The organism is Pseudomonas yamanorum, from assembly GCF_013386765.1.
Taxonomy (GTDB): domain Bacteria; phylum Pseudomonadota; class Gammaproteobacteria; order Pseudomonadales; family Pseudomonadaceae; genus Aquipseudomonas; species Aquipseudomonas yamanorum_A.
On sequence record NZ_JACARE010000038.1, the window covers coordinates 137,500 to 232,270 of the forward strand.

Genomic DNA, 94,771 nt, shown 5'->3' on the forward strand with positions numbered 1-94,771 from the left:
CACTGCGTCTGAAAACGCCCACCTTGCTGACGGATCTCCACGCCCTGGGCCTGGACGACTCGGCCATTGCCGCCCTTCCCCACTGCACGTTGTTACCGCCGCTCGACACACCCGCCGCTTGCCTGGGTGCGCTGTACGTGCTGGAAGGCGCCACCTTGGGTGGCCAGATCCTGCGCCGGGAAATGGCGCAGCGCCTGGGGCTGGATGCCGGCAACGGTGGCGCGTTCCTCAATGTGTACGGCGCCGAAACCGGCCGGCGCTGGAAAGACTTTCTCGATTACCTGAGCCATGTGCCCCTCGACGCGCACGCCAAGCTGCGCGCCGTGAACGCGGCCCGCTCGACATTCAGCTGCTTTGAGCAATGGCTCGACAGCCAGGAGGTACTGCTATGAAACCCGATGACTTTGAAGAGCTGCTTGCCAACTGTGCAGACGAACCCATCCGCTTCCCGGGCGCCATCCAGCCCCACGGCGCGCTGCTGACCTTGTCCGAGCCGGAGCTGCATATCATGCAGGTCAGCGCCAACGTGGCCGGGCTGTTCAATCACTCGCCGGAATCCCTGCTGGGCCAGCCATTGCACACATTGATCGGCACCGAGCATGCCGACGCCGTCCAGGCCATGGTCACGCAGAACAGCTTCTTCGACGCCCCGCCCTTGCACATGACCCTCAACGGTGCGGAGTTCGAAGGGTTGCTTCACCGCCATCAGGACGTGCTGGTGCTGGAGTTCGAGCCGCGGCTCAAGGATTTCCAGCCCCAGGCCCTCAATGGCCGCACCAGCAACCTGGGCAAGATGCTGCAACGCCTGCAAGCGGCGAAAACCCTGCAAGCCTTGTATGAAATCAGCGTCAACGAAATCCAGGCCATGACCGGCTACGACCGCGTGCTGATTTATCGCTTCGAGGAAGAAGGCCACGGCCAGGTAATTGCCGAAGCGTCCGCGCCGTCGATGGAACTGTTCAACGGCCTGTTCTTCCCCGCCTCCGACATCCCCGAACAGGCTCGTGAGCTGTACCGCACCAACTGGCTGCGGATCATCCCCAACGCCGACTACGAGCCGGTGCCGCTGGTGCCTCGGTTGCGCCCGGACACCGGCCAGCCCCTGGACCTGAGCTTCGCCACCCTGCGCAGCGTGTCGCCGATTCACTGCCAGTACATGCAGAACATGGGCGTGCTGTCGTCCATGAGCATTTCCCTGATGGCAGGCGACAAACTCTGGGGCCTGATCAGTTGCGGCAACCGCCAGCCGCTGCTGGTGCCCAATGACTTGCGCACCGCCTGCCAGACCATCGGCCAGGTGCTGTCGTTGCAGATCAGCGCCATGGAGGCCCTGGAGCTGAGCCGCCAGCGCGAAGAAAAGGTCGAGGCACTGGCCTTGCTCAACCAAGCCATGCAGGCATCCCCCGCAAACGTCTTCGATGGCCTGGCGCAACGCCCGCAACTGCTGATGGACCTGACCCAGGCAGGCGGTGTGGCGATCATCGAAGACAAGCAACTGCATCGCTATGGCAACTGCCCGGAACCCGGGCAGATTCGCGCCCTGCACAAATGGCTGCAAGAGACCGGGCAGCCGGTGTTTGCCAGCCATCACCTGGCCTCGGTGTACCCGCCCGCGGCGGAGTACACGCACGTAGCCAGTGGCGTGTTGGCCATGAGTTTGCCCAAGCCGGTGGACAACGGTGTGCTGTGGTTTCGCCCCGAGGTCAAGGAACACATCAACTGGAGCGGCGATCCCAATAAGCCACTCAACCTGGAAACTTCCGACGCTGGCCTGCGCCTGCGCCCACGCACCTCGTTTGAAATCTGGAAAGTGGAAATGGACGGCATATCCACCAAGTGGAGCCACGGCGACCGCTTTGCCGCCAACGATCTGCGCCGCTCGGCCCTGGAAAATGACCTGGCGCGCCAGGTGCTGCGCGAACAACAAGCCGTGCGCGCGCGGGATGAACTGGTGGCGGTGGTTTCCCACGACCTGCGCAACCCCATGACTGTCATCTCGATGCTCTGCGGCATGATGCAAAAAGCCTTCAGCTCCGACGGCCCACACACTTCGCGGCGGATTTCCTCGGCCATCGACACCATGCAACAAGCCGCCGGGCGCATGAATGTGCTGCTGGAGGATTTGCTCGACACCTCGAAAATCGAAGCCGGGCGCTACACCGTCAAGCCAGTGTCTCTGGATGTGAGCCAGATGTTCGAAGAAGCGTATTCACTGCTGGCGCCCCTGGCGATGGAAAAGGCCATCGACTTGTCCTTCAATGCCGAACCCGGGCTGCAAATCAATGCGGACCCCGAGCGCCTGTTCCAGGTGCTGTCGAACCTGATCGGCAACGCCATCAAGTTCACGCCGCGCCAGGGCAATATCGGCATCAGTGCCATGAGCAATGGTGAAGAGATTGTGTTTTCGGTGCGTGACTCCGGTGAAGGGATTGCGCCGGAACAATTGCCCCATGTGTTTGACCGCTACTGGACCCAGACCGAAAACAATCCCACCGGCAGCGGCCTGGGGCTGTACATCACTCAAGGTATCGTCCAGGCCCACGGCGGGCGGATAGAGGCTGAGAGTGAATTGGGCAGGGGCAGTGAGTTTCGGTTTACGGTGCCCAAGCCGGCTTGAACCGTTCCTCGTGTGCGCTGTGGAAGCAAATGGAAACCCGATGGCCCGGAACGCTGGAGCGGGCCAGGACCACTGATCAGGACGTACTCAAAGGGAGTTGATGCGCAGAGCAAACTTCCTATTGAACACGAGGTACCTCCATGATCATTGGCAACGCTTTCCATAACCAAACCCTGATTCAGCCCTTTCAACCTGCTCAGCCGGTTCAACCCGTTCAGCCCGTCCAACCCTCCTCCCCGACAAAGGATGAGCCGTCAGCCCGCAAAGAAGGCGGTGCACTAAGCGGTTTGGGAGACCGCTTGCTCTGACCGTCCAAGCCTTGCTAAACCGGCAATACCACCACGGCGGCCAGCCCGCCGCACGGGCGATTTTCCAAGGTCAGTGTCCCACCGTGTTCCAGCACAATCGCCCGTGCCGTGGAGAGCCCCAAACCGACACCGCCGGTGCTTTTATTGCGTGAGCCTTCCAGGCGGAAAAACGGCAGGAACACCTGTTCCTGCTGCTCCACCGGGATGCCAGGGCCACGGTCCAACACCCGCACCATCACCCTTCCCGGACTCTGTTGCAGTTCAATTTCCGGCGCCAGCCCGTAGTGGATCGCGTTGTCCATGAGATTGGTCATCACCCGTTTAAGCCCCAGCGGCCGGCCGAAATAGACCAGCCGTGGCGGACCGTTGAAGGTGATGTCGATGGACTGGTCGCGGTAGTCGTCAATCAAGGTTTGCAGCAACTCGGCAAGGTCCAGCTGGGTGGCCTGCTCCAGGCGCGCGTCATCGCGGAAGAACTCCAGGGCGGTGTTGATCATCGCCTGCATCTCGTCGACATCCCGGAACAGACGATGCTGTTGGTCGGCGTCCTCAATGAATTCGCCACGCAACCGCAGGCGGGTCAGCGGTGCCCGCAGGTCATGGGAGATCGCGGCGAGCATCTGGGTGCGGTCCTGGATGAAGTGCTGCAACTGCGCCTGCATGCCGTTGAACGCGAGGATCGCCTGACGGATTTCGTGGGGGCCGACCGGATCGATGGGGGGAGAACGAAAGTCGGCGCCAAAGCGTCGCACGCCTTGGGCGAAGTCCTGCAGTGGCCGGGCGAGCCGGCGAGTGGCAACCCAGGTGACCAAGGCAGTCGAGAGCAACACCAGCACCAGTACCACCAGGCTGCGCACACCTTCCGGCAGGCCCCAACTGCGGGAACTGGCACTGAGGGTCAGCCAGGAATGGTCCGTCAATTCCACCAGCAATGCGTAGTGCCCGCCGGGGCCTTGCCAGTCCGACGGGTCATAGGCCTCGATGCGCCGCTGCGGCCATTTGAGTGACAGGCCGAACACTTCCTGGGCAGGATGCACCGACGGCTCTTTCATGACGGGCAGGTCGACCTGCTCACGATTGGCCGCCCACTGCACACTGAAACTCTCATCCCCGGCCGAGCGCGCAAGCCCTGGACGCTGAAGCGGATCCGCCGCCTCGATCATCCGCACGATCACCGCCACCTTGTCCAACAGGCCGGTCTCACTCAAGGGCGGCCGCGCCCAGACGCCCGCCAGTTGCACAAACAGCGCGTTGAAGGCCAAGGCCGTGAACATCGCGACCAGGATGGTCAGGGCAATCCAGCGGGCGACGGTGTCCCGGGGACGACGGCCACTCATGAACGGCTCACGCTGGCAGTGAACTGATAACCACCGTTGCGCACCGTGCGAATCATCGCCGGGCGCTTGGTATCGAACTCAAGCTTGCGCCGCAGACGGCTGACCTGAACGTCGATGCTGCGGTCGAAGGCATCGTGGCTGTGGCCCCGCGCCAGGTTCAACAGCTGCTCGCGGGTCAGCACGCGCTGGGGGTGCTCGACAAACACCAGCAACAAGTCGAACTCACCGGATGACAGCGGGATCATCACCTGGTCCGGCGAACGCAGCTCCCGACGGGTCACGTCCAACTGCCACCCGGCAAAGCGGATCAAGGGGCGCGAAGCCTCTCCCGGCAGTGGCCGGCTCTCACCGGCCCGGCGCAATACGGCGCGTACCCGCGCCAGCAGTTCACGGGCGTCGAACGGCTTGCTCAGGTAGTCATCGGCGCCCATTTCCAGGCCGACCACCCGGTCGCTGAGTTCACCCATGGCCGTCAGCATGATCACCGGCGTGGCGTACTGCTGGCGCAGGCGCTGACACAGGAGCAAGCCGTTATCCCCGGGCAACATCAGGTCAAGAATGATCAGGTCGGCGGGCTGTCGCTCCATGGCCGCCCACAGGTCGGCGCCATGGGCGGCGGTTTCGACCGTGTAGCCATGTTGCACAAAAAATTTCTTCAGCAGCACGAGGACTTCAAGGTCATCGTCCACGATTAAAAGAGTACTCACCGGCGGGTATCACTAGGGCTTGTCGACACGCCATCTAAAACCATTCGGCGCGGCCCGTCATATATTTCAATCGTGCAACAAAGCGTCATCCCCGCAATAAAGCAGACATCTTTGCGCAAGCGGCGAATGCCAGCATCCGTCTCCCTTTTCCGGAGACTGCTTATGCGCTCGCTGACGTATCCCCAGCACCTGGCTCGCCAGGCCGTGCTGCTGTTGACCGTGTCTTACCTGACAGGCTGCGCGACACCGGCCGCCGAAGGGCCCGTCACCCGTTGTGCACAGGTGACTTATCCGGTGTACGACCCGGCCGAGCCGGTCAACCGCGGGGTATTCGCTTTCAACCGCGCCGTGGATGAATACGCCCTCACACCGGTAGCGCGTGGCTATAAACACCTGCCGGATTTTTTCCAGCAGGGTGTACATAACTTCGCGAGCAACTTCAGCGAACCGAAGGTGTTTATCAACGACCTGTTGCAGGGTAACCCTCGGCGCTCGGTCAATACCCTGGGGCGTTTTGCGGTGAATACCACCGTGGGGCTGGTGGGCCTGATCGATGTCTCGGACCCGCTGGGCATCCCCCGGCATACCGCGGATTTCGGGCAGACCTTCGGGGTGTGGGGGATCGGCAACGGACCGATTGTGGAATTGCCCCTGCTGGGCACGGGCAACAGCCGCGATGCCGTGGGCAAAGTGCTGAACTTTGTGGTCGCGCCACTGGGGGACAGCGACACGGTACAAACCCTCGGCACCGTGAGCCTGGTGGGAGGCACCATCGATACCCGCGCCTCCCTGCTGCCGCTGACCGACACCTTGCAGCGACTGCCGGATTACTACAGCGCATTACGTAACGTGGTGGCCGAACATCGCGCCGCGTACGTAGAGGAAGGTAAGGAAGGCGCCACCACGCCCGGGCCGGACCGTTGCGCGACGGGGGCCGCTGATGACTTCTGAGGGCGGCTCACTGCTGCTGCGCCATCACGTCCGAAAGCGCGGGGTCGGTACGTTGCTCTGTCGGGAAACACGCCTGCATCTTTCCAGCGACCAGGGTCGGCTGGTGCTCAGTCGCTATGTCGAACATTACAGCCCCCACGGTGTGCGCTGGGTCGAGCGCCAGCACAGTGTGGCCCTGGCCGATGTAATGCGCTGGCTGATTACCCAGGGGGAAACCTGCGACGCAGCCTGGGAACCCCATCAGGCGGCGGGCCGAACAACGTCATAATTTGACGCGAGACGTTTATAGCCGTGAAAACCGGCCCTGGATATCGTCCCGATCGCCGTGATGCCCCAGGCTTATCAAGGGGCACACTGATATCTTTCGTGCGATAAAAGGAAAATATTCAATGATTAACGCTCTGAGCAGCTCTATCGGGCAATGGCGCAGTTTCCCTTCCGAGCAGGACGAACCGGCACAGGCCCGTAAAAAACGTAGCCTCGAACATACCCTTGCCGAACAGCACGCTACCGACCCCAACGGTGTGCAATCCGGCAACCGCTCAAGGAACAACTCGGGCGGCCTGGACAACCTGGGCGGTGGCCGACTGCCTTAACCTTGAAAACAAGTGCAACGCCTGGCGTTGCACTTCGCCCTTAACAAAACGCTGACATCCACTGCGTTACCCTTTCCCCCCCCTTGTCCAGAAAGCCGCTGCCCCGATGCCTGAATCTGCTCCCCTGCCCGCTGTCATCGCTGGCCCGCTGCTGCGACGCCTGGAACCTCAGCGTCTGGTGCTGTGGCTGGTGGCAAGCCGGGAGCTGGCGTTGACCCTTCGGCTCATGCCTTCTACGCAGGAGGCACTCGACATCGACCTGGACGCCACGCGTTGCCAGGTTATCCCCGTGGGCCGCAACGCGTTTATTCATCTGATTGACGTCGCACTCGACAGCGCCTTGCCCCAGGACATCACCATCGGCTATGACCTGCTGATCGACAACGCCGGCATTGCCCAGTGGGCACCTCACCTGGTGTATGGCAGCGGGCAAACCCCGAACTTCGTCCTGCACAGCCGGATCCACCAGTTGGTACACGGCTCCTGCCGCAAACCCCACCACAGCGCCGACGAAGGTTTGCTGTGCGTCGATCGGCTGCTGGCGGAGTCGAGCACCATCGCCGAGCGCCCGGCCCTGTTGATGATGAGTGGCGACCAGGTCTACGCCGATGACGTAGCGGGCCCCATGCTGCGGGCCATTCACGCGCTCATTTCCCGTCTTGGCCTGTTCGATGAACAGCTGGAGGGTGCCGTCGTCGACAACAGCGCCGCGCTCTATGAGCATGCCGCCAGCTACTACCATCGCGCCGACCTGCTGCCCGCACTGGAAAGCAACGAGACCTTGCGCGAGCGGTTTTTCGGTGGTGTGAAGAAGCCGATTTTTACCAGCAGCAGTGCCGACAACCACCTGGTGACCTTCGCGGAAGTCATGGCAATGTACCTGCTGGCCTGGTCGCCCACGCCGTGGACGCTGATCAGCCCGCAACCGCCGCGATTGAGCACCGAAGAACAGGCACGCTACGCACGCGAGCAAGTGCAGATCGACAAGTTTCGTAACGGCCTGGACGGCGTGGCGAGGGTATTCGCCCACCTTTCCTGCCTGATGATCTTCGATGATCACGACATCACCGACGACTGGAACCTCAGCGCCCAATGGGAAGAGACCGCCTACGGCCACCCGTTCTCCAAGCGCATCATCGGCAACGCATTGCTGGCCTACATGCTGTGCCAGGGCTGGGGCAACAACCCGGATGCGTTTGGTGCCCTGCTGGACAAAACCCTAGCGCTCACCACACAGGCCCGCGACAACCCTCTGGATGCCTGCGCCCAGGATGCATTGGTGAACGAGCTGCTGCAGTTCCAGCAATGGCATTACGTGCTGCCCACCACCCCCGCGCTGGTGGTGATCGACACCCGCACCCGGCGCTGGCGCAGTGAGTTCAACCTCAAGCAACCGTCCGGCCTGCTGGACTGGGAAGCCTTGAGCGAACTGCAACAGGAACTGCTGGACCACCCCAGCGCGATCATCGTTTCCCCCGCGCCTATCTTTGGCGTCAAGCTGATCGAGACCGTGCAGAAAGCCTTCAGTTGGTGTGGCTACCCGCTGCTGGTGGACGCGGAAAACTGGATGGCCCATCGCGGTGCGGCGCAGGTGATCCTCAACATCTTTCGCCACTCCCGTACCCCGGGCAACTACGTGATCCTGTCGGGGGACGTGCACTACTCGTTCGTCTACGAAGTGCTGATCCGCCACCGCAACGCGGGCCCGAAAATCTGGCAGATCACCAGCAGCGGTATCAAGAACGAATTCCCCCCGCGCCTGCTGGAATGGTTCGACCGCCTCAATCGCTGGCTCTACTCGCCCCGCTCACCGCTGAACTGGCTCACCCGTCGCCGGCCCATGCAGGTGGTGCCACATATTCCGGAACACGCAGAAGCGGGTGAGCGGTTGTGGAACTCCGCGGGGATTGGGCAGGTGTTTTTTAACCGGCAAGGGCAGCCTGAGGCGATTTATCAGCACAATGCCGATGGGGCGCCAAAGACGAGGATGGTGGCGCCGAAGTAAGCTTTCCGACCCATGCCAATCAACCTTCCCATGTGATTTCCAGAAGCTGCTCAACACGCAGTTTCAGGCTGAACCACACAAAGCCAGCGGCCATCTGCCATACCTCATTTAGACCAAAGCCCCCCTTCTAAGCGCCAAAGCGCCGTTGTACAGTACCGTCAGCCATGGAGTACAGGCGAAAACTTTGACTGGCCCTGAAAGCCAGTCCACACAGGAAGTGCGCAATGGACGATACATCCTCCAGCGGGCCGTCAAGAAACGAATTCTGTGACCTTAACGCCGACATGCTGCATGCCGTCATGGAGCTGGTCAGCGACGGGATCTGGGACTGGAACGCCAACACCGGGTTCGTCTATCGCAACCCCGGCTGGTACGAAATGCTCGGTTACGCCCATCATTCCCTCGAAAACAGCGTATTCACCTGGGAAAGCGTGATTCACCCCGAGGACTATCCGAATGTGATGGTGCTGTTTGATAACTACATCAACCGCCGCTCCACTCACTATCAAGCCGAGTATCGCTGCCGCAAGAAAGATGGCTCCTACCTGTGGATCGAAGACCGTGGCTACGTGATCGCACGTAACGACGACGGTTCAGTGGCACGCATGATCGGTGCCCACCGCAGCATCCAGGCGCGCAAACAGTCCATCGAACAGCTGGAACGACGCAATCAATCCCTAGAAGCCCTGGTGGCCGAGCGCACGCGCGAGCTGTCGCGGGTCAATCAACAATTGCAGTTGCAACTGGAAGAAAACCGCTCCCTGGCCGAACGCGATACTTTGACCTGCGTGGCCAATCGTTACCGCCTGGAGCGTGCCCTGCTGGAAGAGTGCGATCGGGCCCAACGGTTTCGCCTGCCGCTGTCGCTGATTGCCATGGATATTGACGACTTCAAGCCCATCAACGACCAGCTCGGCCACGCCGTAGGCGATGAAACCCTGGTGCGGGTGGTGGAATGCCTGGAAGCCTGCCTGAGCCCCGGCGACTTGCTGGCTCGCTGGGGCGGCGATGAGTTCATGGTGATCGCCCCCAAAAGCACGTTGGAAACCGCCCGGGCACTGGCCGAACGGATGCGCACCGCGCTCAAGGAACTGCCCGCCGTGGGCAGCTTCAAGGTGACGTTGAGCCTGGGTGTGGTAGAGCGGCGCAACGATGAGTCACCCACAAGCCTGATGGCCAGGGCCGATCAGGCGTTGTATCGCTCCAAGGCGGCAGGTAAAGACACCGTGTCGTCGTGAGCCTCAGCGCACCGGCGGCGCGTACTGGATCCCGCCGTTGCTCCACAGGGCATTCAGCCCGCGCTTGATCTTCAGCACACTGCCCTGGCCGATGTTGCGCTCGAACACTTCGCTGTAGTTGCCCACTTGCTTGACGATCTGCACCACCCAGTCCTTGCGCAGCTTCAGGTCCTTGCCGTAGTCACCGTCAGCCCCGAGCAGGCGGGCGACGTCCGGGTTTTTGCTGGACTTGGCCTGCTCTTCGACGTTCTGCGAGGTGATGCCCATTTCTTCGGCGTTGAGCATGGCGAACAGGGTCCATTTGACGATGCTGAACCACTCGTCATCGCCCTTGCGTACCAGCGGGCCCAGAGGCTCCTTGGAAATCACTTCCGGCAACACCACGAACTCATCCGGATGCGCCATCTTGATTCGCTGGGCATAAAGGCCCGACTGGTCGGTGGTGAGCACGTCGCAGCGGCCGGCTTCGAGGCCCTTGGCGCTTTCGTCGGCGGTGTCGAAGGTGATCGGCGTGTACTTCAGGCCGTTGGAGCGGAAGTAGTCAGAGACGTTCAGCTCGGTGGTGGTACCGGCCTGGATGCAGATGGTCGCACCGTCCAGGTCCTTGGCGCTTTTGACGCCGAGTTTGGTGTTCACCAGAAAACCGATGCCGTCGTAGTAGGTCACGCCGGTGAACACCATGCCCATGCTGGCGTCGCGGGAACTGGTCCAGGTGGTGTTGCGGGAAATCAGGTCGATCTCGCCGGACTGCAGGGCGGTGAAACGCTCCTTGGCGGTCAACTGGCTGAACTTCACTTTCGACGCATCACCGAACAGTGCCGCCGCGACGGCGTGGCACACGTCCACATCGATGCCGGTCATCTTGCCATTGGCGTCCGGCACGCCAAAACCCGGCAAGCCGTCGCTGACTCCACACTGGATAAAACCCTTCTTCTGGATCGCGTCCAGGGTCGCCCCTGCGTGTGCGCTCCCGGCCAGCCCCAATACAGCGGCGGCAGTGAATGCCGCCAACGTGGATTTCATGTTCTTCATGCAAGGCGCTCCCTGTCGGTCTTTATTATTCGGCGCCAAAAACCCGCGCCGGTTTATAGTGTTGCCGGTCAGTATCAACGGCTTTACACCTTGGCCACAAACGACGTTTAGGCAAAGGCTCCTTCCGATTTGGAATGAACTCATCATGATTTCAAAACGCTTGACCCCTTCGATGACGGCCCTGCAGTGCTTCGAAGCCGCCGCCCGCCACCTGAGTTTCACCCGCGCCGCCGAAGAGCTGCACCTGACCCAGAGTGCGGTGAGCAAGCAGGTGGCGCAGTTGGAGGAGATGCTCTGCCACCCGTTGTTCCAGCGGGTGCGCCAGCGTCTGTACCTGTCGCCAGCGGGCTCGCTGTACCTGGAAGAAGTGCGCAAGATCCTCAACCAGGTGGATATTTCCAGCCGCTACATCCTGACCTACGGTGGCGAAACCGAAGTGCTGCGCATCGCCACCCAGCCGACCTTCGGTGACCGCTGGCTGGTGCCCAAGCTCAAGGATTTTGCCGCGCGCCATCCCAACATCCACCTGGACGTGCGCAACGAACTGGAACCGTTCGACGTGTTGCAGGCCAAGGCGGATATCGCGTTTTTCTTCGGCCAGGGATCGTGGCCGGGAGCGAGCTGCATCGAGTTGTTTCGTGAAGCCGTGGTGCCGGTGTGCGCCCCGGGGTTTGTCGCCGCCGGCAGCGACGCCTCGTCCCGCCACACCTTGCTGCAATGCACCTCCCGCCCCGAAGCCTGGCACGAGTGGTTTCTGGAACAGGGCCTGCACTCGCAAAACAGCTACCACGGCCCGCGCTTCGACACGTTCTACATGTGCATTCGCGCAGCCCAATCGGGGTATGGCGTGGCGTTGGTGCCCAAATACCTGGTGGCTGAGGAACTGGCGAACGGCAGCCTGATGATTCCCTGGGACTACACGATGCCCAGCGCCGGCGCGCACTTTATCGCCCATGCCGAACATGCCGGAGATATCCCGAAAGTGAAGGCGTTCTTGAGCTGGATGGTGGAGTACACAACAACACATCCCGACTTTTAATAATGACCCGGCGACTTTATTTCGTTTGCGGGACAAGGCGGCTCACGGCTTAGATAAAAGGACGCACCCTATTCTCGAGTCCTGGATTTATGAGCCGCGAAACCATCAGCCAGTCGATTTCCACCGTCCATCCCATCAGCCTCAGCCATGGCAAGAACGCAGAAGTCTGGGACACCACCGGCAAACGCTACATCGACTTCATCGGCGGCATCGGCGTGCTCAACCTGGGCCATTGCAACCCCCGAGTAGTCGAGGCGATTCGCGACCAGGCGACGAAACTCACCCACTACGCCTTCAACGCGGTGCCTCATGCGCCCTACATCGAACTGATGAACCGTCTCACCGCGTTCATTCCGGTGGATTACCCGGTCAGCGGCATGCTCACCAACAGCGGGGCGGAAGCCGCGGAAAACGCCTTGAAAATCGTCCGGGGTGCCACTGGCCGCACAGCGGTCATTGCCTTTGACGGCGGTTTTCACGGCCGCACGCTGGCCACCTTGAACCTCAATGGCAAGGTCGCGCCCTACAAGCAAAAAGTCGGCGTACTGCCGGGTCCGGTGTTCCACCTGCCGTTCCCCAGCCGCGACAACGGCGTTACCTGCGGCGAAGCGCTGAAGGCGATGGACCGCCTGTTCAGCGTGGAAATCGACGTCAACGACGTGGCTTGTTTCATCATCGAGCCGGTGCAGGGCGAAGGTGGTTTCCTGACCCTGGACGTGGAGTTCGCCCAGGCCCTGCGCCGCTTCTGCGACGAGAAGAACATCCTGCTGATTGCCGATGAAATCCAGTCCGGCTTCGGTCGTACCGGCCAGCGGTTTGCCTTCTCGCGCCTGGGCATCGAGCCGGACCTGATCCTGCTGGGCAAAAGCATCGCTGGCGGCGTACCGCTGGGCGCGGTGGTCGGGCGCAAATCGCTGCTCGACAACCTGCCCAAAGGCGGCTTGGGCGGCACGTACTCCGGCAACCCGATTGCCTGCGCGGCAGCGTTGGCCACTCTGGATGAAATGACGGACGAGCACCTGCACAGTTGGGGCGCTCAGCAGGAAGAAGCCATCGTCAGCCGTTATGAATCGTGGCGTTCGAAAAAGCTCTCGCCGTATCTCGGCCGCTTGACCGGCGTGGGTGCCATGCGCGGCATCGAACTGGCCAACGCTGACGGCAGCCCGGCGCCACAACAACTCACCCAACTGCTGGCCCTGGCCCGCGACGCGGGTTTGCTGCTGATGCCCAGTGGCAAATCGCGGCACATCATCCGCCTGCTGGCACCATTGACCATTGAGGCGGCGGTGCTGGAGGAAGGGCTGGATATTCTTGAGGGGTGTTTGGTGAAGCTGGGCCAGGTTAGCCACTAGCAGCATAAGTGCAATTATTCTGGCCATATACCGACCAAAGAGCCAAAATAATTGCACACCAATCACTCATACGAAGTGCTATTATTCCTGCATCTTTTATTTTAAAACGCCGGAATAATTGCACTAATGGCTAAAAAAACCGCTCCCCTGCTCCCCATGACCCAGCAATTACTGGCGGACTTGGGCGAGCGCCTGCGATTGGCGCGCTTGCGGCGCAAGCTCACTGCCAAGCAAGTGGCAGAGCGTGCCGGTATGTCATTGATGACTCTGCGCGCGCTGGAACGAGGTTCTACGGGCGTGACCATCGGTGCCTACCTGTCTGTACTGCAAGTGCTCGGACTCGAGCAGGACATAGCCTCAATCGCCGACACCGATACAGTAGGACGCCAGCTGCAAGACTCCGCGCTCACAAACAAAAAGCGCGAAGCCACCAAGCCTCGCATGAAGAAAGCGGCTCAAATTGCATCTGCCAGCACCGCCCCGCCGGTCTCGTTTCAAACGCAACCGGCCTCGAAACTTTCAGCCCTGATCATTAATCCCCTCAGCCCGTCCCGTGATGAGTTATCCAAGCCATGAGCAGGATTTTCGTTTATGCCGACTGGGATGGGCTCAATCACTCCCGGCGCCTTGGCGTACTGCATGCGCGCCAAGGCGGTGCCAGTGAGTTGTTTGAGTTTGAATACGACCCTGAGGCGCTGGCTGATCCGCAGTTGGGCCTGACTCAACTTGACCCGCGCATAGCCTTGTTCGAAGGCCCGCAGTTCCCCCCGCAAGGTCGCGACACCTTCGGCGTATTCGCCGACTCTAGCCCCGACCGATGGGGACGCATGCTGATGAAGCGTCGGCTGGAACGCGATAAACGAGCCGCAAGAGTTGCGCCCCACACCCGGCTTCTGGAGTCAGACTTCCTGTTGGGTGTACACGATACCTTCCGCGTCGGCGCACTGCGTTTCAAGCGGGATGAAAACGGGCCCTTTCTGGACAATCAGGACAGTCTGGCGGCGCCACCGCTGATCAAACTGCGGGAGTTGGAGGCCGCCAGCCGCGCCCTGGAAAACGATACCGACAATACCGCTGCCGAAGGCAGCGACTGGCTGCGGATGTTGATTGCTCCCGGCGGCTCACTGGGTGGCGCACGCCCTAAAGCCAGCGTGGTGGACACCGACGGGCATCTCTGGATTGCCAAGTTTCCGAGCCTGCGCGATGAGCACGATGTAGGCGCCTGGGAATACATCACAGGGTCCCTCGCCGAGGGCTGCGGACTGCGCGTCGCCCCCATGGATGCAGAACGCTACGCCAGCGAACATCACTGCTTCAGGGTAAAACGCTTTGATCGGAGCGCTCTGGGGCGACGGGTACATTTTGCCTCTGCCATGACCTTGACTGGCCATACCGACGGTGACGATGCCTCAACGGGTGTCAGCTATCTGGAGCTGGCACGGGTGTTGATGACCCAAGGCGCCGAGACGCGAGCGGACTTACGCGAGCTGTGGTGTCGAATCCTGTTTAACGTATTGGTCTCCAACACCGATGATCACTTGCGCAACCACGGTTTCCTGCTGGAGCCTGGCCGCGGGTGGCGACTCTCTCCTGCCTACGATATGAATCCAGACCGTTATGGCCATGGCCTGAAACTCAACATCAGCGAACATGACAACGCTCTGGATCTGGATTTGGTGCGATCGGTCGCCGGATTCTTCAGGGTGCCGCTCCGGGAGGCCGATACGCTTATCGAACGTTTCAAGGGTGTCGTCAATCAGTGGTCAACGCTGGCCAATGCAGTGGGCATCTCAAGACGTGAGCAGGAGGAAATGAGCCCCGCCTTCAAGTTGTCCACAGGCACGCAATGACCCCGCGACGCCACTATTACCAAATCCGAAAGAATCCATCTTCCGTTTAGCCCTTTCTCTCCCCGCGCCGGGGCATTATCCTTGTCAGCAACAAACTGAAACGTTTCATCACTCCATCAAACCACCGACCGCCCGTGTTCAACGCCTTTGTGCGAACGCGCCAGGCCGCTGTTTGCGTTTCAAAACCATAAAATATTAAGACCCCATTTTGCCTATGCCTGCTTTCCCAAACCTGCGCTTGTGCGCTGCGCTGCTGCCTTTCGGTCTGGCCACCTGTGCCCAGGCCGCCCCTGCCTTTGACGCTGAATCACCGTGGATGCTGGGTGATTTCGGCGGCACCCGGACAGCGCTGTCTCAACAAGGCTACGACTTCAAGTTCGACTACACCGGCGAGATGGGCAGCAACCTGCACGGCGGCTCGGACCACGACCGCACGGCGCGCTACAGCGACCAATTCGGCCTGGGCACGCACCTGGATCTGCAGAAGATCCTCGGCTGGCACGACGCAGAGTTCCAACTGACGGTGACCGAGCGCAGCGGCAATAACATCACCAATGACCGGATCAACGATCCGCGCGTGGGTGGGTTCACTTCGTCCCAGGAAGTCTGGGGCCGTGGCCAGACCTGGCGCCTGACGCAGATGTGGTACCAACAGAAATTCTTTGACCAGAAGCTCGACATCAAGGCCGGGCGTTTCGGCGAAGGCGAAGATTTCAACAGCTTCCCCTGCGACTTCCAAAACCTGGCGTTCTGCGGTTCGCAGGTCGGCAACTGGGTGGGCAGCATCTGGTACAACTGGCCAGTGAGCCAGTGGGCGTTGCGAGTCAAATACCACCTCACACCCGAGCTTTACGCTCAGATCGGGGCTTATGAACAGAACCCGTCCAACCTGGATCGCGGCAATGGCTTCAAGCTCAGTGGCAGCGGCACCCAGGGCACCCTGCTCCCGGTCGAACTGGTGTGGACGCCCACGCTCAACGGCCTGCCTGGCGAATACCGCGCCGGTTACTACTACAGCAGCGCCAAGGCCAGCGATGTCTACAAAGACCGCAACGACCAGCCTGCAGCGCTCAGCGGCGAGGCCTATCGCAGCGCCTCGAGCAAACATGGCGTGTGGCTAGGCGTGCAACAGCAAGTCACCAGCCTGGCCAGCGACCACTCCCGCGGCTTGAGCCTGTTCGCCAACGGCACGATGCACGACAAGAAAACCAACGCTGTGGATAACTACGTGCAGGCCGGCATGGTCTACAAGGGCCTGTTCGACGCCCGCGCCAAAGACGATATCGGCTTTGCCGTGGCCCGGGTGCACGTCAACCCGGCCTACCGCAAGAACGCCGAGGCGAGCAACCAGGCCCGCGCCGTGTACGACTTCGATGACCCGTCCTACACGCCGATTCAACACACCGAATACAGCGCCGAACTCTATTACGGCATCCACGTCACCAACTGGCTGACGGTGCGCCCGAACCTGCAATACATCCGTCATCCCGGGGCCGTGGCCCAGGTGGATGACGCGCTGATCGGCGGGATCAAGCTGCAAAGTTCGTTCTGACGCCACAACTAATTTCTGTAGGAAACGAATTACCCCTGAACCATGCCTGCGCCGGAACGTCATCTACAGTGAACTGTGCGCAATCAATTCAAAACGTAACGGAGAACCACACTATGAGCACTGATGGTGCTTCAAGTCCAAGTCGCCTGCTGCCCAGGCTACTGGGGATCTTGCTGCTGATAATGGGCCTGGCCTTGTTGGCCGGGGGGATCAAGCTGAGCATGCTCGGCGGGTCGCTGTATTACCTGCTGGCCGGTCTCGGCATCACCGTCACAGGCCTGTTGCTGCTGGCGACACGCCGCGCGGCGCTGGGCTTGTACGCACTGGTGCTGTTTGCCAGCACCGTCTGGGCGCTGTGGGAAGTCGGCCTGGACTGGTGGCAGTTGGTGCCGCGCCTGGCCCTGCTGTTCGCCCTCGGCATTGTCATGCTGCTCCCGTGGTTCCGCCGTCCGTTGCTGCGTGGCCAAGCCGCGCCGCTGGGCACTGGCGCCCTGAGCGTCGCTGTGGTGCTGGCCGGTGCTGCTGCGCTGGCCAGCCAGTTCACCGACCCGGGTGCACTGGTCAAGAAAGGCCAACTGGACCGCGATGCGGTGCCGGGCATGGCGAGCGCCGCGCCGGCCCAGGCCGATGGTGACTGGAACTCCTACGGCCGCTCGGCCTTCGGTGATCGCTACTCGCCATTGGCGCAGATCACCCCGGAAAACGCCCACAAGCTGGTGCCAGCCTGGACGTACCGTACCGGCGACATCCCTGGCCCAGGCGATCCCGGTGAAACCACCGCGGAAAACACCCCGCTGAAGGTCAACGGCATGCTCTACGTGTGCACGCCCCACAGCCAGGTAATTGCCCTGGACCCGGACACCGGCAAGGAAATCTGGCGTTTCGACCCGAAGATCAGCAGCGAAGGGGCTGCCAACTTCAAGGGTTGGGCGCACATGACCTGCCGTGGCGTGTCGTATCACGATGACGCCGTGTATGCCTCCGAGCAGAGCCCGACTGGCAGCGCCAGCCCGGCCGCCGCGCCGAATGCCTGCCCGAAACGCATCTTCGTACCGACCGCCGACACCCGTCTGATCGCCCTGAACGCCGACACCGGCAAGATGTGCGAAGACTTCGGTGACAAAGGCCAGATCGACCTGCGTGCCAACATCGGCACCTTCGCCCCAGGTGGCTACTACTCCACCTCGCCACCGGCCGTCACCAAGAACCTGGTGGTGATCGGCGGTCACGTGACCGACAACGTCTCCACCGACGAGCCTAGCGGCGTGATCCGCGCGTTCGACGTGCACACCGGCAAACTGGTGTGGAACTGGGACAGCGGCAACCCGGACGACACCACCCCGTTGGCCGAGGGCAAGACCTACACCCGCAACTCGCCAAACATGTGGTCGATGTTCGCGGTGGACGAAAAACTCGGCATGCTCTACCTGCCGATGGGTAACCAGATGCCCGACCAGTACGGCGGCGACCGGACTCCGGACTCCGAGAAGTACAGCGCCGGCCTCACCGCCCTGGACATCGACAGTGGCCACGTGAAGTGGACCTTCCAGTTCACTCACCATGACCTGTGGGACATGGACGTGGGCGGCCAGCCTTCGCTGATCGACATCAAGACCGCTGACGGCGTGAAGCAAGCGGTGATGGCGTCGACCAAGCAGGGCAGCATCTACACTCTGGACCGCACCAACGGTCAGCCTGTAGTGCCGATCAACGAAATCCCTGTACCGCAAGGCGCAGTGGCCGGCGATCACACCGCACCGACCCAACCGAAATCCGATCTGAACTTCATGCCACCGCCCCTCAAGGAGCGTGACATGTGGGGCGTGACGCCGTTCGACCAGATGCTGTGCCGGATCGATTTCAAATCCATGCGCTACGACGGTCCGTTCACCCCGCCATCGCTGCAAGGCTCGATCGTTTACCCGGGTAACTTCGGCGTGTTCGACTGGGGTGGCATCTCCGTCGACCCGGTGCGCCAGATTGCCTTCGTGAACCCGAGCTACATGGCGTTCAAATCGAAACTGATCCCGGCCGCCGACATCGCCAAACAAGGCCCACGGGTCAGCGAAACCGAAGGCGTGCAGCCGAACAAAGGTGCGCCGTACGGCGTGATCCTCGAAGCCATGCTGTCGCCACTGGGCCTGCCGTGCCAGGCGCCGGCGTGGGGTTATGTGGCCGCGGTCGACCTGACCAACCACCAGACCATCTGGATGCACAAAAACGGCACCGTGCGTGACAGCTCGCCGGTTCCGATTCCACTGACCATGGGCGTGCCAAGCCTGGGCGGCACGTTCACCACCGCCGGTGGCGTGTCCTTCCTCAGCGGTACGCTCGACCAGTACCTGCGTGCCTATGACGTGAAAAACGGCAAGCAGTTGTGGGAAGGCCGCCTGCCAGCAGGCGCGCAGACCACACCGATGACCTACACCGGCAAGGACGGCAAGCAGTACGTGCTGGTCATGGCCGGCGGTCATGGTTCCCTGGGCACCAAGCAGGGTGACTATGTGATGGCGTTCAAACTGCCGGATTAAGTCATACCGGCGGCAAGAAAAAGGCGGCTACCTCATGGGTAGCCGCCTTTTTTTGTGCCGCCTACACCGGCAGGCGTTCGCGGCGCATCCACATTTCGAAGGCCATGGCATTCAACGGCCGGCTGATCAGGTAGCCCTGGGCCGTGTCGCACTTCCAGAGCTTGAGCAGCTTGAGGCTCGGCTCGAACTCCACCCCTTCGGCCACCACCTTGAGCCCCAGGTTGTGGCTCATCTCAATGGTGGAGCGCACGATCACCCCGTCGCCGGAGGTGCTGTCGAGGTTGCGCACAAACGACTGGTCGATCTTCAGTTCCTGCACCGGCAGGCGTTGCAGTTGCGCCAGGGATGAATAGCCGGTACCGAAGTCGTCCACCGACAGGCTGATGCCACAGCCGCGCAGTTGCTCCAGCACGCTGAGGGCCTGGGCCGGGTTGTGCATGATCGCGCTTTCGGTGATTTCGAAAATCAGTTGCCGAGCCGATACGCGGTAATGCGCCAGCAACTCGGTCACCCGCAGGGCCAGGCCGTCATCCGCCAGGTCGTCCACCGAGATGTTCACCGACAACTGCACCTGCAGTCCGCGCACTTCCCATTCGGCCAATTGCCGGATGGCTTCTTCGATCACCCAATGGGTCAGGCTGCCCATGCTGCCGGTGCGCTCGGCCAGGGGAATGAACTCGGCGGGCGATACCAGCCCGAGGGTCGGATGCTGCCAACGCAGCAGCGCTTCGGCCTGGCGTACATGGCCGTGGGTCAGGTCGAGCTTGGGTTGATAACACAGGTACAGCTCGCCCTCTGCCGCCGCCCGGCGCAGGTCGCGGATCAGGCTGATCTGGCGTTGGTGGGCAAGGTCGCGGTCCTGTTGGTAGATCTGCAAATAGCCCGGCAGCGCCGCCGCATCGTGACGGGCAATCGCGGCGCGGCTGATCAGCTCTTCAACCTGCTGGCCGTCTGCCGGGTAAGCGGCGATGCCGATGCTCACTTCGTGGCGCAGTTCATCGCCGCCAATGCGCTGGGGTTCGGTCAGCAGCCCATACAAGCGGTCAGCCAGGGCCACCACGCGGTCGATCTCGGTGTTTTCCAGCAGCAGCAGGAATTCACTGCCGGTGATACGTGCGGCGGTGTCGCTGGCTGACAGGCTCGACAGCAGGCAGCGGCTGGCTTCGCGGAGCATTTCTTCCACGCCTTCCGGGCCATAACCCTCGTTGATCACCCGGTAGTTTTCAATGCCCAGGTACAGCAACACCACGGGGCGGCCAGCACTGATGGCGCTGCCCAGACGCTCCATGGCCAGCGCGCGGTTGGGCAAGCCGGTGAGCGGGTCATGCAGCGCGTTGTGGGCCAGTTGCCGCTCGCGCACGGCGATCCCGGTTTGCATGGCGTTGAAGGCCTGTGCCAGCAGGCCGAATTCATCGTGGCTGCGAACCCGCACCGGCGTGCGGTAGTCACCGGCACCGATACGTTCGGCCGCCTGCACCAGCGCGTTGAGCGGGCGCGATACCCTCCGTGCCAAAAACAATGCGCCCGCCAGGGACACCAGCAGCACCACCAGGGCGATCGCGAGAAACTGCCGGTCCAGCGGCGCGAAGGATTCAAGGGCGTGGTCCAGCGGGCTTTGCAGCAGCACCCGCACTTCACCGCCGTCTGCGGTGTTGCCCAGGGGTAGCACCTGGCTGAGATAACGCTGGCCGTGAAACAGGTTCAGTTGCGCCACGGGGTTGATATACGGGGCCTGTAAGTCACTGGCAATCGAGGCCTGGAAGGCCTCGGGCTGGGTGCTGAACAATTCGCCGGGCTGACCGCGCTGCACGCTGATGAACGACACCTCAAGGTTGCTCATGGAGCGCAATTCACTGGCAAACACTTCATCCATGGGAAAGCCCATGGCGACGCGGGCAATCGGTGCGGGGTCGACAACCTCCTGCTGCACCAGCAGAAACGGCCGGCCATCGAGGGCCACGATCAACATTTGCAGGCCACTGCGCCGGGCCTGGCGCAGGGCATCGTTGTAGGGAAAGGCCTGGCCGGGGGTCAGCGCCTGTAACGTGCTGACCATCACCTGGCCGTCGAGGCCCAGCACAAACACTTCACTGGACGTCAGGCCGGTGCCGTGCCTGCGCAAGGCGGCGAGAATCACGGCGGGCTCGCCCTCGGCGACGGCCTGGCGAAACGGCAAGTCCGCCGTCAGCCAGTTCAGGCCGTATTGCAGGCGCCGGCCACGCAGGTCGAGCAAACGCTCGAACACCTGGCTGCCGGTTTCCAGTTGCACCTGGGCCTGGTTTTCCACGGCGCGATTGGTGGCGGTCTTCACCGCGAAATACACCGCGGCCACCACCACCAGCAACAGCAGCGCCAGCACCCCGGCGATCCGGGTTTGAAACGTATGGCGCCACCTCATTTTGGTGCCCTCTGGCAGCGCCCGCCTCCTCCAGCCGAAACGTTCCTTCGTCATACGCGTCCCTCGCGACAGCTGACCTGGCGTCAAATAAATGTCTTTTCAACAAGGACATTCGAATTATCCAGATTAGCCGTGCAAGAGAAGAAGTGCACCCAATAAATACGGGAACCTTCCCGTCATTAATTTGGCGACGAGCCTCAACTCCGTGCCCGCATGAAGTCCCCCCAACGCCGCACGAGGTAGTTGTGCTCGTCCATCACCGAGTTCCACACCGCGATATGCCCCATGCGCTGCTCGTAGGACCCACCGTCACGCACCTCGCCCACATCGATCAGCGGCAAGCCATCGCTGCCCAGCAGCTCTTCCCGGGCGGGCAGGCCGGCGTACCAGTAATCCCATTCGGCGTTGCTCAGGTGATCGCGGCTGCGGGCCGGGTTGCCGATGTAATAGCCCTGGCGCGCCATCACCGCGCCCGGCCAGCCGGACAGCCACCAGTTGAGGTAGGCATAGGCCGCGTCCAGCACCGGGCCCTTGGCATGGCGCGACAACGACAACCCGCCAAACCAGGCGCGATAGCCTTCACGGGGCACCGCCAGGCGGTATTTGACCCCGGCCCGATGCAGGCGCATCAGGGTCGGTGACCACAAACTCTGGATGTCGATGCTCGGGCTGAGCATCAGTTGCGCCGCTTCTTCGTCATCGGACCAGAACGCCGCGAAATGCCCTTCCTTCTGTTTGCGCACCAGGATATCGGCCAGCACATCGATCTCTTCGATGCTCATGTTGCCGATGTCCTTGAAGCTCGCCAGCCCCGCGCCCTGCACCGCCAGCGCCGCGTCGAGGGCACCGATGGCGGCGTCGCTTTGCAGCGCGGTACGCGCGCCCCAGGCCGGGTCCAGCAGCCAGCCCCAGCTCTCGTTGGCGCGGTTGAACCCTTCAGGCAAGCGCTCCGGGCGGTAGGCAAAACTGTCGGCGTTGTGGGTCAGGGGCAGCATGCTGATGCGTTCGGTGACGGTGCTGCCCAGGCTGCCGTCGTGCTGCACGAACAGACGCTCGCTGGGCACACTGCCGCTGCCCAGGCGGTCGTTGGCAGACAGGCGGCCGCGCTTGGGCAGGTCGTTGATCTCGTGCCACAACGCAATGCGCCGGGTGTCGATCGGCTGGATCGCCCGCGCCGGCCACACGAAGTCGACGTTGTGAAACCACTGGTCGTAGAGGTCGTAGCTGTCGGGCTGCATCACCGCGATGCGCTGGGCCTGCTCGACATCATGCACCTGGTACACCAGGCGAATGCCCAGCTCCTGTTCGGCGCGCACACGCAAGGATTCAAGCAAGGTAACCGAGGTGCCCAGGACACGAAGCGTGATCATGCCGCGAACCTTCTGGAGAACACTTCAAAGGAGCGGCGCAGCAACGCCGGGTCGAGCCCGCGCAGGATAAACACCAGGCGCGATTGCCGGTCGGTGCCCGGCCAGGCAGGCAGGTGAACCGGGGCATGCAGGCAGTGCTGCACGCCATGAATGACGATGGGAGCCAAACTTGCGTTCACGTTGAGCAATCCTTTGACGCGAAGAATACGTTCGCCGTGGCATCTTAACAGCATCGATAACCAGACCCCGAAGCCCACCCAATCCAGCGGCTGGTCGAAGGTCAGGCAGCAGACCTGCGCCGCGCCGTGGTTGGCGGCGGTGGTTTGATGGAGTTTCCAGCGGCTGACTTCCGCCGCAGGTTGCGCACTGCGCAAACCTTCGCCGAGCAGCAGTTGTTCACCGCTGTCGATATCGCAGGTGTTGAGGATCGGCGTGCCGGCGTTCAGTGCCTGCAAGTGCGCGCGCAGCGAGTCGCAGTCTTCGACGAGATCGGTCTTGCTCAACAGCAGGCGATCGGCGGCGGCCACTTGCGCCAGCCATTCGGGGTGCAGGCGTTCTTGCAAGACGGCGTGGCTGGCGTCCACCAGCGTCACCACCAGGCCGATATGAAAGCGCCCGCGCAGTTGCACGTCGTTGTTCAAGGTGGCGAGGATCGGCGCAGGGTCGGCCAGGCCGGTGGTTTCCAGGATCACCCGCTTGAAGGCCGGGATCTCTCCGCGCTCGCGGCGCTGCAACAGGCCGAGCAAGGCGTCTTTCAACTCGCCGCGAATCGAACAGCAGACGCAACCGCTGGGCAGCAGCACCGTGTCCGGCGCGACTTCCTCCACCAACAGATGGTCGATGCCAACGTCGCCGAATTCATTGATCAGCAACGCCGTGTCGCCGAGGCTTTCGCCTTGCAGCAGGCGCTTGAGCAAGGTGGTCTTGCCGCTGCCGAGGAAGCCGGTGATGACGTTTAGAGCGATGCTCATACTTCTACCTCAATGATGCCCCTGCAGGAGCCCGGCTTGCCGGCGATGGCGCCCTTCATATCGCCATCGCCGGCAAGCCGGGCTCCTACAGCTCCAGATGATCCAGCAGACGCGGGTCCAACGGGTCCAGCGGTCGACCGAGCATGTTCTCTGCCGCCCGCCACAATTGATCCAGGCCGCTGGCCAATTCCTGTTTGCCGGTGGCGCCCAGCAGCAGATAGGACGCGCCCTGGAAGTCTTCGACCTTGAGCCGGAACACCGCCAGCACCTGATTGATCGCGGCGATCCGGCGCAGGCGTTCGCGGCGGCGCGGCAACTCATCGCCCAAGGGATCGCTCCAGTGCAGGTCTTCGCCCAGCAGGCCGCAGAGTCCGCACATGCTTATTGCCCGCTCATGGCATGACATCGCCGGAATTCGGGCCCAGCGTCTGGCCCACGAACAGATTGCCGCCGGGCTCACTGGCCAGCAGCACGGCGGTGGGCGCCACTTCGTCCGCCAGGCCGAAACGGCCCAGGGGCAACTCGGCGGCCTTGGCGCGTTTCCAGGTGTCGCTGATGCCGCCTACCAACGGTGTCTCAATCGGCCCGGGTGCGATGGCGTTGACCAACACATTGTCCTTGGCTACCTCCAGCGCCAGGGACTTTGTGAAACCAATGACGCCGGCCTTGGCCGCCGCATAGTGCGTCAGCTCGGCGCCGCCCTTGATCCCCAGCTGCGAGGCGACGTTGATGATCCGGCCCCAGCGCTGGGCGATCATGTGGGGCAACGCTCGCTGGCTGGCGACGAAGACGCTGGTGAGATCGACGCGCAGCATGTCGTTCCACATGTCGATGGTCAGGTCGACGCAACGGGCCTGGGTCAGCATGCCGGCGTTGTTGACCAGAATGTCGATGCCGCCGTAGTGGGCAACGCAGGCATCGACGCTGGCCTGGGCGCCGTCGACGGTGCCGACGTCGGCCACGCATTCGAGGACTTCGGCGCCGAGGTTGCGGCAGGTGATCGCGGTTTCGACGAGGGTTGCGGCGTCGCGATCGGCCAATAGCAACCGCGCGCCTTCGACGGCGTAGGCGCGGGCGATGGCGGCGCCGATGCCGCTGCCGGCTCCGGTGATCACGGCGCGGCGGTTAGCGAGTTGGGGCATTGTTATTCCTCCACGGGTCGAGTGTTACCTGTGGGAGCTGGCTTGCCTGCGATGGCGTCACCTCGGCGTATCTGAAGGACCGAGTTGTCTGTATCGCAGGCAAGCCAGCTCCCACACTTGAATTGCATCAGGCTTAAAACCGCATCAATCCGGCCAGCGCACGGTCAGCCCACCATCAATCACGATGCTCTGCCCGGTCAGGTAGCTCGATTCCTCGCTGGTCAAAAACCGCACCAGGGACGCCACTTCATCCGCCCGCCCGACCCGGCCCAGCGGGATCGCCCGCGCGGCTTTCGCCAGCCCTTCCGGCCCCAGGGAGTTCTTCGCGTCCAGCGACTGCGGCGTCTCGATCAACCCCGGGATCACGGCATTACAGCGAATCCCCAGCGGCGCCAACTCCACCGCCAGCGACCGGCACAACCCCGGCACACCGGCCTTGGCCGCCGCGTAATGTGCGTGCTCCTGCCAGCCATACACGCCACCGGCAATCGACGAAATCGCCACCAACGCCCCGCCTTCATGCATGTGCCGAGTCGCCGCCCGGAAGGTGCGCATCACCCCGGTCAGGTCGACGTTGAGCATCTCGTTCCACAGTTCGTCGGTCATCTCCAGCAACGGTGCACGCCTTAACAACCCAGCGTTGGCCACCGCGTAATCGAGGCGACCAAAATGCTGGATCGCCTGGGCCGCCAGGTTGTCCACCGACGCGGTGTCACCCACGTCCAGCGGCAACATCAGGCATTCACCACCGGCCTCTTCCACCAGCGCGACGGTGTGATGCGGGTCGTGAGGATCGGCCGGGTAATACCCGCCCACCACCGCCACGCCGCTGCGGGCATACGCCACCGCGAGGGCCTGGCCGATGCCGCTGGCGGCACCGGTAATCAAGGCAACTTTACGACTCATCACATCAACTCCTTACTGGACAGTTTCCGGACGCACATGGCGTGCGGCAAACATCAATGCGCCGGACAGGAAGCACGGCAGCGCGCCGAACCACAGGGCAGCGGTCTGCCAGTCGCTGCCGGCAGACAGCACCTGGGTCGCGCCAAACCCGGCAACCACCGCACCAATCGGCCCCATGGCATGGATGATCGCGCCACCGGTGGCACGGATGCTGGTGGGAAAACTTTCGCTGATGAAAAACAGCGCCGCCGAGTACGGCCCGATCAGGAAGAACAGGCCCAGGCTGTACAGCCCGACCACCATCGCCATGTTGCTCGGGCCAAACAGCATCCCGGCAAACGACAGCCCGCCGAGCATCCAGCCCAGGCCGATCACGTTACGGCGGCCGATCTTGTCGCCCATCCAGCCGTGGCTGAGGTAACCGCAGTAACCCACCAGGTTCGACAGCACGAGGATGATCAGCGAGTTCTCGAACGAGATGTGGTGCACGCTGACGATCACCGATGTGCCAAGCACGCTGAACACCTGGATGGCCGCCCAGTTGAGCAACAGCGCTGCGCCGATCACCAATGTTGCACGACGGGCCGGGCCACGGAATGCAGCCTTGAGGCCGGCCTTGCTGTGTTCGTCATAGTCCACGCCGTAGGTCACGGCGACGTTTTGCGCTTCTTTCACCGCGCCGCTTTTACGCAGCTCGCTGATGCGCTGGTGAATCTGGAACTGTGGGCTCTCCTTGAGCTTGCGCGCCATCACGGCAATGACAATCGCCGGGATCGCCGCAAACACGAAGCAGCCCTGCCAGCCGATCACCGGCAACAACAGCGCGGTCAAACCGGCGGCGATCAACGCGCCCACCGGCCAGCCGCCCTGCACCAGGCTGTAGATAAAGCCACGGCGCTTGGCCAGCTTCGGGTCATCGGACGCGGCGTACAGCTCGCTCAGATAGGTTGCGTTGACGGTTTCCTCGGCATAACCCAGGCCGCCCAGCGAACGGATCAGGATCAACGACGACTTGCCCCACGCGCCGCCAATGGCGGTCAGCGCCGAGCAGATCGCTGAACCGGCCACGGTGAAAATAATCCCCTTGCGCCGACCCAGCTTGTCCACGATCGGACCGATGGCCAGCGCTACCACGGCGGTGCCGACCGCCACCCATGTCGCAATCTCCGCTTGCTCCACTTCACCCCAGTTAAAGTGCCGCCCGATTTCCGGCAGCAAGGTGCCGAACAGGATGAAGTCATACACCGCAAACACCCAGGCGAAAAACGCGATCCAGGTGGCGAAACGCACTTCCTTGGGCGTCAGTTGCCGGGGTTTCCAGCCAGTCAGATCAAGCTTGTTGTAGATAGACATGAATCGCGCCTCGGGAGGTTGGCCAGGGGTTGGTTACAGGTATCAGGTACGCGGTTGGCGGCGGATAAAGTCATCGGCGATTTCGTCGAACGTGACGAAGCGCACGCCGGCATGGCTCTGGATATGTTCGATCAGCCGCTCAAGCATCAGCAGCACTTGCGGGCGGCCGGACACGTCGGGGTGGATGGTCATGGTGAACACTGCGTGTTCGTGCTCGCGGTAGACCCAGTCGAACTGGTCGCGCCACATTTCTTCCAGGTGACGCGGGTTGACGAAGCCGTGGCTGTTGGGGGCTTTCTTGATGAACATCATCGGCGGCAGGTCGTCGAGGTACCAGTTGGCCGGGATCTCCACCAGGTCGGTTTCTTCGCCGCGCACCAGGGGTTTCATCCAGGTGTCGGGGTGCTGGCTGTAGTCGATCTTGGTCCAGGTGTCGCCCTTGCGCACGTAGTACGGGTGGAAGTCGTTGTGCATCAGGCTGTGGTCGTACTTGATGCCTTTTTTCAGCAGCAGTTCGTTGGTGACCTTGCTGAATTCCCACCATGGCGCGACGTAGCCGGTGGGGCGTTTGCCGGTGACCTGGGTGATCAGTTCGATGGACTTGTCGAGGACGATTTCTTCCTGCTCGGCGGTCATCGCGATGGGGTTTTCGTGGCTGTAGCCGTGCACGCCGATTTCGTGGCCGGCGTCGGCCACGGCCTTCATCTGCTCGGGAAAGGTTTCCATCGAGTGCCCGGGAATAAACCAGGTGGTGCGCAGGCCGTAGCGTTCGAACAGTTTCAACAGGCGCGGCGCACCGATTTCACCGGCGAACAGGCCACGGGAAATGTCGTCCGGGGAGTCTTCGCCGCCATAGGAACCGAGCCAGCCGGCGACCGCGTCAACGTCGACGCCAAATGCACAGAGAATGTCTTTAGCCATGATGTGTCTCCTTAAAAAGTGAGGGCTGTTTCAACCGACAGGGCAGCCCGAAGCAGGCGCGCGTCTTCACCGCTGGGGGCGCTGAGCAGCAGGCCGGTAGGCAGGCCCAGGGCATCGCGGCCGCTGGGCAGGCTGACGCCAGGCATGTCCAGCAGGCTGCCGGGCATGGTCAGGCGCAGGGTGGCGAGGTTGGTGCTGACGAACAGTTGGTCGTCGGCTTCCAGTGGCGCCAGGGCCGGGGCCACGTGGGCCACGGTGGGGGTGATGAGGATCGCGCCGTCGAGCTCGTCCACAAGCTGCTGTTGCAGGCGGCGGCGGGCGTCGTACAGCGCCAGCAGTTGGCTGGCCGGCAGTGTGCGGGCGGCTTCAAGGCGACGGCGTACCCGGGGGTCGAGCTGCTCGGCGTCGGGGCTGTCGAGCAGGGATTCGTGGAGTGCGAACGCTTCGAAAGAGCCGAGCCAGCCCTGGTGCTGGATCAGGTCGAGGGTGGCCTGGAAGGTCTTTGAGGGGCGCACGTCAATCAGTGCGCCTGCGGCTTTTAATTGGTCGACACAACGCTGCAGGTTGTCGCGCACCGCGGGCTCGACCCGGGCGTCTTGCAGCACACTCTGTTCAACCCAAAAACGCTGGCCATGGAGGCTGCGGGCCTGGCGTGGCTGGCGCTGGTCGCGACCATTGAGCAGGTCATCGATGGCCAGTGCATCGCGCACGCTACGGGTCAGCGGGCCGAGGCTGTCGAGGGTATGGGCCAGCGGGAATACGCCGTCGCGGCTGTAGCGCCGGCAACTGCTGCGATAACCGACCACGCCATTCAACGCGGCGGGAATGCGGATGGAGCCGGCCGTGTCGGTGCCCATGGCGATGGGCACGATACCGGCAGCCACGGCGACCGCCGAGCCCGAGGATGAGCCGCCGGGAATCCGTGGCTGATCGATACTGCTCGGGTTGTGCGGCGTGCCGAAATGCGGGTTCAGGCCGAGGCCCGAATACGCCAGCTCGCTGAGGTTGGTCTTGCCCACGCTGACCATGCCGGCGCGGCACAACAGGCCAACACTCGGCGCATCCAGCAACGCCGCCGGCGCGTTGCCGCGATAGGCGGCACCCGCCGTGGTGATGCTGCCGGCCACGTCGAACAAATCTTTCCAGGCCAGGGGCACGCCATCGAACACACTCAAAGGCTGACCGGCACGCCAACGGGCAGCGGACGCTTCGGCCTCACGCCGGGCGCGCTCGGCGGTCAGGCAGATGAATACGCAGGGAACCATGCTCGCTTGAACAAGGGCCTGCTCAAGGGCCTGCACCGGGTCGCTGCGACCGCTGGCGAAATCCTCGGCCAGTGAAGTGGCGTCTGACATGGGAATGACCTTTTAAAAACGTACATATTAATAAAATGTACATTTTACAAAGGCAGCTTTCGTGCCAGTCTTGTGGGAAGAGTGTTTGGCGGATCCGGCACTTTGGATCAGACCCACGGGATAGATAGGTTTTTAACATCAAAAGAAATAGCCGTTGATGCTTGGCGTTCGTCCACAATGAAATAATGTATCTTTTATTAATAAGTACATTTTGGTGCAGAAAAGTAACATTCACTCCCTGAAGGCCCCAAAAAAGTGCCACCGACGTGGCGCAGAGTGACAGGCGCAACTATGAGAGAATCCCCGGCCACCGACCCGTTTGCTCCAGAGAACCCGATGAAAGCAGTGTCAGCCTCGGCTTCCCGTTACGCGATGATTCACCAGGTTTTGCGCGATGCCATTACCCACGGCACCGCCCGCCATGGCCTGGTGTTGCTGGAAGCGCCGCTGGCCGAGCTGTTCGGCACCAGTCGGGTACCGGTGCGCAAGGCCCTGAACCTGTTGCATGACGAAGGGCTGATTTGCCGCTTCGATGGCCGGGGTTACCTGATCAATCCCGATGGCCTGGACATGGAGCCGCTACGCCTGCCCCTGAGCCACGCGCACCTGGGCCTCAACGGTGAGGATGAACTGGTAGACACCCGGCCGCTGGGGGAGCGCATCGTCGAGGAGATCGGCGCAGCACTGTCTACCTGCATCGCCTTCGGCCATTACCGCCTCGATGAACAGGCCGCCGCCGAGCACTACAACGTCAGCCGCGCGGTGGTGCGTGAAGCGCTGATGCGCCTGCGAGACCGTGGCCTGGTGGAAAAGGAACCCTATTCCCAATGGCTGGCCGGGCCACTGACCGCCCGGGAAGTCACCGAAGACTACGAACTGCGCGCCTGCCTCGAGCCCGAAGCCCTGCGCCAGAGCGCGCCGAACCTCGATCGCGACCTGCTGCAAGCCATGCTGCAACGGGTGCTCGATGCACAGGACAGCGCCCATTGCAGCCTGGAAGAGATCGAGCAGATCGAGGAAGACCTGCACCAGCACTGCCTCGCGGGCCTGCAAAACCGCAAGATCGCCGCGCTGATCCGCCAGGGGCAGAGCCCGATGATCATCAGCCGGATTTTCTACCGGCTGCTGGGTATCGGCGCCGACCCGGCGATGCTGGCCGAGCACCGGCTGATCCTGGAGTTGCTGCTGCACGGCGCCTTCGACGCCGCCGCGCTGAACCTGCGCGAGCACCTGCAACGGGCCCGGCAGCGGATGTTGCAACGGTTGAAGGTGCTGTCGGTGCTGCCTGAGCAGCCTTTACCGGCCTACCTGCACAAACTCAGCTGAATTCATGCAATTTGTTGCTAACTACCCTCGCCCATTGAAACCACTGCCGACCCGCCCCATCTAACCTGCATACTTCCTTATGCAGGTGCCCCATGAGCGACCAGCAAGAATTCCCGGACATCGACCTCGACGACTACGCCGATCCGGAAAACGCTGAACACACTTCCGCCAACACAGGCTTGGCGCTGCCGGGGCAAAACCTGCCCGACAAGGTCTACATCATCCCGATCCACAATCGGCCGTTCTTCCCGGCGCAGGTGTTGCCGGTAATCGTCAATGAAGAGCCGTGGGCCGAAACCCTGGAACTGGTGAGCAAATCCGAGCACCACTCCCTTGCCCTGTTCTTCATGGAAACCCCGCCTGAAGACCCGCGCCATTTCGACACCTCCAGCCTGCCGCTGTACGGCACCCTGGTGAAGGTGCACCACGCCAGCCGTGAAAACGGCAAACTGCAATTCGTCGCCCAGGGCCTGACCCGCGTGCGGATCAAGACCTGGCTCAAGCACCACCGCCCACCGTACCTGGTGGAAGTCGAATACCCGCACCAGCCGACCCAGCCGACCGACGAGGTCAAGGCCTACGGCATGGCGCTGATCAATGCGATCAAGGAACTGCTGCCGCTCAACCCGCTGTACAGCGAAGAGCTGAAGAACTACCTCAACCGCTTCAGCCCCAACGACCCGTCGCCGCTGACCGACTTCGCCGCCGCCCTCACCTCGGCCACCGGCACCGAGCTGCAGCAAGTGCTCGACTGTGTACCCATGCTCAAGCGCATGGAAAAAGTCCTGCCGATGCTGCGCAAGGAAGTCGAAGTCGCGCGCCTGCAAAAAGAAATCTCCGCCGAAGTGAACCGCAAGATCGGCGAGCACCAGCGCGAGTTCTTCCTCAAGGAACAGCTCAAGGTCATCCAGCAAGAGCTGGGGCTGACCAAGGACGATCGCAGCGCCGACGTCGAACAGTTCGAACAACGCCTGGTGGACAAGGTACTGCCGACCCAGGCGCAGAAACGCATCACCGAAGAAATGAACAAGCTGTCGATCCTGGAAACCGGTTCGCCGGAGTACGCGGTCACCCGCAACTACCTGGACTGGGCCACCTCGGTGCCATGGGGCGTGTATGGCGAGGACAAACTCGACCTCAAGCACGCCCGCAAAGTGCTCGACAAACACCACGCCGGCCTGGACGACATCAAGAGCCGCATCCTCGAATTCCTCGCAGTGGGCGCCTATAAAGGCGAAGTCGCCGGCTCCATCGTGTTGCTGGTAGGCCCGCCGGGCGTGGGCAAGACCAGCGTGGGCAAGTCGATCGCCGAATCCCTCGGCCGGCCGTTCTACCGCTTCAGTGTCGGCGGCATGCGCGACGAGGCCGAGATCAAGGGCCATCGCCGCACCTACATCGGCGCCATGCCGGGCAAGCTGGTACAAGCGCTTAAAGATGTGGAAGTGATGAACCCGGTGATCATGCTCGACGAGATCGACAAGATGGGCCAGAGCTACCAGGGCGACCCGGCCTCGGCCCTGCTCGAAACCCTGGACCCGGAACAGAACGTCGAATTCCTCGACCACTACCTGGACCTGCGCCTGGACCTGTCCAAAGTGCTGTTCGTGTGCACCGCCAACACCCTGGATTCAATCCCCGGCCCGCTGCTGGACCGGATGGAAGTGATTCGCCTGTCGGGCTATATCACCGAAGAAAAAGTCGCGATTGCCAAGCGCCACCTGTGGCCCAAGCAGTTGGAAAAAGCCGGTGTGTCGAAAAACAGCCTGTCTATCAGCGACGGTGCCCTGCGCGCCCTGATCGATGGCTACGCCCGGGAAGCCGGTGTGCGCCAGCTGGAAAAACAGCTGGGCAAACTGGTGCGCAAGGCGGTGGTCAAGCTGCTGGATGAGCCGGACTCGGTGATCAAGATCGGCAACAAGGACCTGGAAGCTTCACTGGGCATGCCGGTGTTCCGTAACGAGCAGGTACTGTCGGGCACCGGTGTGATCACCGGCCTTGCCTGGACCAGCATGGGCGGCGCGACCTTGCCGATCGAGGCGACGCGCATTCACACGCTCAACCGTGGCTTCAAGCTCACCGGGCAATTGGGTGATGTGATGAAGGAATCGGCCGAGATTGCCTACAGCTACATCAGCTCGAATCTGAAATCGTTTGGCGGTGACCCGAAATTCTTCGACGAAGCCTTCGTGCACCTGCACGTGCCGGAAGGCGCCACACCCAAAGACGGCCCGAGCGCCGGGGTGACCATGGCCAGTGCATTGCTGTCGCTGGCGCGCAACCAGCCGCCGAAAAAAGGCGTGGCCATGACCGGTGAACTGACGTTGACCGGGCATGTGCTGCCGATTGGCGGGGTGCGCGAGAAAGTGATTGCGGCGCGGCGCCAGAAGATTCACGAGCTGATTTTGCCGGAGCCTAATCGCGGGAGTTTTGAGGAATTGCCGGAGTACCTGAAGGAAGGCATGACGGTGCACTTTGCCAAACGCTTTGCGGATGTGGCGAAGGTGTTGTTCTGATAATTATGTAGTGCCTGAGCTGGCGCCATAGCGGGCAAGCCCGGCTCCCACAGGGATCGGTGTTGTTAATGACAACGCGGTCAAATGTGGGAGCGGGCTTGCCCGCGATAGCGCCAGCCCTATCAACACAACTTCCTCGCTTGTCACACCTTGTCTCATCTTCGGTTATGCTCGCCCTTCGTCGCCAAACAACGGAGCCCCCATGACCGCTGCCCGCCTGCTTCTCCCCCTGAGCCTTTGCCTGCTCGCCGCCTGTGCCAGTGCGCCGAAGCAAAACGTCACCGTGGAAAAACAGAGCGCTTGCCCGCTGCAACTCAAGACCGGGCAAAACCTGATCCTGACCCTGCCCAGCAACCCCACCACCGGTTACCGCTGGGCCATCCAGGACTCGGCCGGCGGCGTGCTGCGCAGCCTGAGCCCCGAGGTCTACAGCAACACCGAAGACACCGGCGTGATCGGCAGTGGCGGTCAATCCACCTGGCGCTTCCAGGCCTTCAATGCGGGCCAGGGCCGTTTGCGCCTCACCTCACAACAGCCCTGGGAGCCGGAAGCTGAACCGGCCGAAACCTTCGACTGCGCCATTACGGTGAACTGATATGCCATGGATGATCCTTGCGTTGATGGGGGCGGTAACCTTTATCTACGGCCTGAGCACCCACGCCACCCTGCTCTGCCTGTTGGTAAAGCCGTTGCCGGTGCTGGCGCTGTTGGGCTGGCTGCATGATGCGCCGCCCACCGACTATCGACGCTGGATCAGCCTGGGGCTGATTTTTTCCCTGGTGGGCGATGTGCTGCTGGCCTGGCCCGGCGATTTGTTCATCTTCGGCCTGGGTGCGTTTTTATTCGCGCACCTGGCATACCTGAAAGCCTACTTGAGCGACTGCCGTCGCCCGGCGATCTTGCCGCTGGTATTGGCGCTGGTAGTGGGCGCGATCTTGCTGAGCATTCTGATTTCCCACGGCCTGGGCCCGTTGCTGGTGCCGGTGGTGGTTTACGCACTGGTGATCAGCGCGATGCTCTGGCGCGCGCTGGCGCGATTGGGCAGCGATGTGCCCAAGCGCTCGGCGTACCTGGCGGCGGCAGGTGCGGCGTCGTTCGTGTTTTCCGACACGCTGATCGGCATCAATCGGTTTGTGGTGGCGTTTGAGGCCGCGCCGTATTTACTGATCGTCAGCTATTGGCTGGGGCAGTGGGGCATTACCGCGTCGGCGTTCCATCAGACAACCCGCGCATCCGAGGAGCAAGTTGGCTAAAATGCCGGGCTTTCCCCCTTCGTCGCCGGAACAGCCGTGAGCAAAGAACCCGATCGCCTATTCGCCCAGCCCCTGCCCCAGGTGCCGGACTTCGCCTTCAACGAAGACGTGGTGCGGGTTTTCCCGGACATGATCAAGCGCTCGGTGCCCGGTTACCCGACCATCGTCGAAAACCTCGGCGTGCTCGCGGCGCAGTTTGCCCAACCCAATAGCGTGCTCTACGACCTCGGCTCGTCCCTCGGCGCCGTGACCCAGGCCCTGCGCCGTCACGTGCGCACCGACGGCTGCCGGGTAATCGCTGTGGATAACTCGGCGGCGATGGTCGAGCGTTGCCGCGAATACCTCAACGGCCAGGACTCGATGTTCCAGGAGTTGCTGCCGGTGGAAGTGATCGAGGGCGATATCCTCGCGCTGCAATTCCAGCCGGCTTCGGTGGTGGCGCTGAACTTCACCCTGCAATTTATCGCACCCGAACAGCGCCTGGCCTTACTCTCGCGCATTCGCCAGGCGCTGCTGCCGGGCGGCGCGTTGATCCTTTCGGAAAAGCTGCGCTTCAATGATTCGCAAGAACACGCACTGCTCACCGATTTGCACATCGCCTTCAAGCGCGCCAACGGCTACAGCGAACTGGAAATCGCCCAGAAACGCAGCGCCATCGAAAATGTCATGAAGCCCGACAGCCTCGAAGAACACCGCGAACGCCTGCTGGCGGCCGGGTTCTCGAAAGTCGTGCCGTGGTTCCAGTGTCTTAACTTTGCCTCGTTGATTGCCTTGCCATGATTGATCTGTCTCCCCTCGCCCGCCATCTGGTCGGCACTCCCCTGGCCGTTTGGGCCCAGGGCCTGCAAGCGCAACTCGATGCGAAGATGGAAAAGGGTCACGGCGACCTGGAGCGCTGGCAAAGCGCGCTGGATGCGCTGCCGAAGATCATGCCCAGTGAAATCGACCTGCTGAACGGCCTGGTGCTCGACACCGATTGCGACGACGACACCCGCGCGCAAATGCGCACCGCGCTGATGGGCCTGTGCCCGTGGCGCAAGGGCCCGTTCGACCTGTTCGGCGTGCACGTAGACACCGAATGGCGTTCGGACTGGAAATGGTCGCGGGTCGCGCCGCACCTGGACCTCAAGGGCAAGCGCATCCTCGATGTGGGCTGCGGCAACGGCTATTACATGTGGCGCATGCTCGGCGCCGGGGCCGACAGCGTGATTGGCGTCGACCCGAACTGGCTGTTCTTCTGCCAGTTCCAGGCGGTGCAGCGCTACCTGCCCGCGCCTAAGGCCTGGCACCTGCCATTCCCGTTTGAAGATTTGCCGCCGAATATGGAAGGCTTCGACACGGTGTTTTCCATGGGCGTGTTCTACCACCGCCGTTCGCCGATCGAGCATTTGCTGGCGCTGAAGGATTGCCTGGTCAAGGGCGGTGAACTGGTGCTGGAGACGTTGGTGGTTGAAGGCGATCAGCAGCAGGTGCTGGTGCCGGAAGATCGCTACGCGCAGATGCGTAACGTATGGTTCCTGCCGTCGGTGCCGGCGCTGATGCTGTGGCTGCGCCGTGCAGGCTTCAGCGATGTGCGCTGTGTGGATGTGAGCGTGACCACCATTGAGGAACAGCGCGGAACGGAGTGGATGAAGTACCAGTCCCTGAGCGATTTCCTGGACCCTGAGGATCACAGCAAGACTGTCGAAGGATTGCCGGCGCCGATGCGGGCCGTCATCGTCGCCAGGAAGTAACCCACAAATCTCCCTGGAAAAATGGAGATCAAATGTGGGAGCTGGCTTGCCTGCGATCCCATCACCTCGGTTCGGCTGATACACCGAGGTGCCTGCATCGCAGGCAAGCCAGCTCCCACATTGATCGGGTTACCACATTGAATCTTCAGGGTTGATTAGAGTGTTGGCTTGGCGCGGCGAGCCTTGAAGAACTCACTCAACACCGTCCCGCACTCCTCGGCCAACACCCCGCCTTCATACAGCACCCGATGATTGAGAAAAACCTGGGTAAAAAACTGCCCCTGGCTTTGCACGATCCCGGCCTTTGGCTCCAGCGCGCCGTACACCACCCGGGCAATCCGAGAATGCACGATCAGCCCGGCGCACATGCTGCACGGTTCCAGCGTTACATACAGCGTACTGCCCGGCAGCCGGTAATTGCTCACCGCCTGGGCGGCCGCGCGAATCGCGACCATCTCTGCATGCGCACTCGGATCGTTGCCGCTGATGGGGCAGTTGAAACCCCGCCCGATAATCTCGCCATCCTGCACCAGCACCGCGCCCACCGGCACTTCACCCAGCGCCGCGCCTTGGGCCGCCAGGGCCAGCGCTTCACGCATGAAGTCCTGGTCGCGGCTGCGGTCGATAATCGCCGTGGGGCGAAACTGGCGCATCACGCCACCTCGATGGCGGCCATCAGGCCGGTTTCCATGTGGTCGATCACATGGCAGTGGAACATCCAGACACCCGGGTTATCCGCCACCAGCGCCACGCGGGCACGTTCGTTCTTGCCCAGCAGGTAGGTGTCGGTGAAGTACGGAATCACCTTGTGGCGGTTCGAGGCGATGACCTTGAAACTCATGCCGTGCAGGTGGATCGGGTGTTGGTACTGGGTCATGTTCTTCAATTCGAAAATGTAGCTCTTGCCCTTTGCAAGCTTGGCAATCGGGCGGTCGGCGCAGGTCTTGTCGGTGATGTCCCAGGCCTGGCCGTTGATTTGCCACAGGCTCGGCGGCTTATTGTCCACGTTCACCGAGACCGATCCAACCCATTCGAAATTGAAGTTGAGTTTCTCGGCATTGGCCAGGTCCGGCTCGGCAATCGGGTTGGCGGGCAGCGCAGGTGGCCATTCGGTCGCCGTGTCGGTGCTGGCCACCGAGCGGAAGGTGCCCAGGCGCACCGGGCCGTTGCGGATCGACAATTCTTCACCGGCAGGCGGCGCCTTGATCGCCAGGCAAATGCGCATGCCCGGGCCCAGCCAGTATTCCTTGCCCAACGGGCGCGGCTCGATGGGGTTGCCGTCCAGGGCATAGATCTGCGCTTCAACGTCGGGGATGTTGATGCGGTAGGTCAGGGTGTTATCGAGGTTGAGCAGGCGCACCCGGGTGATCTGCCCGGCCGGCAAATCGATCACCGCCTGGGATACGCCGTTGATGGTCGACAGGCGTCCGGCAGTGCCGCCCCGGGCTGCTTCGCGGGGAATGCTGAAGGCGACAAAGGCGCCCTCTTCGTCCACGTGCCAGCTTTTCAGGCTCAGGGTGCGTTCGTGTTTGAAACCGGTGGGTTCGCGTTCTTCGATGATCAGCGGGCCCACCAGGCCACGGCCCAGCTCTTCGCTGCTGTTCACGTGGGGGTGATACCAGTAGCTGCCGGCATCGGGCACGCGGAATTTGTAGTCGAAGTATTCGCCCGGCAGTACCGGCAGTTGCGAGACGTATGGCACGCCGTCCATCTCCAGCGGCAGGCGAATGCCGTGCCAATGGATCGTGGTGGCCACCGGCAGGTGGTTGATAAACCGCACCCGCAGCCATTCACCCTGACGCACCCGCAATTCGGTGCCCGGCGCCGAGGGGCCGAAGGCCCAGGCTTGGGTCTTGTGCCCCGGCACCAATTCCACGTCCAGCGGTGCGGCGATCAACTGGTAATCGTGCCCCGCCTCGGCCTCGGCGACTTTACCCAGCCAATAGCGGTAGGCGCCACCGGCACCGACGCCCACCACCGCGAGACCGGCAAGACCACCCAGGATTTGTCGACGGGAAAACGATTGGGACACAACAACCTCACGTATCTGCAGCGGGTCCGAGCCCCGCAAAGGGCAGATACCATACACCGGCATCACCTAAACAGTAAGGGTTCGCATTGCCACATGTGGGAGCGGCCTTAGTGTGGGAGCTGGCTTGCCTGCGATGGCATCACCTCGGTGCAACTGAAATACCGAGGTGATGCCATCGCAGGCAAGCCCGGCTCCCACACAAGTCACACATTGGATCGTTGTTATTTCAGGCCTTGGCGGCGGCCAGAATCAAGGCCTTCATCTCGGCGACCGCACCTTTGAACCCGACGAACAGCGCATGAGCCACCAGCGCGTGGCCGATGTTCAGCTCGTTGATGCCCTTGATCGCGGCCACCGCTTCGACGTTGTGATAGTGCAGGCCGTGGCCGGCGTTGACGATCAGGCCTTCGGCCAGGCCGCAGTTGACGCCGTCGATGATGCGCTGCAATTCGTCGGCGACTTCGGTCGGCGTGGTCGCGTCGGCGTAACGGCCGGTGTGCAGTTCGATGGCCGGGGCACCGACACGGCGCGAGGCCTCGATCTGGCGCTCGTCGGCGTCGATGAACAGCGAGACTTCACTGCCGATCTTCGACAGACGCTCCACGGCCGCCTTGATCCGCGCTTCCTGGCCGGCCACATCGAGGCCGCCTTCGGTGGTCAGTTCCTGGCGGGTTTCCGGCACCAGGCAGATATGCGCCGGGCGGATGCGCTCGGCGAACGCCATCATCTCTTCGGTGACGCCCATTTCGAAGTTCATGCGGGTTTGCAGCACGTCCTTGAGCAGCAACACGTCGCGCTCCTGGATGTGGCGGCGGTCTTCGCGCAGGTGCACGGTGATGCCGTCGGCGCCCGCTTCTTCGGCGTCCAGCGCGGCCTTGACCGGGTCCGGGTAACGGGTGCCCCGGGCCTGGCGCAGGGTGGCTACGTGGTCGATGTTCACGCCGAGAAGAATGCGATTGCTGGTGGTCACGAAAAGCGCTCCTGAAGAGGGAAGGAATCGCTGCACAGCATACACGGGGATGTCAGGGCTTTCGAAACAACTCGCGGCTGACCAATGGCCGACCGCCCAAATGCACGGCCAGGGCCTGGCGCATCAGGCGCTTGGCAGCAGACAACGCGCCGGGGGCGGTCCAGTCGGCTTCGCTCATGGCCAGCAACTCTGTGCCCTGGAACAGGCCGGGTTGCAGCAGGTAGACGCGCTCCAGGCCCGCGTCGACTTGCAGGCGGTACATGCCGTCGGCGGCGATGGGGTCGCCGTGCAGGTCGTTGCTCAGTTCGAAGCCGTAGCCGAGGTCGTCCAGCAGGCGCCATTCGAACGCGCGCAGCAGCGGCTCCAAAGGGCGGCCTTCGGCGAGGGCGAGCAAGGTGGCGGCGTAGTGATCGAAGACGCCGGGGTGCGGGTCTTCGGCGGGGAGCAGGCGAATCAGCAATTCGTTGAGGTAGAGGCCGCTGAACAGCGCCTCACCGTTGAGCCAGTTGGAGGCGCCGGCAGCTTCCATGCGGCCGACGTTCTTCAACTCGCCGCGTCCGCGAAACTCCACTTCCAGGGCCACAAAGGGGCGGGCCAGGGTGCCGGCCTTGCCGCGTGCGCTGCGCAATACTGCGCGCAGGCGGCCTTGGGGCGTGAGGAAGTCCACCAGGGCGCTGGTCTCGCGGTAGGCGCGGCTGTGCAAGACGTAGGCGGGTTGGCCGGTGGGTGGGGTTTGAGACATGGGAGTAAGAGTCTCTAAAGAGAAGCCAATGTGACAAAGCGCATTTGTGGCGAGGGAGCTTGCTGTGGCGAGGGAGCTTGCTCCCGCTGGGCTGCGAAGCAGCCCTAAAACCGGGCACCGCGTTTTAGCTGAGGGGCCCGGGCGAATGGATTGGGGGCGCTTCGCGCCCCAGCGGGAGCAAGCTCCCTCGCCACAGCAAGCTCCCTCGCCACAACAAGCCCCTCATCCACAAATCCGGCCGGGGCTTACAGGTCGCCGTAACCCAACGAACGCAACGCACGCTCATCATCGGACCAACCACCCTTAACCTTCACCCACAGGTTAAGCATGATCTTGGAATCAAACAGCAATTCCATGTCCTTGCGCGCTTCGGTGCCGATGCGCTTGATGCGCTCGCCCTTGTCGCCAATGATGATTTTCTTCTGGCCGTCACGTTCAACGAGGATCAGCGCGTGGATGTGCAAGGTCTTGCCCTGCTGCTTGAACTCTTCGATTTCGACGGTGATCTGGTACGGCAGCTCGGCACCCATCTGGCGCATGATTTTCTCGCGTACCAGTTCGGCGGCGAGGAAACGGCTGCTGCGGTCGGTGATCTGGTCTTCCGGGAAGAAGTGCTCGTTCTCCGGCAGGTAGCCGGCGATCACACGCTCCAGGGCTTCGAGGTTGTGCCCGTGCTGGGCCGAGATCGGCATGATCTGGGCGTTCGGCAGTTGTTCCTGCAGCCAGCTCAGGTGCGGCATCAGCTCGGCCTTGTCTTCGATGCGGTCGGTCTTGTTCAACGCGACGATCAACGGGCCGGTGACGTACTGCACGCGCTCCAGAACCATCTGGTCTTCGTCGGTCCACTTGGTGCGGTCGACCACGAAGATCACCACGTCGACGTCTTTCAACGCCGCCGAAGCGGTTTTGTTCATGTAGCGGTTAAGGGCCTTTTCGCCGCCTTTGTGCATGCCCGGGGTGTCGACGTACACAGCCTGGACGGCGCCTTCGGTCTTGATGCCCAGCATGTTGTGGCGGGTGGTCTGAGGCTTGCGCGAGGTGATCGCCAGCTTCTGTCCCAGGATGTGGTTCAGCAACGTGGACTTGCCCACGTTGGGACGGCCGACGATGGCAACATAGCCACAGCGAGTTGCGGTTGAATCAGTCATGGCCATTCTCCACGCCCAGGGCAATCAGTGCTGCAGCGGCCGCTACCTGTTCGGCAATACGACGGCTCACACCCTGACCTCGGCTTTTTTCATTCAGTAAGGTGATTTCACATTCGACGAAGAACACTCGGCAATGCGGCTCACCCTGGATATCCACCACTTCGTAACGCGGCAGGTCGCAACCACGGGACTGCAGGAATTCCTGCAGGCGGGTCTTGGGATCTTTGTTGGTGTCTACCAGCGTCAGGCTTTCGATTTCGGTGGAAAGCCAGGCGACGACGCGCTCCTTGGCCGCTTCCATGCCCGCATCGAGGTAGATCGCGCCAATCAGCGCTTCAAGGGCGTCGGCCAGGATCGACTCGCGACGGAAACCGCCGCTCTTCAGCTCGCCGGAGCCCAGGCGCAGGTAATCACCCAGGTCGAAACCACGGGCCAGCACGGCCAAGGTCTCGCCTTTCACCAGGCGCGCACGCAAGCGCGACAACTGGCCTTCGCGGGCCAGCGGGAAGCGATTGAACAGGGCTTCACCGGCAACGAAATTGAGGATGGCATCACCGAGGAATTCCAGGCGCTCGTTGTTACGCCCGGCAAAACTGCGGTGTGTAAGGGCAAGGATCATCAATTCCTGATCCTTGAAGGTGTAGCCGAGCTGACGCTCGAGACGGCTTAGAGAAACGCTCACGGTTTACCCACATTCAGTTCGAGGCACCGGTGGCCTGCGACGATTAACGCTGTGTTCAAATTCAAATCCTGGTGGTTGCTGCATGGAGCCGGACTTTGTCCAAGCCCCAGAAAAGCATTCGGCGCTGTGTTCACAGCGCCGCATGGATTACTTGATCAGCCCGACCCGCGAGAAGTTCGGCAGGTGGCTGAGCTTGGGTTCCGGCCAACTCATCCAGACCGCAAAGGCCTTGCCGACGATATTCTGGTCGGGGACCATGCCCAGCAGGTCCTTGGGAATATTGGGGTCATCCCAGTAACGGCTGTCATTGGAGTTGTCGCGGTTGTCGCCCATCATGAAGTAGTGCCCGGCAGGCACTGTCCACTGGTTGTCAGGCGGCGAACGGTAGCGGCTCATTTCCTTGCGGATTTCGTGCTCTACCGCCCCGAGCTTCTCCTGGTACAGCTCGGCGCTGCCCAGGGTGTTCGGCTCGGAACCGATCAGTTTTTCTGCCACCGACTCGCCATTGACGAACAGGCGCTTGTCGCTGGTGTAGCGAATCACGTCGCCCGGCAGGCCCACTACACGCTTGATGTAGTTGACGTTCGGGTCGCTTGGGTAGCGAAACACCATCACATCGCCGCGCTGCGGGTCACCGACCTCGATCACCTTCTTGTCGATCACCGGCAAGCGGATCCCGTAGGAAAACTTGTTCACCAGGATGAAGTCGCCCACGTCCAGGGTAGGTTTCATCGAGCCCGAAGGGATCTGAAACGGTTCCACCAGAAACGAACGCAGCACCAGCACGATGAACAACACCGGGAAGAACGACTTGCCGTATTCAACCAGCATCGGCTCTTTGTTCAGTTTCTCGACCACCGCCACATCGGGCTGGCTGACGCTGCCCTGATAGGACGCGATGGCTGCCCGGCGACGCGGGGCGAAGAACACCAGATCGAGCAACGCCAATAGACCGCAAACGGCAACGGCGATGACCAGCAACAGCGGGAAATTTAGTGACATAGGACCTAACTATCCAACCTGAGCACCGCAAGGAAGGCTTCTTGTGGAATTTCCACGTTGCCCACTTGCTTCATGCGTTTTTTACCGGCCTTTTGCTTCTCGAGCAGCTTGCGCTTACGGCTGACGTCGCCGCCATAGCATTTGGCCAGTACGTTCTTTCTGAGTGCCTTGACGGAGGTCCGTGCAATGATCTGCCCGCCAATGGCGGCCTGGATCGCGACGTCGAACATCTGGCGCGGAATCAGTTCTTTCATCTTTTCGGTCAACTGGCGACCTTTGTAGTGCGCGTTGTCCTTGTGCACGATCAGCGCCAGGGCATCTACCTTGTCGCCGTTGATCAGCACATCCAGCTTCACCAGATTAGCTGATTGGTAACGGTCAAAATGGTAATCCAGCGAAGCATAGCCGCGGCTGGTGGATTTGAGACGGTCGAAGAAGTCCAGGACCACTTCGTTCATCGGCAAATCGTAGGTCACTTGCACCTGGGTACCGAGGAACAGCATGTCGTGCTGTACGCCACGCTTTTCGATACACAGGGTAATGACGTTGCCCAGGTGCTCTTGCGGCACAAGAATATTGGCCCGCACGATCGGTTCACGCATGTCTTCGATGGAAGACAGATCCGGAAGCTTGGACGGGTTGTCGACGTAAATCGTTTCACCGGTTTTCAGCGCCAGCTCAAAAATAACCGTCGGCGCGGTGGTGATCAGGTCCAGGTCGTATTCACGCTCGAGGCGCTCCTGGATGATTTCCATGTGCAGCATGCCCAGGAAACCACAGCGGAAGCCGAAGCCCAGGGCGTCGGAGCTTTCCGGGGTGTACTGCAACGACGAGTCGTTGAGGGTCAGCTTCTGCAGGGCTTCGCGGAAATCCTCGAAGTCGTCGGAGCTGACCGGGAACAGGCCGGCGTAAACCTGCGGCTGGATGCGTTTGAAGCCCGGCAGCACGTCGACGTCAGGGGTGGAGCTCAAGGTCAGGGTGTCACCCACCGGTGCACCGTGGATGTCCTTGATACCGGCGATGATGAAGCCCACTTCACCGGCTTTCAGATCAACGGTTGCGGTGTGCTTGGGGTTGAACACACCGACGCTGTCCACCAGGTGGATCTTGCCGGTGGATTTGACCAGGATCTTGTCGCCCTTCTTCACACGGCCGTGGCGCACGCGTACCAGGGACACAACGCCCAGGTAGTTGTCGAACCAGGAGTCGATGATCAACGCTTGCAGCGGATCTTCGTAGTTGCCGGTGGGGGCTGGAATGGTCTTGACCAGGCGCTCGAGCACTTCGTCGACGCCCAGGCCGGTCTTGGCGCTGCACTCGACGGCGTCGGTGGCGTCAATGCCGATGATCTTCTCGATCTCTTCCTTGACGCGGTCCGGATCGGCCTGCGGCAGGTCGATCTTGTTCAGCACCGGCATCACTTCCAGGCCTTGCTCGATGGCGGTGTAGCAGTTGGCGACGGACTGGGCTTCAACGCCCTGGCCCGCGTCCACTACCAGCAACGCACCTTCACAGGCCGCAAGCGAACGGCTGACTTCATAGGTGAAGTCGACGTGGCCCGGGGTGTCAATGAAGTTGAGCTGGTACTTGATACCGTCTTTGGCGGTGTAATACAGAGTAACGCTGTGGGCCTTGATGGTGATCCCGCGCTCGCGCTCGAGGTCCATGGAGTCCAGCACCTGGGCTTCCATTTCACGCTCGGCAAGGCCGCCGCACATCTGGATGAATCGATCGGCCAGCGTCGACTTGCCATGGTCAATGTGGGCGATGATGGAGAAATTGCGGATATGACTCAAATCACTCACGGATCAACACTCAAAAAGGCTGCAGGCAGACTGCCCGCTGAAAAATAGCCGGGAATTGTACCTGATGCGCAGACCAGACGTCATCCATGGTGACCAAGAACAAAAATGCCCCGATCGTTCGAGCGGGGCATTTTTTGTTCATAAGCGCGGGCTCAACCGGCCCGACGCAACAGCCAGAAGCCGGCCACGGCGCAGATAGCGGTCGGCACCAGCACCGCAAACAGCGGCGAGAAGCCGAATACCAGGCTGGATGGCCCCAGCAGGTCCTGGGCAATACGGAAGGTGAAGCCCACCAATACGCCAGTAAACACGCGCTGGCCCAGGGTTACCGAGCGCAGCGGGCCGAAGATGAACGAGATCGCCATCAGCACCAGCGCGGCGGTCACCACCGGCTGCAACACCTTGACCCAAAACGCCAGCCAGTAGCGGCCATTGTTCAAGCCCTGGTCCTTGAGGTAGTGGATGTAACCCCACAAACCGGAGATAGGCAGGCTTTCCGGGATCATCACCACGGTGTTCAGCAATTCTGGCTTGAGGGAAATATCCCACTGTTCCGTCGGCACATTGATCACTTCGGTGCTCGACGCCGCGCCTTTGCCGATGTCACGGAAGTAGGTGGTGCTTACTTCGCTCAGTTGCCACTTTTCGTCGGCGTACTGCGCACGTTTGGCGAAGCTGGACGACAACAGGTGACGTTCTTTATCGAAATGATAGCGCGTGACACCGATCAACAGGCCGCCCGGTTGCACGGCGTTGATGTGGATGAATTCCTCACCCTGGCGGTGCCACAAACCATGCTTGGAGCTCTGTGCATCACCCGAACCCTGGGCCAGGGCACGATTGGCCTGGGCTGTGGATTCGGCCGGAGGCGCCACGTATTCGCCGATCAGCACGCTGACCACCATCAGCAACAGCATGGGCTTCATCACCGCCCACACGATGCGGCCGATGGAAACACCCGCCGCACGCATGATGGTCAGTTCGCTGTTGCTGGCCAGGCTGCCCAGGCCGATCAGGCAGCCGATCAGGGCGGCCATCGGCATCATGTCGTAGAGGCGACGAGGCGCGGTCAGCGCCACATAGCTCAGGACGTTGGTCACGGTGTAGGTGTCGCTGACATTGCCCACTTCATCAATGAAGGCGAACAACGAGGCCAAACCCAGAATAATGCCCAGTACCGCAAGGATTGCGACCAGGACGCTGCTACCAATGTAGCGGTCGAGCTTAACCACGAGCCAGCTCCTTCATGCTGCGACGACTCTGCATCTTCAAGCGCAACGGTTCCCAATAAAGCAGGCCCAGGCCAATCGCCAGGAAGATCCCGTGGACCCACCACAACCCGAGGGTCGGCGACAGCTTGCCCTTCTCCAGGGAGCCGCGGGCGGAAATCAGGATGGTCAGGTAGGCCATATAAAGCAGGATCGCCGGCAACAGCTTGAGGAAACGGCCCTGGCGCGGGTTGACCCGGGACAGCGGCACAGCCATCAAGGTCACGATAAACACCAGCAGCGGCAGGGAAATCCGCCATTGCAGCTCGGCGATCGAGCGCAGTTCCTTGCTGCCGAGCAGGTCTGGCGTCGGGATGGCGTCACGGTCGGTGACCTCGTCGCTGACATCCGGCCGGGCCAGCATCACGCCGTATGTGTCGTACTTGATCGCACGGTAATCGGCCTGGCCGGGGCTGCCGTCATAGCGATAGCCGTCCTCCAGAATCAGGTAGCGGCTGCCGTCCGGGCGCACTTCCTGGCGCCCCTTGTCGGCCACCAGGATCGAAATGCCACGGTCTTTCTGGTTCTGGCCGAGGTTTTTCTGGGAGATGAACACACCGCCCAGGTTGGCACGGTCATCCGACAGTTGTTCGGTATAGGTCACCCGAGTGCCGTCGTTGAGCGCCTGGAAGCGGCCCGGCTCCAGAGTGTCGAATTCGGTCATGGCGTCCTGTTTGTTGAGCACCAGCTGGAACTGCAAGGCTCCCTGGGGCGCCAGGCTCAGGCTCAGCCAGGCCACGACCAGCGCGATGCCGGTGGCCGGGACCATGGTCATGGCCAGCAGGCGTTGCTGGCTCATGCCGGTGGCCGACAGCACGGTCATTTCGCTTTCGAGGTACAAGCGGCCATAAGCCAGCAGAATCCCGAGAAACAGGCCCAATGGCAGGATCAGCTGCAAAAAGCCTGGCAGGCGAAAGCCCATGATCAGGAACAGCGAGCCCGGATCCAGGGCGCCCGAGGCAGCCTGGGCGAGGTATTTGACGAAACGACCACTCATGATGATGACCAGCAATACCGCACTCACGGCACTCAGGGTCAACAGGACTTCGCGGGACAGATAACGGAAGACGATCAAACCAGACACTCCAGGGTTGTCAGGCTAAGGCGGCCAAACAAGCAAGCATAGCGAGTCGACCCATTGCTGCAGGCCGGCTAAAAAGATGGCGCATTATCCTGTGATTGACCGCACCTGTCACGGAGCTTGCTCATACGCGTGCACAAAGCTGCCCGCAAGGGTTGTCAGGCTCGGCCGGCGAGGTTCAAACTGCGGCCTTTGTCGCGGGCGGCCTACAGGCTGCCAAGCTTACAAGCCGGAGTACAGACTCCTGGCTCACTGACCTTTATAAGGGACCCGAAAATGGAACTGGTTGTAAAAAGCGTTAGCCCCGAAACGTTGAAAACCGCCACCCTCGTGGTCGCTGTCGGCGAAGGCCGCAAGCTGGGCGTTGCCGCCAAGCAACTGGACGAACTGAGCGGCGGCGCCATCAGCGCGGTCCTCAAGCGCGGTGACCTGGCCGGCAAAGTGGGCCAGAGCCTGCTGCTGCAAAGCCTGCCGAACCTTAAAGCCGACCGCGTATTGCTGGTGGGCGTGGGCAAGGACGCCGAACTGGGCGACCGTCCGTTCCGCAAGATCATCAGCGGCATCCTCAACACCCTCAAGGGCCTGGGCGGTACCGACGCAGCCCTGGCGCTGGACGAAATCGTGGTCAAGGGCCGCGACAGCTACGGCAAGACCCGTCTGCTGGCCGAAAGCCTGCTGGATGGCGAATACGTCTTCGACCAGTTCAAGAGCACCAAAGCCGAACCCCGCGCCCTGAAGAAAGTCACCCTGCTGACCATCAAGGCCGCCCAGGCTGAAGTCGAACGCGCCGTGACCCACGCCCAGGCCATTGCCGGCGGCATGGCGTTCACCCGTGACCTGGGCAACCTGCCACCGAACATCTGCCACCCCACCTACCTGGGCGAGCAAGCCAAGGCGCTGGGCAAGGAATTCAAGGGCCTGAAAGTCGAAGTCCTGGATGAGAAGAAGATCAAGGAACTGGGCATGGGCTCGTTCTATGCCGTGGGCCAGGGCAGCGACCAGCCGCCACGCCTGATCGTGATGCAATACAACGGCGGCAAGAAGTCCGAGAAGCCATTTGCCCTGGTCGGCAAAGGCATCACCTTCGACACCGGCGGCATCAGCCTCAAGCCGGGCCTGGGCATGGACGAGATGAAGTACGACATGGGCGGCGCCGCCAGCGTGTTCGGCACCCTGCGTGCCGTGCTGGAACTCAAGCTGCCGATCAACCTGGTGTGCATCCTGGCGTGTGCCGAGAACATGCCGAGCGGCGGCGCGACCCGTCCGGGCGACATCGTCACCACCCTCAGCGGCCAGACCGTCGAAATCCTCAACACCGACGCCGAAGGCCGCCTGGTGCTGTGCGACGCCCTGACCTACGCCGAACGCTTCAAGCCGCAAGCCGTGATCGACATCGCCACCCTGACCGGTGCCTGCGTGGTTGCCCTGGGCGCCCACACTTCAGGCCTTTTGGGCAACAACGACGAACTGATCGGCCAACTGCTCAGCGCCGGCAAGGCGGCTGATGACCGCGCCTGGCAACTGCCGTTGTTCGACGAGTACCAGGAACAGCTGGACAGCCCGTTCGCCGACATCGCCAACATTGGCGGCCCGAAAGCCGGCACCATCACCGCAGCCTGCTTCCTGTCGCGTTTTGCCAAGAACTTCAACTGGGCCCACCTGGACATCGCCGGCACCGCCTGGACCAGCGGCGGCAAGGACAAGGGCGCCACTGGCCGTCCGGTTCCGCTGCTGACCCAGTACCTGCTGGACCGCGCCAAAGCCTGAAAATGACGATCCCGGGGCGGCGATTCCAACGCCGTCCCGACCCGTAGCAGCTGTCGAGCCCCGGCGAGGCTGCGTCAGCGGAGTACCTGATACACCGCAACGCAGCCTCGCTGAAGCTCGACAGCTGCTACGGGGTTTTCGTGAGGGTCGATCAGACAGTATTTACACATGCAGGCCCCCCAATGACCCAAGTCGACTTCTATATATTGCCCAGCGCCGATCCTTCCGCGCGTCTGGACTTTGCCTGCAAGCTCACCGAAAAAGCCTGGCGCATGGGCCATCGCATCTACCTGCATTGCAGCGACGCCGCCCAGCGTGACGACCTCGACGCCCGCCTGTGGCGCTTCAAGGGCGAAAGCTTCGTGCCCCACGGCCCCGCCGAATCAGAGCCGCAAGGCCTGGTGGTGTTGGGTTTGGGCGACAGCTGTGGCGATCACACCGACCTGCTGGTCAACCTCGACCTGAAAGTACCGGCCTTCGCCAAAGGCTTCGCCCGTGTGGCGGAAGTGGTGGTGGAAGATCCGGCTATTCGTCAGGCCGCGCGGGAGAGTTTCCGCTTCTACCGCGAACAGGGCTATTCTCTGCAAGATCACCGGCTACAACGACTTTGAGCACATGATGGACACTCCAAACCCGCTAAAAGACTCTGACCACCTGCTGGACGACCTTGAGTCGATCCGCAAGCTGCTCGGTGATGATGAGCTGCAACCGCCGCTGCTGACCGATGCGGTCAACGGTGACGTACAGATTCCCTTGCTGTTCGATATGGTCGGTGGCAAGCCTGTTGCCCCGGAACCGGTCGAAACGCCCGTTGCACCAGCCGCGCAGGCTCCGGCCGTTGCCGTACCTGCCGCCGAAAAAGCCCCCGACGCCCTGCTGCTGCACCTGGACAATGAACTGCGCGCCGCCGCGCAACTGATCATGCAAGACGTGATCGACGATTTTGCCCCGCATATCGAAACCGAGATCAAGCGCCGGCTGGATGCGCGCATGGAGCGGTTGTTGAGCCAGTATCAGAACTGAGTTCGAACCCAAATCCCTGTGGGAGCTGGCTTGCCTGCGATAGTGGTTTTTCAGTCAACCTCATCAGTGACTGCTACACCGCAATCGCAGGCAAGCCAGCTCCCACATTTGCCCTATCCCCCGTTATACTTGTCGGCTTTCCTGAATTAATGCCAACTAGGGTCCCGCCGCGCATGGATAAGACCTACCAGCCGCACGCTATTGAAACTTCCTGGTACCAGACCTGGGAGTCCGAGAATTATTTCGCTCCGCAAGGCGCGGGCGATTCCTACACCATCATGATTCCGCCACCGAACGTCACTGGCAGCCTGCACATGGGCCATGGCTTCAACAACGCGATCATGGACGCCCTGATCCGTTTCCGCCGCATGCAGGGTCGCAACACCCTGTGGCAGCCGGGCACCGACCACGCCGGTATCGCCACCCAGATGCTGGTGGAACGCCAACTGGAAGCCACCGGCCAGAACCGTCACGACCTGGGCCGCGAGAAATTCCTCGAGAAAATCTGGGAATGGAAGGATCAGTCCGGCGGCAACATCAGCCGTCAGATCCGTCGCCTGGGTTCGTCCGTCGACTGGAGCCGCGAGCGCTTCACCATGGACGACGGCCTGTCGGAAGCCGTGAAAGAAGCCTTCGTGCGCCTGCATGAAGACGGCCTGATCTACCGCGGCAAGCGCCTGGTCAACTGGGACACCAAGCTGCACACGGCGATTTCCGACCTTGAAGTGGAAAACCACGACGAGAAAGGTTTCCTGTGGAACCTCAAGTATCCGCTGGCTGATGGCGCCAAGACCGCCGAAGGCAATGACTACCTGATCGTCGCCACCACTCGTCCGGAAACCATGCTCGGCGACGCCGCCGTCGCGGTTAACCCGAACGACGAGCGTTACCAGGCGCTGATCGGCAAGTTCGTCGAGCTGCCGCTGGTTGGCCGTCGCATCCCGATCATCGCGGACGACTACTGCGACCCTGAATTCGGCACCGGCTGCGTGAAAATCACCCCGGCCCACGATTTCAACGACTATGAAGTCGGCAAGCGCCACAACCTGCCGTTGCTGAACATCTTCGACAAAAACGCCGCTGTTCTGCCGGCCTGCCAGGTGTTCAACCTCGACGGCACGCTGAATGAGAGCATCGACGGCAAGATCCCGGCCGAATACGCCGGCCTCGACCGTTTTGAAGCGCGCAAGCAGATCGTTGCCGCCTTCGACGCTGCCGGCCTGCTGGTCAGTGTCGACGACCACGGCCTGAAAGTGCCGAAAGGCGACCGTTCCGGCACCATCATCGAGCCTTGGCTGACCGACCAGTGGTACGTGTCGACCAAACCTCTGGCTGAGCCGGCGATTGCTGCGGTGGAAGACGGCCGTATCGCCTTCGTGCCGAAACAGTACGAAAACATGTACTTCTCGTGGATGCGTGACATCCAGGATTGGTGCATCAGCCGTCAGCTGTGGTGGGGCCACCGGATTCCGGCCTGGTACGACGAGTCGGGCAAGGTCTACGTTGGCCGCGATGAAGCCGAAGTGCGTGCCAAGCACAACCTCGGCCCGGACGTGGCGCTGCAACAGGACAACGACGTACTGGACACCTGGTTCAGCTCGGGCCTGTGGACGTTCTCCACCTTGGGCTGGCCGGAAAAAACCGAGTTCCTCGAGAAATTCCACCCGACTGACGTGCTGGTGACCGGCTTCGACATCATTTTCTTCTGGGTCGCCCGGATGATCATGCTCACCATGCATTTGGTGAAAAACGAAGACGGCACCCCGCAGGTACCGTTCAAGACCGTGTACGTGCACGGCCTGGTACGTGATGGCCAGGGCCAGAAGATGTCCAAGTCCAAAGGCAACGTCCTGGACCCGCTGGACATCATCGACGGCATCGACCTGGAAACCCTGGTGCAGAAACGCACCTCGGGCCTGATGCAGCCGAAACTGGCGAAGAAAATCGAGAAGCAGACCCGCGATGAATTCGCCGACGGCATCGCCAGCTATGGCACCGATGCCCTGCGCTTCACTTTCTGCTCGCTGGCATCCACCGGTCGCGACATCAAGTTCGACATGGGCCGCGTCGAAGGCTATCGCAACTTCTGCAACAAGATCTGGAACGCCGCGCGCTACGTGCTGGATAAAGGCGAAGACTGCGGCCAGAACGGCGAGGCCATCGAGCTGTCCCTGGCGGACCGCTGGATCATCTCCCAGTTGCAGCGCACCGAAGCCGAAGTGACCCGCCAACTCGACCAGTTCCGCTTCGACCTCGCGGCGCAGGCCTTGTACGAGTTCATCTGGAACCAGTATTGCGACTGGTACCTGGAACTCTCCAAGCCCGTGCTGTGGGACGAGAACGCGCCGATCGAACGTCAGCGTGGCACCCGTCACACCCTGGTCCGCGTGCTGGAAGTGGCGCTGCGCCTGGCGCACCCGTTCATGCCGTTCATCACCGAAGAAATCTGGCAGCGCCTCGCGCCGCTGGCCGGCAAAGACGGCAAGACCATCATGCTGCAGCCTTGGCCGGTGGCCAACGAAGCGCGCATTGATGAGGCCGCCGAAAGCGATATCGAATGGCTCAAGACCCTGATGCTCGGCACGCGCAACATCCGCGCCGAAATGAACATCGGGCCGGGCAAGCCACTGGCGGTGTTCGTGAAGAACGCCAGCGCCGAAGATCAGCGTCGTCTCACCGAGAATGACGCCTTGCTGAAGAAGCTGGCGAAGCTGGAGTCGATCACCGTATTGGCCGCTGGCGCCGAAGCACCGCTGTCTGCTACCGCTCTGGTGGGCGAGATGGAAGTGCTGGTGCCGATGGCCGGCCTGATCGACAAAGGTGCCGAGCTTGCGCGTCTGGACAAGGAAATCCTGCGTCTGCAAGGCGAAGTGCAGCGGGTGGGCGGCAAGCTGTCCAACGCGGCGTTCGTCGACAAGGCGCCGGCCGAAGTCATCGAGAAAGAGCGCGCCAAGCTGGCCGAGGCTGAACAGGCCTTGGGCAAGCTGGCCGAGCAACACGCACGGATTTCCAGCCTTTAAGGGGCAGCCCGTGTGAAAAAAGAGACCTTCGGGTCTCTTTTTTTTGCCCGCAGAACACTGCTATTTCTCTTTGGAAACCCGATCAATGTGGGAGCTGGCTTGCCTGCGATGGCATCACCTCGGCCTGGCAGATGCACCGAATCGCCTGCATCGCAGGCAAGCCAGCTCCCACATTTGACCGAGTTCGACCAAGGAATGTGTGACAATACCCGCCACTTTTGAAACAACCCCAGAATCGACGCAGCCCATGACCGCCCCCAGCACACCCAAAGCACCGCGCAAGAAGCCCAAATCCACCACGCCGGCCAAGCCTGTCGTGCCCCGGAAAGAAGCCACCTTGCACCCGCGTAACCGCCACCAGGGCCGTTACGACTTCCAGGCGCTGATCAAGACCACGCCGGAACTGGCGCAATTCGTGATCATCAACCCGTACGGCAAGGAAAGCATCGACTTCGCCAGCCCCGACGCGGTACGAGTGTTCAACCGGGCGTTGCTCAAGGCGTTCTACGGCATCAATCACTGGGACATCCCGGCTGACTACCTCTGCCCACCGGTGCCAGGCCGCGCCGACTACGTGCACTTCCTCGCCGACCTGCTGGCCAGCGTCAACGAAGGCGTGATCCCCCGCGGTGCACCGGTGAAGGTGCTGGACATCGGCATGGGCGCCAACTGCGTCTACCCGTTGATCGGCTACAGCGAGTACCGCTGGAATTTCCTCGGTTCGGAAGTCGACCCCACCGCCGTGGCCGCCGCCAAGGCGATCGTGCAGTCCAACGGGCTGAACAAGGCCATCCAGCTGCGCCAGCAAACCAATCCCAAGCAGATCCTGCTGGGCCTGCTGGAGCCGGGCGAGCGTTTTGACCTGACCATGTGCAACCCGCCCTTCCACGCCTCGATGGATGAAGCGACCAAGGGCAGCGAGCGCAAATGGCGTGCATTGGGCAAGGCGGATCCGAAACGCAAGTTGCCGGTGCTGAACTTCGGTGGCCAGTCGGCGGAATTGTGGTGTGAAGGCGGCGAAGCACGGTTTGTGACGCAACTGATCGCTGAAAGCGCGCATTTCCAGCATAAAGTGCTGTGGTTCAGCACCCTGGTGTCCAAGGCGTCGAACTTGCCGGCGATCCAGACTGCGCTGAAAAAGGCCGGTGTGCTGGAGAGCCAGGTAGTGGAGATGTCCCAGGGCCAGAAGCAGAGCCGCTTCGTCGCCTGGACCTTCCAGACCCCGAGCGAGCAACAGGTGTGGCGCCAGCGCTGGGCGCGCGACTAACCCTGTGGCGAGGGAGCTTGCTCCCGTTGGAGTGCGCAGCGCTCCCAGAATCTTGGGGCAGCTGTGCAACCCAACGGGAGCAAGCTCCCTCGCCACAGAAAGCACCGCATAAATCGCAGGCAACAAAAAACCGCGCCCGGATCACTCCGGAGCGCGGTTTTTTTTGCTGCGTCTTACTTGTTAACAGCGTCGGTCAGGCCTTTGGCCACAACCAGCTTGATAACTTTCTTGGCAGCGATTTCGATGGCAGCGCCAGTCGAAGGGTTACGGCCAGTACGGGCAGGACGCTCGGTCACTTTCAGTTTGCCAACGCCTGGCAGAGTGATTTCGCCGCCGTTTTCCAGCTGATCAGCAACGATCTGGCTCAGTTGGTCCAGCAGAGCACGCACGGTAGTTTTCGGTGCGTCTACAGCTTCAGCCAGATCAGCGATCAGTTGGTCTTTAGTAATAGCCATTGTGGTGTTCCTTCCCTATCAAATTCATTTGGATTGCAGAGTGCAGTGTCAGCCATCGAGCCCTGCCATCAAGGCCTGGCACCCAAGGGCTATAACCACGAAGATCGGGGTTATAGATACCTGAAACCGGGTTTGGTTCGACCTGACAAATGCTGAATGCACGCTTAACGCCCAGACTGCGCGTAAGACGGGGCAAAACTAGCACAGAGACGGGGAAATATCCGCCTCAACATACCCATTTGGTCAGCTTTATCGCTCTAAACCGTGAAAAAAAGGCATATGGCCTGTCGGAGAGCACCCAAAACGCCCTTCGAACAGCGCCATCCCCAGCGGGTGCGGTACACTGGCGACTTTTTCCGGGAGCCCCACCACTCCCCTTCAACCAGCCGAGAAGCCCATGCCGATCCGTCATTGCATCGTCCACCTGATCGACAAAAAACCCGACGGCACACCCGCAGTTCTCCACGCCCGCGACTCCGAGCTTGCCGAGTCGGCGGCGATCGAGAACATGCTCGCCGACCTCAACGAGAGCTATAACGCCAAACAAGGCAAGGCCTGGGGCTTTTTCCATGCCGAGTCCGGCGCGCACCCGTTCAGCGGCTGGTTGAAGGAATATTTCGACGGCGGCAAGGATTTCACCGCCTTCAGCCGCATTGCCGTGGAGCACCTGCAAAAGCTGATGGAGGAGTCCAACCTCTCCACCGGCGGCCACGTGCTGTTTGCCCACTATCAACAAGGCATGACCGATTACCTGGCCATCGCCCTGCTGCACCACAGTGAAGGCGTGGCCGTGACCGACCAGTTGGACGTGACCCCGTCCCGCCACCTGGACCTGGGCCAATTGCACCTGGCCGCGCGGATCAACGTCTCCGAGTGGCAGAACAACAAGCAGTCCAAGCAGTACATCTCGTTTATCAAGGGCAAGAACGGCAAGAAGGTCTCGGAGTACTTCCGCGACTTTATCGGCTGCCAGGAAGGCGTCGACGGCCCGGGCGAGACCCGCACCCTGCTCAAGGCTTTCAGTGACTTTGTGGAAAGCGAAGACCTGCCGGACGAATCCGCCCGCGAAAAAACCAAAACCCTGGTGGACTACGCCAGCAGCCAGGCCAAGCTCGGCGAACCGATGGGCCTGGAAGAGCTGTCGGGGCTGATCGACGAAGAGCGGCCAAAAGCCTTCTACGACCACATCCGCAACAAGGACTACGGCCTGTCGCCGGAAATTCCGGCGGATAAACGCACCCTGAACCAGTTCCGCCGCTTCACCGGGCGCGCCGAAGGCCTGTCCATCAGCTTTGAAGCGCACCTGCTGGGCGACAAGATCGAGTACGACGAAGCCGCCGGCACCTTGATCATCAAGGGCCTGCCGACCCAGTTGACCGACCAGCTCAAGCGTCGCAACTGATGCTGGGCGGGGTTCTGAAGAAAGTCCTGCTGGTGTTGCTGGTGGTGGTGGTTATCCAGAACTGGGGCAAGATCGAGCGGTTGTTCAACCCCTCGCAGGTGGTGCCGGAGCAGACACGCGCAGCGGCGCGCGTGGTGCTGTATTCCACCGAGTGGTGCGGCTACTGCAAGCAGATCCAGCGCTTCCTGGATTCCAAAGGGATTCCCTACCAGGCGTTTGATATCGAGAAGGACGCCCAGGCGCGCAAGGCGTACGAGGCGTTGGGTGGTGGCGGGATTCCGTTTGTGGACGTGAATGGCACGCTGATTCGGGACTACAACCCGGAAGCGATCATGGCGGCCTTAAAGTAATCCAGCCCCACCCAGTGTGGGAACAGGCGTGTGTGGGAGCTGGCTTGCCTGCGATAGCATCACCTCAGTGCAACTGACTGACCGAGGTGCCTGCATCGCGGGCAAGCCCGGCTCCCACACAATCCCATTTCCACCCAGGAAGGTGTGTGGCTTAGAAGTTGGCCTCCAGGGAAACCATCGCCGTACGCTCCTCACCCACGTTGTAATACGCCGAACTGCCCGCCAGGCCATTCACCGGCGCCGAGTTGAACGACACGGTGCGCGCCGAACTCAAGTATTCCTTATCAAACACGTTGAGCATCGAGAAACGCAGCGCGGCCGACTTGAAGACCTTTTTGTCCACCGGCAGGTAAATACCAGCGTTGAGGTCGAACACGGTACGCCCGGAGATTTTCTCGTTGTTGGTCAAGTCGCCGTAGAAGGCACCCACGTACTTGCCGGCAATGTTGCCGTAGTAGCGCTTGTCGTCATACCCGAACACCAGGTTGAACATGTTTTCCGGCACGTTGGCCAGTTGGTTGCCCTTGGTCGGCAACAGCACGTTCTTGCTGACAAAGTCGTCTTGCTGCTCGGACTTGGTGTACGTGTACGACGCGTAGTAGTTGAAGTTGTACGGCAGCAGGCCGCTGAACTCCAGCTCCAGGCCTTTGTTGGTCACGTCACCGACGTTGGCCATCACGTAGTCACCGTTCAAGTCGGTGGTCGACAGCTGACGGTCCTTGAAGGTGATGTAGAACAGGGTGGCGCTCAGGGCCATCTTCTCTTCGGTGTAGCGCCAGCCCAGTTCCTGGTTCCAGCTCAGCTCGGGGTTCAGGTTGAGGGAATCACCCTTGTTGTACAGCACGTAGTTCTGCGGTGTGCGCATGTTGCGGGTGACGTTGTAGAACGCCTGGTTGCTCTCGTCGACCTGGTACTTGGCACTGAAGTTCGGCAGGAACTGATGGTAGCGGGCATTACGCTTTTCCGGCGTGTCGTACAGGCTGCCGAGGTTGTCGCCGTCACGCTCGACGTACTGGTACGCCAGGCCGCCGACAAAACTCAGGTCTGGCGTGGCTTGCCAGCTGTCCTGCACCCAGAGTTTCTGCGCCGGGGTCACGGTGTATTGATGGCGACCCTGGACGGTCTTGCCGTTCTTGTCGACCACCTGGCCGCCGCTGTTGTAATCGCCCCAGACGTCGTCCGGTGCACCCTCGCTGTTGATCCCGATATACGGCTGGGTCTGGCGCTGGCGAGCGCGCTCGTACCAGTAGCCGTAGTCCAGGCTGTGCTCTTCGTTGATGTCCCATTTCATTTTGACGGTGACGCCAGGGCGCCAGGTCTCGGTCCATGAAGGGCGGTAGTAGTTGGCCGACTTGAGGTTGCTCAAGTCGTAGTTGCCGCCCTTGTCGGACCTCGGCCCCAGGTTGGTCGCGGTCTGGCCGCTGAAGCTGCCGCCGTTGCCCCAGTAGTAGTAAGGCGCAACCGTCAGGGCCAGGTCATCCCGCAGGCGCCAGCGCTGGGTGAAGGTGGTCATGACACTTTCGAATGGGTTGCGGTTGAGCTTGTAGGAAGACGAGAGCAAGCCGTTCTTGTAGACCGGGGTTTGCGCGTAATCCAGACGGCGACCCTGTTGCTGGAACTGGCTCTTGCTCAGGGTGTTGTAGTTGTAGTTTTCCTGGGTGTTGTACTTCATGGTGAAGTTGCTGGTATTGCCGTTGTCGTCTTCGAACAGCGTGCTCCACTCCACCTTGTCGCCGCGCAGGGTGCCCTTGCCGCGCCACTTGTCGCCCTCGGTGTGAGAAGCCGAGACCCAGGTCTTGAAACCGCCGAGTTCGCCGGTGTTGATCCGCGCGAACGACTTGCGCAGGTTGTTCGAACCGATGGACTGCTTGACGAACAAGCCCGGCTCTTTGGTCGGCCGGATGGTGACCATGCCGATGTTGCCGCCGCTGGAACCGATGTGCGGGCCGTCCGCTTCGGAGGAGCCCTGGGTGACAAACACTTCGCCGACGTTTTCCGGGTCGCCCAACTGGTTGGCGTACACGCCGTAGCTGCCGGAGTCGTTGATCGGCACGCCGTCCATGGAAACCCCGACCTGGTCGGAGTTCATGCCGCGCATGGTGAAGCTGGTGCCGCTCATGCCGCTGGCGTCATCATTGGAAACGTTGATGCCCGGCGTGTACTTGAGCTTGTCGATGGCGTTGGCCGTCGGGGACATTTCGTCCATGGCTTCCTTGGTCACGGTGGACCGGGCCTTGGCACTTTCTTCCTGAATCATGTGGCCAGTGCCCAGGGTACGTTCGCCGGCAACGTGTACCGAACCGACGTCCTGGGAGTCGTCTGCCAGAACCAGCGGCGCAAAGCCGCCCAGGCCCGATGCTAAAAGCAGGGCGTAGAGTTTGTTGTAGGTCACGAGTAGATCCCTTACATGCATCTATCTGTTGTTATCGGGGAGGTATTGGCGGGTTGGGCTGGGTGAACAGCGCCGCCAATCTTCCTGACCACCTGCTCAGGAATCCGAGGATCATCCGTGCATCACGTAACGATTTGGTTACAGGTTTTGATGATTGCGATGAAGGTTAAATGAAAGGTCCGCAAACACGGATGTGCCAAGGCATGGGGATTTAAAGGGAAAGCGGTGCAAGTAATGACAGCGCTACGCCATTGCAGCGTAGCGCTCTGTATCTAGCGCAATACGATCATCCGACCGAGCAGCGAGTGTTGTTCAAACCCCAAAACCGCCTGCAGGGCATTGAGCACCGCCTGGGGATCCTTGCTCGGAAAACTGCCGCTGACGCGCCGGGTGCCAAGGTCTTCGTTGAGCAGCAGAATGCGCCCGGGGTAGTAACGACCGAGGTCTTTCACCACATCGGCCAGGGGCGCCTTGTAGTAGTTGAGCCAGCCATCACGCCAGGCCAGGCGCGATTCGCTGTCGACCGCGTGCAGCTCATCGGCGACACCGTCGGCGTAGGCCACTTGCTGGCCCGCCGTCAGAATCTGTTGTTGGCCATGTTTGGACGGCGTGACACCGACCCGCCCGGACAACACCGTCACTTGGGCGCCCGCCGGTTGCAGGCGCACTTCAAATTGCGTGCCCAGCACCCGCGCTTCACCGCTGCCGGCCTCGACCACGAAGGACTCGCCGGTGTGGGTCACGCTGAAAAAGCCGGCGCCACGGCGCAGCTGGATATGACGCTCGCCATGTTTGAAATCCACCGCGATGGCGCTGTCGGCGTCCAGGGTGACCTGGCTTTGATCAGCCAGGGTGACGGTCTTCACTTCGCCCGGTGCGGTGATGTAATCGGCGCCGAAGTCATCAACCCAACGCGACGGCTGCCAACCGGCTCCCATCGAAATCATCACTAGCAAGCAGGCGGCCATGGCCAGCGCACCGGACCAGCGCCGCACGCTGGAACGCTTCGAGGTGTTCATCGCATTCAAGTAGCCCTGCAATGCCAGGGCGTCCTCATCGGCTAGCTTTCTCGCGGGCACTTCACTCAATTCCCACAGTACCTGGGCTTGGGCGTAGGCCTCGACATGTGCCGGGTCGGCCCGCAGCCAACGGCTGAAGGTGGCCTGGTCGCCACTGCTGGGCTGGTCGTGCAACAGACTCAGCCAGGCCAGTGCGGCCTGTTCCTGGTCGGGCGTCGGGGTGACGCTGGCAGTGGAATTCACGGTGCTTTCCTTGGCGATGGTTCACGAAGGCTGGCCTTGCAGGCTTCGAGGGCACGCATCATATGTTTTTCCACGGCACTTTGGGACAGCCCCATGGCCTTGGCGATTTGTGCGTACTTGCGGCCATGGATGCGGTTGAGCAGGAAAATCTGCCGGGTGCGCTCCGGCAGGCTGCGCAACGCCGCTTCGACATGGCGCAAGTCATTGCCCGCCTCCAGCGCGGCCTGGGGCTCGGAGCCCTGGTTGTCCTGCTGTTCCGGCAGCCAGCCTTCATTGCTGCGCACCCGGGCGCCTTCGCTGCGCAGGTGGTCGATGGCGATATTGCCGGCACAGCGCAGCAGGTAGGTGCTGAGTTCCTCGACCTGCACCAAGGGCCGGCGCCAGAAGCGCAGGAACAAATCCTGCACCAGGTCCGCCGCCGTCGCACGGCAACCCACGCGACGGCTGACCAACGCTTCCATCTGCGAACGCTGGGACAGGAACACCTGCAGAAAATGCGCCCGTCCGCCTGCCGCGTCGGCGTGCTGTTCGTTGGGTTCGGGTGGCGTGGTGATCATCAAGGATGAACTCAAAGGGTGGCGAAGGCCGCAACCGGGCTGGCCAGCAGGCCGACGCCCGCCAGAATCAAGGCCAGCCTTGGCCGATACGGCAACAGCATCACCAGCAGCAACCCGCTGAGCATCAGTACCGCGCACCACTCCACCAGGCCCTGGCTCCAGCCGGTGGCGAGCACCGCCGGCCAGATCGAAACGATCAGCAGCAGCCAGCCGCCCACGCGCAAACCCAGGCGCCGACGGGGCGACGGTTTACTGTGCAGCAGTTCGCCATGGTGACGGTCCATGGACAGGCACAACGCGGTAAACCCTGCGTAACACAGCAACAACGCCAGGAGCATTCAGTTCACCTCGCCCTTGAGGGTCAATGGCCGGGCACGCTCGGCCTTGGGTTGGGTGACGCGGCGGTGCTGCATTTTCCAGGCCGCCCAGGCGAGGAACACGCCGCTGCCCAGGCAGGTCAGGTCGAAGCCGGCCATGGCCCAATCGCCGTTGGCCAGGGACACACCTAAGTGCTGGTTCGTGGTCAGCGCGTTGAGTATCGGCACGCCGATAAACAGCAGCGCGCCCACGCCCAATTGTTCAACCCAACCGCGGCGGCCAGGGCGCGCGACGGCATGCAGCACGCTCACGCCCCAGGCGATAAAGAAAGCGTTCACTTCCCAGTCCGACCGCCCGGCAAAGCTCACAGGCAGTAAACGGTTGGCCCAGAAAAATAGAGCGATGGCGATCATCAAGCCGGACATGCTGGCGACGTTCAGCACTTCCACCAGCCGCAGTTCAAACGGCATCACCCCGGTTTTAGTGTGCTTGAGTTGACGCTTGCCCAGCCACATCACCAGCCCGGTGCCGATCATCGCCGTGCCCGCCAGGCCGCAGATGAAATACAACCAGCGCAACACCGGACCGGCAAAATGCCCCATGTGCAAGCCGTAGAAGCTGCCGCCGATCGCTGCCGGCACCGATTGCTCGCCGCTGACCCGCAACAGCTCGCCGGTGGTGCCGTTGAATGAGACGGTGCTGCCAAAGTCATGCACCACGCGATCCGACCCGGCGCGGAACACATTGACCGAGGCATTCACATCGCTTGGGTTATTCACCACCAGCCGCCCGACATGCCCACCGGCCCACTGCTCGCGCGCTTGCTCGTACATCGGGCCCAACGGCAACAACTGCCCCGGCTGGCCAAGGGCCGGCGCGTTGTCGGTGGCCGGAAACACATCATTGAAGAACGCCCGGGTGTCGTTGCCGTAGGAAGCGAGGATGCTCGCGGGCATCACCATGCTCATGAAAATCACCAGGCTGCTGTAGGTGATCATCAAGTGGAACGGCAGCACCAGCACACCGACCGCGTTATGCCCGTCGAGCCAGGAGCGCTGGCCCTTGCGCGGGCGGAAGGTGAAGAAGTCCTTGAAGATTTTCTTGTGGGTGATGATCCCGGTGATCAACGCCACGAACATCACCATCGCGGCGATGGTCGACAACCAGCGGCCCCACGGATACGGCATTTGCAACTGGAAGTGGAAACGGTAGAAGAATTCGCCGCCCATGCTTTCCCGGGCCTGCACGGGCTGGCCGCTGACCGGGTCGAGGACTTTCTGGATGAAGTTACCGCGCTTGCCGGGGTCGACCTTGTCTTGCCACGACACCGTCAGGCCAGGCTCGCGCTGATCGGGCAAATTGATAAACCAGCGGGCAGCGTTAGGAGCCTGCTGTTGCAGCCACGTTTGCGCGAGGGCCAGACTGCGGGCGTCATCCAGGGGATGGGCCTGCACTTCCGGCTCCATCCAGTGAGTAATTTCTTCCTTGAAAAACGACAAGGTGCCCGTCAGAAAAATCGCAAACAGCAGCCAGCCAAAAATCAGCCCGGCCCAGGTATGCAGCCAGGCCATGGCCTGGCGAAAGCCCTCTTTCATGGGCGCGCCATCCAATACGTCAACCCGGCGAACGTGGCCAGGATAGCGCTGGGCAGCAACACGCCAAACCAGGCGCGCCAGGCGGTACGGCAGGCAAAACACCAGATCACCGCCAACAGATAGAAGACAAACGAACTGAGCATGCCGCTGATCACTGCATCGGCGCGGCGGGTGGGCAGCCACAATGTCATGCACACACTTGCCAGGGACGCCAGCAGGTAACCGCCGACCACCGCCGCCAGCACGCGCGAAGTCACGGCCAAACGGTAGGACACGGGAAGTGAGGTTTTGCGTTTCATGCACTGGGCGCCAGGTTCGTCAGTGCGCAATATTAATGATAAATATTCTCATAAGCAAAAGAGAACGCATCCCTGGCAATTGCCGAACCGTCCTACTCGCCCTACAATGCGAACAATTCTTGTTCTCTAAAGCATACGCATGCTGCCGGAGTGTTCGCGTTGCAGCCGTCCAACACCGTCGAAGTCCTGTACCACGACCATCACCACTGGCTCACCGGCTGGTTGCGACGCAAACTCGGCTGCCCGGAAAGCGCCGCCGACCTGGCTCAGGACACCTTCATCCGCGTGCTTACCGCACGGGAAACCCCGACGCTGATCGAACCCCGCGCCTTCCTCACCACCATTGCCAAGCGCGTGCTGTTCAACCATTACCGCCGCCAGGACCTGGAGCGCGCCTACCTCGACGCCCTGGCGCAAATGCCCGAGCACGTGGCGCCGTCGGAAGAAGAACGGGCAATCATCCTGCAAACCCTGATGGAGCTGGACCAACTGCTGGATGGCTTGGCACCCATGGTTAAACGCGCGTTCCTGCTGTCCCAGCTCGACGGCCTGACCTACGCGCAAATCGGCGCGGAACTGGGGATCTCCATCGCCACGGTCAAGCGTCACCTGAACAAAGCGGCCATGCGCTGCTACTTCGCCTTATGAACTTCTCTACCCACGTCGCCGAACAAGCAGTGCACTGGCTGATGGAAATGCAGCAGGGCCCGCTCAACCCGCGCAAACAGGCGGCCTGGCAACAGTGGCTGGACGCCCACAGCGAACATCAGCGGGCGTGGGAGCAAATCCAGCGGGTGAACCAGCGGTTGCGCGGGATGCCCTCGCCGCTTGCCCACGCCGCGTTGAATGCACCGAAATCCAGCAGCCGCCGCCAGGCCCTGAAGCTGTTGCTGATCCTCGGCGCCGGCTCGGCAGCGGCCTGGGGCCTGCGCCAGCAACATATCCTGCCGCCGTTGAGCGCCGACTACCGCAGCCCCATCGGCCAGCGGCGCAAGTTCCAGCTGGCGGATGGCAGCCAGTTGCAGCTCAACACCGGCAGCGCCGTGGATGTGCACTTTGATGGCCAGCAACGCTTGATCCGCCTGCTCGAAGGCGAAATCCTGCTGACCGCCAAACCCGGCAACACCCCGCTGCGGGTCATCACCACCCAGGGCCTGCTCAGCGCCCAGGCGGCGCGGCTGAACGTGCGGCAGTTCAACGATCACACGCAGTTGGCGGTGTTTGACGGGCACGTCGACGTGATGCCCAACACCTATAGCGGTTTGCCGCTGTCCATCGACAAAGCCCATCAGGTCAATTTCACCCGCAAAGGCTGGGACACCGCGCGCCCCACGGATGCCGGCAGCGGTGCGTGGGCCGACGGGATGCTGGTGGCGGCCCACATGCGCCTGGAAGATTTCCTCGCCGAACTGAGCCGTTATCGCCGTGGCCAGCTCAACTGCGACCCGCAAGTCGCCAACCTGCTGATCTCCGGCAGCTACCCGCTGGACGACAGCGAACGAATCCTGGACATGCTGCCAGTCAGCCTGCCGGTCAAGGTCCGGCGGTTTACCCGCTACTGGGTGACCGTCGAAGCCCGTGCCTGAATTATTTTCAGAAACCGTGAGCCGTTTTCCACCCCTCGCGTGACAGAGAAGGAAAGCCCCCCTTGATCCTTCCTTCTCAGGACCGCACTTCATGCCCCAGCAACCGACTCGCCTGACGCCCCTCGCCCGCACCCTGCGCCACTTGTTGCTGGGGGCCAGCCTCAGTTTCAGCGCCGTGCCTTACGTGCTGGCAGCTGATGCCAAGCCCTACCGCATCGCCCCCACGTCACTGGAAGCCGCGTTGAATCAATTTGGCCGTGAAGCCGGCGTGCTGATTTCGTTTGGCTCGGACGTGACCGCAGGCCAGCAAAGCCATGGCCTGTCGGGCAACTACACCACCGAGGAAGGCTTGAACACCTTGCTCAAAGGTACCGGCCTGCAAGCCCGCGCCGAGGGCGACAATGCCTTCAGCCTGCAACCGGCCAATGCCCCGGCCACCCTTGAGCTGGGCACCTCCAACGTCGTGGGCGACTGGCTGGGGGATGCGGCGCAAACCAACGTCTTCGAACACCCCGGCGCCCGGGACGTGATCCGCCGCGAGGAATTCGAACGCCAGGGCGCGACACAGGCCCGCGACGTGCTCAACCGCATTCCCGGGGTCAACGCTCCGGAAAACAACGGCACCGGCAGCCACGACATGGCGCTGAACTTCGGCATTCGCGGGCTCAATCCCCGCCTGGCCTCGCGCTCCACGGTGTTGATGGACGGCATCCCGGTGCCGTTCGCCCCGTATGGCCAGCCGCAGTTGTCGTTCGCGCCCATCAGCATGGGCAACATGGACGCGGTGGACGTGGTGCGCGGCGGCGGCGCCGTACGTTATGGCCCGCAGAACGTTGGCGGCATCGTCAACTTCGTCACCCGCGCGATTCCTGATGCGCCGACGGTGAAAGGCGGCCTGCAGACCGAAACCAGCCCGTCTTCCAGCCACGATGGCTTCAAGACCACCGGCAACCTGCTGGCCGGCGGCACGGCAGACAACGGCCTGGGCGGCGCGATCCTGTATTCCGGCACCCGTGGCGGCGACTGGCGCGAAAACAGCGACACCCGCATCGACGACCTGATCCTCAAGGGCAAATACCAGCTGGACGACGCCAACAGCTTCAACGCCATGGCGCAGTACTACGAAGGCAAGGCCGATATGCCCGGAGGCTTGAGTACCGCGGCCTACAAGGCCGACCCGTATCAGTCCACCCGCCCCTACGACCAGTTCTGGGGCCGCCGCACGATGTTCAACGCGGGCTATCGCTACCAGGAAGATCGCCGGGAATTCACGGTCAACAGCTTCTTCACCACCACCCTGCGCAGTGGTTACCTGGACCAAGGCAACTTCCTTTCCCTGTCGCCCCGCGAGTATTGGGTGCGCGGCCTCGAAACCCGCTTTGCCCAAGGCTTCGACCTCGGCCCCACCAGCCACGAAGTGGGCGTGGGCTACCGCTACATCAACGAAGCCGGCCACGAACTGCGCTACCGCACGCCGATTGCCGCCAACCAGCAATTGCCCACCACCGACAGCCGCAACGACCGCGACACCCGTGGCAGTACCGAAGCCAATGCGTTTTTCGTCGACGACCGGATTGATATCGGCAAGTGGACCATCACCCCGGGCATCCGCTACGAGATGATCGAATCCCAGCAGACCAACAACCTGAGCAACGTCAAATACAAGGGCGACTACAACACCGCGCTGCCGGCGTTGAACGTGCTCTACCACCTGACCGATGACTGGAACCTCTACGCCAACACCGAAGGTTCGTTCGGCAGCGTGCAGTACAGCCAGATGCCCAACCGCGTGACCAGCGGCGAAGTGAAGCCGGAAAAGGCCCGTACCTGGGAACTCGGCACACGCTATGACAATGGCACCTTGCGGGCCGAGATCGGCGCGTTCCTGATCAACTTCGACAACCAGTACGACAGCAACCAGACCAACGACACCGTGATCGCCCGGGGCGAAACCCGTCACCAGGGCATCGAGTCCAGCATCAACTATGCCCTCGACGGCTTGAGCCCCGCGCTCGCCGGTTTTGATGTGTACGCGACCTACGCCTACGTCGACGCCACCATCCGCGAAGACGGCCCGAACAAAGGCAACCGCGTGCCCTTCTCTTCCAAGCACAAAGGCACCCTCGGCGTGGGTTACACCGAAGGACGCTGGAAGTTGAATGTGGACAGCAGCTACCAGAGCAGCCAGTTCGCCGACAACGCCAACACTGAAGCGCAAAGTGCCGACGGCAGCACCGGACGCATCCCTGGCTACATGTTGTTCAGCAGCCGCGCGGCGTACGACTTTGGCCCGCAGCTGTCGGATTTGAACGTGGCAGTGGGTGTGAAAAATATCTTCAACAAGCAGTACTACACCCGCTCGTTTGACGATAACAACAAGGGCAAATACGTCGGTGAGCCGCGCACGCTGTATGTGCAGACGTCCATCGCGTTCTGATCAACTGCCCGCCAGGCACGACGGTGTGCCGGCCACCAACGCATCGATGGCACACCGGGTCTTGGCCGGCATGTGCGTCGCCGTGGGCCAGATGACATGGATCGGCATCGGTTGCTCGCGGTGGCCCGGCAGCACCGCCTGCAGTTGCCCGCGCAATACGTAGTGGGCGATCAGCCAACTGGGCAGCCAGGCCAGGCCGACCCCGGCGATGGCGGCATCGGCCACGGCCTGCAGGTCATCCAGGATCAACGGCGAGGCCACCCGCTCCCGGTGCGAGGCATTGCTGCGGTAGGCAATGCCCCGATGCACGGCGAGGTCCTCGATGGATTCGATTCGGGGTGTGCGCTGCAAGTACGCGGGTGACGCGGCCAGGGCAATCGCCTGTTCGCCGAGGCGACGTGCGCTCAAGCGGTCGGTGTCGGGCAACGCGCCGATGCGTACTGCTAGATCGAAGCCTTCCTGGGCCAGGTCGATCAGACGGTCGGAGAAGGAAATCTCGATCTCCAACTGCGGAAAACGGTCCATCAGCGCCCACAACGCCGGCGCCGCATAGTGGTGGCCGAACGCCAATGGCAAGCTCGCCCGCAACCGTCCCCGTGGCTGCTGGCGGCCGCTTTCCAGCACGGATTCGGCGGCTTCCAACTCCGCCAGCGCACGCAGGCAATGCTCGTAATAGGCTTGCCCATCCTCGGTTAAACGCTGGCGCCGGGTGGAACGTTGCAACAGGGACGTACCCAGTCGCGCCTCCAGCCGCGCCAGGCCCTTGCCCACCGCCGAGCGCGTGAGGTTCAGCCGTTCGGCCGCCTCGGTCAGATTGCCGCTCTCGACGATCTGCAAAAACAGTTCAACACCATCAAAGCGCGGGGTAGCCATGGTCGTTTGTCGCCCTTTATTCCCTTATCACAGGAAGAAGTATCGCCAATAAAGAATTCTATTCCCGCAAAAATGACACCTTCCCCCATCGAAAGGAAGAGGCCATGCCACCCGACGCCGTTGTAACCGCCATAACCCCGTCACGCACCGCCAGGGACGGCCTCGCGCTCACCGCCGTGTGCCTGGTGGCGCTGATGTTCGGGCTGGAGATTTCCAGCGTGCCGGTCATCCTGCCCACCCTTGAACAGCAATTGGGCACCGGCTTCCAGGACGCCCAATGGATCATGAACGCCTACACCCTGGCCTGCACCAGCGTGCTGATGGCGGCAGGCACATTGGCCGATCGCTTTGGTCGGCGGCGCGTGCTGGTGCTGTGCCTGTGGGTATTCGGGCTGGCGTCGCTGGCCTGCGGGCTGGCCAACGACGCCTCCACGCTGATTGCGGCGCGTTTTGTCCAGGGCGTGGGTGCCGGGGCGATGATGATCTGCCAGTTCGCGATCCTGTCGCACCAGTTCCGCGAACCGGCGGCACGGGCGCGGGCCTTTGCAGTGTGGGGCGTGATCGCCGGTGTGGGCCTGGGTTTCGGGCCGATGGTGGGTGCGTTGATCCTGGCCGTTGCGGATTGGCGCTGGGTGTTCCTGGTGCATGTGCCGCTCACCTTGGTCACCCTGGCCTTGCTGCGCATCAGCGTGCAGGAGTCCCGCGACCCGGCGGCCCATCGCCTCGACATCACCGGCATGGCCACCCTGACCCTGGCGGTGTTTGCCCTGGTCTATTTCATCACCCAGGGCACCGCGAGCGGCTTTGCCACACCGGCCATGCTCGGCTGGGCCGGACTGTCGGTGGCGGGCTTGCTGTTGTTCGTGGTGATTGAGCGGCGCAGCCCGCACCCGATGTTCGATTTCTCGGTGTTTCGCATCCCGCGCTTCAACGGCGCGCTGATGGGCTCGATCGGCATGAACTTCAGCTTCTGGCCCTTCATGATCTACCTGCCGCTGTATTTCCAGGCCGGCCTGGGTTACGACACGATGCTCACCGGCCTCGCTCTACTCGCCTACACACTGCCCACGTTGATAGTGCCGCCGCTGGCCGAACGCCTGGCCCTGCGTTACGGCGCCGAACGCATCATCCCGTTGGGCCTGGGCCTGATGGGCGTGGGGTTTGTGGCCATGGCCGTGATCAACCACGGCGCCCAGCCCAGCGTGGTATTGATCCTGATCGCCTGTGGGATGGCCGGCAGCGGCTTGGCATTGACCAACTCGCCCACCACCAACACCACCACCGGCTCGGTGTCGCCGGACCGCGCGGGCATGGCCTCGGGTATCGACTTCAGCGCACGGCTGATCACCCTGGCGCTCAATATCGCGTTGATGGGATTGGTGTTGATCCTCGGGATCGCTCATTACCTGGCTGGCGTATTGCCCGACACGGCACCGTTGGCCGCCCTCAGCCAGGACATCGCTGCCGGCAAGCTGGAGGTGTTGGCGCAAGGCCCGATGATCGCCCAGGCCGCGCTGCGCAACGGCGCCGGTTGGGCCATGGTGTACGCCGGTTTGGGCGCGTGCGCACTGGCGGTCTTGAGCCGCAGCTTTTTCCGGCACAGCCCGCGCTGACCTTTTGCGCATAAAAAAACGGGCCTGCATCTGCAGGCCCGTTTTCAGTGGGGTTGAAAAAGTATCAGCTATCAGCCGTTAAGCGCAGCCTGTTCGTTTTCCAAAAATTCCTCTTCAAGCTCGGCCTCGTCGGCCTTGGTATTGGGCAAGCTCTGACCCGCGGCGCGTGGTTTGCCGCGCAGTTTGCCGTACAGATGCTCCAGGGCATGCTCCAGCTTGGTGGCCGCACCATCGATCGCCTGTTCCAGCGTATCGGCTTTATGGAGGACCGAAATCGGTTGATGGCCTTTTGGCCGTGCTTCCAGTCGGCAACTCAGATCATGTGGACCGGGCTTGTCACCGTTCTCGTCCCGCAGGTAAACCTCGACGCGGGTCAGATCTTCTTCGTAACGTTCGAGCGTGCTCTCAATGGTGGTACGTACCCACTCCTCCAGTCGGATGCTGCTTTCAATATGGTTATCGCTATTGACTTGGATTTGCATAGTTTTCCCTTATTTCAGCTAGCTCGCGGAAGGCCATTCCTGCTTCACCGGATGGGTGAAAACCATGACCTCCTGATTACACAATTGAGCAGACAGAGGAACATTTCAAGCCCTTTGCAAAGATAAATCCCACATTACAAATTAACCCTGACTACAACCAAAAACGCTGTTAGGGTGGGGAGTTGGTTACATCTTCTTACCGCCAACTTCCTTACAATTGCCCCTCTCCCAACGGGTGCAATCCGCGAAAAATCCCGGCTTCCTCCACCAGCCAGTCATGCACCGCCCGCACGCCCGGATGGCTCAGCGCACCCGGCGCATACAGCAGCACGTAACGTTTGTGATTGGGCACTGCCAGGCCGAACGGCACGATCAAGGTGCCCCGCTCCAATTCATCATTGAGCAAGGTGCGCCGGGCAATCGCCACACCCATGCCGGCAATGGCCGCTTCGATGGTCAGGTGATTGCGGTTGAAGGTATGCCCGCGCCGCACGTCGGCAGCGTCGTAGCCGATGGCATTCAGGTAGAACTCCCACTCTGCGTACTCATAACTCCCACGCCAGGCGGTAATGTCGTGCAACAGCGGGAAATGCACCAGGTCGGCCGGGCCATGCAGCGGCGGTCGCCCGCGCAGCAGGCTTGGGGCGCACACCGGGAAAATCTGCTCGTCCAACAGGGCTGTGGATAACAAGCCGGGGTAACTGCCGTCGTTCAGGTCGATGGCCAGGTCAAAGTCGCCCTCGTGCAGGGCGATGCTGCTGTCTTCGGCGACCATGCGCAGTTGAATGTCCGGGAAGCGCTGCTGCAAACGCGGCAGGCGCGGGGTCAGCCATTTGCCGAGAAACGACGGAATCGAGCGCAGGCGCAACGTACCGCTGATCATCCCGGCGTCCAGGCGCTGCAACTCCGCATCGATGCTGCCATAGGCCTCGCCCACGGTGATCGCCAGGCGCTGGCCTTCTGCGCTCAGCTCAACCCCGCGTGCGCGCCGATGAAACAGCCGGAAGCCCAAACGCTCTTCCAATTGGCGAATTTGCTGGCTGACCGCGCCCGGGGTGATGTGCAGTTCTTCGGCGCAGCGGGTGAACGACAAATGCCGCGCGGCGCAGGAAAAAACGTGCAACCAGACGTAAGTCTGGCCATGAAGCGGGCGAGCCATAGGGTTTAGTCCTGCTAAAGGGTGTCTTAGGATAATTCGTTGGTCAGTGCCGATCCAGAGGCTCAGTATCGCGCCAATTCCGCTTGTCCTACAAAAGATGGCAGCGATTCGTACTCCATTGCTTGTAAGGGTTTAGCATGGCTATCAGTGTTTTCGATCTATTCAAGGTAGGCATTGGCCCTTCCAGCTCCCATACCGTCGGCCCGATGCGGGCGGCGGCGACCTTCGTCCAGGGGCTGACTGACCAACAATTACTCGACGAAACCCGTCGCGTCGAAGTGCGCTTGTACGGTTCGCTGTCCGCCACCGGCGTCGGCCACGCCACCGACCGCGCCTGCGTCATGGGCCTGATGGGCGAATGGCCAGACAGCATCGACCCCACCAGCATCGGCCCACGTATCCAGCAACTGCGCGAGTCCGGCCAATTGCTGCTCGCCGGCCGCAACTCGATTGCCTTCAACTGGCTACACGACCTCCTGCTGCTGGACGAAAGCCTGCCCTACCACCCCAACGCCATGTCCCTGCATGCCTACGGCGAAAATGGCCTGTTGAGCGAGCAGACGTACTACTCGGTGGGCGGCGGTTTCATCATCGAGGCGGCGGAAGCTGAATCCGGCATTGCGCCTACCAGCGAAGTGCAATTGCCTTACGACTTCTCCAGCGCCGTAGAACTGCTGGCCTTGTGCAACAAGCACGGCCTGCGGGTTTCCGAATTGATGATGGCCAACGAGCGGGCCTGGCGCAGCGATGCCGAGATCCGCAGCGGCCTGCTGCATATCTGGTCGGTGATGCGTGAATGCGTCGAACAAGGCCTGCGCCACGAAGGCATCCTGCCCGGCGGCCTGGATGTGCCACGGCGCGCAGCGAAACTGCACCGCAGTCTGCTGGAAATCGGCAAACCCAACGTCATCACATCAACCTTGTCGGCCATGGAATGGGTCAACCTGTTCGCCCTCGCCGTCAACGAAGAAAACGCGGCCGGCGGGCGCATGGTCACCGCGCCCACCAATGGCGCGGCGGGGATCATCCCGGCGGTGTTGCACTACTACATGAAGTTCAACCCGGACGCGTCCGACGATGACGTGGTGAATTTCTTCCTGGCCGCCGCCGCCGTCGGCATCCTCTGCAAGAAAAACGCCTCGATCTCCGGCGCCGAAGTCGGCTGCCAGGGCGAAGTCGGTTCCGCCTGTGCCATGGCCGCTGCCGGCCTTGCCGACATACTCGGCGCGTCCCCGGAACAACTGGAAAACGCCGCCGAAATCGGCCTGGAACACAACCTCGGCCTGACCTGCGACCCGGTAGGCGGGCTGGTCCAGGTGCCGTGCATCGAGCGCAACGCCATCGCTGCGGTCAAGGCGATCAACGCCACGCAAATGGCCCTGCGCGGCGACGGCAAACACTTCATCTCCCTGGACCGGGTGATCCGCACCATGCGCGACACCGGCGCCGACATGCACGACAAATACAAAGAAACTTCACGGGGCGGCCTGGCGGTCAGCTGGGTGGAGTGCTGATCGGAGCACTCCTGCCGCCCCAACGTGAGCCCGCGCAAAAATAATAACGAGGCAATAACGATGACCGATGTACGTACACCTGCTGCCGAAAATCCCGCTGTAGACCTGACCACGACCACCGTAACAACCGGCTGGAACAAACACGACACCACCTGGATGCTCGGCCTCTACGGCACCGCCATCGGTGCCGGCACCTTGTTCCTGCCAATCAACGCCGGCGTCGGCGGCTTCTGGCCATTGATCGTGCTGGCGCTGCTGGCCTTCCCGATGACCTTCTTCGCCCACCGTGGGCTGACGCGCTTTGTGCTGTCGGGCAAATCCGGCGACATCACCGACGTGGTGGAAGAACACTTCGGCATCGGCGCCGGCAAGCTGATCACCCTGCTGTACTTCTTCGCGATCTTCCCGATTTTGCTGGTGTACAGCGTGGCACTGACCAACACCCTGACCAGCTTCATGGAACACCAACTGCACATGGCCCCGCCGCCCCGGGCAATTTTGTCGCTGGTGCTGATCCTCGGCCTGATGGCCATCGTGCGTTGCGGCCAGGGCGTGATCGTCAAGGCCATGAGCGTGCTGGTGTACCCGTTCGTCGCCGCCCTGCTGCTGTTGGCGGTGAGTTTGATCCCCAACTGGAACGGCGCGTTCTTCGCCTCCGCCAGCGAAGGCATGCCTCTGCCGGTGTTCTTCAAGACCTTGTGGTTGGCGATCCCGGTGATGGTGTTTTCCTTCAACCACTCGCCGATCATCTCCGCCTTCGCCGTCGATCAAAAACGCGTGTACGGCCCGCAGGCCGAGCGCAAAAGCAGCGGCATCCTGGCCATGGCCCACAGCATGATGGTGCTGACGGTGATGTTCTTCTGCTTCAGCTGCGTGCTGGCCCTGTCGCCGGCTGACTTGGCAGCGGCCAAGGCGCAGAACATCTCGATCCTGTCGTACCTGGCCAACCACTTCCAGACCCCGGTCATCGCCTACGCCGCACCGTTGATCGCGCTGGTGGCCATCACCAAATCCTTCCTGGGCCACTACATCGGCGCCAGCGAAGGCTTCCAGGGCCTGATCGTCAAATCCCTGCGTGGGCGTAACCGTTCGATGTCGGCCAAATGGCTGGAGCGCTGCACCGCGCTGTTCATGGTGCTCACCTGCTGGGCCGTGGCCACCTTCAACCCGAGCATCCTGGGCATGATCGAAACCATGGGCGGGCCGATCATTGCCTGCCTGTTGTTCCTGATGCCGATGTACGCCATCCGTCGAGTGCCATCTTTGCGCCAGTATTCGGGCCAGGCGTCCAACGTGTTTGTGGTGTTGATCGGCTTGATTGCGCTGTCTGCGATCGTTTTTTCCGTGATGCCCTGAAACGGGACACACCCGCCACGACTTGAGTGAATGCCGCACCCTGTGGGAGCCGGGCTTGCCCGCGATGGCGGTGGATCAGTGGGTATAAATGCCGGCTGATCCTCCGCAATCGCAGGCAAGCCAGCTCCCACAGTTAATTCCAGGCATTGCTGAACGCTTGTACGGCACGCCCCTTGCTGTACAGCACTTGAGGAAAACGGACCTTGTGAAAACCTCAGCGAGAGAATGGCCGGTGGTCAGGAAACGCGAACTAATCCCGACACCGGTCGTCAATGACTGCATGTTCTTATCAGGCGGTAACGCACCATGGACAATCCTTTTCAGATCATCACCGACACCTTCGCCCCAAAATACCGGGTCAATTTAAGCATCCAGCGGCTGGACGGCAGCATCATGCTGACCCTGTCCGACGAAGACGGCGTAGTGGCCAAACGCATGATCAGCGCCGAACAACGCAACGACCCGCAGCGGCTGAAACGGCTGGTGCAGAGTGTGCAGTTCGGGATTGCGATTGAGCAGGGGCACAGCGCAATTGAGATATTGGCGGTGATGACGGATGGGGACAGCCACAAAGTGTTGCAGCGGCCGCCGGTCAGCCGGCCGCCGCTGAGTGCCGGGCTTTAAAGCTCGCCTTTCTCTGTTTCAAGGCTCGCTTCGCCCTTGCGGCGCGGGCCTTCGACCTTTACCGAAGGAAATGCCGACGAGGCATACCGCACCACCAGAATCGCGAACGCCAACAGCAGAATCCCGCCGCACAGGTAGATGATGCCGAGGTCGGGCGGGTTGTGGTGGGAGACGTTGGAGATCAGCAGGCGGGTCAGCGCGGTGATCGCCACGTAGATCAGGAAGCGCACCGGCATGTGGTTGGTCTTGAAGTAAATCCCGACCATCGCCCCCAGTTCCAGGTAGATGAACAGCAGCAAGATGTCATCGATCTTGATGTGCCCCGTTTCCAGCATCCCCAGAAACTCCATCACCGCCGCATAGGCAGTCACCGCACCAATGGCGAACAGCGCCAGGTAGTGGAAGGTCTCGACGAACAGATTTCCCAAGGACTCGGCCAGTTGGTGCACGGTCTTGCGCAGGTTTTCAGCCCAGTTGATTTTCACGATGATGCTTCCTTAGGTCGGCTCGACCGGATAATGCGGGTTGGACGTGACGGTTTCTCTGCATGCAGAAAAAAGGCCAGGGAACAGGAAGTGAGATGGTGGCGGGGTGATATGAGGCACTTCATTGCCGTGATCGCTTCCACGACGTAGAAGCGATCACAGGATTTACCTCAAGTCGGGGCGACTTGATCCAACGCTTGATCGACCAATAAATCACTCATTTCCAGCAGTTGATGGATCGCCAGAAGCAAACTTCGCTGTGGGCCCTCAAGCTCAAAAGCCAAACTGCTGGCCATTTCACGGGCACTGTTCAACGTTTCGCTGGCGTTGGCGAGTAACGTTTCGGTGTCAGTATTTGGGGTCACAGCGAAAAGCGCGGTAGACGGTTTTAGAGGCGATTCAGAAAAACAGGCAGTCATTTTTACCATGGTGCAATTCCTTGGATTAACAAGAGGTTTGCTCCTTCATTTCGAGCCGCCAAACTCGTACACCGCATAAGCGAAGCCCGGAAAAGGTAAGCCACTGAACGACGCCCCTGCAACCCCATCAACCTGTGAGAAGTTTCCGATAGGGCAAACCAGCATTTGCCAGCTACATTAAAAAGCCACTACCCAAAGCCCATGGATTGGCTTATGCTTTTAGCTGTATATAAATACAGTATTCGCACGAACGCATGGCGACACCCGAACCAAGGGCTACCCCCTTCAATACTGCACCGATGACGAGGCCGAAAAATGGCTGTTGAAACCCTGTATCGCAGTACCCGTGACCTGGAGACTACATTCGTGGATCGCAAACTTGCCGACGCACACGACCAGATGCTTGAACTGGCAGAGTCCCTGATGGAAGTGCTATTGAAAAACGTCGAAGGCTTGAGCGAGAAGCAGGCTGAAGATGCCGGTATTTTCATGGCCAAGAACCGCGCGGCGTTTGCGGCGGCGTTCAAGAACAATGCGAGTGCATTGGCGGAGATTGGGCAGGCGGACGCTGAGTGATGCGTTGCCTGTAGTGGTGAAAGGGCTTGTTGTGGCAGAGGGAGCTTGCTGTGGCAGAGGGAGCTTGCTGTGGCGAGGGAGCTTGCTCCCGCTGGAGTGCGCAGCGCTCCCAAGCTTTTGGGTCTGCTGCGCAGCCCAGCGGGAGCAAGCTCCCTCGCCACAGGGTTATGTATAGGCCGATAAAGCGTGTTTTACGCCTGCCACAACGTCTTGCCAAAGAACGTCAACGTCCGGTCCCACGCCAGTTGCGACCAGGCGGCATCGTATTGCGTATCCGCAATCCGACCATCACCAATCGCCGTCTCGTTGGCAAACGCATGGCGCGCCAGGTAGCGATGGAAAGTCGCGTCCACACCCGCCGCGTGCAGTTTTGACTCCAGTTCCGCCACGGTGTCGATGTTGAAGAAGGCATCCTGCGTGCCCCAGTGCCCAATCAGCGGCGCCTTGATCTTCGAAGCATCCAGATACTCCAGCGGCGGGAAGCCATACCACACCACGCCCGCAGCCAATTCCGGAATCGCATTCAGCGCCAACAACGTCAGAGCCCCGCCCATGCAGTAACCAGTCACGCCGACTTTTTTCGAGTCCGCCTGCAAGTACTGCACGGCACCCTTGATGTCTTGGGAAACCGCATCGCCAAAATCCAGACCATCCATCAGGTGATGAGCTTCTTCCTCTTCCACCGTCGACGCACCGCGGTAAAGGTCCGGCACCAGCACCCGGTAGCCGCATTCCGCCAAGCGGCTGGCCACGCCCTTGATCTGGTCGTTGACGCCCCACCACTCCTGAATCACCACAATCGCCGGCGCGCCTTCGAGTACCGCCGGGCTGGCCAGGTAGCCATTGACTTCCGCGCCATCCGGACGTTTGAAGGTGATCATGCGCCCGCTGGAGCGCCCTGCTGTTTGTTTGGACATGCCAACCTCGTTCTGATGGGTTTGATAACAGAGATATCTGGATTTGCACGTGTCCGCCACTGCGGGTGTATCAGAGTGTGTATGGATGCCCCTCAGATACACACCGACCGGCAATCGCGGCAGCGCGACACACGACAGATACACACCGGCGGTTAAGTGATGAAGCCTGTTGAACATTCAATCACCCAGGGCCAGGAAAATAAAATGAATAACCTCCCATCTGTCGACCGTCTCAGTGTCACGTCCTACACCAACGGCCTGCTCGGCCCCAGCCAGAAAATGCTTGGCCCGCTGGCCGATGGTGGCACCTTGATCACCGGCACCCCGCCCGGCTGCTGGGGCCCGATGATCACCCCGGCCTTCGAAGGCGGCCATGAAGTAACCCAGCCAGTGTTCATCGCCGGCGCCGAAATCGGTGACGCGGTGGCGCTGAAGATCACCCGCATGCGTGTCACCTCCCTGGCCACGTCGTCGGGAGTCATGAGTTTTGTCGAGGGGCGCTACCACGGCGACCCGTTTGTCGCGAAGTTCTGCTCCAACTGCGGGCAAGAGCACCCCGCCAGCCATGTCCAAGGCATTGGCGAAGACGCTATCCGCTGCAATGCCTGCGGTGCCGAGGTCAGTGCGTTTCGCTTCAGCAATGGCTACGTGATCGTGCTGGATGCCGACCATCAGGTGAGTTTGACGGTCAACCAGGCCGTGGCAGACCGCCTGGCCGGCAAGGCATCGGACCTGTCGGCACTGCCCGAATTGTCTGCCCAGCATTCGATCCTGTCCCTGGCCCGCGCCGACATTCCCGGCCTGGCCGCGCATATGCGCCCGTTCCTGGGCAATATCGGCACCACGCCTTCACGGGATCTTCCGGATTCCCACAACTGCGCCGACTTCGGCCAGTACCTGGTGGGCGCGCCCCATCGCTACAGCATGACCCACGAAGAACTGCACGCCGCAAAAACCGATGGCCACATGGACACCAATTCGGTGCGCGAGGGCTGCATCCTGATCTGCCCGGTGAAAGTCCCCGGCGCCGGGGTGTACATGGGCGATATGCATGCCCAGCAGGGCAACGGCGAAATTGCCGGGCATGCCACCGATGTGTCGGGCGAAACCGAACTGACGGTGCAGGTGATCAAGGGCCTGACCCTGGACGGCCCGATCCTGCTGCAAAACCTCGATGACCTGCCGCCCATGGCGCGCCCGATGACCGCCGAACAACGCCTTCGGGTGAAGGCATTGGGCGAGCGCTGGGGGCAAACCGAGATCGAGGAGAATGCGCCCATTACCTTTATCGGCAGTGGGATAAATCTCAACGTCGCAACGGAAAACGGACTGGAACGCGCAGCCGCTGTTACCGGGCTGCCAATCGACGAAGTGCGCAACCGAGCGACCATCAACGGCTCCATTGAAATCAGTCGCCTGCCGGGCACCGTGCGGGTCACGATCCTGTGCCCGATGCACATCCTTGATCGTATGGGCGTGGGCCAGTTGGCCCGGGAGAAATATCAGCTTTGACCCGCTTCAGCGGTACAACAACCGCTCCGCCAGCTCATCCGCCACCCGCGCGGGTGAGCGTTTTTCAGCCTGGGCATGGGCGAAGATTTCGGTCAGGCGTGTGCCGATGTTCGACAAGTGTGCGGTGATGGTTTCCAGCTCTGCGCCGCCATGCTTGAGGGCGACGTAAATCAGGCCGCCGGAGTTGATCACGTAGTCCGGCGCGTAAAGAATCCCACGCCCTTCCAGTTGATCGGCCACTTGCAGGTTGGTCAGTTGCGCACTGGCAGAGCCGGCCACCGCCGCGCACCGCAACTGCGCGACCGTGTAGCGGTTGAACACCGCGCCCACGCCGCAGGGCGCAAGGATGTCGCACGGGGTGCTGAGCAAGGCTTCGTTGGCAATCGGGTGCGCGCCCAGCTGTTCCATGGCCAGTTGCACCTTGCCGTGGTCGATGTCGCTCACCAGCAATTCAGCCCCGGCGGCGTGCAGTTGCTCGGCCAGGGCATAACCGACGTTGCCCAGGCCCTGGATCGCCACGCGCAAACCTTCCAGGTTATCGCTGCCCAGGCGGGCCATGGCCGTGGTGCGGATGCCGGCGAATACGCCCATGGCCGCGTGGGGCGATGGATCACCGGCCGCCGTGGTGCTGGTGACATAGCGGGTCTGCTGGGCGATGCAATCCATATCGGCCACCGAGGTGCCGCTGTCGATGGCGGTGATGTAGCGGCCATCGAGCTGCTCGATGCAGCGGCCGAAGGCCTCGAACAATGCGGCGCGGCTTTCCACATGGGCGGGGCGGATGATCACCGCGCAACCACCGCCCACCGGCAAACCGGCCAGGGCGGCCTTGTAGCTCATGCCCTGGGCCAGGCGCGCGGCATCCGCCACGGCACTTTCTTCGTCGGGGTAAGAGAGGTAGCGGCAGCCTCCGAGGGCGGGGCCCAGGCGGCTGTTGTGGATGGCAATAACCGCCTTCAACCCGGTGACCGGGTCGACGCTCAGGTGCAGCGATTCAAGGCGGGTGCTGTGCATGAGCGCAAACATCGTCGAGCTCCCGAATCACTTCTTGTAGGCGCCAAGTATAGGACTGCCAGCGGAAGACTGCTGAAGCGCGCAGGAATAAGGCCACCGGTTTTAAAGGGTTTGCGACATAAACAAGTAGGACCCGTCTTAAGGCACTGGACGAAAGTTCACAGCAAGGCTAAAACGAGACATCCGCCGGAGAACCCAATGACGCCCCGCAAAGCCTTTTTTGCCTGCCTGGAACGGTCACCGCCCGCGCTGTTTGAAGCCGCGCTGTGGATGGCGGCCGAGCACGACCCGGCCGTGGACCCCTTGGCCATCCTGCAGGACTTCAAGGTGTTGCAACAGTTGGTCAGCCTCAGCATGCCGATGCTGCCGCCGGATGAATTGGGGCAACCATTGCTGCGGCGCATGAACGACCTGGGTTTCGCCCAGGATGATCACACCCCGCTGCGCCCCGCCGCCGCCCTGCTGGACAAGGTATTGAAGCGCAAACGCGGGCAGCCGCTGGCGTTGGGGCTGATTGCCCTGGAACTGGCCCGGCGCCTGGACATTCCCCTGGTGGGCGTCAACTTTCCGGGCCACTTCCTGTTGCGGGTTCCGGGCGCCGATCACCTGCTCGACCCCTGTGGCGGCCGCCGGCTGTACCCCAACGATTGCCGCGACCTGCTGACTCGCCAGTACGGGCCCAATCTCAAATTGCAGGCCGACCACCTGCACACCGCCGAACCACGCTCGATCCTGCAACGGCTGTCGCGCAATCTGCGCCAGTTGCACCTGTCCAACGACGACCACCTGGCCGCCCTGGTGGATGCCGAGCGCGTGCTGGAACTGGGCAACGCCAGCGCCGCCGATTACCTGGCCCGGGCCAGTTTGTATCAGCGCCTGGATTGCCCGAACGCCGAGCGTTTTGATCTTGAGCATGCATTGATGCTCAGTGAAGACCCGATCCAGCGCCTGCGCCTGACCGAGCGACTGGGGCATTTGCCGCCCAACTCTGTGGTGCATTGACCCGCTTGGCGTAAGCTGTACCGCCCCATGGATGAGGTTGTCATGCCCCTGCGCTCCCCCGCCGAACGTTACCTCGAGGATTTCCACCAGCGCCAGCCCGGCACCACCAGCGCGGCGTTCGCTGAACTCGCGGCGGTGAAATACAGCTCTTCCTATGCCGCGTTGACGGCGCACGTGCCGGCAACACACAGCCCACTCACCGTCCTGGACCTGGCCTGCGGCGATGGTTATCTGCTCAAGCTGCTGGCCGACCGCCAGCAACCCGGCTTGCAACTGATCGGTGTCGACATGAGCCAGGCCGAACTCGACGCCGCCCGCGAGCGTCTTCCAGTTGAGATCACCCTGCTCAAGGAACGCGCCCAATCATTGAGTGTGGCTACAGCCAGTGTCGACGTGCTGCTGTCGCACATGGCGATCATGCTGATGGATGACCTCGACCAGGTGCTGCAAGAGGTGCAGCGAGTCCTGCGCAGCAGCGGCACATTGGCAGTGCTGATTGGCAGAAGCTTTCTACTGGGCCCAGTCGGCGTGGCGTTTCTGGAAGCCTTTCGTCCAATCGCCGAGGAAGACCGCCTGCCCAACCTGCAGATGGGCGACCCGCGCACCCGCAATGAAGCCGGCTGGCACACCTTGCTGGAGGACCACTTCAGCGACCTCAGCGTCGAAGATATCGACGTCCATTGGCAGCCTCAGCCAGAGGAACTATGGACGTCATTAAAGGAAACCTACGATATCGACCGGCTGACACCGCCCGCCAAGGCCCGCCTGAAAGAGCGTTTCCTGGCCACCATCACCCACCTTCGGCAGAGTGATGGCAGCGTGTCCACCGGGTGGGGGTTACGCGTGATCAGCGCCAGGCGCCGCTAACGCATCAGCGCCTTGTGACACCGGGCTCTTTGGCGAGCGCACCTGGATAATCAACAACGCCGCAATCACCGCCGGAATCGCGCAGAAGAAGAAAATCTGCTGCACTGGAATGTGCATTGCCAGCAGCATGCTGCCGAACAACGGCCCCAGGATCGAACCGAACCGCCCTACTCCCAACGCCCAGCCAGTACCGGTCGCTCGCACATGAGCCGGGTAGAAGTTACTGGCGAACGCATTCAGGGTCAGTTGGCCACCGATGATGCAAAAACCCGCCGCAAACACGCAGGCCACCAGATAGCGCGGATTGTCGTGGTTCAGGCCCAGCAGAATGGTGCACACCGCAGCTGCAGCGAGCACGCCGGACAGCAGGCGCACTTTGCTTTTGAGCCGGTCGGCAAACCAGGCCATGCCGATGGCGCCCAAGGTCCCGGCGAACAGGAACATCGAGGTCACCAGGTTGGCTTCGTTCAGGCCCAGGCCGCTTTCCAGCAACAGCGAAGGCAGCCAGCTGATCATGAAATACAGCAGGATCAGGCTGACAAAAAACGTTGCCCATAGCAGCAAGGTCGGGCGCGCATAACCATGGCGAAACAGCTCCACCACCGTCAGCTTGCTGCCTTGCTCCTGGCGGTTTTCTGCCTCGCTCGCCGCCGGCGGTTGCCAGCCGGGCAACATCCGCGCGGTGACTTTTTGCAGGCGCGCATACGGCGGTGCATCACGCAGCAGGCGCGGCAGGGACTCGGGCAACATCCAGGCGAGAAACGGGAACAGCAGCAACGGTGTCACGCCGCCGGCAAGGAACACCGCCTGCCAGCCAAAGCTGTCGATAAACCCGGCGGCCACGAAACCGCCCGCCGCGCCACCGAAAGAGAAACCACACGCCGCCAGCGTCACCATCAACGTGCGCAAGCGGGGCGGTGAATATTCCGACATCAAGGCCATGGCGCTGGGCATCGCGCCGCCCATGCCGATGCCGCAGATGAAACGGGCGGCCATCAAGGTATTCAGGGAATTGGCGAACACCATCAGCACCGTGAGGCTGGCGTAGATCAGCACGCAACACAGCAGGATGCGCCTTACACCGAAGCGGTCCGCCAGCGGCGTGACGGCGAGGGAGCCGAGGGTCAGCCCCAGCAGGTTGGCGCTGAACACCGGGCCGAACGCAGCTTTTTCCAGGCCCCAGTCCTTGGCCAGCGCCGGGACCACGTAGCCCAGGACCTGGGCGTCGTAGCCGTCGGTGACCAGCAACAGAGCCAGCAACAGGAGTATCAACCACTGATAGCGCGACACCGGACGGGCGTCGAGTGCCGCACGAAAGCTGGCAATCTGATTGTGCATCGCAAGAGACCTGTGTTGTTTTTATAGTTTGGACACGCTGGAGCTCACATGTGGGAGCTGGGCTTTTGTGGGAGCTGGCTTGCCTGCGATAGCATCACTTCACTGTAACTGACACACCGAGGTGCCTGTATCGCGGGCAAGCCCGGCTCCCACAAAAACCCAGCTCCCACATTGATTTAGGGTGTGTCAGGGGCATCGGGTTGGTTGGCAGGATGAGCCGCCATGAACGCCGGGTGCTGCGCCGCCAATGCCGCCACCCGCTGAATGCGCGGATACGCCGCCAGCGACACCTTGAACCGCTCGGCCGCATACAACTGCGGAATCAAAAACGTATCCGCCATCCCCGGCTGCTCGCCAAAGCAATAACCCTGATCACCGATCAACTGCTCCACCGCCGCCAGCCCCTGGCTGATCCAGTGCCCGATCCACTCCAGCACCTGCGCTTCATCGTGCCCCCACTGCTTGAGCAAGTTCTGGGTGCTGGAGTTGTGCAGCGGGTGGATGTCGCACCCGATGATCGACGCCACCGCGCGCTCATGGGCGCGGGTCGCCGAATCCTTGGCGAGCAATGGCACCTGTGGATAACGTTCCTCCAGGTACTCGATGATCGCCGGCGACTGAATCAACACATCGCCGTCATCGGTGCGCAAGGCCGGCACGCGACCTTGGGGGTTGATCGCCAGGTACTCCGGCTGGTGGTTGGCGCCGCCCTTGGGCACCAGCAGGTTGACCGGCACCGCAGTGAAATCCAGGCCCTTGAGGGCCAGCGCGATGCGCACCCGGTACGACGAAGTGGAGCGGTAATAGGTATAGAGTTCCATGGCCCTGCCCTCTCAGCGCGCCGCGACCACGGTACCCCGGCACTCGCCGAAGCCGATGGAGGCAAACCCGTCGCGACTGGCGCGGGCACGCAGGATGATTTCGTCGCCGTCTTCAAGGAATTTACGTACCTCGCCAGACGCCAATTCGATCGGCTTTTTACCGCCTTCGGTGATTTCCAGCAGGCTGCCGAATTGGCCCGCTTGCGGCCCCGACAAGGTGCCCGAACCAAACAGGTCGCCGGCCTGTAACTGGCAGCCGTTGACGCTGTGGTGCGCGACCATTTGCGCCACGGTCCAGTACATGTGTTGGGTGTTGCTGAGGGTCAGACGATGGGCCGGCAAGTTCTGCTCGCGCATCGAGGCGGTGGTCAGCAGCACTTCCAGTTCGATATCAAAACCACCGGCGGCCTGGTCGCGCTTGTCCAGCAGGTAGGGCAGCGGTTGCGGGTCGCCTTCAGGACGCGCCGGTTGTGCCTTGCGGAACGGCTCCAGAGCTTCAGCCGTCACCACCCAGGGCGAAATGCTGGTGATGAAACTCTTGGACAGGAACGGGCCCAGCGGCTGGTATTCCCAGGCCTGGATATCGCGCGCCGACCAGTCGTTGAGCAGGCAGAAGCCGGCGATGTGGTCAGCGGCGTCGCCAATGGCAATCGAGTCGCCCATGGCATTGCCCTGGCCGATCCAGATGCCCAGTTCCAGCTCGTAATCCAGACGGGCGCAGGGGCCAAAGGTCGGCTCGGTCTGGCCGGCCGGCAGGGCCTGGCCTTTCGGGCGGCGGACGTCGGTACCCGACGGGCGGATCGTCGAAGCGCGCCCGTGATAACCGATCGGCACGTACTTATAGTTGGGCAGCAGCGGGTTGTCCGGGCGGAACAGTTTGCCGACGTTTTGCGCGTGCTCGATGCCCACGTAGAAGTCGGTGTAATCGTTGATTTTTGCTGGCAGGTGCATCTCGCAATCGGCCGCCGGGTGCAGCGCGCTTTGCAGTTTGCCTTGCAGGCTGCTGCCTTCCGCCAGCAGTTCCAGCAGGCGCTCACGCAGGGCCACGCGTGGGCCACGGCCGAGTTCGAAAAACGCATTCAGTTGACCGCCAGCAGTGGCTTCAACGGCACGGCGGGCTTCGCCCTCAAAGCATTCCACAGCGGCCTGCAGGTCAAGAACCTGCTCGCCAATCGCCACGCCACTGCGCGGTGCAGAACCGTTGAGGCTGAACACACCCAACGGCAGGTTTTGCAGCGGGAAATCCCGGTGACCGTTGGCGCAAGCGACCCAACTGCGGGTGAGATTAGGCTGAGTCATGGGTTATCTCCGATTCGGGTTGAAGGTTGCAGGCAGCGAGGCCCAGCAAGCGTCATAGGAAGGTTGCAGTTGCGGGCATTCCAGCGCGAACTGAGTAGGACGCAGCACCTGGCTGGTCTCGAACATGAACGCCATGGTGTTATCAATCTTGTGGGGCTCAAGCGTCGCGTTGATGGCCTTGGTGCAGGTCTCGCCATCCGGGCCATGGGCGCTCATGCAGCTGTGCAAGGACGCGCCGCCGGGCACGAAGCCTTCGGCCTTGGCATCGTAGGCACCCTGGATCAGGCCCATGTATTCGTTCATCAGGTTGCGGTGGAACCACGGCGGCCGGAAGGTGTTTTCGGCGACCATCCAGCGAGGCGGGAAGATCACGAAGTCGAGGTTGGCCAGGCCGTGCACGCTGGTGGGCGAGGTCAATACGGTGAAAATCGACGGGTCCGGGTGATCGAAACTCACGGTGCCGATGGTGTTGAAGCGGCGCAGGTCGTATTTGTACGGCACGTTGTTGCCGTGCCACGCCACCACGTTCAGCGGTGAATGATCCAGCTCGCAGCCCCACAGTTCACCGAGGAATTTCTGCACCAGGGTGGTCGGTTGCTTGAGGTCTTCGTAATGGGCGACGGGTGTGAGGAAATCCCGTGGGTTGGCCAGGCCATTGCTGCCGATCGGGCCGAGGTCGGGCAGGCGCAGTGGCGCGCCGTGGTTTTCGGCGACGTAGCCGCGCGCCTGGGCATCCAGCAGCTCGACGCGGAATTTCAGGCCGCGGGGCAGCACGACAATTTCCAGCGGCTCCACGTCCAGCACGCCCAACTCGGTGGCGATGCGCAGGCGGCCCTGCTCGGGAACAATCAACAACTCGCCGTCGGCGTTGAAGAACACGCGGTCCATGGAGCGGTTGGCGCGGTAGTTATAGATGCTGATGCCTGAGGGTTTTTCCGATCCCGAATTGGCGACCATGCCGACAAGCCCGTCGATGAAATCTGTCGGCTCGCCGGGAATATCCAGCGGGTTCCAGCGCAGGCGATTGGGCGTCACGGCGCCCAGCGGGCCACCGGCCAGTTGCCGCTCCAGCTTGACGAACGCCGGGTGGTTGGCCGATGGCTGGATGCGATACAGCCAGGTGCGCCGGGCTTCGCTGCGGGCCATGGTGAAGGCGGTGCCGGAGAAGAGTTCGGTGTACAGCCCGTAGGGCGCTTTTTGCGGAGCGTTCTGGCCGACGGGCAAGGCGCCAGGCAAGGCTTCAGTGGCAAATTCATTGCCAAAACCCGACTGGTAGACCGGCTTTGAAATAGTTGATTCGAGGGTCATGGATCATCCTCTGAGCGGAAGTTGTTTTTATCGTAATCCAGTTACGCATAACGTAATTTGATACCTGTTGACCGTCAAGCTATAAAGACGCCCATTCGTCCTTCGGATTCATGCCCTCCATGGAAAAGCCGCCCGCTCCCCGCGACACCGGTAAACAGAAAGTCCGCTCGGCTGAAGTGGGCACCGACATCCTCAAGGCCTTGGCTGAACTGTCGCCGGCCACCTCGTTGTCGCGCCTGGCCGAGCATGTGCAAATGCCGGCGAGCAAGGTCCACCGCTACTTGCAGGCGCTGATTGCCTCAGGTTTTGCCGAACAGAACACCGCCACCAACCACTATGGCCTGGGCCGCGAAGCCTTGCGCGTGGGGCTGGCCGCGCTGGGCAGCATGGACGTGCTGAAAGTCGCCGCCCTGCCGCTGGCGGAACTGCGGGACGAGTTGAATGAAACCTGCTTCCTGGCTGTGTGGGGCAACCAGGGCGCGACCGTGGTGCATATCGAACCGGCGGTGCGCGCGGTGACGGTGGTCACGCAATTGGGGTCGGTGTTGCCGTTGCTCAGTTCGTCCACCGGGCTGGTGTTCAGCGCGTTTCTGCCGTCGCGGGAAACCGTGGAGTTGCGTGAGCGGGAGATTCAGGCGGGCATCGCCCATGCGCTGGCGGATGACCAGGCGTACGCCAGCACCTGTGAGCAGATCCGCCAACGCGGCCTGCACTTTGTGCACGGTTTGCTGATGCCCGGCGTGGACGCGCTGTCGGCGCCGGTGTTCAACGCAGTCGGGCAGGTGGCGGCGGTGTTGACCGTGGTGGGGCCGACGTCGCTGTTCCATGCCGATGAAGACGGCCCGGCGGCGAAGCGTTTGTTGGCGGCGACCCAGGCGGTGAGTTGGCGGATGGGTTATCAGCTTCCCTGACACAAGGCCGTTCAACTGTGGGAGCTGGCTTGCCTGCGATAGCGGTGCATCAGGTTAGCTATCTGTCACTGACACACCGCTATCGCGGGCAAGCCCGGCTCCCACACTGGCCTGCGTAGCTTTCCGGATTGGAGTTCAAGCCATCAAGCCCAAGGTCTTGGCCTTGGCCACCGCCTGGGTGCGCCGCTCCACCCCCAGCTTGCTGTGAATCCGCCGCGCATGGGTCTTCACCGTGTGCAGCGAGATAAACAACTGGCCGGCAATTTCCAGATTGGAATTGCCCTGGGCAATCAACTGCAGCACCTCCAGTTCACGCTGGCTCAGAGGATTTTCCCCCGCCGCCGCCGGGCATTCCTGCGGCTCCAGCCCCAACGCGCTTAACAACCCCGGCTGCCTGAGGCGCAATTCGCGAATCGCCTGTTGCACCTGGCAACGCCCCGCCAGTTCCAACCCGGCTTCCAGCGAGCGCACGGCCAATGGTCGATCGCCGACTTGCCAGGCCACTTCCCCCAGCACCAACTGCAACTCCGCTTCCAGGCACAGCATGCCCCGCTGCCGGGCGGTCTCCAGTAGCACGCTCAGGCGGGCGACGGGCTCTTCAGCGCGACGCAATTTGACTTCGGCCAACACCTGCAAATACTCGAGGCGCGGGATCAACTCCAGGGTAGCCGGCGGCGCCTGTTTGGCTTTTGGTCCACGGTAGTGACGCAGCACGCGGGTCACTGCTTCCAGGGTCAGTTCAGCGCGGCCCTGTTGCAGCCAGAAATGCCCGCTGAGCAATAGCAGCACAGCGCGATACACCGTGTCGGGTACCTGGCGTTGCTGCATCAGGCGCTCGGCGTCCCGCAACTGGATAAACGCCTGGGCGTAATCGCCTTTGTTGGCGGCCAAGAGCGCCAGGCCGAGGTAGCCGTAGAGCACGCGCTTGTCCTGGCTGTGCAGGCACATTCCCAGGCCGGATTCGAAGCATTCGGCGGCCACCGCATCGTGCCCCTGGCGCAGGGCCAGATGTCCCCGTCGCAACGAAATCCGCCCCATCAACGGCCCGGCCTTGAGTCGCTGCTGCACCAGCATGCGCTGCACGTTTTCCAGCAGGCTCTGGGCCCGATACGGCGCGCCGCGTTGCTCCAGCAACTGCGCGTGATCCAACTCCAGCAACGCCTCCAGCAGCAAGGAGCCGTGGGACCGCGCCAGGCACAACGCCTCGCGGTTCAGCGCCTGGGCCACGTCCAGTTCGCCACGCAGCAGGGCCTGTTGAGTCAGGCCCGACAGGCACATCAACCGCGAGGTCCAGGCGCTTTCAGGCAAATCTTGCAGCGCTTCCAGAAAATGCTCGCGGGCCCGTGCGGCTTCGCCGCCAAGATGCAGCAGCCAACCCCATTGCGCTTGCCAGCGAGCCAGCAGATACCGCTGCAAGTGCGCGGTCGGTTGCGGGGTAAAGCGCGCCAATTGGTCGATACACAACGCCGCCTGATCGAAGCGCCCGGCAAACAGCAACGCCGCCGTCACCAGCCCCACCAGTTGCGCGGAACCCAGCATCAATTCATCACCATGCTGCTCATGCAGGCGCAACAGCAGCACGGCGTTTTGCTGGCGGAACAGGTCTTCAAAACTGAAATGCTGCAGCAGGCTCACGGCCACTTCGTATTCTTCGGCCAGCAGCGCCTGTTCAAACGCCGCTTGCCAGTCTTCGGCGGCGGTGAACCATTGGCAGGCGCGCCGGTGCCAGGAGCGTTTGGCCGGCCAGGGTTCGTCGCGCATAAGCTGCGCCAGCGGCGGGAAGATTTGCAGCCAGTCGGTGGCATCGTCCCAGGGTTCGATAAAGGCGCCCAGCGTCTGCAAGTCACGCAGGTAGGCGCCACCGTCGCCAAAGCCGAACAGATGGTCGCACAGGCTCGGGTTGAAGCGCGGCAGGTGCGCAAGCACGCGCCAGGCTTCGGCCAGTTCCGGCGCGAGGCCGCTGAACAGTTCGTGTTGCAGGTAGTCGAGCAAAGTTTTGTCGGGGTGCCCGTCGCCTTCAAGCAGTGCGATGCGTACACCGGCGCACCAGCCGGCGCTGAACGTCAGTACCTTGTCGACAGCAGTCCCGGCCAATACGTGGATTTCGTCGTGATCAAACGCCAATTCCGCCGCGCTGCATTCCCACAGTTCATCGTCCAGCAACAGCCGCGGCCAGTTACACGCCGGGCGCCGCCGGGCGCCGATCCACCAGGTCAAGGCCGGGCTGCTGGCGGCCAGAATACGATCGAGCAAGCCATCCAGCTCAGGCGCCGGCACACGGCAGAAGTCATCCAGAAACAGCCACGCAGGCGCTTGCCAGCGGTTGAGGGCCAGCAGCAGCGTAGGTTCATCGACAAAATCGAGGCCAAGGCTTTGGGCCAGGCGCTGGCACAAATCCAAAGCCGCGCCGTTCAGCGGCAACCAGTACACCTGGCAATCCGCCGGCGCCTGCAAGGCGCACTCGGCGAGCAGCGCACTCTTGCCGCTGCCGGCCGGGGCGCAGAGCAACTTCACCCGCGCCGAGGCGTTGAGCAACGGCCCGGCCAGGCGTGGGCGCAACAGATGATGGGGAGACAAGCGTGGCATGAATCCAGGACGATCCAGACAACGGGTCATGGCGGTCATTACTGCGTCCCTGTTTTTATTATTGGGCGGCGTGCGCCCTACCCTAGTCCTGTGGCTGGCGGTTGTTGAGGAGTATTCAGCAGGCTGATTGTCGGACATAAAAAAGCCGGGAGCCCAAAAGGCTACCGGCCTGAAACTGTAGGAGCTGGCTTGCCTGCGATAGCGGTGTGTCAGGTTAGGTATCTGTTACTGATACACCGCTATCGCAGGCAAGCCAGCTCCTACAGGTTGAGCGCATTTCAATCAGGTTTTAGCGCACGCCCTCCGAGCGCAATGCCGCCGGGGTGTAGTCGGCCGCCTTGGCCGCAAAGCCGAACACGAAGCTGCTCTTCTCTTCGTTCTTCATGCCCAGGGCGATGTAGCGCCCGGCGATGATGTCGTACAGAGTCTCGACGGTGTAGGCCGGCACCTGGTGGTCGTAGTAGAACTGCGCATGCCCCTCGGCCACACGCCACAGTTGGCCACGGCCGTCGTAGTGGTCCACCAGCGCCACTTGCCAGCTGTCTTCGTCGATGTACATGTGGCGCTTGGCGTAGATGTGCCGCTCGCTCGGCTTGACGGTGCCGATCACTTCCCAGACCCGGTGCAGCTCGTAGCGGGTCAGGTCCTGGTTGATGTGGCCGGCCTTGATGATGTCGTCGTACTTGAGGGTCGGCGAGTCGAGCTTGTAGCTGTTGTAGGGAATGTACATCTCCTTCTTGCCCACCAGCTTCCAGTCGTAGCGGTCGGGGGCGCCGGAGAACATGTCGAAGTTATCCGAGGTGCGCAGGCCGTCGGCCGCAGTGCCCGGCCCGTCGTAGGCCACTTGCGGCGCACGACGCACCCGGCGCTGGCCGGCGTTGTAGACCCAGGCCAGGCGCGGTTCCTTCACTTGGTCGAGCGTCTCATGCACCAGCAGTACGTTGCCTGCCAGGCGCGCCGGAGCAGTCACCGATTGTTTGAAGAAGGTCAGCACGTTGGCGCCCTTGACCGGGTCCATGTCCGGGATCAGTTGCGGCACGGCCACTTCTTCTTCGAAGCGGATCGGCGTGTAGCTGCCGTTGGTCTGTGGCGTGGCCTGGGTGATGATGCGGCGCAGGTTGCCGCCGTGGTAGCGGGTGATGTGGTTCCACAACACTTCCACGCCGTTCTTGGGAATCGGGAACGCGTAGTAGCGGTTGCCGGTGAAGTTCTCCAGGCCGTTGCCGTCGTTGATCGCATGCACGTTGAGCGCGCTGCGCTTGATCGACTCGTAGATCTCCGGCGGCAGGTTGACCGTGCGGTGGGTCGGGTAGACCGGGATCTTGTAGGTTTGCGGGTAGCGCTTGAACATCGCCACCTGGCCTTCGGAGAGCTTGTCCTTGTACTTGTCGACCGTGGCGGCGGTGATCACGAACAGCGGTTTTTCACTGGCAAACGGGTCGGCGAGGAAGCCTTTGCTGTCGACCGCGCCGGCGTTTTTCGGGATGCCGCCGGTCCATGCCGGGATCGAACCGTCGGCGTTGCCGGCCTTCTCGGCGCCCACCGGGGTGAGGGTGGTGCCGAGCTTGGCCGCTTCTTCCGGCGAAACAGCCGCCATCACGTTGGCAGCCAGCAGGCTCAGGGCCAGCACGCCGCATTGCAGAATCATCTTGCGCATAGTCTCTTGTCCTTCCTTAAACCCAATCAGAAGTTCACGCCAAAGCTTAAGGCGATGAAGTCGCGGTCGGTGAGGGTGTTGTAGTCACCGCCAAAAAAGTCGGTGTAGCTCAGGCTTGCGGTGTAGGTGTTGCGGTAGTCCGCGTCCACGCCAACGCTGATGGCCTTGGCGCCTTCGTTGAACAGGCCGTTGGGGCCGTAGCCGCTGACGTCCTGGGACCACGACACGTTGGGCTTGAGGTTGACCCCGGCGAACACGTTGTTGTAATCGAGGATGGCCCGGGCGCGATAACCCCAGGAGTTGGCCGTGACGAAACCGTCGGTGTCGCCGCCGAAGCCGTATTGGCCGTAGACCGAATCGCGGCCGTAACGCAGCTTGGATTTCGCCTCCAGGCCGCCGACGTGCACGAAGGCCGCTTCGCCCACCAGGGTCAGGCGTTCGGCGCCCAGCACCTGGTCGAAGAACTGGGTCATGGTGCTCTGGATCTGGGTGATTTCCTTGCGGCGGTAGCCGGCGTTGTCGGCACCGAAGGAACTGCTGATCGGTGAAGCGGCGTTACCGGCAATCGGGTTGACCAGGGCCAGCGTCAGGTCGGTGGTGTTGAGCTGTACGGGCGCATTCGGCCGGTAGCTGATTTCGCCGGTCCAGGCGGTGCCGGTGGGCAAGGTGGTGGAGAAACTGGCGCCGAACAGGCGGATGTTTTCCGGGTAGTCGAGGTAATACTGGCCACGGCCAAGCATCGTGCTTTGCGCCAGTCCGGAGCCTGATCCGGGGGCGATACTGTTGGCGGTATTGATGATGCGGCCAATGGTGGCCAGGTTGGTATTGGCGGTGATGGTACCGACGGTGGGCGTGCGACTGTGGTAGTTCATGAAGTACAGGCCGTACTCCGTGTCATCGCCCAGCCAGCGCAAGGCCATCCCGAACTGGCCGCCATCGCGTGCCTCGCGGTCTTTTGCACGCTGCACCACCACGCCTTCGTTCGTCACCTGGAAGCCCTGGCCAAACGCCGCCGCCACCGGTTGCAACGGCGCAATCGCCGGGCTGCCAACCGTGTAGTTGCCATTACAGCCGTGGGCCACCACGTCGTTGCCGAAGAACGTCCCGCAGTTATCCACCACGGTGTTTTCCCAGTTCAACTGGTAGAAGCCTTCCACACTCAACTGGTTGGTCAGGCTCTGGGACGCGAACAGCATGTTGACGGGAATCAGGCCTTCCTTGATCTCGGCGCCCGGACGGCGGAACGCGGAAACGTCAATCGGGTTGATGCTGTTGATGGAGTTGCCGATGAAGGTACTTTCGCCCCAACTGACCACCTGTTTACCGACGCGCACGTTGCCCGGCAAATCACCGATGGAATAGTTGTGGTAGACGAACGCATCCAGCAATTCGTAGCCGGAGGAACGCGCGCCCTCGTCGCGGTGGTTGTTGCTGATCTGCTTGAATTCGCGGTCTTCGTCCTGCAGCTCGAAGTCGTACCAGTACTTGCCGCGCACGAACACGCCGCTGTCGCCGTACTTGAGCTCCAGGTCGTGGATGCCCTTGAAGATCTTGGAGAAGGTCTCGCCCTTCTTGAAGTTCAGGCGGCCGTCGTCGCCCGTGGACGCCTGGCCGGTGCCGCCGTTGGGAATGCCCACCAGCTTTTTATCGGCGTCGCGCATGCCCCAGCTGGCACCCACCGACAGCGAGGAATCGAATTGCCCTTCGATCTCGCCAATGTTGAACGAAACAGCCTGCGCCTGGGCACAGCAACCCAAAGCAACCGCAGCGGCCAGCGCCTGTGGCCTGAAGATGGCGCGCATTGTTGTTCTTGTCATGCGTCTTCCCCGGTGGTGTGACAGAAGGTCCCACCCTACTGCCCGCAATCAGGAGCGATAAGCGCACCAAGGAGGTATTCGTGTTGTCGCCCGAAAGGATGAAGGGGCGCTCTGGCCGGGGTATTGGCGGGGGCATGGACGAGATGGATGAAGGGTTATCAGGGGGATGTATGAGGCGCCGGCATCACTGTTGCCGGTTTGGTAACAGTCCTTGTCCCGAATCGCTATTTTTCATTCTGTAACAAACGCCTATTCTTGCTTGGCTTTCAGGGCGAATCGCCCGCTTCCCTCACTGGGATGAACAGCAAGTTTTTATGGATTGATCACTATTTTCAATCTGTTACCGGTGTTCACTGACGTTGATTTATTGCTCCTTGATCAAACGTCTTACTTCAGCCGCTGCCTTTGCAGCGGCTTTTTTTTGCCGGAAATAAAACGGGGCGCCATGGCGCCCCGGGTTGATTAAAACTTTTTCATGCAACGATCAGAGGCTGTATTTCTGCAGATTGGCCATCATCTCCTTCAAGGCCTCGATGTTGTCCTTGGGGTGAGCGGCGCCTTCGAAGTCGCAGATCTGCTGCCAGTGGGCGGCGACGTCATCCGGCGAGAACCCGGCCTCAGGGTCGAAGCCAACGCCCAGGCTGCGCTCCCAGCGGGTCTTGCCGATCCAGCCACCGCCCACCTCAAACAGCCCCGACGTTTCCTGGCACGCTTCGCTGCCCAGGTACACCACCAACGGGCTGATCAATTCCGGCTTTAAGCGCTCGAAGACTTGCGGCGGGATCAGGCCTTCGGTCATGCGTGTGCCACCGGTAGGAGCGATGGCGTTGACCAGGATGTTGTTTTTGCGGCCTTCCAGCGCCAGGGTGCGGGTCAGGCCATACAGGCCGAGCTTGGCCATGCCGTAGTTGGACTGGCCGAAGTTGCCGTAGATGCCCGAGGTGGAGGCGGTGAAGATCACCCGGCCGTAGGCTTGTTCGCGCAGATGCGGCCAGGCGGCGCGGGTGACTTTGTAGGCGCCTTCGACATGCACGCGGTAGACCAGGTCCCAGTCGCTGTCTTCCATTTTGTGGAAGGTCTTGTCCCGCAGGATCCCGGCGTTGTTGACCACCACGTCGATGCGGCCGAAGGCGTCGAGGGCGTTTTGCACGATCTTGTCACCGTCGGTGACAGAGTCGTGGTTGGCCTCGGCGATGCCGCCTGCTTCACGGATTTCGGCAACGACGCGATCGGCCGCCGAGGCGTTGGCGCCTTCGCCCTGGGTTGAGCCGCCAAGATCATTCACCAGCACTTTGGCGCCGTGTCTGGCGAACAGGAGTGCGTGGGCGCGACCCAATCCACCGCCGGCACCGGTGACGATCACGACCTTGTCTTGGAACTGCACAGGCTCACTCATTGGGAACTCCAGGGGCGGTTAGGGATAGATGAGTGGAGTGTCAGGCACAGGGCTTTTGGTCACAATAAATACGGTTGGGGGTGAATGGTGCGCGATAAGGCTGGGGGATGATTGGTGTGGCGTGGGTGTGGGTACATATCCGTTATTTGGGAGATGGCCGGTTAGGGTTCCGCTCTTACAGCGGCTCACTTTTGAACAGCGCAAAAGTAAGCAAAACGCTCTTGCCCCACCACTCGGCACCTCGCCTAGGCTCGGTGTGCCCTCAGCTCCGGTAGCACGAAGCGGGCCGCCGCGACGGGGCGTCCCTGCCCCGTCGCGGCTAAACCGGCGTCCTGCCGGTTTACCCGCTCCGTACTACCTGCGTTCGGCCAGCGTGGTTTAACGGGGCGCCTAAGATCAAGATCAAAAG

At 61.9% G+C, this 94,771-nt stretch carries 82 protein-coding genes (1 of these 82 cut by a window edge); 38 read left to right on the top strand and 44 right to left on the bottom strand.

Annotation, left to right across the window (positions count from 1 at the left end; genetic code table 11):
- Both HX875_RS26400 and HX875_RS26405 read left to right on the top strand, forming a co-directional pair.
- A protein-coding gene (locus HX875_RS26400; RefSeq protein WP_177047112.1) for a biliverdin-producing heme oxygenase crosses the window boundary here: on the top strand, positions 1-392 show its 3' portion. Its footprint begins 223 nt before the window's first position; only the last 392 of its 615 coding nucleotides appear in the window; the start codon falls outside the window, past its left edge; its stop codon occupies positions 390-392.
- A complete protein-coding gene (locus HX875_RS26405; RefSeq protein WP_177047122.1) occupies positions 389-2,617 on the top strand; it encodes an ATP-binding protein in 2,229 nt (742 codons plus the stop codon). The genes HX875_RS26400 and HX875_RS26405 overlap by 4 nt, the downstream gene beginning before the upstream one ends.
- A 322-nt stretch (positions 2,618-2,939) precedes the next feature.
- On the opposite strand, the gene HX875_RS26410 is transcribed toward HX875_RS26405, so the two are convergent.
- Both HX875_RS26410 and HX875_RS26415 read right to left on the bottom strand, forming a co-directional pair.
- The gene (locus HX875_RS26410; protein WP_177047124.1) at positions 2,940-4,262 is read right to left on the bottom strand and encodes an ATP-binding protein; all 1,323 of its coding nucleotides are present in this window, start codon (positions 4,260-4,262) and stop codon (positions 2,940-2,942) included.
- On the bottom strand, positions 4,259-4,969 hold the full coding sequence (locus HX875_RS26415; protein WP_177047126.1) for a response regulator: 711 nt from the start codon (positions 4,967-4,969) through the stop codon (positions 4,259-4,261). The genes HX875_RS26410 and HX875_RS26415 overlap by 4 nt, the downstream gene beginning before the upstream one ends.
- Positions 4,970-5,131: 162 nt before the next feature.
- Here HX875_RS26415 and HX875_RS26420 point away from each other — a divergent pair, with 162 nt between their 5' ends.
- The 5 genes from HX875_RS26420 to HX875_RS26440 all read left to right on the top strand — a co-directional run bounded on the left by HX875_RS26420 (position 5,132) and on the right by HX875_RS26440 (position 9,759).
- Positions 5,132-5,920, top strand: coding sequence for an MlaA family lipoprotein (locus tag HX875_RS26420; RefSeq protein WP_177047128.1), 789 nt, complete (start codon positions 5,132-5,134; stop codon positions 5,918-5,920).
- Positions 5,910-6,188, top strand: a complete 279-nt coding sequence (locus HX875_RS26425; RefSeq protein WP_177047130.1) for a hypothetical protein — start codon at positions 5,910-5,912, stop codon at positions 6,186-6,188. The genes HX875_RS26420 and HX875_RS26425 overlap by 11 nt, the downstream gene beginning before the upstream one ends.
- 121 nt (positions 6,189-6,309) lie before the next feature.
- Positions 6,310-6,516: a hypothetical protein gene (locus HX875_RS26430; protein ID WP_177047132.1), complete on the top strand. Its 207-nt coding sequence runs from the start codon at positions 6,310-6,312 to the stop codon at positions 6,514-6,516.
- 106 nt (positions 6,517-6,622) lie between these two features.
- Entirely contained in the window at positions 6,623-8,521 is a 1,899-nt protein-coding gene (locus HX875_RS26435; RefSeq protein ID WP_177047134.1) for an alkaline phosphatase D family protein, read from the top strand.
- A 224-nt stretch (positions 8,522-8,745) separates the two neighbouring features.
- The gene (locus HX875_RS26440) at positions 8,746-9,759 is read left to right on the top strand and encodes a sensor domain-containing diguanylate cyclase (RefSeq protein ID WP_177047142.1); all 1,014 of its coding nucleotides are present in this window, start codon (positions 8,746-8,748) and stop codon (positions 9,757-9,759) included.
- A gap of 3 nt (positions 9,760-9,762) precedes the next feature.
- Here the strand turns inward: HX875_RS26440 and HX875_RS26445 are convergent, their stop codons facing one another.
- Positions 9,763-10,791 carry an amino acid ABC transporter substrate-binding protein gene (locus tag HX875_RS26445; protein ID WP_177047144.1) on the bottom strand — a complete coding sequence of 343 codons (1,029 nt, stop codon included), beginning with the start codon at positions 10,789-10,791 and terminating at the stop codon, positions 9,763-9,765.
- A gap of 145 nt (positions 10,792-10,936) precedes the next feature.
- Between HX875_RS26445 and HX875_RS26450 the strand changes: the two genes are divergently transcribed.
- From HX875_RS26450 to HX875_RS26475, 6 genes are all read left to right on the top strand, one after another.
- The gene (locus HX875_RS26450) at positions 10,937-11,830 is read left to right on the top strand and encodes a LysR substrate-binding domain-containing protein (RefSeq protein ID WP_177047146.1); all 894 of its coding nucleotides are present in this window, start codon (positions 10,937-10,939) and stop codon (positions 11,828-11,830) included.
- 89 nt (positions 11,831-11,919) lie between these two features.
- Positions 11,920-13,182: a 2-aminoadipate transaminase gene (locus tag HX875_RS26455; protein ID WP_177047147.1), complete on the top strand. Its 1,263-nt coding sequence runs from the start codon at positions 11,920-11,922 to the stop codon at positions 13,180-13,182.
- A 126-nt stretch (positions 13,183-13,308) separates the two neighbouring features.
- A complete protein-coding gene (locus HX875_RS26460) occupies positions 13,309-13,758 on the top strand; it encodes a helix-turn-helix domain-containing protein (RefSeq protein WP_177047149.1) in 450 nt (149 codons plus the stop codon).
- Entirely contained in the window at positions 13,755-15,032 is a 1,278-nt protein-coding gene (locus tag HX875_RS26465; protein ID WP_177047151.1) for a type II toxin-antitoxin system HipA family toxin, read from the top strand. The genes HX875_RS26460 and HX875_RS26465 overlap by 4 nt, the downstream gene beginning before the upstream one ends.
- Before the next feature lie 214 nt (positions 15,033-15,246).
- Complete coding sequence (locus HX875_RS26470; RefSeq protein WP_177047153.1) at positions 15,247-16,584, top strand: carbohydrate porin; 1,338 nt, start codon at positions 15,247-15,249, stop codon at positions 16,582-16,584.
- Positions 16,585-16,697: 113 nt separating this feature from the next.
- Entirely contained in the window at positions 16,698-19,115 is a 2,418-nt protein-coding gene (locus tag HX875_RS26475; protein ID WP_177047155.1) for a glucose/quinate/shikimate family membrane-bound PQQ-dependent dehydrogenase, read from the top strand.
- A 61-nt stretch (positions 19,116-19,176) separates the two neighbouring features.
- On the opposite strand, the gene HX875_RS26480 is transcribed toward HX875_RS26475, so the two are convergent.
- The 9 genes from HX875_RS26480 to HX875_RS26520 all read right to left on the bottom strand — a co-directional run bounded on the left by HX875_RS26480 (position 19,177) and on the right by HX875_RS26520 (position 29,531).
- Complete coding sequence (locus HX875_RS26480; RefSeq protein WP_177047157.1) at positions 19,177-21,513, bottom strand: putative bifunctional diguanylate cyclase/phosphodiesterase; 2,337 nt, start codon at positions 21,511-21,513, stop codon at positions 19,177-19,179.
- A gap of 197 nt (positions 21,514-21,710) precedes the next feature.
- Positions 21,711-22,883, bottom strand: coding sequence for an ABC transporter substrate-binding protein (locus tag HX875_RS26485; RefSeq protein ID WP_177047159.1), 1,173 nt, complete (start codon positions 22,881-22,883; stop codon positions 21,711-21,713).
- Positions 22,880-23,854 (bottom strand): CobW family GTP-binding protein, encoded by a 975-nt coding sequence (locus tag HX875_RS26490; RefSeq protein WP_177047161.1) that lies wholly within the window; start codon positions 23,852-23,854, stop codon positions 22,880-22,882. The genes HX875_RS26485 and HX875_RS26490 overlap by 4 nt, the downstream gene beginning before the upstream one ends.
- 85 nt (positions 23,855-23,939) lie before the next feature.
- Entirely contained in the window at positions 23,940-24,233 is a 294-nt protein-coding gene (locus tag HX875_RS26495) for a hypothetical protein (protein WP_177047163.1), read from the bottom strand.
- Between the two features lie 13 nt (positions 24,234-24,246).
- Positions 24,247-24,996 (bottom strand): SDR family NAD(P)-dependent oxidoreductase, encoded by a 750-nt coding sequence (locus HX875_RS26500; protein WP_177047165.1) that lies wholly within the window; start codon positions 24,994-24,996, stop codon positions 24,247-24,249.
- A gap of 144 nt (positions 24,997-25,140) precedes the next feature.
- Positions 25,141-25,902: an SDR family NAD(P)-dependent oxidoreductase gene (locus HX875_RS26505; protein WP_088424088.1), complete on the bottom strand. Its 762-nt coding sequence runs from the start codon at positions 25,900-25,902 to the stop codon at positions 25,141-25,143.
- Between the two features lie 12 nt (positions 25,903-25,914).
- Positions 25,915-27,255, bottom strand: a complete 1,341-nt coding sequence (locus tag HX875_RS26510; protein WP_177047167.1) for an MFS transporter — start codon at positions 27,253-27,255, stop codon at positions 25,915-25,917.
- Positions 27,256-27,297: 42 nt separating this feature from the next.
- Positions 27,298-28,176 (bottom strand): polysaccharide deacetylase family protein, encoded by an 879-nt coding sequence (locus HX875_RS26515; protein WP_003210406.1) that lies wholly within the window; start codon positions 28,174-28,176, stop codon positions 27,298-27,300.
- A gap of 11 nt (positions 28,177-28,187) precedes the next feature.
- The gene (locus tag HX875_RS26520) at positions 28,188-29,531 is read right to left on the bottom strand and encodes an amidase (protein ID WP_177047168.1); all 1,344 of its coding nucleotides are present in this window, start codon (positions 29,529-29,531) and stop codon (positions 28,188-28,190) included.
- Positions 29,532-29,867: 336 nt separating this feature from the next.
- Here HX875_RS26520 and HX875_RS26525 point away from each other — a divergent pair, with 336 nt between their 5' ends.
- From HX875_RS26525 to cmoB, 6 genes are all read left to right on the top strand, one after another.
- Positions 29,868-30,857 (top strand): GntR family transcriptional regulator, encoded by a 990-nt coding sequence (locus HX875_RS26525; protein WP_177047273.1) that lies wholly within the window; start codon positions 29,868-29,870, stop codon positions 30,855-30,857.
- Between the two features lie 92 nt (positions 30,858-30,949).
- Positions 30,950-33,370, top strand: coding sequence for an endopeptidase La (lon, locus tag HX875_RS26530; protein ID WP_010176923.1), 2,421 nt, complete (start codon positions 30,950-30,952; stop codon positions 33,368-33,370).
- Between the two features lie 202 nt (positions 33,371-33,572).
- Positions 33,573-33,965, top strand: coding sequence for a protease inhibitor I42 family protein (locus HX875_RS26535; protein WP_177047170.1), 393 nt, complete (start codon positions 33,573-33,575; stop codon positions 33,963-33,965).
- 1 nt (position 33,966) lies between these two features.
- Positions 33,967-34,623, top strand: coding sequence for a lysoplasmalogenase (locus HX875_RS26540; protein ID WP_177047172.1), 657 nt, complete (start codon positions 33,967-33,969; stop codon positions 34,621-34,623).
- Positions 34,624-34,659: 36 nt separating this feature from the next.
- Positions 34,660-35,403, top strand: coding sequence for a carboxy-S-adenosyl-L-methionine synthase CmoA (gene cmoA / locus HX875_RS26545; RefSeq protein WP_177047174.1), 744 nt, complete (start codon positions 34,660-34,662; stop codon positions 35,401-35,403).
- Entirely contained in the window at positions 35,400-36,356 is a 957-nt protein-coding gene (gene cmoB / locus HX875_RS26550; protein ID WP_177047176.1) for a tRNA 5-methoxyuridine(34)/uridine 5-oxyacetic acid(34) synthase CmoB, read from the top strand. Before cmoA ends, cmoB begins: the two co-directional genes overlap by 4 nt.
- A gap of 155 nt (positions 36,357-36,511) precedes the next feature.
- On the opposite strand, the gene tadA is transcribed toward cmoB, so the two are convergent.
- The 10 genes from tadA to lptF all read right to left on the bottom strand — a co-directional run bounded on the left by tadA (position 36,512) and on the right by lptF (position 47,080).
- Complete coding sequence (gene tadA / locus HX875_RS26555) at positions 36,512-37,009, bottom strand: tRNA adenosine(34) deaminase TadA (RefSeq protein ID WP_177047178.1); 498 nt, start codon at positions 37,007-37,009, stop codon at positions 36,512-36,514.
- The gene (locus HX875_RS26560; protein ID WP_177047180.1) at positions 37,009-38,388 is read right to left on the bottom strand and encodes a multicopper oxidase family protein; all 1,380 of its coding nucleotides are present in this window, start codon (positions 38,386-38,388) and stop codon (positions 37,009-37,011) included. Before HX875_RS26560 ends, tadA begins: the two co-directional genes overlap by 1 nt.
- Positions 38,389-38,614: 226 nt before the next feature.
- Entirely contained in the window at positions 38,615-39,358 is a 744-nt protein-coding gene (pdxJ, locus tag HX875_RS26565) for a pyridoxine 5'-phosphate synthase (protein ID WP_177047182.1), read from the bottom strand.
- Positions 39,359-39,410: 52 nt separating this feature from the next.
- The gene (gene recO / locus HX875_RS26570; protein WP_093201548.1) at positions 39,411-40,100 is read right to left on the bottom strand and encodes a DNA repair protein RecO; all 690 of its coding nucleotides are present in this window, start codon (positions 40,098-40,100) and stop codon (positions 39,411-39,413) included.
- A gap of 245 nt (positions 40,101-40,345) precedes the next feature.
- Entirely contained in the window at positions 40,346-41,248 is a 903-nt protein-coding gene (era, locus tag HX875_RS26575; RefSeq protein WP_003210432.1) for a GTPase Era, read from the bottom strand.
- Positions 41,241-41,930, bottom strand: a complete 690-nt coding sequence (gene rnc, locus HX875_RS26580; RefSeq protein ID WP_003210434.1) for a ribonuclease III — start codon at positions 41,928-41,930, stop codon at positions 41,241-41,243. The genes era and rnc overlap by 8 nt, the downstream gene beginning before the upstream one ends.
- A 147-nt stretch (positions 41,931-42,077) precedes the next feature.
- A complete protein-coding gene (gene lepB, locus HX875_RS26585) occupies positions 42,078-42,932 on the bottom strand; it encodes a signal peptidase I (protein WP_177047184.1) in 855 nt (284 codons plus the stop codon).
- Positions 42,933-42,937: 5 nt separating this feature from the next.
- Positions 42,938-44,737: a translation elongation factor 4 gene (gene lepA, locus HX875_RS26590; RefSeq protein ID WP_169378422.1), complete on the bottom strand. Its 1,800-nt coding sequence runs from the start codon at positions 44,735-44,737 to the stop codon at positions 42,938-42,940.
- 152 nt (positions 44,738-44,889) lie between these two features.
- Positions 44,890-45,969, bottom strand: a complete 1,080-nt coding sequence (gene lptG / locus HX875_RS26595) for an LPS export ABC transporter permease LptG (RefSeq protein WP_177047186.1) — start codon at positions 45,967-45,969, stop codon at positions 44,890-44,892.
- Positions 45,962-47,080: an LPS export ABC transporter permease LptF gene (gene lptF / locus HX875_RS26600; protein WP_177047188.1), complete on the bottom strand. Its 1,119-nt coding sequence runs from the start codon at positions 47,078-47,080 to the stop codon at positions 45,962-45,964. The genes lptG and lptF overlap by 8 nt, the downstream gene beginning before the upstream one ends.
- Positions 47,081-47,362: 282 nt before the next feature.
- Here lptF and HX875_RS26605 point away from each other — a divergent pair, with 282 nt between their 5' ends.
- The 5 genes from HX875_RS26605 (at position 47,363) to rlmF (ending at position 54,163) form a co-directional block, all read left to right on the top strand.
- A complete protein-coding gene (locus HX875_RS26605) occupies positions 47,363-48,853 on the top strand; it encodes a leucyl aminopeptidase (RefSeq protein ID WP_177047190.1) in 1,491 nt (496 codons plus the stop codon).
- Positions 48,854-49,035: 182 nt separating this feature from the next.
- Positions 49,036-49,464, top strand: a complete 429-nt coding sequence (locus HX875_RS26610; RefSeq protein WP_177047192.1) for a DNA polymerase III subunit chi — start codon at positions 49,036-49,038, stop codon at positions 49,462-49,464.
- 7 nt (positions 49,465-49,471) lie between these two features.
- Positions 49,472-49,876, top strand: a complete 405-nt coding sequence (locus HX875_RS26615; protein ID WP_177047275.1) for a DNA polymerase III subunit chi — start codon at positions 49,472-49,474, stop codon at positions 49,874-49,876.
- Between the two features lie 173 nt (positions 49,877-50,049).
- Positions 50,050-52,896, top strand: a complete 2,847-nt coding sequence (locus HX875_RS26620) for a valine--tRNA ligase (RefSeq protein WP_177047202.1) — start codon at positions 50,050-50,052, stop codon at positions 52,894-52,896.
- A gap of 247 nt (positions 52,897-53,143) precedes the next feature.
- Positions 53,144-54,163 carry a 23S rRNA (adenine(1618)-N(6))-methyltransferase RlmF gene (rlmF, locus tag HX875_RS26625; protein ID WP_177047203.1) on the top strand — a complete coding sequence of 340 codons (1,020 nt, stop codon included), beginning with the start codon at positions 53,144-53,146 and terminating at the stop codon, positions 54,161-54,163.
- Between the two features lie 173 nt (positions 54,164-54,336).
- Here rlmF and HX875_RS26630 read toward each other — a convergent pair whose 3' ends face one another.
- Positions 54,337-54,618 carry an HU family DNA-binding protein gene (locus tag HX875_RS26630; protein ID WP_003212743.1) on the bottom strand — a complete coding sequence of 94 codons (282 nt, stop codon included), beginning with the start codon at positions 54,616-54,618 and terminating at the stop codon, positions 54,337-54,339.
- 397 nt (positions 54,619-55,015) lie between these two features.
- Here HX875_RS26630 and yejK point away from each other — a divergent pair, with 397 nt between their 5' ends.
- Together yejK and HX875_RS26640 are read left to right on the top strand one after the other, a co-directional pair.
- Complete coding sequence (gene yejK / locus HX875_RS26635; RefSeq protein ID WP_010176940.1) at positions 55,016-56,020, top strand: nucleoid-associated protein YejK; 1,005 nt, start codon at positions 55,016-55,018, stop codon at positions 56,018-56,020.
- Positions 56,020-56,370: a glutaredoxin family protein gene (locus HX875_RS26640; RefSeq protein ID WP_177047206.1), complete on the top strand. Its 351-nt coding sequence runs from the start codon at positions 56,020-56,022 to the stop codon at positions 56,368-56,370. The genes yejK and HX875_RS26640 overlap by 1 nt, the downstream gene beginning before the upstream one ends.
- 151 nt (positions 56,371-56,521) lie before the next feature.
- On the opposite strand, the gene HX875_RS26645 is transcribed toward HX875_RS26640, so the two are convergent.
- The 6 genes from HX875_RS26645 to HX875_RS26670 all read right to left on the bottom strand — a co-directional run bounded on the left by HX875_RS26645 (position 56,522) and on the right by HX875_RS26670 (position 62,793).
- Positions 56,522-58,762 (bottom strand): TonB-dependent receptor, encoded by a 2,241-nt coding sequence (locus HX875_RS26645; protein ID WP_177047208.1) that lies wholly within the window; start codon positions 58,760-58,762, stop codon positions 56,522-56,524.
- Positions 58,763-59,034: 272 nt separating this feature from the next.
- Positions 59,035-60,024, bottom strand: a complete 990-nt coding sequence (locus HX875_RS26650) for a FecR family protein (protein WP_177047210.1) — start codon at positions 60,022-60,024, stop codon at positions 59,035-59,037.
- Positions 60,021-60,584 carry an RNA polymerase sigma factor gene (locus HX875_RS26655; protein WP_371321499.1) on the bottom strand — a complete coding sequence of 188 codons (564 nt, stop codon included), beginning with the start codon at positions 60,582-60,584 and terminating at the stop codon, positions 60,021-60,023. The genes HX875_RS26650 and HX875_RS26655 overlap by 4 nt, the downstream gene beginning before the upstream one ends.
- Before the next feature lie 8 nt (positions 60,585-60,592).
- Positions 60,593-60,919: a DUF3325 domain-containing protein gene (locus tag HX875_RS26660; RefSeq protein WP_177047214.1), complete on the bottom strand. Its 327-nt coding sequence runs from the start codon at positions 60,917-60,919 to the stop codon at positions 60,593-60,595.
- A complete protein-coding gene (locus tag HX875_RS26665; RefSeq protein ID WP_177047216.1) occupies positions 60,920-62,494 on the bottom strand; it encodes a PepSY-associated TM helix domain-containing protein in 1,575 nt (524 codons plus the stop codon).
- Entirely contained in the window at positions 62,491-62,793 is a 303-nt protein-coding gene (locus HX875_RS26670) for a DUF3649 domain-containing protein (protein ID WP_177047218.1), read from the bottom strand. Before HX875_RS26670 ends, HX875_RS26665 begins: the two co-directional genes overlap by 4 nt.
- Before the next feature lie 159 nt (positions 62,794-62,952).
- Here HX875_RS26670 and HX875_RS26675 point away from each other — a divergent pair, with 159 nt between their 5' ends.
- From HX875_RS26675 to fecA, 3 genes are all read left to right on the top strand, one after another.
- Positions 62,953-63,441, top strand: coding sequence for a sigma-70 family RNA polymerase sigma factor (locus HX875_RS26675; RefSeq protein ID WP_177047219.1), 489 nt, complete (start codon positions 62,953-62,955; stop codon positions 63,439-63,441).
- Entirely contained in the window at positions 63,438-64,379 is a 942-nt protein-coding gene (locus tag HX875_RS26680; RefSeq protein ID WP_177047221.1) for a FecR domain-containing protein, read from the top strand. Before HX875_RS26675 ends, HX875_RS26680 begins: the two co-directional genes overlap by 4 nt.
- A 91-nt stretch (positions 64,380-64,470) precedes the next feature.
- Complete coding sequence (gene fecA / locus HX875_RS26685) at positions 64,471-66,816, top strand: TonB-dependent Fe(3+) dicitrate receptor FecA (protein WP_177047223.1); 2,346 nt, start codon at positions 64,471-64,473, stop codon at positions 66,814-66,816.
- Here the strand turns inward: fecA and HX875_RS26690 are convergent, their stop codons facing one another.
- Positions 66,817-67,689: a LysR family transcriptional regulator gene (locus HX875_RS26690; protein ID WP_177047225.1), complete on the bottom strand. Its 873-nt coding sequence runs from the start codon at positions 67,687-67,689 to the stop codon at positions 66,817-66,819.
- Between the two features lie 104 nt (positions 67,690-67,793).
- On the opposite strand from HX875_RS26690, the gene HX875_RS26695 reads away from it, so the two are divergent.
- Complete coding sequence (locus tag HX875_RS26695) at positions 67,794-69,302, top strand: MFS transporter (protein WP_177047228.1); 1,509 nt, start codon at positions 67,794-67,796, stop codon at positions 69,300-69,302.
- 71 nt (positions 69,303-69,373) lie between these two features.
- On the opposite strand, the gene HX875_RS26700 is transcribed toward HX875_RS26695, so the two are convergent.
- A complete protein-coding gene (locus tag HX875_RS26700; protein WP_010176952.1) occupies positions 69,374-69,784 on the bottom strand; it encodes an HPF/RaiA family ribosome-associated protein in 411 nt (136 codons plus the stop codon).
- A gap of 211 nt (positions 69,785-69,995) precedes the next feature.
- Positions 69,996-70,943 (bottom strand): LysR substrate-binding domain-containing protein, encoded by a 948-nt coding sequence (locus tag HX875_RS26705; RefSeq protein WP_010176953.1) that lies wholly within the window; start codon positions 70,941-70,943, stop codon positions 69,996-69,998.
- A gap of 137 nt (positions 70,944-71,080) precedes the next feature.
- On the opposite strand from HX875_RS26705, the gene HX875_RS26710 reads away from it, so the two are divergent.
- The 3 genes from HX875_RS26710 to HX875_RS26720 all read left to right on the top strand — a co-directional run bounded on the left by HX875_RS26710 (position 71,081) and on the right by HX875_RS26720 (position 74,437).
- A complete protein-coding gene (locus tag HX875_RS26710) occupies positions 71,081-72,457 on the top strand; it encodes an L-serine ammonia-lyase (RefSeq protein ID WP_177047230.1) in 1,377 nt (458 codons plus the stop codon).
- A gap of 60 nt (positions 72,458-72,517) precedes the next feature.
- Positions 72,518-73,813 carry a serine/threonine transporter gene (locus tag HX875_RS26715; protein WP_177047232.1) on the top strand — a complete coding sequence of 432 codons (1,296 nt, stop codon included), beginning with the start codon at positions 72,518-72,520 and terminating at the stop codon, positions 73,811-73,813.
- A 306-nt stretch (positions 73,814-74,119) separates the two neighbouring features.
- Complete coding sequence (locus HX875_RS26720; protein WP_010176956.1) at positions 74,120-74,437, top strand: DUF3509 domain-containing protein; 318 nt, start codon at positions 74,120-74,122, stop codon at positions 74,435-74,437.
- Here HX875_RS26720 and HX875_RS26725 read toward each other — a convergent pair.
- Both HX875_RS26725 and HX875_RS26730 read right to left on the bottom strand, forming a co-directional pair.
- Positions 74,434-74,922 carry a phosphate-starvation-inducible protein PsiE gene (locus HX875_RS26725; RefSeq protein WP_177047234.1) on the bottom strand — a complete coding sequence of 163 codons (489 nt, stop codon included), beginning with the start codon at positions 74,920-74,922 and terminating at the stop codon, positions 74,434-74,436. The two genes, HX875_RS26720 and HX875_RS26725, sit on opposite strands and share 4 nt — an antisense overlap.
- A 170-nt stretch (positions 74,923-75,092) precedes the next feature.
- Complete coding sequence (locus HX875_RS26730) at positions 75,093-75,350, bottom strand: DUF6124 family protein (protein WP_177047236.1); 258 nt, start codon at positions 75,348-75,350, stop codon at positions 75,093-75,095.
- A 306-nt stretch (positions 75,351-75,656) separates the two neighbouring features.
- On the opposite strand from HX875_RS26730, the gene HX875_RS26735 reads away from it, so the two are divergent.
- Positions 75,657-75,917 (top strand): YebG family protein, encoded by a 261-nt coding sequence (locus HX875_RS26735; RefSeq protein WP_177047238.1) that lies wholly within the window; start codon positions 75,657-75,659, stop codon positions 75,915-75,917.
- Positions 75,918-76,108: 191 nt separating this feature from the next.
- Here the strand turns inward: HX875_RS26735 and HX875_RS26740 are convergent, their stop codons facing one another.
- Positions 76,109-76,834, bottom strand: a complete 726-nt coding sequence (locus HX875_RS26740; protein WP_177047240.1) for a dienelactone hydrolase family protein — start codon at positions 76,832-76,834, stop codon at positions 76,109-76,111.
- A gap of 204 nt (positions 76,835-77,038) precedes the next feature.
- On the opposite strand from HX875_RS26740, the gene HX875_RS26745 reads away from it, so the two are divergent.
- Positions 77,039-78,346, top strand: coding sequence for an acetamidase/formamidase family protein (locus HX875_RS26745; RefSeq protein WP_177047242.1), 1,308 nt, complete (start codon positions 77,039-77,041; stop codon positions 78,344-78,346).
- 6 nt (positions 78,347-78,352) lie between these two features.
- Here the strand turns inward: HX875_RS26745 and HX875_RS26750 are convergent, their stop codons facing one another.
- Complete coding sequence (locus HX875_RS26750; RefSeq protein ID WP_177047244.1) at positions 78,353-79,372, bottom strand: Leu/Phe/Val dehydrogenase; 1,020 nt, start codon at positions 79,370-79,372, stop codon at positions 78,353-78,355.
- Positions 79,373-79,558: 186 nt separating this feature from the next.
- On the opposite strand from HX875_RS26750, the gene HX875_RS26755 reads away from it, so the two are divergent.
- Positions 79,559-80,362, top strand: coding sequence for a SirB1 family protein (locus HX875_RS26755; RefSeq protein WP_177047246.1), 804 nt, complete (start codon positions 79,559-79,561; stop codon positions 80,360-80,362).
- Between the two features lie 42 nt (positions 80,363-80,404).
- Entirely contained in the window at positions 80,405-81,229 is an 825-nt protein-coding gene (locus HX875_RS26760) for a class I SAM-dependent methyltransferase (RefSeq protein WP_177047248.1), read from the top strand.
- Here the strand turns inward: HX875_RS26760 and HX875_RS26765 are convergent.
- The 4 genes from HX875_RS26765 to hmgA all read right to left on the bottom strand — a co-directional run bounded on the left by HX875_RS26765 (position 81,200) and on the right by hmgA (position 85,995).
- On the bottom strand, positions 81,200-82,567 hold the full coding sequence (locus HX875_RS26765) for an MFS transporter (RefSeq protein WP_177047250.1): 1,368 nt from the start codon (positions 82,565-82,567) through the stop codon (positions 81,200-81,202). The genes HX875_RS26760 and HX875_RS26765 overlap by 30 nt on opposite strands.
- A 176-nt stretch (positions 82,568-82,743) precedes the next feature.
- Positions 82,744-83,388, bottom strand: a complete 645-nt coding sequence (maiA, locus tag HX875_RS26770; protein ID WP_177047252.1) for a maleylacetoacetate isomerase — start codon at positions 83,386-83,388, stop codon at positions 82,744-82,746.
- Between the two features lie 12 nt (positions 83,389-83,400).
- Complete coding sequence (gene fahA / locus HX875_RS26775) at positions 83,401-84,687, bottom strand: fumarylacetoacetase (protein WP_177047254.1); 1,287 nt, start codon at positions 84,685-84,687, stop codon at positions 83,401-83,403.
- A gap of 3 nt (positions 84,688-84,690) precedes the next feature.
- Entirely contained in the window at positions 84,691-85,995 is a 1,305-nt protein-coding gene (gene hmgA / locus HX875_RS26780; protein ID WP_177047256.1) for a homogentisate 1,2-dioxygenase, read from the bottom strand.
- A gap of 119 nt (positions 85,996-86,114) precedes the next feature.
- On the opposite strand from hmgA, the gene HX875_RS26785 reads away from it, so the two are divergent.
- Positions 86,115-86,906: an IclR family transcriptional regulator gene (locus HX875_RS26785; protein WP_177047258.1), complete on the top strand. Its 792-nt coding sequence runs from the start codon at positions 86,115-86,117 to the stop codon at positions 86,904-86,906.
- Between the two features lie 135 nt (positions 86,907-87,041).
- On the opposite strand, the gene HX875_RS26790 is transcribed toward HX875_RS26785, so the two are convergent.
- From HX875_RS26790 to HX875_RS26805, 4 genes are all read right to left on the bottom strand, one after another.
- A complete protein-coding gene (locus HX875_RS26790; RefSeq protein ID WP_177047260.1) occupies positions 87,042-89,531 on the bottom strand; it encodes a LuxR C-terminal-related transcriptional regulator in 2,490 nt (829 codons plus the stop codon).
- A gap of 250 nt (positions 89,532-89,781) precedes the next feature.
- Complete coding sequence (locus HX875_RS26795) at positions 89,782-91,149, bottom strand: DUF1329 domain-containing protein (RefSeq protein ID WP_017476034.1); 1,368 nt, start codon at positions 91,147-91,149, stop codon at positions 89,782-89,784.
- Positions 91,150-91,175: 26 nt separating this feature from the next.
- A complete protein-coding gene (locus HX875_RS26800) occupies positions 91,176-92,966 on the bottom strand; it encodes a DUF1302 domain-containing protein (protein WP_177047262.1) in 1,791 nt (596 codons plus the stop codon).
- A gap of 484 nt (positions 92,967-93,450) precedes the next feature.
- A complete protein-coding gene (locus tag HX875_RS26805; RefSeq protein ID WP_177047264.1) occupies positions 93,451-94,362 on the bottom strand; it encodes an SDR family oxidoreductase in 912 nt (303 codons plus the stop codon).
- Positions 94,363-94,771: the final 409 nt, after the last annotated feature.

Bases quoted from the DNA above. Each gene is read 5' to 3' on its own strand.
- HX875_RS26755 (WP_177047246.1), top strand. From the start codon at position 79,559: ATGACGCCCCGCAAAGCCTTTTTTGCCTGCCTGGAACGGTCACCGCCC.
- HX875_RS26500 (WP_177047165.1), bottom strand. From the start codon at position 24,996: ATGCCCCAACTCGCTAACCGCCGCGCCGTGATCACCGGAGCCGGCAGC.
- HX875_RS26715 (WP_177047232.1), top strand. From the start codon at position 72,518: ATGACCGATGTACGTACACCTGCTGCCGAAAATCCCGCTGTAGACCTG.
- HX875_RS26710 (WP_177047230.1), top strand. From the start codon at position 71,081: ATGGCTATCAGTGTTTTCGATCTATTCAAGGTAGGCATTGGCCCTTCC.
- HX875_RS26525 (WP_177047273.1), top strand. From the start codon at position 29,868: ATGAAAGCAGTGTCAGCCTCGGCTTCCCGTTACGCGATGATTCACCAG.
- HX875_RS26730 (WP_177047236.1), bottom strand. From the start codon at position 75,350: ATGGTAAAAATGACTGCCTGTTTTTCTGAATCGCCTCTAAAACCGTCT.
- HX875_RS26785 (WP_177047258.1), top strand. From the start codon at position 86,115: ATGGAAAAGCCGCCCGCTCCCCGCGACACCGGTAAACAGAAAGTCCGC.
- HX875_RS26670 (WP_177047218.1), bottom strand. From the start codon at position 62,793: ATGAAACGCAAAACCTCACTTCCCGTGTCCTACCGTTTGGCCGTGACT.
- HX875_RS26630 (WP_003212743.1), bottom strand. From the start codon at position 54,618: ATGGCTATTACTAAAGACCAACTGATCGCTGATCTGGCTGAAGCTGTA.
- HX875_RS26410 (WP_177047124.1), bottom strand. From the start codon at position 4,262: ATGAGTGGCCGTCGTCCCCGGGACACCGTCGCCCGCTGGATTGCCCTG.
- HX875_RS26795 (WP_017476034.1), bottom strand. From the start codon at position 91,149: ATGCGCAAGATGATTCTGCAATGCGGCGTGCTGGCCCTGAGCCTGCTG.
- HX875_RS26620 (WP_177047202.1), top strand. From the start codon at position 50,050: ATGGATAAGACCTACCAGCCGCACGCTATTGAAACTTCCTGGTACCAG.
- HX875_RS26695 (WP_177047228.1), top strand. From the start codon at position 67,794: ATGCCACCCGACGCCGTTGTAACCGCCATAACCCCGTCACGCACCGCC.
- fahA (WP_177047254.1), bottom strand. From the start codon at position 84,687: ATGACTCAGCCTAATCTCACCCGCAGTTGGGTCGCTTGCGCCAACGGT.
- HX875_RS26460 (WP_177047149.1), top strand. From the start codon at position 13,309: ATGGCTAAAAAAACCGCTCCCCTGCTCCCCATGACCCAGCAATTACTG.
- HX875_RS26445 (WP_177047144.1), bottom strand. From the start codon at position 10,791: ATGAAGAACATGAAATCCACGTTGGCGGCATTCACTGCCGCCGCTGTA.
- rlmF (WP_177047203.1), top strand. From the start codon at position 53,144: ATGACCGCCCCCAGCACACCCAAAGCACCGCGCAAGAAGCCCAAATCC.
- HX875_RS26535 (WP_177047170.1), top strand. From the start codon at position 33,573: ATGACCGCTGCCCGCCTGCTTCTCCCCCTGAGCCTTTGCCTGCTCGCC.
- HX875_RS26765 (WP_177047250.1), bottom strand. From the start codon at position 82,567: ATGCACAATCAGATTGCCAGCTTTCGTGCGGCACTCGACGCCCGTCCG.
- HX875_RS26610 (WP_177047192.1), top strand. From the start codon at position 49,036: ATGACCCAAGTCGACTTCTATATATTGCCCAGCGCCGATCCTTCCGCG.
- HX875_RS26705 (WP_010176953.1), bottom strand. From the start codon at position 70,943: ATGGCTCGCCCGCTTCATGGCCAGACTTACGTCTGGTTGCACGTTTTT.
- HX875_RS26520 (WP_177047168.1), bottom strand. From the start codon at position 29,531: ATGTCAGACGCCACTTCACTGGCCGAGGATTTCGCCAGCGGTCGCAGC.
- HX875_RS26475 (WP_177047155.1), top strand. From the start codon at position 16,698: ATGAGCACTGATGGTGCTTCAAGTCCAAGTCGCCTGCTGCCCAGGCTA.
- HX875_RS26470 (WP_177047153.1), top strand. From the start codon at position 15,247: ATGCCTGCTTTCCCAAACCTGCGCTTGTGCGCTGCGCTGCTGCCTTTC.
- lepB (WP_177047184.1), bottom strand. From the start codon at position 42,932: ATGTCACTAAATTTCCCGCTGTTGCTGGTCATCGCCGTTGCCGTTTGC.
- cmoB (WP_177047176.1), top strand. From the start codon at position 35,400: ATGATTGATCTGTCTCCCCTCGCCCGCCATCTGGTCGGCACTCCCCTG.
- HX875_RS26480 (WP_177047157.1), bottom strand. From the start codon at position 21,513: ATGAGGTGGCGCCATACGTTTCAAACCCGGATCGCCGGGGTGCTGGCG.
- yejK (WP_010176940.1), top strand. From the start codon at position 55,016: ATGCCGATCCGTCATTGCATCGTCCACCTGATCGACAAAAAACCCGAC.
- HX875_RS26665 (WP_177047216.1), bottom strand. From the start codon at position 62,494: ATGAAAGAGGGCTTTCGCCAGGCCATGGCCTGGCTGCATACCTGGGCC.
- HX875_RS26485 (WP_177047159.1), bottom strand. From the start codon at position 22,883: ATGATCACGCTTCGTGTCCTGGGCACCTCGGTTACCTTGCTTGAATCC.
- HX875_RS26455 (WP_177047147.1), top strand. From the start codon at position 11,920: ATGAGCCGCGAAACCATCAGCCAGTCGATTTCCACCGTCCATCCCATC.
- HX875_RS26490 (WP_177047161.1), bottom strand. From the start codon at position 23,854: ATGAGCATCGCTCTAAACGTCATCACCGGCTTCCTCGGCAGCGGCAAG.
- HX875_RS26745 (WP_177047242.1), top strand. From the start codon at position 77,039: ATGAATAACCTCCCATCTGTCGACCGTCTCAGTGTCACGTCCTACACC.
- HX875_RS26435 (WP_177047134.1), top strand. From the start codon at position 6,623: ATGCCTGAATCTGCTCCCCTGCCCGCTGTCATCGCTGGCCCGCTGCTG.
- HX875_RS26660 (WP_177047214.1), bottom strand. From the start codon at position 60,919: ATGCTCCTGGCGTTGTTGCTGTGTTACGCAGGGTTTACCGCGTTGTGC.
- tadA (WP_177047178.1), bottom strand. From the start codon at position 37,009: ATGCGCCAGTTTCGCCCCACGGCGATTATCGACCGCAGCCGCGACCAG.
- era (WP_003210432.1), bottom strand. From the start codon at position 41,248: ATGACTGATTCAACCGCAACTCGCTGTGGCTATGTTGCCATCGTCGGC.
- HX875_RS26735 (WP_177047238.1), top strand. From the start codon at position 75,657: ATGGCTGTTGAAACCCTGTATCGCAGTACCCGTGACCTGGAGACTACA.
- HX875_RS26615 (WP_177047275.1), top strand. From the start codon at position 49,472: ATGGACACTCCAAACCCGCTAAAAGACTCTGACCACCTGCTGGACGAC.
- HX875_RS26440 (WP_177047142.1), top strand. From the start codon at position 8,746: ATGGACGATACATCCTCCAGCGGGCCGTCAAGAAACGAATTCTGTGAC.
- recO (WP_093201548.1), bottom strand. From the start codon at position 40,100: ATGTCTCAAACCCCACCCACCGGCCAACCCGCCTACGTCTTGCACAGC.
- HX875_RS26515 (WP_003210406.1), bottom strand. From the start codon at position 28,176: ATGGCTAAAGACATTCTCTGTGCATTTGGCGTCGACGTTGACGCGGTC.
- HX875_RS26465 (WP_177047151.1), top strand. From the start codon at position 13,755: ATGAGCAGGATTTTCGTTTATGCCGACTGGGATGGGCTCAATCACTCC.
- HX875_RS26405 (WP_177047122.1), top strand. From the start codon at position 389: ATGAAACCCGATGACTTTGAAGAGCTGCTTGCCAACTGTGCAGACGAA.
- HX875_RS26640 (WP_177047206.1), top strand. From the start codon at position 56,020: ATGCTGGGCGGGGTTCTGAAGAAAGTCCTGCTGGTGTTGCTGGTGGTG.
- fecA (WP_177047223.1), top strand. From the start codon at position 64,471: ATGCCCCAGCAACCGACTCGCCTGACGCCCCTCGCCCGCACCCTGCGC.
- HX875_RS26790 (WP_177047260.1), bottom strand. From the start codon at position 89,531: ATGACCGCCATGACCCGTTGTCTGGATCGTCCTGGATTCATGCCACGC.
- HX875_RS26750 (WP_177047244.1), bottom strand. From the start codon at position 79,372: ATGTTTGCGCTCATGCACAGCACCCGCCTTGAATCGCTGCACCTGAGC.
- HX875_RS26450 (WP_177047146.1), top strand. From the start codon at position 10,937: ATGATTTCAAAACGCTTGACCCCTTCGATGACGGCCCTGCAGTGCTTC.
- HX875_RS26760 (WP_177047248.1), top strand. From the start codon at position 80,405: ATGCCCCTGCGCTCCCCCGCCGAACGTTACCTCGAGGATTTCCACCAG.
- HX875_RS26505 (WP_088424088.1), bottom strand. From the start codon at position 25,902: ATGAGTCGTAAAGTTGCCTTGATTACCGGTGCCGCCAGCGGCATCGGC.
- lon (WP_010176923.1), top strand. From the start codon at position 30,950: ATGAGCGACCAGCAAGAATTCCCGGACATCGACCTCGACGACTACGCC.
- HX875_RS26800 (WP_177047262.1), bottom strand. From the start codon at position 92,966: ATGACAAGAACAACAATGCGCGCCATCTTCAGGCCACAGGCGCTGGCC.
- HX875_RS26700 (WP_010176952.1), bottom strand. From the start codon at position 69,784: ATGCAAATCCAAGTCAATAGCGATAACCATATTGAAAGCAGCATCCGA.
- HX875_RS26540 (WP_177047172.1), top strand. From the start codon at position 33,967: ATGCCATGGATGATCCTTGCGTTGATGGGGGCGGTAACCTTTATCTAC.
- HX875_RS26680 (WP_177047221.1), top strand. From the start codon at position 63,438: ATGAACTTCTCTACCCACGTCGCCGAACAAGCAGTGCACTGGCTGATG.
- HX875_RS26605 (WP_177047190.1), top strand. From the start codon at position 47,363: ATGGAACTGGTTGTAAAAAGCGTTAGCCCCGAAACGTTGAAAACCGCC.
- hmgA (WP_177047256.1), bottom strand. From the start codon at position 85,995: ATGACCCTCGAATCAACTATTTCAAAGCCGGTCTACCAGTCGGGTTTT.
- HX875_RS26495 (WP_177047163.1), bottom strand. From the start codon at position 24,233: ATGTGCGGACTCTGCGGCCTGCTGGGCGAAGACCTGCACTGGAGCGAT.
- HX875_RS26510 (WP_177047167.1), bottom strand. From the start codon at position 27,255: ATGTCTATCTACAACAAGCTTGATCTGACTGGCTGGAAACCCCGGCAA.
- maiA (WP_177047252.1), bottom strand. From the start codon at position 83,388: ATGGAACTCTATACCTATTACCGCTCCACTTCGTCGTACCGGGTGCGC.
- HX875_RS26805 (WP_177047264.1), bottom strand. From the start codon at position 94,362: ATGAGTGAGCCTGTGCAGTTCCAAGACAAGGTCGTGATCGTCACCGGT.
- HX875_RS26430 (WP_177047132.1), top strand. From the start codon at position 6,310: ATGATTAACGCTCTGAGCAGCTCTATCGGGCAATGGCGCAGTTTCCCT.
- HX875_RS26720 (WP_010176956.1), top strand. From the start codon at position 74,120: ATGGACAATCCTTTTCAGATCATCACCGACACCTTCGCCCCAAAATAC.
- HX875_RS26425 (WP_177047130.1), top strand. From the start codon at position 5,910: ATGACTTCTGAGGGCGGCTCACTGCTGCTGCGCCATCACGTCCGAAAG.
- HX875_RS26740 (WP_177047240.1), bottom strand. From the start codon at position 76,834: ATGTCCAAACAAACAGCAGGGCGCTCCAGCGGGCGCATGATCACCTTC.
- HX875_RS26420 (WP_177047128.1), top strand. From the start codon at position 5,132: ATGCGCTCGCTGACGTATCCCCAGCACCTGGCTCGCCAGGCCGTGCTG.
- HX875_RS26690 (WP_177047225.1), bottom strand. From the start codon at position 67,689: ATGGCTACCCCGCGCTTTGATGGTGTTGAACTGTTTTTGCAGATCGTC.